Source organism: Bradyrhizobium sp. 14AA, assembly GCF_054185205.1.
Window position 1 is genome coordinate 57,672 of record NZ_JAVAYM010000021.1, and the last position, 112,677, is coordinate 170,348.

The 112,677-nt window shown below is 64.7% G+C and carries 107 protein-coding genes and 3 pseudogenes (2 of these 110 running past the window's edge); 63 read left to right on the top strand and 47 right to left on the bottom strand.

The genetic code is table 11. From position 1 onward, the window contains the following. The 8 genes from scpA to RAD15_RS30920 all read right to left on the bottom strand — a co-directional run. A protein-coding gene (gene scpA / locus RAD15_RS30885; RefSeq protein ID WP_458182096.1) for a methylmalonyl-CoA mutase crosses the window boundary here: on the bottom strand, positions 1–114 show its 5' end (the start). It extends 2,043 nt beyond the left edge of the window; the window shows 114 of its 2,157 coding nt (coding positions 1–114); its start codon is at positions 112–114; its stop codon lies beyond the left edge, outside the window. A gap of 15 nt (positions 115–129) precedes the next feature. Beyond that, positions 130–594, bottom strand: coding sequence for a GFA family protein (locus tag RAD15_RS30890; RefSeq protein WP_458182097.1), 465 nt, complete (start codon positions 592–594; stop codon positions 130–132). Then, positions 591–2,462: a methylmalonyl-CoA mutase family protein gene (locus RAD15_RS30895; protein WP_458182098.1), complete on the bottom strand. Its 1,872-nt coding sequence runs from the start codon at positions 2,460–2,462 to the stop codon at positions 591–593. Before RAD15_RS30895 ends, RAD15_RS30890 begins: the two co-directional genes overlap by 4 nt. A gap of 81 nt (positions 2,463–2,543) precedes the next feature. Next, entirely contained in the window at positions 2,544–3,035 is a 492-nt protein-coding gene (folK, locus tag RAD15_RS30900; RefSeq protein WP_458182100.1) for a 2-amino-4-hydroxy-6-hydroxymethyldihydropteridine diphosphokinase, read from the bottom strand. Next, positions 3,035–3,403: a dihydroneopterin aldolase gene (folB, locus tag RAD15_RS30905; protein WP_027544155.1), complete on the bottom strand. Its 369-nt coding sequence runs from the start codon at positions 3,401–3,403 to the stop codon at positions 3,035–3,037. Before folB ends, folK begins: the two co-directional genes overlap by 1 nt. Further along, positions 3,400–4,260 carry a dihydropteroate synthase gene (folP, locus tag RAD15_RS30910; RefSeq protein ID WP_458182103.1) on the bottom strand — a complete coding sequence of 287 codons (861 nt, stop codon included), beginning with the start codon at positions 4,258–4,260 and terminating at the stop codon, positions 3,400–3,402. The genes folB and folP overlap by 4 nt, the downstream gene beginning before the upstream one ends. 218 nt (positions 4,261–4,478) lie before the next feature. Next, the gene (locus RAD15_RS30915; RefSeq protein WP_458182105.1) at positions 4,479–4,886 is read right to left on the bottom strand and encodes a DUF4332 domain-containing protein; all 408 of its coding nucleotides are present in this window, start codon (positions 4,884–4,886) and stop codon (positions 4,479–4,481) included. A 25-nt stretch (positions 4,887–4,911) separates the two neighbouring features. Further along, positions 4,912–5,277 (bottom strand): DUF2267 domain-containing protein, encoded by a 366-nt coding sequence (locus RAD15_RS30920; RefSeq protein WP_458182107.1) that lies wholly within the window; start codon positions 5,275–5,277, stop codon positions 4,912–4,914. 337 nt (positions 5,278–5,614) lie between these two features. Here RAD15_RS30920 and RAD15_RS30925 point away from each other — a divergent pair, with 337 nt between their 5' ends. From RAD15_RS30925 to RAD15_RS30935, 3 genes are all read left to right on the top strand, one after another. Beyond that, on the top strand, positions 5,615–7,237 hold the full coding sequence (locus RAD15_RS30925) for a helicase HerA-like domain-containing protein (RefSeq protein ID WP_458182108.1): 1,623 nt from the start codon (positions 5,615–5,617) through the stop codon (positions 7,235–7,237). Positions 7,238–7,368: 131 nt separating this feature from the next. Then, a complete protein-coding gene (locus RAD15_RS30930) occupies positions 7,369–8,697 on the top strand; it encodes a glycosyltransferase family 87 protein (protein ID WP_458182110.1) in 1,329 nt (442 codons plus the stop codon). A 17-nt stretch (positions 8,698–8,714) separates the two neighbouring features. Continuing rightward, complete coding sequence (locus RAD15_RS30935) at positions 8,715–10,109, top strand: M20/M25/M40 family metallo-hydrolase (RefSeq protein ID WP_458182112.1); 1,395 nt, start codon at positions 8,715–8,717, stop codon at positions 10,107–10,109. Between the two features lie 219 nt (positions 10,110–10,328). On the opposite strand, the gene RAD15_RS30940 is transcribed toward RAD15_RS30935, so the two are convergent. Continuing rightward, positions 10,329–11,108: a class II aldolase/adducin family protein gene (locus RAD15_RS30940; RefSeq protein WP_458182114.1), complete on the bottom strand. Its 780-nt coding sequence runs from the start codon at positions 11,106–11,108 to the stop codon at positions 10,329–10,331. Positions 11,109–11,322: 214 nt separating this feature from the next. Then, positions 11,323–12,972: a glycosyltransferase family 39 protein gene (locus RAD15_RS30945; protein ID WP_458182116.1), complete on the bottom strand. Its 1,650-nt coding sequence runs from the start codon at positions 12,970–12,972 to the stop codon at positions 11,323–11,325. Positions 12,973–13,284: 312 nt separating this feature from the next. On the opposite strand from RAD15_RS30945, the gene RAD15_RS30950 reads away from it, so the two are divergent. Both RAD15_RS30950 and RAD15_RS30955 read left to right on the top strand, forming a co-directional pair. After that, complete coding sequence (locus RAD15_RS30950; RefSeq protein ID WP_458182118.1) at positions 13,285–14,136, top strand: DUF308 domain-containing protein; 852 nt, start codon at positions 13,285–13,287, stop codon at positions 14,134–14,136. A 212-nt stretch (positions 14,137–14,348) separates the two neighbouring features. Continuing rightward, positions 14,349–14,765, top strand: coding sequence for a MucR family transcriptional regulator (locus RAD15_RS30955; protein WP_458182119.1), 417 nt, complete (start codon positions 14,349–14,351; stop codon positions 14,763–14,765). A 114-nt stretch (positions 14,766–14,879) separates the two neighbouring features. Here RAD15_RS30955 and RAD15_RS30960 read toward each other — a convergent pair whose 3' ends face one another. After that, on the bottom strand, positions 14,880–15,308 hold the full coding sequence (locus tag RAD15_RS30960) for a SufE family protein (RefSeq protein ID WP_458182121.1): 429 nt from the start codon (positions 15,306–15,308) through the stop codon (positions 14,880–14,882). A gap of 67 nt (positions 15,309–15,375) precedes the next feature. After that, positions 15,376–15,810 (bottom strand): DUF5330 domain-containing protein, encoded by a 435-nt coding sequence (locus RAD15_RS30965; RefSeq protein ID WP_458182123.1) that lies wholly within the window; start codon positions 15,808–15,810, stop codon positions 15,376–15,378. A 410-nt stretch (positions 15,811–16,220) separates the two neighbouring features. On the opposite strand from RAD15_RS30965, the gene RAD15_RS30970 reads away from it, so the two are divergent. The 4 genes from RAD15_RS30970 to RAD15_RS30985 all read left to right on the top strand — a co-directional run bounded on the left by RAD15_RS30970 (position 16,221) and on the right by RAD15_RS30985 (position 19,536). Beyond that, on the top strand, positions 16,221–18,077 hold the full coding sequence (locus RAD15_RS30970; protein ID WP_458182125.1) for a PAS domain-containing sensor histidine kinase: 1,857 nt from the start codon (positions 16,221–16,223) through the stop codon (positions 18,075–18,077). Continuing rightward, a complete protein-coding gene (locus RAD15_RS30975) occupies positions 18,070–18,774 on the top strand; it encodes a peptidoglycan-binding protein (protein WP_458182126.1) in 705 nt (234 codons plus the stop codon). The genes RAD15_RS30970 and RAD15_RS30975 overlap by 8 nt, the downstream gene beginning before the upstream one ends. Positions 18,775–18,928: 154 nt before the next feature. Beyond that, positions 18,929–19,138: a hypothetical protein gene (locus RAD15_RS30980; protein ID WP_458182128.1), complete on the top strand. Its 210-nt coding sequence runs from the start codon at positions 18,929–18,931 to the stop codon at positions 19,136–19,138. Between the two features lie 53 nt (positions 19,139–19,191). Next, positions 19,192–19,536 carry a DUF1491 family protein gene (locus RAD15_RS30985; RefSeq protein WP_458182129.1) on the top strand — a complete coding sequence of 115 codons (345 nt, stop codon included), beginning with the start codon at positions 19,192–19,194 and terminating at the stop codon, positions 19,534–19,536. Here RAD15_RS30985 and RAD15_RS30990 read toward each other — a convergent pair whose 3' ends face one another. After that, positions 19,537–20,514 carry a DUF2336 domain-containing protein gene (locus RAD15_RS30990; RefSeq protein ID WP_458182130.1) on the bottom strand — a complete coding sequence of 326 codons (978 nt, stop codon included), beginning with the start codon at positions 20,512–20,514 and terminating at the stop codon, positions 19,537–19,539. It abuts the gene before it with no gap. 252 nt (positions 20,515–20,766) lie between these two features. On the opposite strand from RAD15_RS30990, the gene RAD15_RS30995 reads away from it, so the two are divergent. Both RAD15_RS30995 and RAD15_RS31000 read left to right on the top strand, forming a co-directional pair. Further along, the gene (locus RAD15_RS30995; protein WP_063690905.1) at positions 20,767–20,955 is read left to right on the top strand and encodes a hypothetical protein; all 189 of its coding nucleotides are present in this window, start codon (positions 20,767–20,769) and stop codon (positions 20,953–20,955) included. 15 nt (positions 20,956–20,970) lie between these two features. Continuing rightward, entirely contained in the window at positions 20,971–21,732 is a 762-nt protein-coding gene (locus RAD15_RS31000) for a hypothetical protein (protein WP_458182131.1), read from the top strand. On the opposite strand, the gene RAD15_RS31005 is transcribed toward RAD15_RS31000, so the two are convergent. Further along, the gene (locus tag RAD15_RS31005; RefSeq protein ID WP_458182132.1) at positions 21,686–22,588 is read right to left on the bottom strand and encodes a LysR family transcriptional regulator; all 903 of its coding nucleotides are present in this window, start codon (positions 22,586–22,588) and stop codon (positions 21,686–21,688) included. The two genes, RAD15_RS31000 and RAD15_RS31005, sit on opposite strands and share 47 nt — an antisense overlap. Before the next feature lie 94 nt (positions 22,589–22,682). On the opposite strand from RAD15_RS31005, the gene RAD15_RS31010 reads away from it, so the two are divergent. Beyond that, positions 22,683–23,510, top strand: coding sequence for an MBL fold metallo-hydrolase (locus RAD15_RS31010; RefSeq protein WP_458182133.1), 828 nt, complete (start codon positions 22,683–22,685; stop codon positions 23,508–23,510). Between the two features lie 15 nt (positions 23,511–23,525). On the opposite strand, the gene RAD15_RS31015 is transcribed toward RAD15_RS31010, so the two are convergent. From RAD15_RS31015 to RAD15_RS31025, 3 genes are all read right to left on the bottom strand, one after another. After that, positions 23,526–24,104 (bottom strand): amino acid synthesis family protein, encoded by a 579-nt coding sequence (locus tag RAD15_RS31015; RefSeq protein ID WP_458182134.1) that lies wholly within the window; start codon positions 24,102–24,104, stop codon positions 23,526–23,528. A gap of 8 nt (positions 24,105–24,112) precedes the next feature. Next, entirely contained in the window at positions 24,113–24,976 is an 864-nt protein-coding gene (locus RAD15_RS31020; RefSeq protein ID WP_458182136.1) for a fumarylacetoacetate hydrolase family protein, read from the bottom strand. A gap of 93 nt (positions 24,977–25,069) precedes the next feature. Beyond that, the gene (locus RAD15_RS31025; protein ID WP_458182138.1) at positions 25,070–25,771 is read right to left on the bottom strand and encodes an FCD domain-containing protein; all 702 of its coding nucleotides are present in this window, start codon (positions 25,769–25,771) and stop codon (positions 25,070–25,072) included. A gap of 110 nt (positions 25,772–25,881) precedes the next feature. Between RAD15_RS31025 and RAD15_RS31030 the strand changes: the two genes are divergently transcribed. The 7 genes from RAD15_RS31030 to RAD15_RS31060 all read left to right on the top strand — a co-directional run bounded on the left by RAD15_RS31030 (position 25,882) and on the right by RAD15_RS31060 (position 34,518). Continuing rightward, a complete protein-coding gene (locus tag RAD15_RS31030; protein WP_458182139.1) occupies positions 25,882–26,874 on the top strand; it encodes a zinc-dependent alcohol dehydrogenase family protein in 993 nt (330 codons plus the stop codon). Positions 26,875–26,890: 16 nt separating this feature from the next. After that, positions 26,891–27,793 (top strand): VOC family protein, encoded by a 903-nt coding sequence (locus tag RAD15_RS31035; RefSeq protein ID WP_458182140.1) that lies wholly within the window; start codon positions 26,891–26,893, stop codon positions 27,791–27,793. A 73-nt stretch (positions 27,794–27,866) separates the two neighbouring features. Then, complete coding sequence (locus RAD15_RS31040; protein ID WP_458182142.1) at positions 27,867–28,844, top strand: tripartite tricarboxylate transporter substrate binding protein; 978 nt, start codon at positions 27,867–27,869, stop codon at positions 28,842–28,844. A 133-nt stretch (positions 28,845–28,977) separates the two neighbouring features. Continuing rightward, positions 28,978–29,343: a hypothetical protein gene (locus RAD15_RS31045; RefSeq protein WP_458182245.1), complete on the top strand. Its 366-nt coding sequence runs from the start codon at positions 28,978–28,980 to the stop codon at positions 29,341–29,343. A gap of 99 nt (positions 29,344–29,442) precedes the next feature. Further along, a complete protein-coding gene (locus RAD15_RS31050) occupies positions 29,443–29,835 on the top strand; it encodes a FixH family protein (RefSeq protein WP_458182143.1) in 393 nt (130 codons plus the stop codon). An 82-nt stretch (positions 29,836–29,917) separates the two neighbouring features. Then, positions 29,918–31,342: an efflux RND transporter periplasmic adaptor subunit gene (locus tag RAD15_RS31055; RefSeq protein ID WP_458182144.1), complete on the top strand. Its 1,425-nt coding sequence runs from the start codon at positions 29,918–29,920 to the stop codon at positions 31,340–31,342. Continuing rightward, on the top strand, positions 31,339–34,518 hold the full coding sequence (locus RAD15_RS31060; RefSeq protein WP_458182145.1) for an efflux RND transporter permease subunit: 3,180 nt from the start codon (positions 31,339–31,341) through the stop codon (positions 34,516–34,518). The genes RAD15_RS31055 and RAD15_RS31060 overlap by 4 nt, the downstream gene beginning before the upstream one ends. A gap of 29 nt (positions 34,519–34,547) precedes the next feature. Here RAD15_RS31060 and RAD15_RS31065 read toward each other — a convergent pair whose 3' ends face one another. Beyond that, a complete protein-coding gene (locus RAD15_RS31065; RefSeq protein WP_458182246.1) occupies positions 34,548–35,423 on the bottom strand; it encodes a LysR substrate-binding domain-containing protein in 876 nt (291 codons plus the stop codon). 136 nt (positions 35,424–35,559) lie between these two features. On the opposite strand from RAD15_RS31065, the gene RAD15_RS31070 reads away from it, so the two are divergent. The 5 genes from RAD15_RS31070 to RAD15_RS31090 all read left to right on the top strand — a co-directional run bounded on the left by RAD15_RS31070 (position 35,560) and on the right by RAD15_RS31090 (position 41,280). Further along, positions 35,560–36,321 (top strand): SDR family NAD(P)-dependent oxidoreductase, encoded by a 762-nt coding sequence (locus RAD15_RS31070; protein WP_458182147.1) that lies wholly within the window; start codon positions 35,560–35,562, stop codon positions 36,319–36,321. A gap of 21 nt (positions 36,322–36,342) precedes the next feature. Next, positions 36,343–37,188: a transketolase gene (locus tag RAD15_RS31075; protein WP_458182148.1), complete on the top strand. Its 846-nt coding sequence runs from the start codon at positions 36,343–36,345 to the stop codon at positions 37,186–37,188. Next, on the top strand, positions 37,185–38,195 hold the full coding sequence (locus tag RAD15_RS31080; RefSeq protein WP_458182149.1) for a transketolase family protein: 1,011 nt from the start codon (positions 37,185–37,187) through the stop codon (positions 38,193–38,195). The genes RAD15_RS31075 and RAD15_RS31080 overlap by 4 nt, the downstream gene beginning before the upstream one ends. Before the next feature lie 170 nt (positions 38,196–38,365). After that, positions 38,366–39,391 carry a TRAP transporter substrate-binding protein gene (locus RAD15_RS31085; RefSeq protein WP_458182151.1) on the top strand — a complete coding sequence of 342 codons (1,026 nt, stop codon included), beginning with the start codon at positions 38,366–38,368 and terminating at the stop codon, positions 39,389–39,391. Beyond that, positions 39,388–41,280 carry a TRAP transporter large permease gene (locus RAD15_RS31090; protein ID WP_458182152.1) on the top strand — a complete coding sequence of 631 codons (1,893 nt, stop codon included), beginning with the start codon at positions 39,388–39,390 and terminating at the stop codon, positions 41,278–41,280. The genes RAD15_RS31085 and RAD15_RS31090 overlap by 4 nt, the downstream gene beginning before the upstream one ends. A gap of 47 nt (positions 41,281–41,327) precedes the next feature. Here RAD15_RS31090 and RAD15_RS31095 read toward each other — a convergent pair whose 3' ends face one another. After that, entirely contained in the window at positions 41,328–42,404 is a 1,077-nt protein-coding gene (locus RAD15_RS31095; RefSeq protein WP_458182154.1) for a Cj0069 family protein, read from the bottom strand. Positions 42,405–42,683: 279 nt separating this feature from the next. Between RAD15_RS31095 and RAD15_RS31100 the strand changes: the two genes are divergently transcribed. Genes RAD15_RS31100 through RAD15_RS31110 form a run of 3 tightly spaced genes read left to right on the top strand, consistent with a single transcriptional unit; the run spans position 42,684 to position 44,906 of the window. Beyond that, positions 42,684–43,619, top strand: a complete 936-nt coding sequence (locus RAD15_RS31100) for a DUF1259 domain-containing protein (RefSeq protein ID WP_458182155.1) — start codon at positions 42,684–42,686, stop codon at positions 43,617–43,619. A gap of 8 nt (positions 43,620–43,627) precedes the next feature. Next, complete coding sequence (locus RAD15_RS31105) at positions 43,628–44,377, top strand: hypothetical protein (RefSeq protein WP_458182157.1); 750 nt, start codon at positions 43,628–43,630, stop codon at positions 44,375–44,377. Positions 44,378–44,405: 28 nt separating this feature from the next. Then, positions 44,406–44,906 carry a GlcG/HbpS family heme-binding protein gene (locus RAD15_RS31110; protein ID WP_458182159.1) on the top strand — a complete coding sequence of 167 codons (501 nt, stop codon included), beginning with the start codon at positions 44,406–44,408 and terminating at the stop codon, positions 44,904–44,906. Positions 44,907–45,045: 139 nt separating this feature from the next. On the opposite strand, the gene RAD15_RS31115 is transcribed toward RAD15_RS31110, so the two are convergent. The 3 genes from RAD15_RS31115 to RAD15_RS31125 all read right to left on the bottom strand — a co-directional run bounded on the left by RAD15_RS31115 (position 45,046) and on the right by RAD15_RS31125 (position 46,406). Next, on the bottom strand, positions 45,046–45,285 hold the full coding sequence (locus RAD15_RS31115) for a DUF1127 domain-containing protein (protein ID WP_458182160.1): 240 nt from the start codon (positions 45,283–45,285) through the stop codon (positions 45,046–45,048). A 163-nt stretch (positions 45,286–45,448) separates the two neighbouring features. Continuing rightward, positions 45,449–45,625: a hypothetical protein gene (locus RAD15_RS31120; protein WP_458182162.1), complete on the bottom strand. Its 177-nt coding sequence runs from the start codon at positions 45,623–45,625 to the stop codon at positions 45,449–45,451. Then, positions 45,606–46,406 (bottom strand): IclR family transcriptional regulator, encoded by an 801-nt coding sequence (locus RAD15_RS31125; protein ID WP_458182163.1) that lies wholly within the window; start codon positions 46,404–46,406, stop codon positions 45,606–45,608. The genes RAD15_RS31120 and RAD15_RS31125 overlap by 20 nt, the downstream gene beginning before the upstream one ends. Positions 46,407–46,588: 182 nt before the next feature. On the opposite strand from RAD15_RS31125, the gene RAD15_RS31130 reads away from it, so the two are divergent. Genes RAD15_RS31130 through RAD15_RS31150 form a run of 5 tightly spaced genes read left to right on the top strand, consistent with a single transcriptional unit; the run spans position 46,589 to position 50,998 of the window. Then, complete coding sequence (locus RAD15_RS31130; RefSeq protein WP_458182164.1) at positions 46,589–47,746, top strand: aminotransferase class V-fold PLP-dependent enzyme; 1,158 nt, start codon at positions 46,589–46,591, stop codon at positions 47,744–47,746. Between the two features lie 21 nt (positions 47,747–47,767). After that, the gene (locus tag RAD15_RS31135; protein ID WP_458182165.1) at positions 47,768–48,664 is read left to right on the top strand and encodes an amino acid ABC transporter substrate-binding protein; all 897 of its coding nucleotides are present in this window, start codon (positions 47,768–47,770) and stop codon (positions 48,662–48,664) included. Between the two features lie 49 nt (positions 48,665–48,713). Beyond that, complete coding sequence (locus tag RAD15_RS31140) at positions 48,714–49,508, top strand: amino acid ABC transporter permease (protein WP_458182166.1); 795 nt, start codon at positions 48,714–48,716, stop codon at positions 49,506–49,508. Beyond that, positions 49,505–50,200: an amino acid ABC transporter permease gene (locus RAD15_RS31145; protein ID WP_458182167.1), complete on the top strand. Its 696-nt coding sequence runs from the start codon at positions 49,505–49,507 to the stop codon at positions 50,198–50,200. Before RAD15_RS31140 ends, RAD15_RS31145 begins: the two co-directional genes overlap by 4 nt. 27 nt (positions 50,201–50,227) lie before the next feature. Then, a complete protein-coding gene (locus RAD15_RS31150; protein WP_458182168.1) occupies positions 50,228–50,998 on the top strand; it encodes an amino acid ABC transporter ATP-binding protein in 771 nt (256 codons plus the stop codon). Positions 50,999–51,058: 60 nt separating this feature from the next. Here the strand turns inward: RAD15_RS31150 and RAD15_RS31155 are convergent, their stop codons facing one another. From RAD15_RS31155 to RAD15_RS31170, 4 genes are all read right to left on the bottom strand, one after another. Then, positions 51,059–51,814, bottom strand: a complete 756-nt coding sequence (locus RAD15_RS31155; RefSeq protein ID WP_458182169.1) for a tetratricopeptide repeat protein — start codon at positions 51,812–51,814, stop codon at positions 51,059–51,061. A gap of 94 nt (positions 51,815–51,908) precedes the next feature. Then, positions 51,909–52,187 carry a hypothetical protein gene (locus RAD15_RS31160; RefSeq protein ID WP_458182171.1) on the bottom strand — a complete coding sequence of 93 codons (279 nt, stop codon included), beginning with the start codon at positions 52,185–52,187 and terminating at the stop codon, positions 51,909–51,911. Between the two features lie 231 nt (positions 52,188–52,418). Continuing rightward, the gene (locus tag RAD15_RS31165; protein ID WP_458182172.1) at positions 52,419–53,111 is read right to left on the bottom strand and encodes an L-2-amino-thiazoline-4-carboxylic acid hydrolase; all 693 of its coding nucleotides are present in this window, start codon (positions 53,109–53,111) and stop codon (positions 52,419–52,421) included. Positions 53,112–53,158: 47 nt separating this feature from the next. Further along, a complete protein-coding gene (locus tag RAD15_RS31170; protein WP_458182174.1) occupies positions 53,159–53,551 on the bottom strand; it encodes a RidA family protein in 393 nt (130 codons plus the stop codon). 129 nt (positions 53,552–53,680) lie between these two features. Between RAD15_RS31170 and RAD15_RS31175 the strand changes: the two genes are divergently transcribed. From RAD15_RS31175 to RAD15_RS31185, 3 genes and pseudogenes are all read left to right on the top strand, one after another. Then, on the top strand, positions 53,681–54,307 hold the full coding sequence (locus RAD15_RS31175; RefSeq protein ID WP_458182175.1) for a LysR family transcriptional regulator: 627 nt from the start codon (positions 53,681–53,683) through the stop codon (positions 54,305–54,307). A gap of 137 nt (positions 54,308–54,444) precedes the next feature. Beyond that, positions 54,445–54,671 (top strand): annotated as a pseudogene (locus RAD15_RS31180) (hypothetical protein); the annotation flags it as partial. A gap of 623 nt (positions 54,672–55,294) precedes the next feature. Further along, on the top strand, positions 55,295–55,861 hold the full coding sequence (locus tag RAD15_RS31185; protein ID WP_458182176.1) for a hypothetical protein: 567 nt from the start codon (positions 55,295–55,297) through the stop codon (positions 55,859–55,861). A 213-nt stretch (positions 55,862–56,074) separates the two neighbouring features. On the opposite strand, the gene RAD15_RS31190 is transcribed toward RAD15_RS31185, so the two are convergent. Beyond that, the gene (locus RAD15_RS31190) at positions 56,075–56,500 is read right to left on the bottom strand and encodes a GFA family protein (protein WP_458182177.1); all 426 of its coding nucleotides are present in this window, start codon (positions 56,498–56,500) and stop codon (positions 56,075–56,077) included. A 347-nt stretch (positions 56,501–56,847) separates the two neighbouring features. On the opposite strand from RAD15_RS31190, the gene RAD15_RS31195 reads away from it, so the two are divergent. The 5 genes and pseudogenes from RAD15_RS31195 to RAD15_RS31215 all read left to right on the top strand — a co-directional run bounded on the left by RAD15_RS31195 (position 56,848) and on the right by RAD15_RS31215 (position 61,012). Next, the gene (locus tag RAD15_RS31195) at positions 56,848–57,318 is read left to right on the top strand and encodes a DUF2147 domain-containing protein (protein ID WP_458182178.1); all 471 of its coding nucleotides are present in this window, start codon (positions 56,848–56,850) and stop codon (positions 57,316–57,318) included. Between the two features lie 198 nt (positions 57,319–57,516). Further along, the gene (locus RAD15_RS31200) at positions 57,517–58,347 is read left to right on the top strand and encodes an oxidoreductase (RefSeq protein ID WP_458182180.1); all 831 of its coding nucleotides are present in this window, start codon (positions 57,517–57,519) and stop codon (positions 58,345–58,347) included. Between the two features lie 9 nt (positions 58,348–58,356). Then, positions 58,357–59,373 (top strand): AraC family transcriptional regulator ligand-binding domain-containing protein, encoded by a 1,017-nt coding sequence (locus tag RAD15_RS31205; protein ID WP_458182181.1) that lies wholly within the window; start codon positions 58,357–58,359, stop codon positions 59,371–59,373. Positions 59,374–59,495: 122 nt separating this feature from the next. Further along, the gene (locus tag RAD15_RS31210) at positions 59,496–60,344 is read left to right on the top strand and encodes an SDR family NAD(P)-dependent oxidoreductase (RefSeq protein ID WP_458182182.1); all 849 of its coding nucleotides are present in this window, start codon (positions 59,496–59,498) and stop codon (positions 60,342–60,344) included. Positions 60,345–60,407: 63 nt separating this feature from the next. Continuing rightward, positions 60,408–61,012, top strand: a pseudogene (locus RAD15_RS31215) (class I SAM-dependent methyltransferase). A gap of 175 nt (positions 61,013–61,187) precedes the next feature. Here RAD15_RS31215 and RAD15_RS31220 read toward each other — a convergent pair. The 6 genes from RAD15_RS31220 to RAD15_RS31245 form a co-directional block, all read right to left on the bottom strand. Further along, positions 61,188–61,616, bottom strand: a complete 429-nt coding sequence (locus RAD15_RS31220) for a GFA family protein (protein WP_458182184.1) — start codon at positions 61,614–61,616, stop codon at positions 61,188–61,190. Positions 61,617–61,670: 54 nt separating this feature from the next. Beyond that, a complete protein-coding gene (locus RAD15_RS31225; protein WP_458182185.1) occupies positions 61,671–62,291 on the bottom strand; it encodes a hypothetical protein in 621 nt (206 codons plus the stop codon). A gap of 100 nt (positions 62,292–62,391) precedes the next feature. Further along, complete coding sequence (locus RAD15_RS31230) at positions 62,392–63,099, bottom strand: hypothetical protein (protein ID WP_458182187.1); 708 nt, start codon at positions 63,097–63,099, stop codon at positions 62,392–62,394. A gap of 380 nt (positions 63,100–63,479) precedes the next feature. Further along, the gene (locus tag RAD15_RS31235; RefSeq protein ID WP_458182188.1) at positions 63,480–64,064 is read right to left on the bottom strand and encodes a DUF1254 domain-containing protein; all 585 of its coding nucleotides are present in this window, start codon (positions 64,062–64,064) and stop codon (positions 63,480–63,482) included. Beyond that, entirely contained in the window at positions 64,061–64,639 is a 579-nt protein-coding gene (locus RAD15_RS31240; protein ID WP_458182189.1) for a DUF1214 domain-containing protein, read from the bottom strand. The genes RAD15_RS31235 and RAD15_RS31240 overlap by 4 nt, the downstream gene beginning before the upstream one ends. Positions 64,640–64,648: 9 nt before the next feature. Next, positions 64,649–66,934 carry a transglycosylase domain-containing protein gene (locus RAD15_RS31245; RefSeq protein WP_458182190.1) on the bottom strand — a complete coding sequence of 762 codons (2,286 nt, stop codon included), beginning with the start codon at positions 66,932–66,934 and terminating at the stop codon, positions 64,649–64,651. 295 nt (positions 66,935–67,229) lie between these two features. Here RAD15_RS31245 and RAD15_RS31250 point away from each other — a divergent pair, with 295 nt between their 5' ends. Both RAD15_RS31250 and RAD15_RS31255 read left to right on the top strand, forming a co-directional pair. Beyond that, the gene (locus RAD15_RS31250) at positions 67,230–67,745 is read left to right on the top strand and encodes a YcgN family cysteine cluster protein (RefSeq protein ID WP_458182192.1); all 516 of its coding nucleotides are present in this window, start codon (positions 67,230–67,232) and stop codon (positions 67,743–67,745) included. 156 nt (positions 67,746–67,901) lie between these two features. Continuing rightward, complete coding sequence (locus tag RAD15_RS31255; RefSeq protein ID WP_458182194.1) at positions 67,902–69,488, top strand: MDR family MFS transporter; 1,587 nt, start codon at positions 67,902–67,904, stop codon at positions 69,486–69,488. A gap of 3 nt (positions 69,489–69,491) precedes the next feature. On the opposite strand, the gene RAD15_RS31260 is transcribed toward RAD15_RS31255, so the two are convergent. The 4 genes from RAD15_RS31260 to RAD15_RS31275 all read right to left on the bottom strand — a co-directional run bounded on the left by RAD15_RS31260 (position 69,492) and on the right by RAD15_RS31275 (position 76,905). Beyond that, positions 69,492–71,192, bottom strand: a complete 1,701-nt coding sequence (locus tag RAD15_RS31260; protein WP_458182195.1) for an alpha/beta hydrolase — start codon at positions 71,190–71,192, stop codon at positions 69,492–69,494. Positions 71,193–71,211: 19 nt separating this feature from the next. Continuing rightward, positions 71,212–74,766, bottom strand: coding sequence for a GAF domain-containing protein (locus RAD15_RS31265; protein WP_458182196.1), 3,555 nt, complete (start codon positions 74,764–74,766; stop codon positions 71,212–71,214). A gap of 89 nt (positions 74,767–74,855) precedes the next feature. After that, a complete protein-coding gene (locus RAD15_RS31270) occupies positions 74,856–76,490 on the bottom strand; it encodes a thiamine pyrophosphate-requiring protein (RefSeq protein ID WP_458182197.1) in 1,635 nt (544 codons plus the stop codon). 208 nt (positions 76,491–76,698) lie between these two features. Beyond that, positions 76,699–76,905 carry a hypothetical protein gene (locus RAD15_RS31275; RefSeq protein ID WP_458182198.1) on the bottom strand — a complete coding sequence of 69 codons (207 nt, stop codon included), beginning with the start codon at positions 76,903–76,905 and terminating at the stop codon, positions 76,699–76,701. Here RAD15_RS31275 and RAD15_RS31280 point away from each other — a divergent pair. Beyond that, positions 76,904–77,275 (top strand): hypothetical protein, encoded by a 372-nt coding sequence (locus RAD15_RS31280; RefSeq protein ID WP_458182199.1) that lies wholly within the window; start codon positions 76,904–76,906, stop codon positions 77,273–77,275. The two genes, RAD15_RS31275 and RAD15_RS31280, sit on opposite strands and share 2 nt — an antisense overlap. A 23-nt stretch (positions 77,276–77,298) precedes the next feature. Here the strand turns inward: RAD15_RS31280 and RAD15_RS31285 are convergent, their stop codons facing one another. Next, positions 77,299–80,040 (bottom strand): beta strand repeat-containing protein, encoded by a 2,742-nt coding sequence (locus RAD15_RS31285; RefSeq protein ID WP_458182201.1) that lies wholly within the window; start codon positions 80,038–80,040, stop codon positions 77,299–77,301. A 388-nt stretch (positions 80,041–80,428) separates the two neighbouring features. Between RAD15_RS31285 and RAD15_RS31290 the strand changes: the two genes are divergently transcribed. After that, on the top strand, positions 80,429–81,874 hold the full coding sequence (locus RAD15_RS31290) for a hypothetical protein (protein WP_458182202.1): 1,446 nt from the start codon (positions 80,429–80,431) through the stop codon (positions 81,872–81,874). 1 nt (position 81,875) lies between these two features. Here the strand turns inward: RAD15_RS31290 and RAD15_RS31295 are convergent, their stop codons facing one another. The 8 genes and pseudogenes from RAD15_RS31295 to ku form a co-directional block, all read right to left on the bottom strand. Continuing rightward, positions 81,876–82,559 carry a class I SAM-dependent methyltransferase gene (locus RAD15_RS31295; protein WP_458182203.1) on the bottom strand — a complete coding sequence of 228 codons (684 nt, stop codon included), beginning with the start codon at positions 82,557–82,559 and terminating at the stop codon, positions 81,876–81,878. Between the two features lie 8 nt (positions 82,560–82,567). Continuing rightward, positions 82,568–83,563: a glycosyltransferase family 2 protein gene (locus tag RAD15_RS31300; RefSeq protein ID WP_458182204.1), complete on the bottom strand. Its 996-nt coding sequence runs from the start codon at positions 83,561–83,563 to the stop codon at positions 82,568–82,570. 133 nt (positions 83,564–83,696) lie between these two features. Beyond that, entirely contained in the window at positions 83,697–85,289 is a 1,593-nt protein-coding gene (locus RAD15_RS31305) for a hypothetical protein (RefSeq protein ID WP_458182205.1), read from the bottom strand. Between the two features lie 211 nt (positions 85,290–85,500). Then, a pseudogene (locus RAD15_RS31310) lies at positions 85,501–87,097 on the bottom strand (MBL fold metallo-hydrolase). 3 nt (positions 87,098–87,100) lie between these two features. Further along, positions 87,101–88,627, bottom strand: a complete 1,527-nt coding sequence (locus RAD15_RS31315) for a thymidine phosphorylase family protein (RefSeq protein WP_458182247.1) — start codon at positions 88,625–88,627, stop codon at positions 87,101–87,103. Positions 88,628–88,843: 216 nt separating this feature from the next. After that, complete coding sequence (locus tag RAD15_RS31320; RefSeq protein WP_458182206.1) at positions 88,844–89,008, bottom strand: Flp family type IVb pilin; 165 nt, start codon at positions 89,006–89,008, stop codon at positions 88,844–88,846. A gap of 352 nt (positions 89,009–89,360) precedes the next feature. Beyond that, positions 89,361–89,597: a hypothetical protein gene (locus RAD15_RS31325; protein ID WP_458182207.1), complete on the bottom strand. Its 237-nt coding sequence runs from the start codon at positions 89,595–89,597 to the stop codon at positions 89,361–89,363. A 58-nt stretch (positions 89,598–89,655) separates the two neighbouring features. Further along, a complete protein-coding gene (ku, locus tag RAD15_RS31330) occupies positions 89,656–90,639 on the bottom strand; it encodes a non-homologous end joining protein Ku (protein WP_458182208.1) in 984 nt (327 codons plus the stop codon). Positions 90,640–90,868: 229 nt separating this feature from the next. On the opposite strand from ku, the gene RAD15_RS31335 reads away from it, so the two are divergent. From RAD15_RS31335 to RAD15_RS31390, 12 genes are all read left to right on the top strand, one after another. Then, positions 90,869–91,024, top strand: coding sequence for a hypothetical protein (locus RAD15_RS31335; protein ID WP_177242965.1), 156 nt, complete (start codon positions 90,869–90,871; stop codon positions 91,022–91,024). A 234-nt stretch (positions 91,025–91,258) separates the two neighbouring features. Further along, complete coding sequence (locus RAD15_RS31340; RefSeq protein ID WP_011085905.1) at positions 91,259–91,933, top strand: response regulator transcription factor; 675 nt, start codon at positions 91,259–91,261, stop codon at positions 91,931–91,933. 108 nt (positions 91,934–92,041) lie between these two features. Next, positions 92,042–93,418 (top strand): ATP-binding protein, encoded by a 1,377-nt coding sequence (locus tag RAD15_RS31345; protein ID WP_458182210.1) that lies wholly within the window; start codon positions 92,042–92,044, stop codon positions 93,416–93,418. Between the two features lie 161 nt (positions 93,419–93,579). Then, the gene (locus tag RAD15_RS31350) at positions 93,580–94,980 is read left to right on the top strand and encodes a hypothetical protein (protein WP_458182211.1); all 1,401 of its coding nucleotides are present in this window, start codon (positions 93,580–93,582) and stop codon (positions 94,978–94,980) included. Positions 94,981–95,081: 101 nt separating this feature from the next. Beyond that, on the top strand, positions 95,082–95,351 hold the full coding sequence (locus tag RAD15_RS31355) for a hypothetical protein (protein ID WP_458182248.1): 270 nt from the start codon (positions 95,082–95,084) through the stop codon (positions 95,349–95,351). Between the two features lie 131 nt (positions 95,352–95,482). Beyond that, on the top strand, positions 95,483–96,613 hold the full coding sequence (gene ccmI / locus RAD15_RS31360) for a c-type cytochrome biogenesis protein CcmI (protein WP_458182212.1): 1,131 nt from the start codon (positions 95,483–95,485) through the stop codon (positions 96,611–96,613). 37 nt (positions 96,614–96,650) lie between these two features. After that, a complete protein-coding gene (ccmE, locus tag RAD15_RS31365; protein ID WP_458182213.1) occupies positions 96,651–97,196 on the top strand; it encodes a cytochrome c maturation protein CcmE in 546 nt (181 codons plus the stop codon). Further along, a complete protein-coding gene (locus RAD15_RS31370) occupies positions 97,193–99,175 on the top strand; it encodes a heme lyase CcmF/NrfE family subunit (RefSeq protein ID WP_458182214.1) in 1,983 nt (660 codons plus the stop codon). The genes ccmE and RAD15_RS31370 overlap by 4 nt, the downstream gene beginning before the upstream one ends. 4 nt (positions 99,176–99,179) lie before the next feature. Further along, on the top strand, positions 99,180–99,662 hold the full coding sequence (locus tag RAD15_RS31375) for a cytochrome c-type biogenesis protein (protein WP_458182216.1): 483 nt from the start codon (positions 99,180–99,182) through the stop codon (positions 99,660–99,662). Between the two features lie 104 nt (positions 99,663–99,766). Beyond that, entirely contained in the window at positions 99,767–101,110 is a 1,344-nt protein-coding gene (locus tag RAD15_RS31380; RefSeq protein ID WP_458182218.1) for a methyl-accepting chemotaxis protein, read from the top strand. A gap of 222 nt (positions 101,111–101,332) precedes the next feature. Next, the gene (locus tag RAD15_RS31385) at positions 101,333–102,913 is read left to right on the top strand and encodes a Do family serine endopeptidase (RefSeq protein WP_458182219.1); all 1,581 of its coding nucleotides are present in this window, start codon (positions 101,333–101,335) and stop codon (positions 102,911–102,913) included. Positions 102,914–103,202: 289 nt separating this feature from the next. Then, positions 103,203–103,883: a response regulator transcription factor gene (locus RAD15_RS31390; protein ID WP_039185038.1), complete on the top strand. Its 681-nt coding sequence runs from the start codon at positions 103,203–103,205 to the stop codon at positions 103,881–103,883. A 112-nt stretch (positions 103,884–103,995) separates the two neighbouring features. Here the strand turns inward: RAD15_RS31390 and RAD15_RS31395 are convergent, their stop codons facing one another. Next, positions 103,996–104,754 carry an SDR family NAD(P)-dependent oxidoreductase gene (locus RAD15_RS31395; RefSeq protein ID WP_458182220.1) on the bottom strand — a complete coding sequence of 253 codons (759 nt, stop codon included), beginning with the start codon at positions 104,752–104,754 and terminating at the stop codon, positions 103,996–103,998. Between the two features lie 163 nt (positions 104,755–104,917). Between RAD15_RS31395 and RAD15_RS31400 the strand changes: the two genes are divergently transcribed. The 7 genes from RAD15_RS31400 to RAD15_RS31430 all read left to right on the top strand — a co-directional run. Further along, a complete protein-coding gene (locus RAD15_RS31400; RefSeq protein ID WP_458182222.1) occupies positions 104,918–106,177 on the top strand; it encodes an ABC transporter substrate-binding protein in 1,260 nt (419 codons plus the stop codon). Positions 106,178–106,179: 2 nt separating this feature from the next. Next, positions 106,180–107,121 carry a carbohydrate ABC transporter permease gene (locus RAD15_RS31405; protein ID WP_458182249.1) on the top strand — a complete coding sequence of 314 codons (942 nt, stop codon included), beginning with the start codon at positions 106,180–106,182 and terminating at the stop codon, positions 107,119–107,121. Further along, complete coding sequence (locus RAD15_RS31410) at positions 107,114–107,959, top strand: carbohydrate ABC transporter permease (RefSeq protein WP_458182223.1); 846 nt, start codon at positions 107,114–107,116, stop codon at positions 107,957–107,959. The genes RAD15_RS31405 and RAD15_RS31410 overlap by 8 nt, the downstream gene beginning before the upstream one ends. A gap of 22 nt (positions 107,960–107,981) precedes the next feature. Continuing rightward, the gene (locus tag RAD15_RS31415; protein WP_458182224.1) at positions 107,982–109,079 is read left to right on the top strand and encodes a Gfo/Idh/MocA family protein; all 1,098 of its coding nucleotides are present in this window, start codon (positions 107,982–107,984) and stop codon (positions 109,077–109,079) included. A gap of 10 nt (positions 109,080–109,089) precedes the next feature. After that, complete coding sequence (locus tag RAD15_RS31420; protein WP_458182225.1) at positions 109,090–109,734, top strand: ThuA domain-containing protein; 645 nt, start codon at positions 109,090–109,092, stop codon at positions 109,732–109,734. Further along, positions 109,731–110,780: a LacI family DNA-binding transcriptional regulator gene (locus tag RAD15_RS31425; RefSeq protein WP_458182226.1), complete on the top strand. Its 1,050-nt coding sequence runs from the start codon at positions 109,731–109,733 to the stop codon at positions 110,778–110,780. Before RAD15_RS31420 ends, RAD15_RS31425 begins: the two co-directional genes overlap by 4 nt. 527 nt (positions 110,781–111,307) lie before the next feature. Next, positions 111,308–112,677 carry the 5' portion of an ATP-binding protein gene (locus tag RAD15_RS31430; protein ID WP_458182227.1) on the top strand. The gene runs 91 nt beyond the window's last position, so only the first 1,370 of its 1,461 coding nucleotides appear in the window; it begins with the start codon at positions 111,308–111,310; its stop codon lies beyond the right edge, outside the window.

The window sequence follows — 112,677 nt, forward strand, 5'->3', positions numbered from 1 at the left end:
GGCGGGCTTCACCAGAATGCCCTCGGGCGTCAGCCACGGTTCTGCGCTGCCTGACGGCGCGGTGGTGGTTGCCCTCTCGAAGGCGACGTCGGCGAAATTGGGAATGCGGCTCATGGTTTCAACCAATCATCAATCATGATCCGGATGCTGATGGCTGACGATGGTCGCCATCTTCTCCGGTCCGTAATTCTGCTGCGTGGTCTGGCTCGGCAGATTGGCGATGCCGACCACCCAGCCGAGACGGGATTCGGTGCCGAACTGTCGCGTCGGAATGATCTGGTCAGGACGGTCGAACGCGCCGGTCATGATCTCGATCCGGTCGCCGTCGATACGGCCGAAGCTCAGCGGCGTGCCGCAGGCGGCGCAAAAGCCGCGCTCGGCGATCGACGAGGAGCGGAAGAACGACGGCTGCCCCTTGGTCCAGGCAAAGTCCGTCCTGGTGATGTCGGCAAAGGAGGCGAAGGGCGCGCCGGCCGCCTTCTGGCACATGCGGCAGTGGCAGATCGAAATCCTGGTCGGCGCGGTCGTGACGCCAAAGCGCACGGCCCCGCATTGGCAGCCGCCGGTGAGAACTGGTTTGCCTGGCTCGGTCATTTCTGTTCCATCCGTCGATAGGCGTCTTGCAGCGTGGCAAGCGCATCGCCTCCGGCGAAGACAAAACCCGTGACGCCGGCGGCCCGCAGCGCCGCCTCGGTCTCGCTCGGGCGGCCTGCCAGATAGATATGTCGCCCGCCAGCCGTTTGCAGGGCCTTCGCTGCAGCTTCGGCGTGTTCCGCATAGACCTTGTCGCTGGAACAAAGACAGGCAAGCTCGGCGCCGGAGGCCTTGAACGCTGCCGCCAGCTTGGCCGGATCGGCAAAGCCCTCGCTGTCGAGGGCCTCGATGCCGCCGGCCTCGAAGAAGCTCTTGGCAAAGGTCGCGCGCGCCGTGAAATCGGCTGGCGTGCCGAGATTGGCCAAAAACAATTTTGGCCGCGCGCCGTGCGCCTTCAGAGCCGCATCGGATTTGTCGCGTAGCGCCTCGAAAGGTTCCGCGAGCCGGATCGGCGGAAGTGCCTCGAACTTGTACTTCTGCTCGCCGTAAGGCGCGAGCGCGACAGGCGTTGCCTTGAGTACCGCCGTCTCGCTTTCATGCAGGTTCGGAAACTCGCTGGCGCCGGTCAGAACGTCGCGGCGCTTTGCGATGTTGGCGTCACGCGCTTTCCGGGCCGCTGCGACCTTACTCTGGAACACGCCTTGCTGGAGCGCGGCAAAGGCGCCGCCCGCCTTCTCGCTCTCCTGGAATAGGGCCCAGGCTGCGTCACAGAGCTGCGCGGTCAGCGTCTCGATGCCGCCGGCGCCGGCTGCGGGATCGCTGACCTTGGCGAGGTTGCTTTCTTCCAGCAGCAGGGCTTGCGTGTTGCGCGCCACGCGCCGCGCGAACGGATCGGGCAGGCCGAGCGCCAGCGTATGCGGCAGCACGGTGATCGCGTTGGCGCCGGCGAGCCCGGCGGCGAACGTCGCGATGGTCGCGCGCAGCATGTTCACGTAGGGGTCGCGCTGCGTCAGCATGCGCCAGGCCGTGTCGGCGGCGATGAACAGCGGTTTTGGCGTCAGCCCGCAGGCCGTCTCGATGCGTGCCCACAGCAGACGCAGCGCGCGGAATTTCGCCATGGTCAGGAACTGGTCGGCGTCGGCGGACAGCCGCGCATAGACCATGCCCTGTGCGGCTTCCAGCGGAACGCCGGCGCCTTCGATCGCGCGCAGATAAGCGACGCCGCAGGCGAGCACGAAGGCAAGCTCCTGCACCTCGGAGCCACCGGCATCGTGGATCACGCGTCCGTCGGCGGAGGCGAACGGTCCCTTGAAACCGAGCGCGGCGAGTCCCTTGATCGCGCCGGTGATCGCGGGAACGATCTCGTCCCAGGTATAGGGGCTATGGCCCCACACCGCGCCAGCCGCGAGCGGATCGAGGCCGAAGCGGATGTTGCAGGACGCGGGATCGAGGCCGTTGCTCTTCACATATTCCGCGACATGGATCGCCGCCATCCGCGACTGCGGCCCAATCTCGAGCTCGATGCCGATGCCGGCGTCGAGATGGATGTCCTTCAAGACCTTTGCGACCGCATCCGCCGTCGGTTCCAGACCGAAGCCGTGAGCGCCATTGGCGCCGGCGAACACCAGCGCAAGCCCCGTCGCGCCGTTCTCGAGATCGGTCAGCGCCTGTGCGTTCGCGGCCACCGCATCGGGATGGTCGATCCGCTGCATGATCTGCCACGGCGCGGCCGCCGGCCGTCCCACGACGGGCGCAACGCCTTTGGCGCGCGGATAGAGCGGGTCGATCTTGATACCGTCATAGGTCTTGCCGACCAGCTTTTCGAATGGCGCGCCCTTCAGCACGCCATCGACCAGCTTGCGCCAGTCGTCGACGGTCGCCCTGGGAAAATCCGCCGCCAGCGGCAGGTCGTCAGTCACGGAGGTCATGCGGCGAGGGGCTCCCGAAAATCTTGTTGTTCGCAGGCGAAATTGCCACGGCGGACCGTCCCTGCAAACGGTTGTTTTTGGTTAACCGGTATCCGGAAGCCGCTCAATGCCTTGCGTCGAGACGCTGGCAAGCCCGTCACGCACGCGAATGCCTGAGATCACGCGGTCGGGCGCGATTTCCGCCAGCGGCACCAGCACGAAGGCACGCTCGAACAGGCGCGGATGCGGCAGGGTCAGATCGGGCCTTTGCAAGGACACATCGTCATAGGCGATCATGTCGAGATCGAGCGTGCGCGGGCCCCAGGGCCGGTCTTTCTCTCGCGTGCGGCCGAATTTCTGCTCGACCTTCTGCATCACGAACAGCAGCGCGTGCGGATCGAGGTCGGTCTCGATCTCGACGCAGGCATTGATGAAGGGATCCTGCTCCTCGTCACCCCAGGGCGGCGTCGCATAGTCCGAGGAGCGCGCGATCATTGCGGCCTGCGCCATGCCGCAGATATGGGCGATCGCCTTGCGGAATGTCGTGCGGACATCGCCGACATTGCCGCCGAGTGCGATCAGCACGCTTGCCATCAGGGATGCCGCGAGCGCGTCAGCATGATGCCGACGTCGTCGAAGATCGCCGCGATCGGCGCATGCGGCTTGTGCACCGTGATCTTCACGGCGCGGATGCGCGGGAAGTGCGACAAGATGGCGTCGGCGACCGCGCCGGCCGCGCGCTCCAGCAGCTTGTAATTGGTGTTCTTGAACGCCGCCGTCGTGGTCGCCACGACCTCGGCGTAGGACACGGTGTCGGCGAGACGGTCGGTGCGCGAAGGCTCCGACAGGTCGGTATAGAGTTCGAGGTCGATGACGAAGCGCTGGCCGACTTCGGTTTCATGATCCATCACGCCGTGGCGGGCATGGATCGACAGGCCGGTCACGAAGATCGTATCGGTCATTGCTTGCTCTCGATTGCGTGCGCGACCCGCAGGGCCTGCAAGGTCTCGGCGACGTCATGGGTCCGGATGATTTTGGCACCGCGTTGCGCGGCGATCAGATGCGCGGCGATCGAGCCGGCGAGGCGGTCTTTCGGCTCCGACGGCGACACCGAGGCGATGAAGCGCTTGCGCGAGGCGCCGACCAGGACCGGCAGGCTGAACATGTCGAGCTCGCGCAGCCGCGACAGCGCGATCATGCTCTGCTCGGCTGTCTTGCCGAAGCCGATCCCGGGATCGAGCACGATGTTTTCGCGCGCGATGCCGGCCTTCGCGGCAATATCGAGCGAGCGCAGGAAGAACGTCTTCATGTCCGCGACGATGTCGATGGCGGAATCGACGCTGTCACGGTTGTGCATGACGATGACGGGGACGCCTCTTTCGGCCACCAGCGGCGCCATGGCGGCATCGCGTTGCAGGCCCCAGACGTCGTTGGCGATCGCGGCGCCCTGGTCGAGCGCGAACGCCACGACCTCCGCCTTCATGCTGTCGATCGACACGGGCACGCCGAGCGCGATCACGCCTGCCAGCACCGGCTTCAGCCGGGCCAGCTCGTCCGCCGCCGTGACAGCCTTGGCGCCCGTGTAGGGCCTGGTGGATTCGGCGCCGATATCGATGATGTCGACGCCATCGGCGATCATCGCCCGCGCGCGCGCCAGCGCCTGCTCCGGCGCGATGAACTCGCCGCCGTCGGAAAAGGAGTCCGGGGTGACGTTGAGCACGCCCATCACCGCCGGGACAGGCCGTCCCAGCAGCGTCCGCAGCGCATCAAGCCCGGCCGAGCCGGCCGGCGGGACGGATGGGGAGGGCGAGGCATTCATGCGCGTGGCTTTGCGCGGTCGGGGAGGGGGAGTCAAGACGGGATTGGTTGCAACGTGCACCAGCCCGCAGCTCTCCGTGTCATTGCCCGCGAAGGCGGGCAATCCAGCATTCCAGAGGCGGTGCTGATGCGGAGGCGCCGCGGCGTACTTGATACCCCGCCTTCGCGGGGTATGACACCAAGGGCTAATGCTGCAGGTCGTATGCCGCGAGAGATGCCCTAATACGTGATCTTCGGCGCGAGCTTCTTCGCCTTGGCGATGATGTCGCCGACCGACTTCTCGGAAGGCAGGATGCGGAGGAGCTTCCGCTTCTCGTTGGCGTCCCGCATGCTCTGGGTGAGCCTCGCCGGATTCCGGTAGGCCAGCTCGCGCACGGTGGTGACGCCGGCGGCGCGGACCAGGCCGACCTTGGCCCTGCCCATGCCGGGGATGCGCATGTAGTCGGAGACGTTGGCCCATTCCAGCAGCAGCTGCTCGCTGATGCCGGTCTTGGCGGAGAGCGCCTTGCGGCCCTTCACGGTCGAGGCCGCCTCGAGCAGCGCGTCGGTCGTGCGGATACCCTGCGCCTTCAACTTGTTGGCGGCAAAGGCCGACAGGCCCTCAATCTCGGAGATCGGATATGTCATGATACTCAATATGAAATGCGTGGCTTCAGGCGAATTGGCTGAGGCCCGGCGTCCCCGCAATGATCTTGCCCATCTGATCCGCTCCGATTTTGTCTCGGCCGAAGCGGAAAAGTTCACGGGCGATGTTTTGAATCTCGGACATGCCAAGTCCCAGGCCCATCAGGCGCGTACCGACCGCCATCAGGCCGCCGCCCATCAGCCGCGACAGTCCGCCGCCGCTCCTGGACGCTTCGATCGCGGCGTCCGCACCGGGAATCTGATCGATCAGAGCCTGCACGCTGTCGGAAGGACCCTCGTTGCGGAGGAAGCCCAGGATAATGCCGACGGTCTTTTCAGCGACAGCACTATCTATGCTGGCGTTTGTCGCCAGCCGTCCGATCAGCTCGTCCATATGGCCTGCCCCTCAGCCGGTTCACATGCCGGAGTATTGTTCTCGAAAATGATCTTGAGCCGGTGTGATGTGAAATACAAGCGATGAACGCCACCAACGTTCCGATTCACTCCCGAACGCGCGAAAAGTGTTGCAGCGATGCACGAGCGGAGACGGAATTGGCAAAAAATTACCGCGGTGCGAACGCCTCGCTCCTACTTTCGGCTGACGTTTCCGACAATGTCGCATGTCCGGATGGCGTCGAATGGTTTTAATCGGCGCGCGACATGCGTTAAACTACGGAACTGGCGCATTGAGTTTCAATACGCGTAACACGGCAGACAGATCAGAGAGAATAATGACCGCAGAGGACAGCAAGCTCGGCGACACCGACGACAAGATCTTGGTCGGCAAGGGAGACGAGCAGGCATGGCTGACGCTGGCGCTCGCCAATCGCCACGGCCTCGTCACGGGTGCAACCGGAACCGGCAAGACGGTGTCACTGCAAGTGATGGCGGAAGGATTTGCGCGCGCCGGTGTTCCGGTCTTCGCAGCCGACATCAAGGGCGACCTCTCCGGCATCTCGGAGGTCGGCGTGCCCCAGGATTTCATCGTCAAGCGCGCCTCCGCGATGGGGCTGACGTTCCAGCCCGACCAGTTCTCGACGGTGTTCTGGGATGTGTTCGGCGAGCAGGGCCATCCGGTGCGAGCGACCGTCACTGAAATGGGGCCGCTTCTGCTTGCGCGCATGCTCGACCTGAACGATGTGCAGGAGGGCGTGCTCAACGTCGCCTTCCGCGTCGCCGACGACAACGGGCTGACCCTCATCGATATGAAGGATCTGCGCGCGCTGCTCGACGCCATCGTGCCCGATACCGGGAAGAAGGGGGCGGACGCGGAGGAGGATCCGTATTCCGCCATCCGCAAGGCCGCACAGGGATTCGGCAACGTGACCAAGGCCACCGTCGGCACCATCCAGCGCCAGCTCCTGGTGCTGGAGAACCAGGGCGGCACCAAATTCTTCGGCGAGCCGGCGCTGACGCTGAAGGACTTCATGAAGACCGACCGCGACGGCCGCGGCATGGTCAACATCCTCGTTGCCGACAAGCTGCTCCAGAGCCCGCGGCTTTACGCGACATTCCTGCTGTGGATGTTGTCGGAGCTGTTCGAGGAGCTGCCCGAGGTCGGCGACCTGCCCAAGCCGAAGCTCGTGTTCTTCTTCGACGAGGCGCATCTGTTGTTCAACGACGCGCCCAAGGCGCTGATGGACAAGATCGAGCAGGTGGTCCGCTTGATCCGCTCCAAGGGCGTCGGTGTCTACTTCGTGACGCAGAATCCGGTCGACGTGCCGGACCGCGTGCTCGGGCAGCTCGGCAACCGGGTGCAGCATGCGCTGCGCGCCTTCACCCCGCGCGACCAGAAGGCGGTCGCCGCCGCAGCCCAGACCTTCCGGCCCAACCCCAAGCTCGACACCGTCAAGGTGATCATGGAGCTCGGCAAGGGCGAGGCGCTGGTGTCGTTCCTCGAAGGCAACGGCACGCCGGCGATGGTCGAGCGGGTGATGATCCGGCCGCCGTCGGCCCGCATCGGACCGATCACGCCGGAGGAGCGCAAGGCGATCATGGATGCAAGCCCGGTGAAGGGCAAATATGACACCGCGATCGATTCCGAATCCGCCTATGAGATCCTGCAAAAGCGCCTCGCCGGCACCGCGGCGACGACGGACGGCTCAGCCGGCGGAAACGGCGGCGGTATCCTTGGCCAGATCGGCTCGATCGTCGGCACCATCTTCGGCACCAACGTCAAGCGCGGCCGCTTGTCGGCCGGCCAGGTGATCGCGCGCGACGTGACGCGGTCGGTGACCAACCAGGTGATCGGGGGCATGGCCGCCAACCTCGGCAAGTCGGTCGGCGGTCAACTCGGTGGCTCGATTGGCCGTACCCTGGTCCGCGGTGCGCTGGGCGGGTTGCTGCGGAGATAGGCAAAAAGCCCCGTTTGAGGCAATTCGCCCCTGGACCCGCTGCTTGCGCGCGGCGGGTACAAATTCGGGTGAAGGGGACGCCAACCGTCCACCGGTCTGCTAGGTGCTATGGCCCCTGACTGGACCCTACTGTGACCTCAACCGAACCTTTCGCCAAACCCGGCGCACTCCGAGCCTTGTCGCTGCGTGCGCCGCTCGACCTGCTCTTCCTGATCTGCTGCTTGATCCTGACCGCCGATGTCCTCGGGCCCGAGCTCTTTGGCCACGGCAAGACCAAGGACTATGCGCTGTGGTACTGGGCCGGGCAGCAGGTACTGAACGGCCGGCCGCTCTATCCCGGCAACATCGGTGCGTATTTCGAGTTCATCTATCCGCCCCTGCCGGCCATCCTGCTGGCGATCCCGAGCTGGTTCGGCAAGATTCCGCTCTACGTCGTCCTGTCTGTCCTGAACGCGGCGGCGTGGTGGTACACCGGGATCCTCTCCAATACCATGACCGGTTCGGGCCGCAGGCCTGGCCCGTGGCTGGAAGCGCTGCCCGCCTTCGTCACCGTGACCTTCGTGTTCGACATGTTCGACCTCGGCCAGCCGAACCTCGTCCTGCTGGCGATGATGCTCTACGGCTTCTGGAGTCTGCAGCATCAGCGGCCCTGGCTCGCGGGCTTCATGTTCGCGCTTGCCACCGCCATCAAGGTGTTTCCGATCGCGGTGCTGCCCTATCTGGTCTGGCGGCGGAAGTGGGGGACCGTCGTCGCGACGGTCGCCTTCACGGGCATCCTTCTCTATGTCGTGCCGGCGCCGATCCGCGGCTTCGAGCGCAACGCGGCCGAACTCGCGACTTGGTATCAGGGCATGGTCGGCTCGAGCTCGGAACAGGGCTTTGGCCAGCGCGGCGAGCAGAACTGGTCGTGGGTCAACCAGTCTCTCATTGCCGTCACGCACCGGCTGGTCCGCCCGATCAACTATAATCAGGAGGATCCCAAGAAGCCGCCGCGCACGATGAATGTCATCGATGTCGACTACAAGACGGCGAACTGGATCGTGCTGGCGCTGTCGGCGTTGCTCGGGCTCGGCTTCATCGCGGTCATGCCACGGCAAGCGCGCCGAACGGCGCGCTCGGATGCGGAGGAGCTCGGCATCCTGTTCTGCCTGATGACGGTGGCCTCGCCCCTGGCGCGGCAATACTACTTCATGTGGCTGTTCTTCCCGATGACGGTGCTGATGCATCGCGCCGCCTTCGACGAGCGGGCCAACGTACGGTTGGGAACCTGGATCGCCCTCGGTGTTGCCGGCGTCCTCATGCTGCTGTCGCTGCCGTGGTTTCCCAATGTCATCCAGGCCTGGGGCAATAACCTGATCGCTACGGGCATCCTCGCAGGTAGCCTCGCATGGCACATCCGGCATCCGCCGGTTGCGGCTGGCTCCGAGGCTGCGACAGCGCTAAAAGCCAAGACATCTTGAACGTAGGGAATCCGACCATGGCCAATGCGCAGCTTCAATCCGTGCTCGACCACATCGACAAGGACTTCGACAACAGCCTGGAGCGTCTGTTCTCGCTGTTGCGGATCAAGTCGATCTCCGCCGATCCGGCCTTCGCTGGCGATTGCAAGGCGGCGGCCGAGCATCTCGCCAAGGACATCGCAAGCCTCGGCGTCGCGACTGAAGTGAGGCCGACCGCCGGCCATCCCGCGATCGTCGGCAAGACCAGCGCGGGCGGGCGGCCGCATGTGATCTTCTACGGCCATTACGACGTGCAGCCGGTCGATCCGCTCGATCTCTGGCACCGTCCGCCGTTCGAGCCCGTGGTCACCGACCACGCCGATGGCCGCAAGATCATCGTCGCGCGCGGCGCCGAGGACGACAAGGGCCAGGTCATGACCTTCGTCGAGGCCTGCCGCGCCTGGAAGAAGGTGACGGGCTCGCTGCCGATCGACATCACCTTCCTGATCGAAGGTGAGGAGGAGGTCGGCTCGAAGAACTTCGTGCCGTTCATCGAGGCCAACAAGGACGAGTTCAAGGCCGACTACGTGCTGGTCTGCGACACCGGCATGTGGGATCGCAACACGCCGGCGATCACGACGTCGCTGCGCGGCCTGCTCTATGAAGAGCTGAAGATCACCGCCGCCAATCGCGACCTGCATTCCGGTGTGTTCGGCGGCAGCGCGATGAACCCGATCCGGGTGCTGACAAAAATTCTCGGCGGGCTGTTCGACGACGACAACCGCATCACCATCCCCGGCTTCTATGACGGCGTGAAGGATCTGCCGCCCGACATTCTCGAGCAGTGGAAGAAGCTCAACCTCACGCCGGAGATGTTTTTGAAGCCGATCGGCTTGTCGATCCCGGCCGGCGAGAAGGGCCGGCTGCTGATCGAGCAGGCGTCCTCGCGTCCGACCTGCGACGTCAACGGCATCTGGGGCGGCTATATCGGCGAGGGCTCCAAGACGGTGATCCCGTCGCATGCCTCAGCCAAGGTCTCGTTCCGCCTCGTCGAAGGGCAGGACCCCCACACGATCCGCAAGGCCTTCCGCGACTACGTGACGGCGCGGCTTCCCGGTGATTGCAGGGTCGAGTTCGGCGATCATTCCGCCGCGCCCGCAGTCGCGCTCGACTGGAACATGAAGCCGCTTGCGGCCGCCAGCAAGGCGCTGACGGAGGAGTGGGGCAAGGAGACCGTGCTGATGGGCTCCGGCGCCTCGATCCCGATCGTCGCCGACTTCAAGCGCACGCTCGGGCTCGACTCGCTGCTGGTCGGCTTCGGCCTCGACGACGACAACATCCACTCGCCGAACGAGAAGTATGATCTGCGCAGCTTCCAGAAGGGCATCCGTTCGTGGGCCCGCATCCTCGCCGCGCTGGCGGACGTGAAGTAGGCACAGGTGCCGTAGGGTGGGCAAAGCGAAGCGTGCCCACGTCTTCTTCGTAATCACTGAGAGATCGTGGGCACGGCGCTTCGCGCCTTTGCCCACCCTACGGCTCTGTCGTTGTGGCGACCGCCATCCAAATAAAAACGCCGCCCGGAATTGGGCGGCGTTTCATTCCAGGACGTGCAGAGGGTGTTGGCGTCTACCCTACACCAAATCCGGAAAATCTCAAGACCGGTAGCCCGGAAGCTCGCGGTCGAGCTTGCGCAGCAGCGGCGGCCACACGAGGTTGTTGGCGCGCAGTTCGGCGCGGTCGCGGTTGGCGAGCAGCTCGGTGTTCTTCTCGATCGCGATCTCCTCGACCGGATAGACCGGCGTGCCGAGCGCGCGGGTGCGCACCTGCATCGAGCAGGCGCGCTCGAGGTGGTACATGCGCTCGAAGGCGGAGGCGACCGAGCGGCCGACCGTGAGCGTGCCGTGGTTGCGCAGGAGCATGTGGTTGTGGTCGCCGAGATCCTTCTGCAGCCGCGGCCGCTCGTCGTGGTCGAGCGCGATGCCTTCATAGTCGTGATAGGCGAGGTCGTGGGTGACGAGCTGGGCGGTCTGGTTCAGCGGCAGCAGCCCTTCGGCGCTGCTCGACACCGCGGTGCCGTCGAGGGTGTGGAGATGCAGCACGCAGATGGCGTCCTCGCGGACCTCGTGGATCGCCGAGTGGATGGTGAAGCCGGCCGGGTTGATGCTGTACTCGCTCTCGGACAGCTGGTTGCCGTGCAGGTCGACCTTGACGAGGCTGGACGCGGTGATCTCGTCGAACATCAGCCCGTAGGGGTTGATGAGGAAGTGATGGTCGGGGCCGGGAACGCGCGCGGAGATGTGGGTGTCGACCAGATCGTCCCAGCCGTACAGCGAGACGAGGCGATAGCAGGCGGCGAGATTGACCCGTTGCTGCCACTCGGCCTCCGTCATGTTCGACGGCACTTCCTTCAGGCGCGCTTCCGCTGGTGACATGGCTGATCTCTCCGAACTTCGTTGTTGCGGAGCGGGAGCCTAGTCTTGGTCGGGGCTGCCAGCAAGGCGGACAAAGCGCGGCAGTTCAGCGTCGCCCGCATGCTTGCCGCCGAATCTCGAAGAGCGAAGGCGGAAGCGAAAGTAATCCCGGATGTCGCTGCGCTCATCCGGGCTACGAGACTGTCCCGGAATTCGGAACTGTAGGAGAAGAATATTACGGTGCCGGGATCGAGAGCAGGCTGGAAATGCTGCTGCCGCGGATGTCGTAGACGCGAGCGAACACCACGTCGTCGCGCTTGATCTCGACCATCACGGGCGCGGTGAGGCCCTTGCAGTAGAACTCGCCGAGCGTCATGGCGAAATCGGCCGCATTGGAATCCCAGCCGATGGTGAAGTCGGGCCCGAGCGCGACCTGTGCCGGACGCTGCGGACCGCACACCGCGACCTTCCATTTGCGATTGCGCGGCGGCACTTCCTGGCGCTCGACGAGTTGCTCGCGCAATTCGTCCGAGGCCTGCTTCAGCGCGAGACCCCAATAGTCCAGCATGAAGCGGTCGTCGGCGGCGCGCACGGTGCCGGCGATGTGGTTGAAGTGCGTGTATTGATAGGGATGCAGCCGGATCATCTCGGCGAGCGAGAGCGCGAGGCCAAAGCAGAAGGTGGCGAGCACGACCGGCTGCCAGGTGCGGTGATTGGCGCGCAGGCGCTCCATGGCCCAGGCAAAGGCGACGCCGCCGAGCACCGCCATCGGCGGGATCACGAAGACGAAATGGCGGATGCCGTTGTACAGCGCCGGACGCTTCACCATCGCGATCGCGAGCGGCAGGGTCGCAGCCAGCGTCAGCATCAGGAGAATGGTCTTGCGGCGGGCCGGAACGTCGCCGCGCGGCAGCAGCGCGAAGGTGCCGACCACGGCGCCGCCCATCATCACCAGCATCACCTCCGGCAGCTGGAGCGCGAACAGCGTCGGCAGATAGGACCACGGCATGTCGGGCACGGACACGATCGCGCCGTCGAACATTTCCTTCCAGGGCTTTTCGAAGAAGTGCGAGAAGTAGGTCAGAGCCTCGAAGGGATTGCCGGGCTCCATGATCGACCACGGCCAGATCAGGCCCATCACGAGGTAGCCGAGCACGAGGCCGGGCAGCAGCACGTAGACGACATGGGCGAAGCGGCGGACCGATTCGCGCAAGCCCTCGGTGCGCAGCTCCTCCAGGAACAGCGGCATGAAGCCGACAACGGCGTAGACCAGCGAAAGGCCGCCGAGAACGCGGGTGCCGAGCGAGAGGCCCGCACCTAAGCCGACGATGAGGATCGTGCGCGGCGAGGGCTGCGGATATTCCTCGGCGAGCCGGACGAGGCCGAGCATCAGGATGATCATGGCCACCGCGAAGGGCGCATCCTTCGGGTTCATGAACATGTGGCCGTAGAAGATCGGGCAGAGCGCAAGCAGCAAGAGTGCGGCAAGACCGGCAAGGGGGCCGCCGATGCGGCGGGCGAGGCGCCACGTCACCGCAAGTCCGATCACGCCGACGATCGCGCCGACCAGGCGTCGCGTCTCGAACAGCTCGAGCGGAATGACCTTGTGCAGAAGCGCGGCGACCATGTCGAAGCCGCCGCCGTACATATAGAGATTGGCGAAGGAGAGCGCCGCGGTGTCCTTGAAACCGGAACCGAACATGCGCAGCAAGAGATCGGCATATTCAGCGTGGGTGTAGTCGTCCCAGCCGAGGCCGTAATCGCGGAAGGTCAAGCCTGCAATGACGGCAACCGCAGCCAGCACCAGCATGGCGAGATCGTCGCAAGTCCGTTCGATCGAGCGCCGCGCAGGCGTGTCGATCGCCGAAGTCGTGATGGATGTCATGGCTATTGGTGACCCGGAATCCCCTCTTGGCCCTGCTGGTGCACGCGGGCCTGTTCCCCGGACTCCCTATAGCGCAGTTCCATTACCAAGTAATTGGGCATTATGGCTAAATTCCTGATGCGACGCAGCAAATCCAGAAACTTGAGAGCATCTCAACTGTAGCGAGCCGTAGCTGAAGGGAATGTGAATAAGTCCCTGATTTCCTTCTCTTTAGGAACGCTGCCCACAATTGGCCGTTGGCGTGGAACACCGTATGACGGTATCGTGGCGTGACGGGTGCCGCGGATGGATGCGCGGCCGGGGGTGAGTTCGATGAGCTTGGCATTGTTGATCGCGGGGATTTTCGCCGGCGTGGCGGGCCTCCTTGCGATCCTGTTTGGCTTCACCGTAAGAGAGTTCAGCCTCGGCGGCACTCTCATAGTCTCCGGCACGATCGGCGTCTGCTCCGGGATGTTACTGGCAGGCCTCCATCTCGTGCTGCTCGAACTGAAGGGCATCGCCCGCCGCCTGGGCGGTGCCGCGGCGTCGTCCGAGGTGCGGGTCAGGCCTGTGCTGCCGGGTCTCGCGCTTCCTGGCGCGCCCGATCCGGCGCTCGCAGCGAGGGCCGAGCCGATGCCGCCCGCCGCGCCGTTGCCTTGGCAGGGCGAAGCCGCCGCGCGCGAGCGTCCGCGCGTCGAGACGCCGCCGGAACCGGAAGCTCCAACGCCACCCGCCGCTCCGGAAGCGCCGCGCCGGCGCAACCTGATGTTCGCATCGACCTCGCGCAAGGAGCGCGAGCGCGCCGAGGCGAAGATCGCCGAAGGTTCGCCGCCGCCTGTTGAGCCCGCAGCGCCCGCCGACGTCCCGGAAGGACCGCCCGCGAGCTTTGACGACGCCTGGCCGAAGCCGGACCGTATGCGGGCACCGGAGTCGCCGGCCGCCTCGCGCCGTCCGCCGCCGCGCTCACCGTCGACCTTTGCGGAAGCCGCCCCGCCGCCGCCACCACCGCCTGTGCCCGAGCCAGCGGCCGAGCAGGCACCCGTGACGGTGCTCAAGTCCGGAATCGTCGACGGCATGGCCTATTCGCTTTATTCCGACGGCTCGATCGAGGCGCAGATGCCGGAAGGCATGATGCGCTTTGCCTCGATCGACGAGCTGCGGGCCCATCTCGACCAGCGGTCGTGAGACCTGCCGCGTCCCAGAGCGTTTTCGAGCGAAGTGGATACCGGTTCGCGTCAAGAAAACGCGTCCCCCAGTAAAGCGCCGCGGGTCTTGTCCCTTCGTCAGTAATCAGCTCATAATCATCAGTCGTCTTATTTCAGTCGAACGTATTGTTGACACGGAATACTTGGGCGTCGTCAATCCCGTGACACGCAAGGCGAGGAAAGGTCGGGCCCATGTCGGATGCCGGGGCTAAGAATTTCATTGAGCTGACGGCGAGCATCGTCTCGGCCTATGTCGGCAACAATCCGACGCCGGCGGCCGAGATTCCGAACCTGATCAGCCAGGTGCACGGCGCTTTGGTGCGGGTTTCGTCAGGTCGCCTCGAGACAGCGCCGCTCGAGCCGGCAAAGCCGGCGATCTCGCTGAAGAAGTCGATCGCACCCGACTATCTGGTCTGTCTGGAAGACGGCAAGCGCTTCAAGTCGCTGAAGCGCCATCTGCGCACCCAGTACAACATGACGCCGGAGCAATATCGCGAGAAATGGGGCCTGCCGGCCGACTATCCCATGGTCGCGCCGAACTATGCGGTGGCCCGCTCGCAACTGGCCAAGCAGATGGGCCTCGGACAGCAGCAGCGGAAGCGGAAGTAACGCCGGTCTCGGATCTCGTAGGGTGGGCAAAGGCGCTCTTGCGCCGTGCCCACCAGCTTTCGTCGATCGTACCAAGAATGGTGGGCACGCTTTCGCTTTGCCCACCCTACGGCATCAGGACGCTTCCGCCAGCGCCTCTTTCGCGTCGGTCTTGATGCGCTCGACCATCGAACGCAGCCCGTTGGAGCGCTGCGGCGTCAGATGGTCGCGAAAGCCGAACTCGTTGAACACCGAGATCGCATCGGTATCGACGATCTCCTGAGGCGTGCGGCCGGAATAAAGCGAGAGCACGATCGCGACCAGCCCACGCACGATATGCGCGTCGCTGTCGCCGCGATATTTCAGGATCGGCACGCCATTGCTGCGATCGACCAGCTTCTGGAGCCAGACCTGGCTGACGCAGCCGTTCACCTTGTTCGCGGCGGAGTGCTCGGCTTCGGGCATCGGTTCCAGGGTGCGGCCGAGCTCGATGACGTACCGGTAGCGGTCGTCCCACTCGTCCAGAAGCTCGAAATTGTCCCTGATTTCGTCGATCGTCGTCATGCTGGCCCGTGTTCCCTTTCAGGCCAATATAAGGACGCGAAGCCGTGAAATCGATAGGGTTTGGGCGCTAATTCGCCGCCGCAGGGCCGCGCCATTCCAGCGCGAGGTCGTCCTGGGTCAGGGTATCGCGCGGCGCCTCGCTCGCAGCGACGTCGCCTTCGCCGGCCATCGCGATCGAGCCGGTATGGTCGGGCGCCTTCTTGTCGGTCTTCTCGTTCTTCTCGTTGGTGATGTGCTCTTTCTTGTCGTTGATGATCTGGTAGATCTTGCGCGCGCCGTCCTGGGCCCGCTGGCCGATGATGGTCGCGGCCTGTCCTCCGACCTCGCAGGCCGCCGGCTGGCGCTTGCAGAACTGGGTCATGTCGGAGACGGCCGCGGTCGCAGCCTGCACCGCGTCGGCGGCGCCGATCTGCGGCAGCTTCTCCGATTCGGGCGTCTTGTCCCGCGGCAGGAGCACCAGCACCAGCCCGAGCCAGAATGTGATGCGGAGCAGAAAGCGCATCTTGTCGACCTGTAGGTTAGATCCCGCCGCGGCGTGTCCGCGAGACGTTCGGACCTAGCAACTCTCGATAAATCGCAAGTGCTTGCCTTGAGCTTAATTCGGGGAAAATTTACGCAAAAATCTTCGCGATCGATATTCTCGTAAATTTTCAATTGACGCCGACGCCCGTAATTCCGCCGGCGCGCGCATCCACCAATTCGAAACCATGCGGACCGCAGTGAAACCCTGTGTTCACCATCCTCACTGAAGACGTCGTCAAATCGTCTAAAAAGCCCCGCGATGCCACGGTGTCCGGCCGCCCGCCGCGTCGCCTTAGCGTTCGTTTAAGGTGGCTCTGACACGGTGGCTCAACGACAAGGAGGCGTTCCGGCGCGTCTTCATCAAGACGATTGAGCCGAAGCGCGAGACCCGTGACAGTTTTGAGTATCATCCGCGATTGTCTCGATGCGCTGCTGCATCCCTCCGCGCGTTACGATGCGCTGATGCGAGCGCGCCATCGTGCCTTCATGGCGCCGCGGCTGCTCGGCAGCCTGGCGGCCTTTGCCGCATTCCCGGTCTATCTCGCCATGCGCGGCGCGCCGGGTGCGATCGAGGTCGCCGCTTTCGCATGGTTGATCGCGCCGATCCTGTTGTCCTGGTTCCTTTCGCGTACCGGCCGCTATGAGGGCGCGCATGTGCTGTCGTCGCTGGCGCTCGCGGGCCTGATCATGGCGGTCGCGTTCACCACCGGCGGCATCGAATCATTCGCCGCGATCTGGCTGGTCGTGGTTCCCCTTGAAGCCGCGCTGTCGGCCTCGCGCCGCGTCGCGGCCTTTGCCTCGCTGCTCGCGCTGTCCTGCGCCGGGATCCTGATCCTCGTCAGCCAGCTCGGCTGGCTGCCGGCTGGCGATGCCAGCGCCGCAGAACGCGGCGTGCTGATGGCATTCGGCGTTGCGTCTGCGACGCTCTATGCCGCGGGCCTCGCCTTCGGCGCGGAATCGCTGGCGCGCACCAGCGTTGCGCTGCTGTCGCGCGAGGAAGAGCGTTATCGCCTGCTCGCGCGCAACATGAGCGACGTCATCTCGCGGCATCAGCGCAACGGCGCGGTGCAGTTCATCTCGCCGGCGGTGGAAGCCATGCTCGGCGTGCCTGTGGCGCAGCTGCTCGGCCACGGCCTGTTCGACCGCGTTCATGTCGCCGATCGTCCGGCCTATTTGACGGCCCTGTCCGATGCCGCACGCGGCGACGTGCGCAGCGTCGAGTTCCGGCTGCGGCGTGAACCAACCGGTTCCGAGCGCGGTCAGGTCGACTTCATCTGGGTCGAGATGCGCTGCCGTCCGCTCGATCAGGACATGGCCCCCCAGAATCCCGACCGTGATCCCACGCGCGAGGCGGACGTCGTCGCCGTGATGCGCGACGTCACCGACCGCAAGCTGTCCGAGCAGGCGCTCGACCAGGCCCGCAGCGACGCGGAAGCGGCCGATGCCGCCAAGACGCGCTTCCTCGCCACCATGAGCCACGAGCTGCGCACGCCGCTCAACGCCATCATCGGCTTCTCCGAGATGATCGCGCAGGAGCAGACCCTGATGCTGGGGGCGGCCCAGCGCAAGGAATACGCCCAGCTCATCAACGATTCCGGCCAGCATCTGTTGTCGGTCGTCAACGGCATCCTCGACATGTCCAAGATGGAGTCGGGCAATTTCGAGATTGCGTCCGAGCCGTTCGCACCGCGCGCCTCGCTGATGCATTGCTGCAATCTGCTCGCGCTCAAGGCGCGCGAGAACGGCATCGACCTCATCACCGATGCGCCGCAGGATCTGCCCGTCATGACCGGCGATCCGCGCGCCTTCAAGCAGATCGTGCTCAACCTCGTCGCCAACGCCATCAAGTTCACCGAGCGCGGCGGTCAGGTCTCCGTATCAGCCGCCGTGTCGGGCTCGCAGCTCACGCTGCGCATCAGCGACACTGGCGTCGGCATCGCGCCCGACGATCTCAAGCGCATCGGCGCACCGTTCTTCCAGGCCGGCAAGACCTATCAGCGCCGCCACGAAGGCACCGGTCTCGGACTTTCGATCGTGAAAAGTCTCGTGGCGTTGCATCTCGGCGAATTGACGGTACAAAGCAGGCTTGGCGAGGGCACCGCCGTCACCGTCAAGCTGCCGCTCGTCTACACGCCGCCGCAGCCCAAACCGGCCGAGAGCAAGATCGCGACGCTGACGCCCGCGCCGCGCCAGGACGTTCAAGGCCAACCTCAGGACCAACCCGCTCTGGTGAAGAAAAGTGCCTAAGAAGCCTGCCAAGGACGAAGCTGCTCCGCGCCGCCGTGGCGCCAAGGCCGCGGTCATCGACGTCGAGACCGAGCGCAACCTCGTGATGCGCGTGCTGCTGCATAGCCCCAAGGATACGCTGGCCGGCCTCGTCGCCGTGGCCGCGATCAGCGCGATCGTTGCCAATGCGCTGTTCCTCCAGACCGGCCGGCATCCGGCGCCGATGTTCGGCACCGTGATCAATCTTCCCGCGCCGTCGTCCATGCCGCTGTCGAATCCCTTGCCGCGTCCGCGCCCCGTCGGCGCCGATACCTCGCCGCTCGAGCCGAGGGCGACCGAGTTTCGCGCCGAGCCCAAGCCGGTCGAGAGAGCGGCCGAGAAGCCGCCCGAAAAACCGGTCGAGGCGACCGCATCGACGCCGCGCGCGAGCGATCCCATGACCAATCTGGTCAAGGCGACGACCTCGACGCCGTCCGCGATGCGTCCGCCGGCTCCGATTCCGGTGCCGCAGAACCCGGCCGCGCGGCGCATTGCCGGCGTGCAGCGCGCGCTGTCCGAATACGGCTATGGCCAGTTGAAGGTCACGGGCACGATGAGCGGCGAGACCCAGTCCGCGATCCAGAAGTTCGAGCGCGAGCACAAGATGCAGGTGACGGGCCAGGTGTCCGATCGTCTGTTGCGCGAGCTTGGCGGCGCGATCGGCCATCCCGTCGAATAAACGAACCTCCGCTGTCATTGACGCGAATCAAGTCGGGGCATCGCGCGCCGGCAGGTCAGGCCGCGTCCCGCAGGCGCGAATTGTCGCCGATCAATGACGGTCGGCAGCTTCGGAGACCATGATTGTCCATCTTCAACGAAGAAGAGAGGTCGTCATGTTCAAGGTCTCGGTTCTGGTCTGGATGACGCTGGGTACAGTGCTGGCGGGCGTCAGCCTGATCGTGGTGCTGATGGTGCCGAGTTTTGCGGCCGACGCCATCAGGAACATCCCCTATGCCGTAGCCGTGGGATTTACGCTTGCGATGCCGCTGTCATATCTCGTCGCGCGCCAGATCCGCGGCGGACAAGGCCTGAGCAACGTGTAACGAGCGTGAGCAGAGACTGGCGGCGCGCTTCGCGCTGGCCTATCGTCGAGCTCATGCGTTTGAAATCCAATATATGGGTGGCGGCCTATTTGCGCCGTTGCCAGACCGAGGGCGTGTTCGGCGCCGTGCGTCGTCGCGGCGCCGAGGAGGCCGGCGCGGTGTTCGTGAAGGTGTCGCTGCTCGACGGCAATGCGATGCTCTACGCGCCGGCGCCGCAGACCGTCTATGACGACGGCCGGCCGGTCGACCGCTTCTTCGTGCCGGTCGCGCCGCAGCCCTTGCCGGAGCACACCGTCGAGGAACGGCTGACCAAGGAACTCCGCTTCGATCCGGACGCCTGGATCGTCGAGACCGAGGACCGCGCCGGGCGGCACTTTCTGGAATTGGCGAAGACCTGACTACCGATCCGTTGAACCGCCGGTGCCGGTGCGTATCGTCGGACTGGAGCCGGGTTGCACGCCCGGCCGCGTCTGGCTGGCGCCCGCACGGGCGCGCTGGCGTTCACCGTCATGGAGCGAGGGCTGGTACTTTGCGCGGGTGACGGCGAGCGTCGAACCGCGCCAGGCCGCCAGCATCACCAGCGCCGAGCGGTCGCTGAGGCGATCGTACAGCCGCGACAGCCGGTACACCTCGTTCACCGATGTGCCGATCGCCGGCTTGAAGAACAGCAGGATGCGCTGGAAGTTCGGGCTCGGCATGTCGAGCGCGCGCGCGGCGACCGCCAGCGCTTCGCCGCCGGCATCGTCGACGATCTGGGCTGCGACGCGCGATGGCAGGATCAGGCTGTCGCCGAGCTCCAGCGTGAAGTTCTCGACATCGCCCGCGATCGCCGCCATCTCCAGGATCTGGAACGCGCGCTTGGCGCGCACGGTCGGAATCCGCGGTGCGGCCTTCAGCGGGGTCTGCGCCAGATTGTGCAGAATCAGCGCGCGCTCGGAGGCGCCGCCGCGGAAGAACATGTCGTGGATCTCGGCGGCATCCTTCGGCTGCATCGCCAGGTTCGCGGCCATGCGCTGCTCGGCCTCGGTCGGCGTGCGGACCGGGGAGGGGACCGGCGCGGGCGCGGGGATTTCGCGGGCGAGCGGTATTCTGCGGCCTTCCTGCGCCGCGACCAGACCGAGCTTCTGAAGCACCGGGACGGGCGTCTGCGGATAGATCGCAAGCTTCGCCTTGACGGAGGCGCGCGTCGCATCGTCGACCTGGTCGATCAATCGTGTGGCGAGTTCGACGAATTGCCGCTGCTCGTCCTCGCTGTGGGTACGCGTCTGGACATAGAGGTCGGTCAGCACGCGCAGCAGCGTCGGACGGACATCGACGCCTTCGCGACGGGAGAGGGTCATCAACCCGTCGAATCCGGGAAACAGCGACTTGGTCATGGAGAGATACGCGACCTGGAAGAGATACTCGCCGCCAGCCTAGCGCAGGTTCCTTTAAAGGCTCGTTAAGGAAAACGAGGCGTGAAGCCGGTCCTTAAATTTGAAACCTTCTCGTGCCGCAACGGGACGGCGCGCCGGCCCGTGCGGTTACGGTCCAAAGGCCGCGTTTACACCCCGTTAACCATGAGCTGATCTTAATGATTGCCATGTTGCAGGGGCGTATTTGATCGCGCGGCAATTGAGAGAGCTGACATGGGGACCATCATCGAATTTCCGGCCGGTCGCCGGGTAGGCTCGTCGGGGGACGTCACACCGCGCGCGGACATGGGGACGATCCTGATCCTTCCCGTGATCCGGATCGAGCGCGAGGCGGACGAAACCAGCGGCGATCGTGGACCGGAGCAGGGCACAGCGCCGGGTCGCCGTCGCCGCCGCCGCTAGATCCGGCTTTGCGCAATGCCGGACACCATCCGCCAGATCCGGCCTGTCATATCGGCCGTCCTGCTCGCACTGTTAGGTGCTGCTCTCGGCGCCTGTAGCGGCGGCGATTTCGGCCGCACCCGCGCTGACATGCGCAGCGACGATATGCATCGCTGGCTCGGCGCGGAGGCCACCGGCAGCCTCGGCCTGAAGGCCTCGCAGTTCCAGCTCACCGACGAAGAGCGCCAGCTTCGCGACCTCGCCTATCCCATGATCGAGCCGCCGCTGTCGCGGCCGGCCTGGAAGAGCGTGTTCGGCGACTACAAGGCGCTGCCGTCACCCTGGCAGCAGAAGGTGGTGTTCGACCGCACCATGTACGGACGCACGCTGATCGACGAGCCGCACCGCTCGCATTCCTCGCGCTATGCGCAGCTGATCGAGGACGTGCGCAACGACACCACCCGTTTCGAGCCGTTCTTCGCCAGCGCGATCCGCGTCATCGATCTCGACAAGAAGCGCAATGCCAGCATGGCCCGCGTCTCCGAGCTGTCGCCGCGGGAGAAGGCGGATGCAGTCGCGCGCATGCAGGAGAACTCGCTGATCGTCCAGTGGGTGCAGCAGTGCCTCGAGCAGCGCGTCTCGTCCTATCGCTGGGCGCTGGAGCGCCTGGTAATCCAGGCGCCGGATTCGATGGCTGCCGATGCCGATCGCCTGATCGGCGAGCTCGCCGCCCAGACCGCCAACCCGCCGGTCATGTCGCAGCCGCCCTACGGCCGCGCGGTCGTCTCGAAGGGCTAGGCGCTTTGCGCGAGCCAGCCCGGCGCTCGTCTCGATCCGACCTGCGCTGCTTTTGAAGCTTCCCGACAAACTCCTTCAGCGCGTCCGCCAGCGGGGCTGACGCGCGGTAGGCGAGGCCGACGTCGCGCTTCACCTTGACCTCGATCTCGCGCACGGCGACATCCGGATTGCTGCGCGCCACGCCTTCCGGGACGATGGCGATGCCGACGCCGGCCGCGACCAGCGCCATGGCCCAGTCCTCTGATTGCGCGATTGCCGCGGACTGCCTTCGTTTTGACGTGCGGCCGAAGAATGCGCTTTGCTCGCAATGGCAGCGGTCGATCAACGGTACATCGGCGAGATCGGCGGTTCGAAGCGTCTCCTTCAGTGTCAGCGGATGCGCCGGCGGCAGCGCCGCGACATAGCGCTCACTCCACAGCGCGACGAAATGCTCGTCATCGCGCAGCATGGTCTTCGAGATGATCCGCGCATCGGCCCGCTCGTCGCTGCCGACGAGACGGAGCGCGATGTCGTCACGCGCCGTCAGCGGCTTGAGCAGCGCGATCGTCCGGGGCACGTCGAGCGTACGCATCAGGCCCAGCGTCACCGTGGACTTCGTCGCCGGCTTCCTGAACAGGCTGCGCGCGGCATCGGCCTCGTCGATGATGCGGCGGGCCAGCACATGAAACTGCTCGGCCGAGGTGGTCGGCGCGACGCCCTTCTTGTGCCGGATGAACAGCGTGGTGCCGAGCTCGGCCTCCAGATGGGTGATCGCGGTCGAGATCGACGGCTGCGACACGAAGCAGGCGCGCGCAGCGGCGGTCAGATTGCGTTCGCGGTAGACGGCGGCGAAGTAGCGAAGCTCGCGGATGTCCATAGGATATTCCTAGAGATACCATTGATATTCGATATTTTACCTATGGATTATCAGGTGGCAAGAACGCGTCCGTCACAACAGGCGGGGACGCGCGATGAAGATACACCATCTCAACACCGGCACGATGTGCCCGATGGGGCGGCGGCTGGTGAACGGCACAGGCAGCCTGTTCCGGCGCGCCCGCCTGGTCTGCCATTGCCTGCTGGTCGAGACGCATGACGGACTTGCTCTGGTCGACACCGGCATCGGCCTTGGCGATATCGCAGCGCCCGATCGGCTGGGACGCCGGTGGGTGCGCCAGACCGCGCCAAGGCTCGATTCCGCGGAGACGGCGGTCGAGCAGGTCAAGGCGCTCGGTTATTCGCCCGGCGACGTGCGCCACGTGCTGCTGACGCATCTGGACCGCGACCACGCCGGCGGCGTGCCCGACTTCCCGCATGCGGCGATCCACGTCCATCGCGCCGAATACGACATGGCGGTGCTGCGCAAGCCCGCACCTCCCGAGGGACGCTACGTCACCGGGCAGTGGAGCCATGGACCGCGCTGGAATTTTTACGGCGAAGCCGGCGAGGACTGGTTCGGCTTCAAGGGCGTGCGCGCGCTCGGCGACAGGGAGGCCGACATTCTGATGATCCCGCTCGCCGGCCACACGCTCGGCCATTGCGGCATCGCGGTGCGATCAGGCGACAAATGGCTCTTGCATGCCGGCGACAGCTATTTCCACCACGGCCAGCTCGAGGCATCGCCGCGCGTACCGCTGATGCTGGGTTATTTCCAGCGCCGCGGCGACATGGACCGCAAGATGCGGATCGCCAACCAGACCCGGCTGCGCGCGCTGAAGCTGAACCATGGCGACCGCGTGAGGATCGTCAACAGCCATGATCCCGCCGATTACGAGAGCTGTCGCTGCGGCGCGCATTGATCGCGCGCCGGCCCGTCACCTCTGCCCGTCGTGCACGGAGATGTCGGATGCCTTGAGGCCTCCGATGCGCGCGTGCGGGCGGCCACCGGTCGCCATCACGAGGCCGAAGGCGATCTCGTCACGGCGCGGCGCATCCCACAGCGTCATCTCGGCCGTGCCGAAATGGCTGCGGACATAGGCCGCGTGGATGTGTCCGAGCGGCACCATCAGGCGCGTCCCGGCGCCGCCGATGGTCTTTGCCGCCGGCACGATCGCCTTTGGTTGACCGAGCACCTCGCGCATGCCGTGGCCGCCGGCTTCGTGCCAGACGGCGCCGTGCTCGAGCTCACCGTCCTCGCCGACGATGATGCCCTTGCCGTAGGCTTCGATCTGCGCCGGGCCGCCGAGCTGCGCGATCAGCCGCGTGGCGAGCTCGCGCCCGAGCTCACGCAGGGACGCCTGAAACGGCATCAGATCGGGCTCGAAGCGGCCGGCGAAGGGATTGCGGATCACCGCAACGGCCGTCCCGACCAGCAACGGCTTTTCCAGCCGGGGACCGCGCTCGTGCCAGACGGTCTCGACGCTGAGCGCGGTCTTGCGAATGTCATGCGACATGTGCGGCCCTACGCCTCGTCCACCACGGGATTGCTGAGCACGCCGATGTTCTCGATCTCGACCTCGACCAAATCGCCTGGCTTGAGGAAGACCGGCGGCTTGCGGGTGAAGCCGACGCCGGCCGGCGTGCCGGTGGCGATGACGTCGCCGGGGACGAGGTCGAAGATGGTCGAGCAATATTCGATCAGCCGCGGGATCGAGAAGATCAGCATCGAGGTGTCGGAGGACTGCTCCACCGTGCCGTTGACGCGTGTCTCCAGCTTCAATTTGGTGGGATCGCCGATCTCGTCAGGCGTGACCAGCCACGGTCCGAATGGGCCGGTGCCGACGAAGTTCTTGCCGGAAGCGATCTGCTGGGCGTGGCGCTGCCAGTCGCGCACGCTGACGTCGTTGTAGATCGAATAGCCCGCGACGTGGTTCCAGGCATCGGCCTGGCTGATGTGACGGCCGCCCTTGCCGATGACGACGGCGAGTTCACCCTCCCAGTCGAAATTGTCCGAGACCTTCGGCCGGATCACCGGCGCGTTGTGCGCGACCTGCGAGCGCCAGACCCGCAGGAAGATCGGCGGAAACTCTGTGATCTCGCGCTTCATGCCGAACGCCACCGCCTCGTTGTGGTGGTCGAGGTAGTTGCGCACGGCGCAGACGATCTTCTCCGGGCGCGGGATCACCGGCAGATATTTGATATCGCCGAGCGCCAGGGTGGGTTTTTGCGCAGCAACGATGGCCTCGCGGCGCGCAAAGTCGCCGCTGCCGAGGAAGTCGGCGAGCGTCGGGTACTGGGGCAGGGCGCGGCCGAGATCGACGACGGCATTTTCGACAACGGCGCCCCAGCTTTCCCGGTTTCCGTCCAAGAACGACAGCAGCTTCATGGTTTCGCCCCAAGGGTTTCGATTTTCGATGGAGTGTATTATTTTCGAAAATCATCCGCGGCGCAAGTCCGCCTCGCGAAAAAGCCGGTCGGGCTATTCGATATCGAGCAGATGGCCGGCGTATTTCGCCACGTTGTCGGAGGTCGAGCGGATATGCGTCTCGATCAGCTGCACGGCGAGATCCGTATTGCGCGAGATCGCGGCCTGCATGATCGCCTGGTGCTCGCCGGCCTTGTCGCGTGGGCGCGGCCGGAAGTTGGCCGACAGATGCCGGTAGCGCTCGGCGCGATCGAACAGCTCGGCGCGAATTGCCAGCAGCGTCGCCGAGCCGCAGGCGGACACCAGCGCCTGGTGGAATTGGCGATGGGCGATCTTCCATTCGGGGTCGCGCAGCGGATGTTCGGGATCGCGCTGCTCGATCCGCTTCAATCTATGCAGCGTCGAGATCACGGCGATTTCCCAGTCGTCGTCGCCCCGCGCGATCGCGCGGCGGATCAACTCCACCTCGATCAGCACCCGCGCGTCGGTGACCTCCACCAGATCCTGGCGGCTGACCGGCGCCACGCGAAATCCGCGCTGCTCCTGCGCGTCGACCAGCCCCTCCGCGGCGAGCGCGGTCAGCGCCTCGCGCAGCGTCGTAAAACTCGCGCCGAACCGCTCGCGCAGCACGTCGAAGCGCAGCGGCTCGCCGGGGGCGAGACCGCAGGCGATGATCTCCTCGCGCAGCCGATGCGTGATGTCGGCGGCGATGGTCTTGCCGAATTCCTTGCGGGGACGAATGGCGCTTTCGGACATGGCTCAGCCAATGAATCGATGCCTCAACATGCCGCGCCAACGACCATCTTGCAATAATTTTCGTAAACGGTATGATTTTCGAAAATATGGATTGGGAGGCGAGTGAAAACATGAGGGCGGTGCTGGTGCGTCAGCCGGGTGGGCCGGATGCACTCGAATTGGTCGAGCTTCCGGTGCCTGCGCCCGGACCCGTCCAGGTGCAGATCCGGGCCGAGGCGTTCGGGGTCGGTCAGCCCGACGTGCTGATCCGGCGCGGCGTCTACAAATGGATGCCGCCGCTGCCGGCCAATCCCGGCAACGACGTTGCGGGGCGCATTTCCGCGCTCGGGTCCGGCGTCGAGGGCTTTGCCGTCGGCCAGAAGGTGCTGCTGAGCGCGCGCGATCTGTCCCAGCGCGGCGGCTGTTACGCCGATTATGTGGTCGCGCCGGCGGATGCCATTCATACGCTGCCCGACAATGTCGATCTGCAAGCGGCCGTGTGCCTGTCGAACTACCAGGTGGCCTACGCGCTGCTGCACGAATGCCGCCATCCGCGCGCACCCGCGAGCGTGCTGGTCATTGGCGCGGCCGGTGGCGTCGGCACCGCGCTGGTGCAGCTGGCAAAACTCGCCGGGATGACCGTGATCGGCACGGTCTCGACCGAAGAGAAGGCCGCGTTCGCACGAAGCAACGGCGCCGACCACGTCATCTTCTACCGCAGCGAGGATGTGGTGGCACGGACGCGCGAACTGACGAAGGGCGAGGGCGTCGGCCTCGTGCTCGACCACGTCTGCGGGCCCGAGTTCACCGCCTATCTCGGCGCGCTCGGCAAATGGGGGACGCTGCTGTCCTACAACGCCTTTGCCGGATTGCCGGAAGAGAATCTGATGGCGGCGATGCGTAATCATCTCGACATCTGTCCGGCGATCCGCTGCTTCTCCTTCCACATCTACGACCACGATCGCGACGGACGCCGTGCCCTGATGCGCAGCGTGATCGATGCGTTGGGTCGCAATGCGATCAAGCCGGCGATCTCGGCGGTCCTGAAGCTCGACGAGGTCGGGAAAGCCCATACGCTGCTCGAGCAGGGCTCCGCGCTCGGCAAGATCATCATGACGCCATGAGGGGGTGGACCGCACCATGACACAAGCACCCATTGCACGCTTCACCCGGCTGCGGCACGCGACCTTCACCTCGCCCGACCCGGAGCGATTGCTCGACTACTATCGCGGCGTGATCGGTCTCGGCCTCGTCGGCCGCGACGGAGATCGCCTGTTTCTCGCCAACGATTCCGAGCAGCTCTCGCTGGTGATCGAACCCGGCGACGCAGCGATCAAGAGCATCGCCTTCGAGATATCGCCTGACGTTCAGATCGAGGCGCTGGGCGCCGCGCTGAAGCAGGCGGATCTGCGGCCCGAGTTGCAGAGCGATCCCCTGCCGGGCGTTTCCAGGCTGCTGTCCTTCAGCGATCCCGAGGGGACTCGCTTCGAGCTGATCCAGGACTGGACGCCGACGCCCGCGCAGGAGCGGATCGGCGCGCTCGCCGTCACCAAGCTCGGCCATGTCGCCCTGCGCACGCCCGATCCGCACGCTGCGTCGGAGTTTTATGCCAAGTTCATGGGCCTGCGCGTCTCCGACTGGATCGAGGACCGCTTCGTCTTCATGCGCAGCGGCTATGAACATCACACGCTGAATTTTGCGCGCGCGCCCGTGCGCGGCATTCACCATGTCGCGTTCGAGCTGCGCGGCCCCACGCACATGCATCAAGCGTGCGATCATCTCGCGCGGCACAAGCTGCCCGTGCTCTGGGGCCCGGTGCGTCACGGCCCCGGGCACAACACCGCGATCTATCATCGCAATCCCGACGGCCATCTGGTCGAGCTGTTTTGCGATCTCGACCGCATGACCGATGAGGCGCTCGGCTATTTCGAGCCGCGTCCCTGGCACCGCGATCGTCCGCAGCGCCCGAAGGTCTGGGTCGGGCTGCCGCGCGACGTCTGGGGCATGCCGCCGTCGCCGGAATGCACGGAGTTTTCGCGTTAGCGCATCTGAGTTCGAACGGAAGATCGCCGCACGCGCGGCCAACGATAGAACAATCAAAAGGGAGAAAGCATCCATGCGTCGGATGAAGCGGCTTGCTGCGGCCATTTTTCTGCTGGGCATGTGTCTCGCAACCACCCCTGTGTCGGCCGACACTTATCCGTCGCGCCCGATCCGCCTGCTGCACGGATTTGCCGCCGGCGGCGCCGCCGACACGCTGTCGCGCATCATCGCCGACGGGCTCTCGAAGAAGCTCGGGCAGCCGATCATCGTCGAGGCCAAGCCGGGCGCCGGCGGCAACATCGCGGCGGATGCGATCGCGAAAGCGGCGCCCGACGGCTACACGCTCGGTCTCGTCACCGGCGCGCATGCGATTTCGGCGGCGACCTACAAGAGCCTCGCCTACCAGCCGGCCGAGAGTTTCGAGATGATCTCGACGCTGGTCTACTACGCGCTCGTCATCGCCGTGCGGAGCGACTCTCCCGCAAAGTCGCTGGGCGAGCTCATCACGATCGCGAAGCAGAAGCCCGGCGCGCTCAGCTTCGGATCGGTCGGTTTCGGCAGCACGCATCACCTCGCAGGAGAGTTGCTGAACGCGACCGCCGGCGTCGAGATCGTGCATGTGCCGTATCGCGGCGATGCGCAGTCCGTCACCGCGCTGCTCGGCGGCGAGGTGCCGGTCATCGTCGGCACGCCCGTGCTGCTCGCCTCGCAGATCCAGAGCGGTGCGATCCGCGGCCTGGCGGTGACCTCGCCGACGCGAACCGCGTTGCTGCCCGATGTCCCGACCGTCCAGGAGGCCGGCATCAAGGGATACGACGTGCGCACCTGGGCGGGTCTGCTCGCCCCCAAGGGAACGCCGCCCGCCATCATGGCCGCGCTCAATGCAGCGACCCTCGAGGCGCTCCGGGACCCCGAAATCAAGCAGCGGCTGGAGACCGCCGTCGGCGGCGAAGTCCGCGGCAGCTCGCCGGCGGAGATGAAGTCGCTGATCGAGACCGAGATCACCAAATGGACCGGCGTGGTGGACCGGGCGAAGATCCCGAAGATCTGATCGATCAGTGCGGGTGTGCCAGAGCCCGGCGCAGAGCCTCGCTCACGAATGCTTGACCGGGATCAAGGAATGCCTCTGGCGCGGGAGTATGCTATTCAGGCAACGTTCCGGCCCGAAAGGTAAGTCGATAGAGATGCGGTTCGTCCGTACCATCCTGGCATTTGCGATCGCCATATCCCTGGCGATGCTGCCGGTTGGCGCGTCCGCAACTGGCCTCACCATGTCGTCGGACGACATGCAGGCGACCATGCAGATGGGCGGCGAGACCGATATGTCGATGGACGATTGTTGTCCCGACATGAAGGGAACGGGCGCCCAACCTGCTGGCTACAAATGCGGGATGGGCTTCTGCTGCGTCGGCGGCACCATCGCGCTTGGCGACGTCAGGCCCATGGCCGTCGCGTTTCTCGTCGTCGCCGCAAGCAAGATCGCCATTCCCGCCGATCAAGTCGTCTCCTTTTCCCGCGGCAGGCCGCCTTTCCGACCTCCTCGAACCTGATCTCGCAACGGCCGAACGCGCGCAGCACGCTGCGCGCGACAACGACTGACGTGCGCGCGCATGGCGCCACGGCCGAGATCAGATCATGAGGACAGGACAATGCTTTCCAGATTCAGCACCGCGGCACTGGCCGCCACCCTTTCGCTTGCCGCTTCCGCCGCGATGGCGGCCGGCGGCGACTACGCCTTCGAGCCCGTCAATCCCGAAATGAAGAAGGGCGACGACGTCACGCTCGCCGTTCGCCTGACCAACAAGCAGACCGGCAAGCCGGTGGTGGACGCCGTCATCTTCAAGACCCGCGTCGATATGGCGCCGGACGGCATGGCCGAGATGGAGTCGGCAGTGGCGCCGCTGCCGTCCAGTGAGCCGGGCGTCTACGCCTTCAGGACGGACCTGCCGATGGCCGGCCGCTACCAGGTGACCCTGTCCGCGAAGGTGCAGGGCGAGCCCGAGACAGTCACCGGCAAGGTCATCGTCAAGGCGATGAAATGAGCCTCCGGGCGCCACCGGACGGCGCCCGGACTTCTCTTTCCCATTCATACGGACGCGCGCCCTGAGCGCGCGGGATCACGCCATGAACACGCTGCGTCTGATGACGATCTTCGCTCTGGGCGGAGGCCTTGCTCTGGGCACCTATTGGACCTTCAACGAGCGCTGGTCTGCTCATGCCGAGATGATTTCGGTTGCGACCGCCGCGGACCGAGCTGCGCTCTACTACCGCGACCCGAGCGGCGCGCCGCTCTGGTCCGCGAGCCCGAAGAAGGACGATCGCGGCCGCGACTATCTGCCGGTCTATGAAGACGACCAAGTGGCCTCCAAGCCTGCGAAGCCGCCGCAGCCGCAGGCGGTCGCGTCGCGAAAAATCCTCTACTACCGCAATCCCATGGGCCTGCCCGACACCTCGCCGGTGCCGAAGAAGGATCCGATGGGGATGAACTATGTCCCCGTCTACGAAGGCGACGACACCGACGACGGCACGGTGAAGCTGTCGCCGGGGAAGATTCAGCGCAGCGGCGTGAAATCCGAGCCCGTCGCGCGCCGCGCGCTCCGCGTCGCGGTCAAGGCACCCGGCACGATCCAGCTCGACGAGCGCCGCGTGTCGGTGATCGCGATGCGCGCCGAAAGCTTTGTCCAGAAGGTCGCCGACGTCACCACCGGCACGCGCGTGAAGGCAGGCCAGCCGTTGATGGAGATCTACAGTTCGGCGGTCGCCTCCGCCGCGGCGGAATATCTCGCAACGATCACCTCCAGGACGGTCGGCGGCGTCGAGATCTACGGCCGCGGCTCGCGCCAACGGCTGGTCAATCTCGATGTTCCCGAGCAGGTCATCGCGGAGATGGAGAGGACGCGCACCGCGCCCGTCACCGTGCACTGGTCGGCACCGCGCGACGGCATCGTGCTCGAGCGCAACGCGATCGAAGGCATGCGCGCCAATCCCGGCGACGTGCTGTTCCGGATTGCCGATACCTCGGTGGTGTGGGCGCTGGTCGACGTCGCCGAACGCGATCTCGGCACCATCGCGGTGGGGCAACCCGTGGCAGTCCGCGCGCGCAGTTTTCCCGGCCGAACCTTCGCCGGAAAGATCGCCATCGTCTATCCCCAGGTGAATCGCGACACGCGCACCGTGCGCGTCCGGGTCGAGCTTGCCAATCCCGATGCGGTGCTGCTGCCGGACATGTATGTCGACGCCGACGTCGACACCGCCGATGCCGCACCCATTCTGGCGGTGCCCGACAGTTCGGTGCTCGACACCGGGAGCCGGCAGGCCGTCCTCGTCGACAAGGGAGAAGGGCGCTTCGAGCCGCGGGAGGTGAAGCTCGGCCGTCGTGGCGGCGGCTACATCGAGGTGCGGGACGGACTTGCTGACGGCGAGGCGGTGGTCACCTCGGCCAATTTCCTGATCGACGCGGAAAGCAATTTGAAAGCGGCGCTCAAGGGCTTTGCCGAGGCCGCACCGCCAGCGTCAGATGCGGGCCATGCGACGGGAGAGCACAAATGATTGCCCGCATCATCGCCTGGTCGGCCCGCAACCTGCTGCTGGTGCTGTTCGGCACCGGCTTTGCGGCCGCGGCCGGACTCTACGCGCTGGTTCACCTGCCGCTCGACGCGATCCCCGACCTCTCGGACACCCAGGTCATCGTCTACACCGAGTATTCCGGCCAGGCGCCGCAGGTGATCGAGGACCAGGTCACCTATCCCCTGACCACGGCGATGCTGACGGTGCCGAGGTCCAAGGTGGTGCGCGGCTTCTCCTTCTTCGGCGTGTCGTTCGTCTACGTCATCTTCGAGGACGGCACCGACATCTACTGGGCGCGCTCGCGCGTCCTGGAATTCCTCAATGGCGCGACGTCGCGGCTTCCCGCCGGCGTCACGCCGACCATCGGGCCCGACGCGACCGGCGTCGGCTGGGTCTACCAGTATGCCGTCATGTCCAGGGAATTGAACCTGGCCGACACCCGCACGATCCAGGACTGGAATCTGAAATTCGCACTGGCCAAGGCCGAAGGCGTTGCTGAGGTCGCCGGCATCGGCGGCTTCGTCAAGCAGTACAACGTGGTCCTCGACCCGCAGCGGATGCGCGATCGCGGCGTCAGCATGCAGAAGATCCGCGACGCCATCCGCGCCAGCAACGCCGACGTCGGCGGGCGCACCGTCGAGCTCGCCGAGTTCGAGTACGTCATCCGCGGCAAGGGCTACATCAAGAGCATCAACGATCTCGGCAACATCGTCCTGAAGACCAGCAACGGCACGCCGGTGTTGTTGCGCGACGTCGCCAACGTCGAGCTCGGGCCCGATGAACGGCGGGGCATCGCGGAGCTGAACGGCGAGGGCGAGGTCGCGAGCGGCATCGTGCTGCAGCGCTTCGGCGTCAACGCGCTCGACGTCATCGAGAACGTCAAGAAGCGCTTCAGGGAGATCGCGAGCAGCCTGCCGAAATCGGTCGAGATCGTGCCGGTCTATGACCGCTCGAGCCTGATCTATGCCGCCATCGACACGCTCAAGCATACCTTGTTCGAAGAGAGCATCGTCGTCGCGCTCGTCTGCATCGTGTTCCTGCTGCACGTCCGCAGCGCGCTGGTCGCGATCCTGATGCTGCCGGTCGGCGTGCTGATGGCGTTCGGCGCCATGAAGCTGCTGGGGCTGGGCTCCAACATCATGAGCCTCGGCGGCATCGCCATTGCGATCGGCGCCATGGTGGATGCTGCCATCGTCATGATCGAGAACGCGCACAAGCATCTCGAACGGGCAAGGCCCGATCAGTCGCGCGTGCAGATGCTGATTGACGCGGCCGCGGAGGTTGGCCCCGCGCTGTTCTTCAGCCTGCTGATCATCACGGTGTCGTTCATGCCGATTTTCACGTTGGAATCGCAGGAAGGGCGGCTGTTCAGCCCGCTGGCGTTCACCAAGACCTTCTCGATGGCCGCCGCGGCCCTGCTGTCCGTGACGCTGGTGCCCGCGCTGATGGTGATCTTCGTCCGCGGCAGGATCGTCCCGGAAAACAAGAATATCATCAACCGCTTCCTGATCTGGATCTACCGGCCGGTCATCAGGGGCGTGCTCCGCGCCAAGACGCTCGTTATTCTCGCATCCGTTGCCGTGCTCGCCGTGACGATCTGGCCGGCCCGCCAGCTCGGCACCGAGTTCATGCCGACGCTGAACGAGGGCGCGCTGCTCTACATGCCGACGACATTGCCGGGCATCTCGGTTACCAAGGCGGCCGAGCTGATGCAGATGCAGGACCGGATCATCAAGTCTTTCCCGGAGGTCGCCTCGGTCTACGGCAAGGCAGGACGGGCGGCGACGGCGACGGATCCGGCACCGACCGAGATGTTCGAGACGGTGGTCAATTTGAAGCCGAAGGAGCAGTGGCGCCCCGGTATGACTGTCGACGGCCTGATCGCGGAAATGGACAAGGCGCTGCAATTCCCGGGCGTCTCCAACGCCTGGACCATGCCGATCAAGGCGCGGATCGACATGCTGTCGACCGGCATCCGCACGCCTGTCGGCGTCAAGGTCATGGGCACTGATCTCGTCGAGATCGACCGGCTTGCAAAGCAAGTCGAGCGCGTGATCAAGGCCGTTCCGGGCACCTCGTCGGCCTATGCCGAGCGCGGCATCGGCGGGTACTATATGGAGATCGTCCCCGATCGCGAGGCGCTCGCCCGCTACGGCATCCTGATCCAGGACGTGCAGGATACCATTGCGGCGGCACTCGGCGGCCAGACCGTCACCACGACCGTGGAGGGCCGGCAGCGCTTCACGGTGAACATGCGCTATCCGCGCGATCTCAGAGACAATCCCAAGGCGATCGCCAGCGACATCCTGGTGCCGATGCCTTCGGGCGGCGCCGTGCCGCTCGGCGAGGTCGCCAGCGTCGAGCCGGCGCGCGGGCCGACGTCGATCCGAACGGAGAACGGCCAGCTTGCGACCTACGTCTATGTCGACATCCGCGATCGCGACATCGGCAGCTACGTCACCGACGCGCAACGCGCGGTGACGGACAGCATTCAATTCCCGCCCGGCTACTACGTGGTCTGGAGCGGCCAGTACGAATATCTGCAGCGCGCCGCGGCCCGGCTGAAGATCGTGGTTCCCGTGACGCTGACGATCATCTTCCTGCTGCTGTACCTGAACTTCAGGGCCATCACCGAGACCCTCATCGTCATGTTGTCGCTGCCGTTCGCGCTGGTCGGCGGCATCTGGATGATGTGGTGGCTCGGCTTCAACCTGTCCGTCGCCGTCGCGGTCGGATTCATCGCGCTTGCCGGCGTCGCCGCCGAGACCGGCGTCGTGATGCTGATCTATCTCGATCACGCGCTGGCCGGGATGAAGGCGAAGCGCGACGCGGAGGGCAGGGCCCTCACGCGCGGAGACGTCCACGACGCCATCATGGAAGGTGCAGTCGAGCGCGTCCGTCCCAAGATGATGACGGTGGTCGCCATCATGGCCGGCCTGCTGCCCATCATGTGGAGCACCGGCACGGGTTCGGAGATCATGCAGCGCATCGCCGTGCCGATGATCGGCGGGATGATGTCATCGACGCTGCTGACGCTGGTCGTGATCCCCGCGATCTTCGCCCTGGTGAAAGGGCGGGGGCTGCCTCCCGGTGCAGCTCTTGTCGATCAAGATGCCGCGACAGCGAATGCAGCGTACGGCCGGCAGGCCGCAGAGTAGGATCCGGTCCGGTCTATCGCAGGTCTATCTCAGGCCGCGAGCTCACGCCTGAGCCACTCGGCAAAGGCGCGGATGGCCCGGCGCTGCTGGCCTGCGCGGGGAAACACCAGATGATGGCCGACATACCGGACGTCGACGGAACGTCCGGCGAGCGGCGCAACCAGCCGCTTTGTTGCGATCTCGCGCTCGGCGAGCCGCGTCGATTCCAGCGTCACGCCGAGGCCGCTCGAGGCCATCGCGATCGCCAGGAAGCTGCGATCGAAGCGCATGCCATGAATGGCCGGCGCTTCGAGGCCGTTTGCCGTGAACCATTGATGCCACTGCACCTGTTTCACGTCGGAGCGGATCAGCACCTGGTCGAGCAGATCCTTCGGCTTGCGGATTTTCCTGGCGAGTTCGGGCGTGCAAAGCGGTGTCACGGTCTCTTCGCCGAGCGGAATGACCTCGACGCCCTCGGCCCTGGGCTGGCCGTACACGATGTCGATGTCGAAGTCGTCGTTGCTGAACCGGGCATATTCGGTGTTGGCGGCAAGCCGGACCTCGAGCTGGGGCTCGGCGGCCATGAACCGGGCGAGGCGCGGGGCGAGCCACTGTGCGGCAAAGCTTGGCGCGCAATGCACCCTCAGCAATCGCGGACCCCGGCCCGCGACCTCTTCGATACCACGGCGCAAATTGTCGAAAGCGGCGCCGGCATGACGCATCAGGTTCTCGCCCGCCGGCGTCAGGCGGACCGCACGGGCGCTACGTTCGAACAGCACCGTGCTCATCGCGCTTTCGAGCTTGCGAATGGCGTGGCTGACGGCGCTCGGGGTGAGATGAAGCTCGTTCGCCGCATCCCGGAAGGAACCGGTGCGTGCGGCCGCCTCGAAGGCGCGGATGGAAGAGATCGGAATGCTGGACAGCAACATCGGACAAGTGAACCAAATTCACCCGTCCAAGACAACAGCGCGTTTGTGGGAAAACCAGGCGCGGAATAATCAATCGGGTCAAGAAAAGCGGCGCCTTCGGGCGCTTCGGCAACAGCCAACCAGGGAGGAGCGAATGCTGCTACGCGGCAAGACTGCAATCATTACCGGTGCGGCCTCTCCGCGGGGCATTGGACTTGCAACCGCCCGCCGCTTTGCGGCCGAAGGCGCCCGGGTCGCCATTCTGGACATCGACGGCCCGGCCGCGGAAGCCGCAGCACGCAGCCTCGAGTCGAGTTCCGGCGAGTCGCATCTCGGGGTCGCCTGCAACGTCGCGGACAGGGATGCCTGCTTCAAGGCGGTCGAGGAGGTCATCGCGAAGTTCGGGCAGATCGACATCCTCATCAACAACGCGGGCGTGACCCAGCCCGTGAAGCTTCTCGACATCAAGCCCGAGGATTGGGATCGCATCCAGGACGTCAACCTCAAGGGCATCCTGTTCCTGTCCCAGGCGGTGATCCCGCACATGCAGAAGCGCAAGAGCGGATCGATCGCGTGCATGTCGTCGGTCTCGGCACAGCGTGGCGGCGGCATCTTCGGCGGACCGCATTATTCGGCGGCAAAGGCCGGCGTGCTCGGGCTCGCCAAGGCGATGGCCCGCGAGTTCGGGCCGGACGGCATCCGCGTCAACTGCGTGACGCCGGGCCTGATCGGCACCGACATCACCGCCGGCAAGCTCACCGACGAGATGAGGGTCAAGATCCTCGAGGGCATTCCGCTCGGCCGGCTTGGCGAGGCCGCTGATGTCGCCGGCATCTACACCTTCCTCGCCTCCGACCTCTCGGCCTACGTGACCGGTGCGGTCATCGACGTGAACGGCGGCATGCTGATCCACTGAACCGAGGAGGGGAGAACGATCATGGCAACACCGACACTCGCAAACGCGCCGACGCTCGCGCAGCGCGCTCGCAACATCCGCCGCAACGCCCTGCTGATGGGCGAAGTCCAGGGCCAGGGCTACATCGCGCAGGCGCTCGACATCGCCGATGTGCTGGCGGTGGCCTATTTCCACGCGATGCGTTTTCGCGCCGAAGATCCCGCCTGGGAAGGCCGCGACCGCTTCCTGCTCTCGAACGGACACTATGCGATCGCGCTCTATGCGGCCCTGATCGAGGCCGGGATCATTCCCGAGACCGAGCTCGAAACATACGGCTTCGACGAGAGCCGCCTGCCGATGTCCGGTATGGCGTCCTATACGCCGGGCATGGAGATGTCCGGCGGCTCGCTGGGCCTCGGCCTTGGCATTGCCGTCGGCATGGCGCTCGGGTTGAAGCGCAAGAAGTCGACGTCGCGCATCTTCACGCTGTTCTCGGATGGCGAACTGGACGAGGGCTCCAAATGGGAGGCCATCATGTCGGCGGCCCACCACAAGCTCGACAATCTGATCGCGATCGTCGACGTCAACAATCAGCAAGCCGACGGCCCCTCGAAGCAGATGCTCGGGTTCGAGCCGCTGGTCGACAAGCTCGAGGCGTTCGGCTGGTTCGTGCAGCGGGTCGACGGCAACGATCTCGACGCTGTCGTGGGGGCCTTCGATGCCGCCATGGCGCATGCCGAGCCAAAGCCCCGCATCATTGTCGCCGACACGCTGATGGGCAAGGGCGTTCCCTTCCTCGAGCAGCGTGAGAAGAACCACTTCATTCGCGTCGAGCCGCACGAATGGCAGCTCGCCCTGTCCGCACTGAACACGGGAGACCAGCCATGAAGTCCGCGGGATCGACAGCTTCCGGAAAGCCGCGGCTGACCACCTCGGCCATGATCGCCTCGATCGCGGCGGAGGGGCAGCGCACCAAGCCGGCGCCCTTCGGCCACGCGCTCGTCGAGCTGGCCCGCAGCCGCGAGGACGTCGTCGGCATGACCGCCGATCTCGGCAAATACACTGATCTGCACATCTTCGCGCAGGCCTTTCCCGACCGATACTATCAGATGGGCATGGCCGAGCAGCTGCTGTTCGGCGCGGCTTCGGGCCTCGCCGCCGAAGGCTTCATGCCGTTCGCGACCACCTATGCGGTGTTCGCCTCGCGCCGCGCCTATGACTTCATCCACCAGACCATCGCCGAAGAAGACCGCAACGTGAAGATCGTCTGCGCGCTGCCCGGCCTGACCTCGGGCTATGGGCCGAGCCACCAGGCCGCCGAGGATCTCGCGCTGTTCCGCGCGATGCCCAACATGACGGTGATCGACCCCTGCGATGCGCACGAGATCGAGCAGATCGTGCCAGCCATCGCCGCGCATCGCGGACCGGTTTACATGCGCCTGTTGCGCGGCCAGGTGCCGCTGGTGCTCGACGAATACAACTACCGTTTCGAGCTCGGCAAGGCCGCGCTATTGCGCGACGGCAGCGACGTCTTGATCATCTCCTCGGGCATCATGACCATGCGCGCGCTGGAGGCGGCCCAGGCGCTCACGGACGACCGCGTCAGCGTAGGCGTCCTGCACGTGCCGACGATCAAGCCGCTCGATGCCGAGGCGATCCTGCGCGAAGCGGGCAAGTCCGGTCGTCTCGTCGTTGTTGCCGAAAACCATACCGTGATCGGCGGCCTCGGCGAAGCGGTGGCGGCGCTGTTGATGCGTTCGGGCGTCCATCCGGCGTTCCGGCAGATTGCGCTTCCGGACGAGTTTCTTGCCGCCGGGGCGCTTCCGACGCTGCACGACCGCTACGGCATCTCGACTGCGGAAGTGACGCGGCAGATCAAGGATTGGCTGCGCTAACGGCGGACGCAGCCACCGTTCACGACCGACCGGACCAACCTTGCTTCGCAGCTTTGCTGCGGAGAACGAGAGCTGCTGTCCAATGCCGGCGCATCGAGAGCCGGCCAGCGGCGACACGCGGCGGCGAAGGCCGTCGCTGCAGATCCATCCATACTCAACAGGAGGAAACGATGACCCAGCGGAAGCCAATCACCTTCAGCCGTCGCAGATTGCTCATGGCCGGCGCCGCCGTGCCGCTGTGCGGCATTCTCTCGCGTCCCGCATCGGCTGCGGAATTCACCTTCAAGCTCGCGACGGGACAGGACCCGACACATCCGGTCAATGTCCGCGCCAGGGAAGCTGCCGACCGCATTCGCGAGGCCACGAATGGCCGGCTGGAGATCAATTTGTTTCCGGCCAATCAGCTCGGCTCCGATACCGACCTCCTGACCCAGGTGCGCAACGGCGGCGTCGAGTTCTTCAACCTGTCGTCACTGATCCTCGCGACGCTGGTTCCGGCGGCGGGTATCGTCAACCTCGGCTTTCTCTTCACGAGCTATGACGCCGTCTGGAAGGCCATGGACGGCGAGCTTGGCGCCTATATTCGCGCGCAGATCGCAAAGACGCCGATCATGACGGTGTCGCGCGCCTGGGATAACGGGTTCCGCCACGTCACGTCGTCCGGCCGCGAGATCAGGACGCCCGAGGACCTCAAGAATTTCAAGCTCCGCGTGCCGGCCGCGCCCAATCTGACCTCGCTGTTCCAAGCGCTCGGCGCAGGACCTGCCCCGATCAATTTCAACGAAGTCTATTCTGCCTTGCAGACCAAGGTGGTTGACGGGCAGGAGAATCCGCTGCCGATCATCGCGACGGCCCGGCTCTACGAGGTGCAGAAGACCTGCTCCCTGACAGGGCACGTGTGGGACAATTACTGGATCCTCGGCAACAAGCGCGCGTTCGAGAAGTTGCCCAAGGACGTACAGGAGATCGTGACGCGCGAGTTCGACCGCTCGGCGGCAGATGAGCGGGCTGACATCGCCAAGCTCAGCGACACGCTGCGCTCGGATCTGACGGCCAAGGGCATGCAGTTCATCGAGGTCGATCGTGGTGCGTTCCGGCAGGCGCTGGCGAAGACGAGCTTCTATGCCGACTGGAAGGGCAAGTTCGGGGAGGAGGCCTGGTCGCAACTCGAGAAAGCTGCGGGCAAGCTGTCATGACCGCGATCAACCATACGCCCAACATCGACGCAGGTGCCGCAGTCCCGGCACCTCAATCAGGTGTGCGCCTGTGGGCCGCCAAGGCCAACAAGGTGCTCGGTCATGTGGTTGCGATCCCGGCGGCACTCCTGGTGCTGGCCGAGATCGTCGTGTTGTCGGCCGGCATCGTCGGCAGGTACGTATTTCACGCTCCGATCATCTGGGCTGACGAGCTCGCCGGCATCCTGTTCCTGTGGCTCGCCATGCTGGGATCCGTGATCGCGTTCCAGCGCGGCGAGCACATGCGGATGACGGCGATCATCGGCATGCTTCGCGCCGATGCGCGTGCGCTTCTGGATGTTGTTGCCGCCGCGGCGTCACTGGCATTTCTCCTGCTGGTCATCCACCCGGCTTACGAGTTCGCGGCCGACGAGGTGTTCGTCACGACGCCGGCGCTTGGGATCGTCAATAGCTGGCGTGCAGCTGCGTTGCCTGTCGGGATCGGATTGATGCTGGTTGCTGCGGTTCTGCGGCTCGTCCGCATCGCGGATTTGCGGAGTCTGCTGACCGCGGTGGTCCTCGTCGCGGGCATCATCGCCGCGCTGGTGCTCCTTGCGCCGGTGCTCAAGCCGCTTGGCAATCTGAACCTGCTCATCTTCTTCGTGGTCATCGTTGGCGCCATGGTGCTGGCGGCGGTGCCTATCGCGTTCGCCTTTGGTCTTGCCACCGTCGGCTATCTGACACTGACGACGGGCACGCCCGATGTGGTCATCATCGGCCGCATGGACGAAGGCATGAGCCATCTGATCCTGCTGGCGGTGCCTCTCTTCGTGTTCCTCGGCCTGCTGATCGAAATGACCGGCATGGCGCGCGCCATGGTGGGCTTTCTCGCCAGCCTGCTCGGACATGTGCGCGGCGGTCTGCATTATGTGCTGGTCGGCGCCATGTATCTCGTATCGGGCATCTCGGGCTCGAAGGCGGCGGACATGGCGGCGGTGGCGCCTGTCTTGTTTCCCGAGATGACCAAGCGAGGCGCCAAGCCCGGCGATCTCGTTGCTCTTCTCGCGGCAACCGGAGCCCAGACCGAGACCATCCCGCCATCGTTGGTGCTGATCACAATCGGCTCGGTGACGGGGGTGTCGATCGCGGCGCTGTTCACCGGCGGCCTGCTGCCCGGCATCGTGCTGGCGATCGGGCTCTGCTCCGTGGTCTGGTGGCGCTACCGCGGCGAGGACCTGTCACATGTGAAGCGTGCGACCGGGCGCCAGATCGGCCGCGCCTTCGTCATTGCAATCCCGGCGATGGCTCTGCCCTTCGTCATTCGCGCCGCGGTGGTCGAGGGCGTCGCGACGGCGACCGAGGTGTCGACCATCGGCATCGTCTACGCGGCGCTTACGGGGCTCCTGATCTATCGTCAGTTCTCCTGGCGTCGCCTTTATCCGATGCTGGTGGAGACCGCGTCGCTCTCCGGTGCGATCCTGCTGATCATCGGTGCCGCGACGGGGATGGCGTGGGCCCTGACCCAATCGGGTTTCTCGGCTTCGCTCGCAAAGTTCATGACCGCGCTGCCGGGCGGAACGCCGGTCTTCCTCGGCGTGACGATCCTCGCATTCGTCATCCTGGGCAGCGTCCTCGAAGGCATTCCGGCCATCGTGCTGTTCGGGCCATTGCTGTTTCCGATCGCCCGCCAGGTCGGCGTCCATGAGGTGCACTATGCGATGATCGTCGTTCTCGCCATGGGCATCGGCCTGTTCGCCCCGCCATTCGGCGTCGGATACTATGCAGCCTGCGCCATCAGCCGCATCAGTCCCGACGAGGGCATCAAGCCCATCGTCGGGTACATCGTGGCCTTGCTGATCGGCACGCTCGTGGTTGCCGCGATCCCGTGGATTTCGACCGGCTTCCTGTGAGACGGGGACGGGCAGGGCCGTCATTCGCGTGGTCCGGACGGTTTCTGTCAGCCGGGGCGTACGCCTTGGGTCTGCAGCAGGCGGTGCTTGACCGTTCGCGCGATCGCTGCCGGCGCCTCCTCGGGGATCGCAAAGCAGGAGCTCGCGTTGATCTCGCACAGCACATACGTGTCCGCGCCGGCCGCATTGCGCGGCCCGTACAGGAAATCCGCATCCCAGATCACGGGCAGCGACGCTTCATCGATGCCCAGCGTCTTCATCATCTGCGGGGTCCATTCGTCCTCCATCGACCTTCGCAGCGCCTGGAATGACGGGGCATCAGGCCCGTGCATGATCCGCGGTCCCGGCTGCGCCTCGGGCGCATCGGGGCCTTCCGGCGGCGGCGCGATCAAGGCCTTGATCTTCTGGTGCCCAAAGCCCGCGACCTTTGATCCGCTCATGTAGCAGCGGATCATTCCGTCGGGCAGGCGAGGTTGAAACGCCTGATCGATGATGCAGCCGCCCCAGCCGAAATACGGCTTGCAGCGCGACAGCAGATCGTCGAATCTGATGTCCTCGGGCTGGCTCCCGCGTTGGGCATGGAGCACACGCACCATCTCGTTCGCGTTCGGAAGCGCTTCGACCTTCCAGACGCCTTGGCCGCCATTGCCGCGATTTTGCTTGAGCACGCGCGGGCCGCTCGCCCGAAGGCGCGAGGGAAATTCGGCGCGGAACGCGGCCGCGGTGTCATAGCGATGCGTGTCCGCGCCCCAGCCCAGATGACGCGTTCGGTAGAGCACCTCCTTGACGCCCATCTTCAGGATGACGTCCGGGTGCGCGCTCACCCACGGTCCGTGCGCCGCGACGTCTCGAAGCAGGACGTCGAGATCGGCGCGGGTCTTGCCCTGGTGGATCGGATCGACCCAGACGAGCACGCCGTCGGCCGCGAGCAGTTGATCGCGGGCTGCGTCGGCAAAGCTTTCGTCGTAGATCACGGGGCGCGCGTCGATGCCGAGCGCGGCGAGCGCGTCGAAAACGCGGACGAAGCGGCTGTTTTGCGGCGTTGCATCCCGGCGCGCGACAGCGTCTCCGCGCGAGAGGATGGCCAGGATATTGCGGGAAGAGGAGTGTCGTTCGGTGTCCATGCGCAAGCTCCACGAATTGCGTGCTGCGCAGAGCTTGGACCGGGGTCTCAAGGGGAGTCTGCTTCGTCCCCGTGCGGACCACCTTACGTGAGATGATCTTCGGGTTTCAAGCGTGATGTCGCGGTTCCATCCAAAGGGCGAAACTCTTCGTGAGGAGCTTCGCCTATGCGCAAGTTGACAGCTGGGCTGTGCGGGCTTCTACTTCGCGCATCGGGGACGTGCGATCTCCCCGTGAGGCGACATGCCCAAGAATCGCGTCCTGTTCACAGAGGACGCCGCATGTCATTTGAAACCTTGCCATCCAAACTGTCCCGGCCCCTCGGCGCCTTGTTGCGCGTCGGTGCTTGCTCGGCGCTGATTGGCGTCTTTCTCTTTGCGGCCGTTCGCGCGCAGGATGTCGACTGGCAGAAGGTCGACGAGGCGCTGGGCCGAAAACCGGTCGTCACCGGCGACGTGCATCGTTACGGCTTTCCGCGCACCGATCTCACGGTGACGCTCGACGGCGTCACGATCAAGCCCGCGCTGGCACTCGGCGGCTGGGTTGCATTCAAGCCCGCGCATGGCGGCATCATGGCGATGGGCGACCTGGTGCTGCTCGAATCCGAGATCAACCCGGTCATGCTGAAGATGATCGCGAGCGGCCTGGAGATCACCGCCGTGCACAACCATCTGCTCGGCGCGAGCCCGGCGACGTTCTACATGCACGTGGCCGGCCACGGCGATCCCGTTGGGATCGCGACCGCCATCAAGGAGGCGCTGGCCGAAAGCAGGACGCCGCCGTCGGCGCCGGCGTCGACGGCCGCTCCGCCTGCCGTCGATCTCGACACCGCGCAGCTCGACCAGATCATCGGCGTCAAGGGGCAGGCCAACGGCAGCGTCTACCAGTTCAACGTGCCCCGCCGCGATCCGGTGACCGAGCAGGGAATGCAGCTGAGCCCGGTCGGGCCGCTGGGCGTTGCGACCGCCATCAACTTCCAGCCGACCGGCGGCGGCAAGGCGGCCATCACCGGCGACTTCGTGCTCACCGGCGACGAGGTGAATCCCGTGATCAAGGCGTTGCGGTCGCACGGCATCGCCGTGACGGCCCTGCACAGCCACATGCTGGACGAACAGCCGCGCCTGTTCTTCATGCACTTCTGGGCAAACGATGACGCGGTCAAGCTCGCGAACGGCGTGCGTGCCGCGCTCGACAAGACGGCCAGCACGAAGAGCTGAAGCCAGGATTGAGCAAGGAGCCGCGTGATGTCTTACGAAGCCAGGCCGATGCCGTTCGACCCGAAGAGCGGAGCCGGCAGCGTGCCGCGTGCATGAAGAACCATGCCGGACCACCATGCATCGCGGCACTCGCCGCGCTGACTTTGCTAGTGGGAGGAAACGCCGTGGCCGAGACCCTGAATTTTGACGACGCTCCTGCCGGAAAGCCGCCCAAAGGGTGGACTCTAACGATGACCGGCAAGGGACAGCCGAAATGGACCGTCGAGGCGGAGCCCACGGCGCCAAGCAAGCCGAACGTTCTCAAGCAATCCGGACGAGCGACCTTTCCGGTGGCGATCAAAAGCGATACCGCCATCCGCGACGGCTTCGTCGAGGTCAAATTCAAGGCGGTCACCGGGTCGGAAGATCGCGCCGCGGGACTCATCTGGCGCGCAAAGGATGCCGACAATTATTACGTCGTCAGGGCGAACGCGCTGGAGGACAATGTCGTGCTCTACAAGACGATCAAGGGCATTCGAACGTCGCTGGGGATCGTTGGTCGCAAGGGCGGCTATGGCGTCAGCACGCCGGTGCCGTCCGGGCAATGGCATGCGTTGCGTTGCGATTTCGCAGGAAGTCGGTTCAAGGTGACCTACGACGGACAGCCGCTATTCGAGGTGGAGGACGGCACGCTTGCGAACGCGGGCATGATCGGCCTGTGGACCAAGGCGGATAGCGTGACCCTGTTCGACGATCTGGCATATGGTGAGATCAAATAGGCGTTTGTCCACCTTGCCGGAGATAACCATGAATGTTCGACGTCTGTCGGTCGCGACGGCCCTGCTGATTGCGTCCATCTGTCCACTCCGGGCGGAAGACGCCCTGGTCGCCACCAAATCGCTTAGTCCGGAGCTGGCGCTCGATCTTGCGCGCGCCGCGCTGGGCAGCTGCCGCACCCGTGGCTACCAGGTTGCCGTCGCTGTCGTCGATCGCTTCGGCGTCACGCAAGTGATGCTGCGCGATCGCTTTGCGGGCTCCCATACGCCATCGACGGCATCCGGCAAGGCGTGGACGGCCGCCTCGTTCAAGACCAGCACGACCGAGCTGAATGCGATCAGCCAGCCGGGCATGATGCAGTCGGGCATTCGCAATCTTCCCGGGGCGGTCATCATCGGAGGAGGGCTGATCGTCGAAGCAGCCGGCTCGCTGGTCGGAGCGGTCGGCGTGTCCGGAGCTCCGGGCGGTGACGCGGACGAAGCGTGCGCGAGAGCCGGGATCGAGGCCATACGTGACAAGCTGGAGTTCTGAGGAGCGGCCCCGTCAAGCTATCGGATGGACTCGTCCGCAGCCGTTGCCGCGAGCTTGGCGGGCCGTCTGATGCCGGAGACAAGCAGGCGCCGCCCCCGCACGGCCGGGTGCGGCGCCTGATCGACAGAACAATGACCAATCACCGACTGTAGCGCGAACCAAAGAAGGAAGAATCTCGGGCTTCGGCAACGATCGGTCTCGATACACCAATGTCTGCGAGCATCCGGTCGTCGAGTTCGAGAAGCTCGTTGTATTGGCGACGCCGTTCTATTCCGTCCAAAATCGCGAGCGGAAATTTCCAGAACCACCCAAGATTTGGAGAGGGGCCGAAGGCTGCGCCGGATGTATCGGCAAGACCGGTGGCGCTGCTGCAAGACATGTTTCACCTCCGCAATGGAGCGAAACAACGCTTGGCTCGAAAGCTAGTCGGGCGGTTGTGTGTGACCCGAAGCCCATCGCTATCATGCTCCCGTTTGGCGCACAAGCGATCCGGGCAGTTTGCGGATCGCGACCCCGGCCAATTCCGCTCCCATCTCTCGCCGCTACGGCTGCGGAGGATAGCGGTCGAACGTCGGCAGCTCATGCGCGCGCTCCATCCAGTGAAGGCGCTCGGCGACCTGGATGTGCATCGTTGCAGGAACGGCATCGGGATCATCGTAAGTCGCGCTCTGGATGTCGATGACCCGCCTTAGGACGAGTTCAGAACGCCTCGGATGCATCGCTTCCTGCATCATCGTCGGCGTGGAGGATGGTGTCCGACAGCAGTGCCGCGGCCTTCTGGAGCGGAGCAATGAACCGGTCCAGTTCGGTGAAGCTCACCCGTGCGACGGGAACGGAGACACCCAGGCACGCGATCAATTCGCGATCGGGCGACAGGATGGGAACGGCGCAGCCGACCACACCTCTCACATATTCCTCGTTGGTCTTGGCCCAGCCGCGCTTGCGGGTCTCCTCGAGCACCGTCATCAGGCTCTCGACGTCCACGATCGTCGTTTCGGTATATCCGGTCAGGGCGAGGGCGCGGCACAGCTTCTCGCGCGCACGTTCCGTCAGGCGGCTCATGTAGATCTTGCCGGTCGAGGTGCAGTGGAGCGGGGCTGCTTCTCCCGGATTGAATTGCAGTCCCTGAGGTTGCGACACGCGGACGCTGTCGACGTAGGACACGGCATTGTCACGCACGATGCCGATCTCGCATTGCTCGCCGATCTCGGCAGCGACAGCGCGGAGCACGGCGTGGCGGCGCGCGGTCCGGAAAGCCGCGCCGATCACCCGAGCCGACAGCGTGACCAGCTGATTGCCGACCACATAGCGCTTCGTTCCCAGCGCCTTCTGAAGCAGCCCGCGCTGCTCCAGATTCCCGATCAGCCGGTGTGCGGTCGGCAAGGGCAGGGACAGCGCACTGGCGACTTCCGCCACCGAGGCCGCTCTGGTCTGGCCGGCGACGTAACCGACGATCGCGAAAGCACGGTCGAGCGGTCCGTCAGGGCTGGCTTCCGGCATTGGGCGTTCTCCGCAATCTGATTACGAAATTATCATTTTTCGGAATAAAAACTACTAAAATATGAAAATTATCGTAGCTGGCTTGGTGATCTGCCCATATCGTTGGCTCTGCCGGGCGGTGAACAGGATTTGTGCAGTGCGAACCGCTGCGGACACGCTCAGGAGATCGGCAGGAGATCGGGATGTCCCACTACGACGTTGATGCCGTGCGGAAGGAGTTTCCGGCTGCCGAGCGGATCACCTATCTCGACTCCGGCTTCCAGACGCCGCTCGCGCGTCCCGTCAAGGCGGCGATCGATCGTTTCCTGAGCGAAGGCCTGGAAACCGCCGGCCCCAAGAGTGTCTGGCTCGACCGCATCGAGCAGACCCGTGCAAGAGTGGCGCGGCTCCTCGGCGCATCCGCCGACGAGATCGCCTTCACCAAGAACACCTCCGAGAGCATGAACATCGCCGCGAATGCGCTGCCGCTGCGCGCCGGCGACAAGGTTTTGATGATCCACGGCGATCATCCGAACAATGCCTACGCGTTCCTCAATCTGCGTCGCAAGGGCGTGGCGGTCGAGTTCGTGCCGATGACCGAGATCGTCAACGCCGAGAGCATTCGCCCCTACATCGACGCGAGCACAAAAGCGATCTCGATGTCGCAGGTGACCTTCCATGCCGGTCACCGGTTCGACGTCGAGAGCATCGGCGCGCTGTGCCAGCAGAACAATCTCTATTTCGTCGTCGACGTGATGCAGGCGATCGGCGTCGTGCCGATCGACGCCAAGGCGATGCGCGCGACCTTCATCGGGTCGGGCAGTCACAAGGGGCTGCTGGTGCCGCAGGGGCTGGGCCTGCTCTATTGGGACAAGTCGAGGGCCGAGCTCGAGCCGGCCTATCTTGCGGCCGCGAGCCTTGCGGAGATTCCGGCCGATCTCATCGCCGATCCCGACAAGCTCGATCCGGCCCCGAGCGCGCGCCGCTTCGAGCTTGGCAATTTCAATCTTCCGGCGATCCATGCGCTCTCTGCCTCGCTCGACATGATCGAGGCGCTCGGCGTTCCGAACATCCAGAACCATTGCTTCGATCTCGGCGATCATCTCATCGCCGGGCTGGATACGCTGGGTGTTGACCTCGTCGGTCCGCGCGACCGGCAGCATCGCGCGCCGCACATCTACGTCATCGCACTGCCGGCTGCCGAATGGCTCGGCCATTTCGAGGAGAACGGGATCCGCGTGTCGCCGGAGCGGGACGGCATTCGCGTGTCGTTCGGAATGTTCAATACCTTCGCGGACGTCGACCGCCTGATCGAGATCATCCGGCGGCGCGGCGTGAAGCCATCATCGAGGGCCGCCTAGGCTGCCACCAAGGAGACGTACATGACGAACTTTGCGCGTGTCTTGAGCCTTCTGTCCGGCCTCGCCATCATCGGCAGCGGGCCTGTCGCCGCGGCCGACAGTCCGACGCTCGCCCGGATCAAGTCCAGCGGCGCCATCACCATCGGCCACCGCGAGGCCTCGATCCCGTTCTCCTATCTCGGTCCGGATCAGAAGCCCATCGGCTTTTCCATCGACCTCTGCGCCGCCATCGTCGAGCGCGTCAAGGCGGAGACCGGCCTGCCCAGTCTCAAGGTCAATTACGTCCCGGTGAATTCGTCCAACCGCATCCCGCTGATCCAGAGCGGCACCGTCGACATCGAGTGCGGCGGCACGGCGAACGACAGGAAGCGGCAGGAGCAGGTCTCGTTCTCCGTCGCGACCTTCGTCAGCCAGCCGCGCTGGCTGACCAAGGCCGATAGCGGCCTGAAGACCGCCCGCGATTTGAAGGGCAAGACCATCGTCGTCACCCAGGGCTCCAATGCGGTCGGCTTCGCGCAAGGCGTGAACGCGAAGGAGCAGCTCGGCCTCAACATCGTTCAGGCCAAGGACCATGCGGAATCCTTCCTGATGCTGAACACCGGCCGTGCGGCTGCCTTCATGGAGGACGACATCCTTCTCGCCGGCCTCAAGGCCGCGGCTGCGAATCCGGACGCGCTGATATTTCTCCCCGAGGGCTACGCGAAGATCTATTATGGCCTGATGTTCACGAAGGGCGATGCCGGCTTCAAGGCGCTCGTCGACGACGTGCTGTCCAAGCAGATGGCGTCGGGTCAGTTCGAGAAGGCCTACGCGAAATGGTTCACGCGGCCCATTCCGCCGAAGAATGAGAATCTCGCGTTTCCGCTGACCGATGAACTCATGGAGCGGATCGCGCATCCCAGCGACGCGGTTGATTGATCGCGACCTTGCCGGAGAGTTTCTCGCAAACTGAGCTCTGAGGTACGCCATGTTCGCAGTGCTTCTTGAACAGACGGCGGATGGCCAGCGCTACATCGACTGGCTGCTGTCGGGACTCGGGTGGACGCTGGCGCTGGCCTTCTTCGGCTGGTGGATCGCCTTTGCCATCGGCGTCGTCGTCGGCATCGGCCGGACTGCGCGAAGCCGGACCGTTGCGGCGCTCGCGCGGCTCTATGTGGAGATCTTCCGCAACATTCCCGTGCTCGTGCAGATGTTCCTCTGGTACTTCGTGCTGCCGGAGATCCTCCCCGTCACGTTCGGCAACGCCATCAAGCAGATTCCGCCGCCCTGGGGATCGTTCTTCCCGGCGCTGCTGTGCCTCGGTCTCTACACCGCGGCCCGGATCGCCGAACAGGTTCGTGCCGGCATCGAGGCCTTGCCGAAAGGGCAGGTCGAGGCGGCGAGCGCGCTCGGGCTCACCGGATATCTGACCTATCGCTACGTCATCGTGCCGCAGGCGCTGCGCCTGATCATCCCGAGCCTCACCAGCGAGGTGATGGGCATCTACAAGAACACCTCGGTCGCACTCACGATCGGGCTGATGGAGCTGACGGCCCAGGCCCGGCAGATCAGCGAAGCGACGTTCCAGACCTTCACCGCTTTCGGCGCCGCGACGCTTGTTTATCTCGCGCTGGCGCTGATTGCCTATCAGGGCATGGCGCTGATCGACAGGGCGGTGCGCATTCCGGGCACCGGGCACGCAGGGACTACGGCCGAACCGGCTTCCGCGAACGCCGCGCAACAGATCGGCGCCTTGCCCGACGCGATGGAGGTCGTGAAATGAACAGCCTCGATTTCTCCATTCTCGCTCAGGCGTGGCCCTATCTCTGGTCGGGCCTGCTGTTTTCCCTGGCGCTGACCGCCGTCGCTTTCGTGGTCGGCCTGATCCTCGGCACCTGCTTGGCGCTGGTGCAGCACTTCGAAGTGCCCGTCATGGCGAAGGTCGTGCGTGGCTATGTCGCGCTGATGCGCTCGATCCCGCTGATCCTCGTGCTGTTCTGGTTCTTCTTCCTGGTGCCGATCGTGCTCGGCCATCTCGGCGGGGGCGGCCGCCCCGTTCCGATCGGCGCGACCTGGACGGCGTTCATCACCTTCGCCCTGTTCGAGGCCGCCTATTATTCGGAGATCATCCGCGTCGGATTGCGCGCTGTGAACCGGGGACAGTTCGAGGCGTGCCAGGCGCTCGCGCTGTCGACCTTCGACACCTATCGCAGCGTGATCCTGCCGCAGGTGCTTCGCGTGGCAAGCCCGATCATCCTGAGCCAGACCATCATCCTGTTCCAGGACACCTCGCTGGTCTACGTCCTGTCGCTCACCGATCTGCTCGGCGCCGCCTCCAAGCTCGCGCAGCTCAACGGCCGTCTCGTCGAGATGTATCTGGTCATCACCGTGGTCTACCTCGCGATCAGCTCGGTGGCCTCGCAATGCGTGGCGTCCCTGCGCAAGCGCTATGCGATTGCGGGAACGGGCCGGTAGCGTATCGACCAATCCTGGGAGAGGAAAATGCTTCAGAACGCAGCCGCGAACGAGCCTGGCCAGTCGGCGCCGATCGTCACCGTGGAGAATCTGGTGAAGCGCTTCGGCCATTTCACGGCGCTGAGTGACGTCAACCTCAATGTCGCGGCGGGCGAGAAGATCGTGCTGTGCGGTCCCTCGGGCTCGGGCAAGTCGACGCTGATCCGCTGCATCAACCGCATCGAGAAGCACGATGAGGGGCGGATCGTCGTCGATGGCGTCGAGCTGACGGGCCGGATGGGCGACATCAACGACGTCCGACGCGAGATCGGCATGGTGTTCCAGAGCTTCAACCTGTTTCCGCATCTCTCGGTCGTCGAGAACTGCATGCTCGCGCCGATCAAGGTGCGGGGACTGTCCCGCACCGAAGCGCAGGAGCGCGCGATGGGCGTATTGCGCAAGGTACGCATCCACGATCAGGCGGGCAAATATCCCGGCCAGCTCTCCGGCGGCCAGCAGCAGCGTGTCGCCATCGCCCGCGCCCTGTGCATGCAGCCGAAGATCATGCTGTTCGACGAGCCGACCTCCGCGCTCGACCCGGAGATGGTCAAGGAGGTGCTCGACACCATGGTGGAGCTCGCGCGCGACGGCATGACGATGGTCTGCGTCACGCACGAGATGGGCTTTGCCCGCGAGATCGCCGATCGCGTCGTGTTCATGGACCGCGGCGCCATCGTCGAGGAAGCCGACCCCGAAACCTTCTTCCGCGCGCCGAGGACGGAGCGGGCGAGGGGGTTCCTCAGCCAGATCATTCACTAGGGCGATTTTTGTCTCGGCGCGCTTTTGTAAAACCCTCAGCGTCAAATCCGGGTCGCGAAGTCAACGCGAATCCAATTGCGACCGCTCGCCATAAGCTTTCGCCCGCAATTTTTCAGCAAAAATATTGTTCGGATCGATCTCGATGATCCTGGTGCAATCGGCGATAGCACGGTCAAAATCGCGTTTGTGCAGGTAGACCTCCGCACGAGCGAGGTATCCCCACACACCGTTCGGGCTGATCTCTATTGCTTTACTCGCGTCGGCCATGGCGCCCTCATCATCGCCCTTTTTTGAATAGGCGCGTGCGCGGACGAAGTAAGCGAAATGGAATTTTGGATCCATCTCAATGGCTTTTGTTGCGTCCTCGATCGCGCCAACAACGTCATTCTTTCGTTCGCGGATTGAACCGCGATTGCTGTAGGCCCTCACGTTCTCGGGGTCGATCTCGATGGCCTTCTCGGTGTCAGCGAGGGCCCGGTCGATATCGCCTTTGCTTCCGTACGCAGCGCCACGTCTCGCGTAGGCGTTTGCCAATTTTGGATTGATTTCAATTGCCTCGGTTTCGTCGGCAATCGCTGCGTCGAAATCGCGCTTTCGCCAATGGGCTGCCCCACGATTATAGTAGACGACGGCGCGGTCTTCTTGACGAAGATCGGTCGATTGAAGAAGGCGAGTGCACGCCAGAATAGCTGGGTCCTCAGCGTCATCAGCTGTGCATGATTTCCAATCTTGATTGCTTTCGGCCAACGCCAGACACGGGATCAGCGCCAAGGCGACTGATGAGACCTTCAGGAAGCGATTTTTCCAAATACGCATTGTGCCTCGGCCGCGCCTTAAGAACTGTAATATCCGCGATGCCTCCCGCGTGGGCGGTATCGTTACCCCCAGCGCCTTCGCGGTCTTGCGGAAATCAGCGCGCGAATTTGTAGTAAGCGAGCGCCGCCGAAGTGACCGTCAGCAATGCCGAAGCAATCCAGATCGGCCCCAGCACAAAGATGGCTATCGCGCCCTGCCCACAGGCACCACATGCAACCCAAAAGAACATCGGAAAAAAACATAATAGGATGATGACGGCAAATCCTGTACTGAGCCAAACGCCTCTCGGCCCCCATCGCGCACCAAAAAACCACGGCAAGGCAGGAAATCCGAATGACAGGATCACCAGGATGTTCATCAGAACGTCGAACATGATCTCTGCCCGATTGGCTTTTTAGCTAGCGCTCCAAACCCACCTAAAATGCCGCCGGCAAAGCCGTCGATGTGAATGCCAAAGCAGCCAGCGCGCATGCTCTTGGTCGTTAACACCAGGCAGATGGTTCAAAAGTCATGGGAAAACCGCGCGAGCCGTTGTCATCGCTGCGATCCCGGCTCCGGGCGCATAAGCCGAATACTAGCAAGGCGGGCGCGCAGGAGCGCGACGTCAACCTCCACGGTGCAGTCGCGAGAACCGGAAATTGCAATGGCTCGCGCCGCCCGCGAGCGTTTGCGTCCGTTCCAGGTGGATGCCGCGCGTTGCATAGGCGTCGAAATCGAGCCCGCAAATGTTCGGCAGGATGTCCTTGTCGCCATGGCGCGCCGCGAATTTGCAAAAGCCGCAAGCTTTGTAGTTGATGCCGAATTCAAAGCCGTCGCCCGGACCCGGCTCGACGAAATCGTAGACGAAATCTTCCGGAAACTGCGCCTGGTGGCTTTCAGTCGTGCTCTTCGCGGCCTGCTCGCGCATCAGGGCCCGGTTTTCCTGCGACATGAATTGATGCCCCGAGGCGAGACGTTCCGCCTCTGGCACGGTCAGCAATTGCGCCTTGTAGGTTTCCCGCTCGATCTCGCCGATCACGGGCAGCGGCACGCCATGCCGCCGAAGCACGCGGCTGATCGCCATGAAACCCATCAGGCGCATGAAGAAATCGCTCATGCGGCTTGCCGCGCCGCCGACATAGGGCATCTGGGTCAGCACGATCTCGAATTCGTCCATCACCTCCTGCCTGACCCCGTCGAAATCGGAGAGATGCGCGCGCTCGCAGAGCATCGCTTCGGCAAGGTCGAGGCGATGGCGCATGGCGGCCTCCATGCCACCGCGATGCGCTTCGTAAAAGGGATGGACGGTCTTGGCCATTGGACACCTGACATCGTTGGCTTGTTGGAAAGTCGGCGAAGCCGGTTTCAGTCCGCGGCGATCGCCTCGATCTCCAGCAGCCATTTGCTGTCAACGGTCTCGGCGACCACGACCGTCAGCGCGGGCTGGTGATCCCCGAGCATCGCGCAACGAATGGTGCGGTTGGTCACGAGCTGATTCCGGTCGGTCAGGAACGTGGTGACCTTGACCAGATGCTCGACGCGAAGGCCGGCGGCGGCGAGCACCTCGATGACGTTGCGCCAGGCCTGCTCGCATTGCGCCTCGAAACCTTCGGGCACGCTACCGTCGGATCTCTCGGGCACCTGGCCGCTGATGAACAACAGGCGTCGATGCTGCTTCAATTCAAGTCCCATGCAGTATCCGCCGGCGGGAGGGTGGAGCGTTGCGGGATTGTGGCTGACGATGTGAGCTAAGGGCATGGGGTTTCTCCGGATTGCGGGCCGACCGTATCCGGCGACGTCGCCACGGCGCAAAGCATGGTTTCTTCAGCCCAGCATTAGAAAATCTATTGCAAGGTCGCGGCCCATCGGTGTCAAACTTGCGGTGCGATGACCTACACCCTTCCACCCCTCAACGCGCTCCGCGCCTTCGAGGCCGCGGCGCGGCATCTCAGCTTCAAGCTGGCCGCGCACGAGCTGCACGTCACGCCCGCCGCCGTCGGGCAGCAGGTGAAAGCGCTGGAGGCGCGCCTCGGCGTGCAGCTGTTCGAACGGCTGCACAAGCAGCTCATCCTGACCGCGGCCGGGCAGGCCTATCTGCCCGGGATATCGGATGGTTTTCGCCGGATTGCGGATGCGACCTCGCAATTGAAACCGGCAGGTGCGGTGCTGCTGCAATTGGGCGTCCATGGCAGCTTCGACCTGCGCCGTCTCGACCTTGCGGCGTTTCGCAGCACGCATGCGGACATCGGTTTGCGGGTGCTGCAGCCTGCCGGCTTGCAGGAATTGGTCGAGGGCAAGGTCGACCTGCTGATCGCCCGCGGTCTCGGCCGCCATCCGGGCTATCGCTGCGACCGGATCGATGAGGGATCCGGCCTGGGGGATTGGCTGATCGCGCCCGAAGGCACCGCGGATTGTCCCGAGGTGGTCAGCTTCCGCGCATGGCTGCGTAGCCTGGTGGCTGAGAACCCGCGCACCAGCCGCCGCCCGCGACTTGTCGGCGGCGTCGGAACGTGAAGCGGCAGCAGGAATGCGGCTGGTCTTCCTGGCCGGCTAGCGAGCAGGTATGCGAATGAGGCTATCGACGATGCCGGAGCCCTCGGCGACGAGCTGCTGACCGCTCATCCAGATATCGCGGCCTGCGATTTCGTGATGGACTCGCGAAAGACGGCATGACGATGGTCTGCGTCACGCATGAGATGGGCTTTGCCGCGAGATCGCTGATCGGGTGGCGTTCATGGACCGCGGCGCCATCGTCGAGGAAGCCGATCCCGAAACCTTCTTCCGTGCGCCCAGGACGGAGCGGGCGAGGGGGTCTCAGCCAGGGCGTGAACTGAATATCCTTGGCGTCGAGCCATTGCTGGCAGCCATGCGAGCGTGAGGCGCGGCAGCAGACTCAAGGGCGACGCCGATGGTCGCCCTACGCTGCATGGAGGTGATGCAGAGCCGTGTTTTTACACAACCTGGACAGACCGATTGGAGACGTACTTGCTTCCAATTCGAGCGATGACAGGGCCAATTTTGACCCTGAGCGGACATTTCGGATATTGATGGCTGCGGAAATCGACATCACTCAATGCTCACCTCCTGAGTTGCAAGCGGAACGACGCAAAGCATGAAGAGTGGCGACAGAGTCGCTGAACCCACGTGCACCGTGCTTCATCTGAACAATTACATTCTGCATAGCGCATTCGGTCAGGACAGTTGACAGTGCGCGCTGCGTTTTTTTGGGCGTGACGCTGACGTCCGCCGCGTTCCATGCTATTATGTTAGCATCCCAGGTCGTTCGGTCGAGCCTTGTATTGAGGTCAAAACCGATGATTGGAGCCACCATCCCCACATACTTCGTCAGTCTAAGGCGAAGCATCATGAAAGCATGATCACGTTGACGCTCGGCGCCGGCGTGCAACTCAATTTGGCAGGAGAAAGCATACGCAGGTCGATTTCAACTCGCGGCAGTTCACGGCGGAGACCTGAACCGCCGCTTGATCTAAGGAGGCACTCATGAACTTCTTCAATGTGCGCATAGCCCCCACATTTACCGCGGCGGTGAGACTCACCAAAGCAACGGCTTTTGCTGTAGCGCTCATGTCCTTTCCCCCCGCCGCTGTCGCGGGAGAGCCGATTGAAAAGAAGGGGACTACTCCTTATGTGACGCACTTTATTTTTCGGCCCTTGATGAGCATTGACACCGCCGAACTCGGCAAGGCCACTACGCTAGAGGCGGTCGGGACCACTCAAAACATGAAGGGAGAGAAGATGCTGGACAAGATGTCAGCACGCTGCGTGGCGCTGAACGTCGCGTCCGGGGACAAAAAATACATTGACGGAGCTTGCGTGCTCGCCGACAGCGACGGCGACAAGATTTTCTCAACCTTCGATACTCGAGACCTCGACAAGACCCAGCCGAAGATGGATTGCGGAACGCATATCATCACCGGCGGTACCGGCAAGTATAAGGGCATCACCGGAAGCGAACCATTTGCGTGCATAGCTATGCCTGCGCTGGCTGGCTCTGGCGATTATTTTGCGATGGACATCCCGCACAACACGTCCTGGGAAATCAAATGATCCTGAACTCGACGTCGCCGTAAGGTTGACTGTTGAGGCGGCCATCAATCGTTGAACGAGAGCCTAGCCCACCACAGCTGGGCTCTTCTTCTGTTCATAATTTAGGTCGGATGGTCCGCTCGTGGCCCCTAGCAGTCCTCGGTCTTCGACGCCGTGATGTCTGCTTTTAGAGGTGAAACAGACTCGTGCTGGAATTATGAGTACACGCCTAGATCATTCACTAGGGGCGAACCGGAGCGTGCCGGCGCGGCGCGTCGGCTTGCCGGTGTCGTTGGTGTGATTGACGCCGTCCATGACGGGCACTTCAGCGAAGTCGAACGGGCTGACGCCGTCCAGGCAGGCCACGTTGACGGCATAGAGAGACGTGTCCGATCGCCGCTGATGATGCGTGTAGATTCCGCAAGCTGAGCAGAAGAAGTGCTGCGCCGATCCGGTGTGAAAGCGGTAGCTCGCCAGGGCATCCTCGCCTTGCAGGAACCTGATCCCGCCCATTTCCGCCATGGCCACCACGGCGCCGCGCATGCGGCAGTAGGAGCAGGTGCAGCGGCGGATCGACTTGAAGCCGTCGCTCAGCGTCACCTCGAAACGCACCGCGCCGCAATGGCACTGGCCGGTCCGAACGTTCGAGTCGTCCACCATGTCGCCTGTGTCTCCTGTTTCAGGTCGCTTCTATCACGTCTTCGGCGAGCCATGTCACTTGGGTTGCGCGGGTATCAACCATCGTTGCGCGTCCCAAATCGTGCCACTCCTTCAAAGATGGGCTGGGTATGGTCGGAACGACATCCATTCCGTTGGGAGGTCCGGAGGGACCTGCAGACGAGGCGACGGATGCCAGCCAGCGGGCACCACGCGCCGGCACCGATTGGCGCATCTCACAATTCGGCTGGCGCCTTCTGCCGCTGCCAAGTCCCACCGAAACCTAGAGACATTGCAAGACCAGCGATCGGCCCGATCGCTCCTTCAATCGGCAAACCTAGGAACACGGCATGCAAACGTCCCCACTTTCCCGTCGATCTGCGATCTTCCTGCTGATGACGGTCATGAACGTTGGATTGATTCCGATGGCGCACGGCGAGGCGCCGGTCCCCGATGCGATCGTCGGAACATGGGAGGCGGACGACGGCACCGTGAAGCTCGACATGGTCAAGGCCGGCACCGAATTCCAGGCGCGTATGCTCTACGGCAACGAGATCGTGGAGGCGGACAATGTCACGTTCAAGAAGGACGCCAAGAACCCTGATCCGGCCCTGCGTCCGCGCTCGCTGAAGAACATCGTCTTCATCATGGGCTTGCGCTGGGCCGATGGCGAATGGAGCGGCGGCTCGATCTATGACGCCTCGTCAGGGCGCACCTACAATTGCAAGGCGACCGTCAAGGACGGCAAGATGCATTTGAGAGGATATCTCGGGCTTCCCGCGATGGGGCAAACCCGCTCTTTCCACCGCGTGCGTGGGTGAACGGTTTCCGCCAATCCCGAACCCTTTTGCAGAAGCGCGGCCCTGGTGTCGCGCTCTTTGTTTGAAAAGCACCGTAAATACAGTGACTTAAGCTTTGTCGCCTGCAATGGCGTGTTGTGCCAGTCTGTTGGCGTGCTTGGTTAGTCACTTCGTTTCATGAAGGCATCAGGATGAAGGCCTGAACGAAGAGAGGTCAGTATGTCCGCGACATCGAAAAGAACGGCGCTCGTTACCGGTGCCTCTTCCGGCATGGGCAAGGAAATCGCCAAGCGCCTGATCAAGGACGGCTTTCAGGTCTACGCGGCAGCGCGCAACGTCGAAAAAATGAGCGATCTCGCAAAGCTCGGCGCGAGGACTTTGCGCATGGACATTTCCAGGGACGCCGAGATCGTGGCGGCGGTAGACACCATCATCGACGAAGTCGATGGCGTGGACGTGCTCGTGAACAATGCGGGGTTCGGACTGTACGGTCCCGTCGAAGACGTCAGCATCGACGAAGCGCGATACCAGTTCGAAGTGAACCTGTTCGGTGCCGCCCGGTTGACACAGCTCCTGCTGCCGAAGATGCGAGAGAGGCGCTTCGGCACCATCGTCAATGTCACCTCGATGGGGGGCAAGATCTACACTCTGCTGGGTGCGTGGTACCACGCGACCAAGCATGCGCTGGAAGGCTGGTCCGACTGTCTGCGGCTCGAACTCGCCCCGTTCGGCATCAAGGTCGTTGTCGTCGAGCCGGGCCTGATCGAGACGGCGTTCGGCGACGTGGTTGCCAAAGGCCTGCTCGATCGCTCCGGTACGGGACCATATGCCAAGCTCACGCAAGCGGTCGCGAGATCGACGCGGGATGCCTATGGTCACGGACGCGGCACCAAGCCAGGTGTCATCGCCGGCGTCGTGTCGAAGGCCGTGAAGGCGGCCAGGCCGCGGACGCGCTACGTCGCGGGCAAGTATGCTTTGCCCATGATCAAGATTCGCGAGTGGTTTGGTGACCGCATGTTCGACCGCGTCATCATGAGCCAGATGCGCTAGGTACCGACGATGAGTGCAGCAGCCGCAGACAGGTGCAAGGTCCCCCGAGCCTTCTGGCAGGCCGTCGAGCATCTCGGCGTCCCGCCAGCTGCGCTGTTGCGGCAAGCCAAGCTGCCTGCGACCCTGCATCTCAACGATCAGGGGCAGGTCACCACGGATCAGTTCTTTGCGCTCTGGAAGGCTCTGGAGGAGTTGAAGCCTGAGCCCGGGCTCGGCCTCAAGCTGGTCCAGAGCGCCGACACGGCCGTTCATCCGCCGTCGAGCCTGGCCGCGTTCTACGCGAGGGACTATCGTGATGGCCTGCTCCGCATCGCTCGTTTCAAACGCCTTTGCTCGCCCGAGCAACCGCTGCTGAAAGAGAGCAAGGATGACTGCACGATCACGGTTGATTGGCCGTACGCGACCGATCCGGAGCCGGCGATTTCGACGGATGTGACCTTTGCATTTCTCGTCGAACTCGGGCGCCGCGGCACCGGGCAGCATGTGACGCCGAAACGTGTCGAGTTGGTGCGCTCTCGACCCGATAGTGACGTCTATCAGAACTATTTTGAGTGTCCGATCCGCTATGGTGCGACACGAAACGTCCTCGTCCTGAAATCCGCCGACCTGGATCGCCCGTTTCCCGGGCACAATCAGGAACTGCTCGATATCCTGACGCCGGCACTGGCATCGGCCTTGGGTGAGCTGCAAGCCCGCAGCTCCATCAAGGAGCAGGTGAAGGTCGTCCTGAAACGGAGCCTTGCGAGCGGGCGGCCCGAATTGTCAGACGTGGCGCGCGATCTCGGTTTGAGCGAGCGGACCCTTCAGCGCCGTATCACCGAGGAAGGTGCGAGCTTCCGCGAGCTCCTCGTCGAAGCGCGTCAGGAGCTCGGGCGGCAGCTTCTGTCGGATCCGACGGCCGACATCGACGAGGTCGCATGCCTCCTCGGCTATCAGGATGCCAGCTCGTTCTATCGCGCTTTCCGGTACTGGGAAGGCGTGACGCCGAGCCGCTGGCGCGAGCTGCACGGCAACAAGATTCACTGACGGCTGCTGCGTCCCTTTTGGCGCCTGCGGCAACTTCATTGGCGGGCCTCGTCACTGCCGATCCAGGCAGGCGCCGATAGGACTTGCTGAGTAAGTCCAACCCAATCCATCGAGGATATCGCATGTCTGGCAAAGTCTGGTTCATCACCGGGGCATCCCGCGGCTTTGGTCGCGTCTGGGCGGAGGCTGCCCTCAAGCGCGGCGACAAGGTGGCTGCCACCGCCCGCATCCTGGTTGACGTGGCTGATCTTTCGCAACGTTACGGCGATGCCGTGCTGCCGATGGCTCTCGACGTGACCAACGCCCAGGCGGTGCAGAACGCCGTGAGCAGGGCCTACACGCATTTCGGAAAGCTGGACGTGGTCCTCAACAACGCAGGGTACGCGCTGGTCGGAGCGATCGAGGAAGCGCTTGAGGCCGATGTCCGTGCGGAGTTCGACACGAATTTCTTCGGCACGCTCCGCGTCATCCAGGCCGCGCTTCCCCTGCTGCGGCGACAGGGCTGCGGCCATATCATCGGTGTGTCGAGTGTCGCCGGCGTCGTCGCCGGTCCCATCACCGGATTCTACAACGCGTCCAAGTTCGCGGTCGAAGCTCTCCATGAAAGTCTGGCGCAGGAGGTCAAGGGTTTTGGCCTGAAGGTCACGCTGCTCGAGCCTGGCGCTTATGCGACGGGGTTTGCCAGCATGGCCTCGCTCAGGATCTCGCCCGTCATCAACGCCTACAGCAACACGCGGGCGGAGGTGTTTGCCGCCGGCGCCAAGCTTGCTTTTGGCGAACCGGAGGCGACGGCCGATGCGATCCTGAAGATCGTCGATGCCGAGAATCCGCCGTTGCGGTTCTTTGTCGGTACGGAAGGTTTGCCGCGTGCCCGCGCCGCCTACGCCGATCGTCTCGCCACATGGGAAGCGTGGGAGGCCGACTCCAACGCCGCTCGGGGTGAGGCCCGGCAACACAACATCGCTTCGTAGCCGCACCAGCCTTCTTCGGGACAGGCCCGTCTGCTCCACGCGAGCGGGAAACAGAGGATCGCAATGAACGCTACCGCAGTTGCAGACTTTTTCCAGTTCTTCCGCTCGTACCTGTCCAATCCCTGGCAAGTCTCCGCCATCGCGCCATCGGGCCAGTCACTGGCGCGCCTGATGACGCAGGAGATCGTGCCGGGGACCGGGCCGGTGATCGAACTGGGACCGGGCACCGGTATCTTCACCAGGGCGCTACTCCGGCGCGGCGTCGCGGAGCGGGACCTGCTGCTGATCGAATATGGTTCGGACTTCGTCCGCCTCTTGCAAGAGCGCTTCCCGAGAGCGCGCGTGCTTTGGATGGACGCGCGCCAACTCGCTCAGTACGAGCCGTTCGTGGCGCCGGCCTCGGCCGTCGTCAGCGGCCTTCCGCTCTTGTCGATGTCGTCGCGCAAGGTGATCGCGATCCTGACGGGAGTCTTCCGTCACATGCAGCAGGGCGGCACGCTCTACCAGTTCACCTACGGACCGCGCTGCCCGGTGCCCCGGGCAATCCTTGATCGCCTAGGTCTGAAGGCGAGCCTGGTAGGCGAACAGCACTCAATATTCCGCCGGCATCCGTTTATCGCATCCGGCGGCGTCCGCAGCTCAGGGGCGGTGGTGACGTCGATCAGTAGGCTCGGGAAGTTGCCTCAATCACGGCGCTCCGTGCTCCCAAATGAAAACACCCGCGACGGACCTCTCCGCGCGGGTGTGACGAATTCTCGATGATGCCAGCTCGCGAGAGACGGCATGGCTCGCGCGAGATGGGCTTTGCCCGCGAGATCGAGTGGGCAAGGGGGCTCAGCCAGATCATTCACTAGCGGCGAAGCGGAGCGTGCCGGCCTGGCGCGTCGGCTTGCCGGTGTCGTTGGTGTGGTTGACGCCATCCATGACCGGCACCTCGGTGAAATCGAACGGGCTGATCCCGTCGAGGCAGGCCACGTTGACGGCATAGAGAGACGTGTCGGATCGCCGCTGATGATGCGTGTAGATTCCGCAGACCGAGCAGAAGAAGTGCTGCGCTGTTCCGGTGTGGAAGCGGTAGCTTGTCAGGACATCCTCGCCTTGCAGGAACCTGATCCCGCCCATTTCCGCCATGGCCACGACGGCGCCGCGCATGCGGCAGTAGGAGCAGGTACAGCGGCGGATCGACTTGAAGCCCTCGCTCAGCGTCACTTCGAAACGCACCGTGCCGCAATGGCACTGGCCGGTTCGGATGTCCGTGTTGTCTGCCGCCATGACGCCTGTGTCTCCTGTTTCGGACGGCTTCTAGCAGGTTTTCGCCGGGCTAAGTCACTTGGGTGGTACGGGTATCAACCATCGCTGCGCATCCCAAATCGTGCTCCATTCGTTGGCGCCGGGGGCATGTTCGACTTCAATGCGAATAATCACGAATGGAGAGCCGCTTTGATTTTCGTCGTACCGGTAGACATGACGTAAAACGACGGTCGGCAGAAAATCCGAGCCAGGCGAATGGGCACGAAGTAACCTGGTGTCTTTGTCCCAAGTGATCCCGCCTGGCCGCAGAGTCGTGGCAAAGCCTTCAGGTTGCGCAAGAATTGGAAACTCGATCGGCCTTGGATCTTCTGGCATGGAAAGATCGAACATCTGATCCGAGCCGGCAATCCCCGAACAAAACAGAATGGCAAGGCGGCGGTCGCCGAGTTTCATGAACCGAGCCGGGGCCTGCTTGATTCCTTCCTCGTAACGACAACCTGTCTGCCGCGCCGCAAGCGCCAATCGGCTTGGCAACAAAGCCGGGTCCGATACTTCGAATTCTGTTCGGCCACCGGAGAGGCTGTACCACTCTCGACGCGCTTGGGGGCGTTCCTGCCCGACTGCTAACGCGGCCGAGTTCAAAATCAGGATTGCGGCGAGGGCAAGCGAAGAGAGAAAAGAAGCTAGGGAGCGCATCAAAGACACCCGGGCATGAACCGATTTTCGGTTGGCCGCTTTTGCAGCTAATCATTCTGCCAACGTCTTTTAAGAGGCAGAGCGGAAATCGCCCCTGCTCTCAGCGTTGCTCGTTCAGACGCCATTCGCCATTCCGGCGCTCGATAGAACTCGGGACCCTTCGTTGAGGCTCGCCCAACGACGACGCAAGAAGTTTGATGCGGGTGTTTCCCTGCCAGCCGGCAAATTCATAGAGCCATTGCCCATCGTCCGGAGTGCGATAGTGCCACTCCTTCACCGAAGGGCTGGGCGTGCTCGGAACGACGTCCATCCCGTTGGGAGGTCCGGACGGACCTACAGAGGAGGCGACGGATGCAAGCCAGCGCCTGTCCGGCGAATAGTGTGGCGGCGCAACGATCTCTATTTCTTCACCTGTGTTGAGCCTCACGAGGAGCCAACTCACACCCTCCCAATGATCGACCTCGATTAAAACGAGGTCGTGCTCGGGGAAATACCCCGTCAGTTGATACTTGAGGCAGCCGTCGGCCTCGGTGGCCTGACACTTCGCTTCCTCGTTGAGGTAAATTCGCGTCTTCCCGTTCCCGAACTTCAACTGCAGACCAGGACCGACACGCTGGGCCAGTTCATTGATCTGTTCCAGGCACGGCTTCTCTGAACGATCTACGTCGCCCACGCCGTGGTCGCCAATACAGCGGCCGTCCTGCGACGGATGATCGGAAACGGAATAAGGCGTGACCGCGAGAGCGTTGGCATCGAACAGGAGAAATGCTGCGGTGCCAATAGCAAGCTGTTTCAGGAATGACTTCATCGCATAGCCTGCGTCTGTTGAAGACTAGAGCTGATGGCAGAAAACTCCTTCTGGTTGAGTTAAGAGCTTAGGTCAAAAGTTGCGTATCTCGTGAGAACGAGCGTTGACGTCGTCTTGCAGGTCAAACGCGACCCTCGTTCCAAGGAGAGGCTCCCAAATCAAAACACCCGCGACGGACCTCTCCGCGCGGGTGTGACGATTTCTCGATGATGCCAGTATGCCGGTGTTTTGCCCGACGTGTCAATTTTCCGAATTCTTGACGCGCGGTCGGTCACGTCGATTTTCGGTGATCGGATAGCCCAACGATTTCAACACCCCCGCTACTGTGCATGGGGTTGTTTTTCAGGTTTTTGTTTTGGAGCTGCCGGGAACGGCCGCGCTCAGCGCCGGCCGCGGGGCGCTTCGACCTTGGCGGGCGGCTCGGTCTGCGGGCCGCAGGTCGCGGCACCAAGCGTTGCCTGCGCCTGCTGCATCAGGCCGGGCTCGGGGGCGAGCGCCTTCATCACGATGAGGCCGGTGCTGCTTGGGGAGTCGATGATCAGGCGGTCGGCCGCGGTGACCTCTTCGTCCTCGGGCAGCTCGTTGTGCTGGGCTTCCGTCATCAGGTCGAGCTCGATCACCTTCTTGCCGGCCGAGCGGTCGTTGATGGCGTAATAGGCGATCTCATTGCGGGTGTAGAACGACACCGAGGTGTAGGCCTGGCTCACCGGCACCGTCAGCTTGATCGGGCCGCTCGTGAGGTCGTAGCGGCAGATCGCGAGCGCAAAGGCCGGGTCCATGAATGGCATCGGAGACGTGTTGGGATCGGCGAGGGGGAGCTGCGTCACGCCGTTCAGCTTGGTCATCGGCGTCAGCCGCGAATAGGCGTCCTGGGTCGCGATCCGCGGCAGCGCCAGCACGCTGACGAGGTGGACCACGAGGCCCAGCACCACGCCGGCAACGATGGTGAACACGAGGCGGATCATGAGCAGCCCACCGTGCTGATGGTGGGCATCGGCGCGTCGCGCTGGGTGCGCGTGGCAACCCCGACCGGCGTGTCGTAGAGGCGCAGCATCAAGGCGTAGCGCTCGATGCCACCGGTCGGCAGCCAGTTGCCGGCGCGCGAGCGCGAGGCGATGCGGATCTCGAACGTGCCGTCGGACTGCCGCACGATCTCCTGGCTGGTGAAGCCGTAGCGCTGCAGCGAATTGGCGACGAGGTGGCCCTTGCGGTCGTACAGCGTCAGCGTCCAGAACCGCGCCGGCGGCGTCACGCCGGAGACGATCACGTCGCAGCGGCCGTCGAGCACCTTCTTCTTGTCGTCGGCGGTCGCGGTGAAGGCGACGCCGTCGCCGGTGCCGATCGGCAGCTCGCCGTTGCGCACGATGGTGGCGCGCGAATAGGGATCGACGTCGGCGGTGCCGGTGCGCGGGCGCGCGGTCCAGGGGCCGATGGTCAGCGCGCCGATCTCGGTGCCGCGCGTCGTCGTCATCCAGGTCGCGCCGACGCCGACGACGGTGGCGAGCAGAAGGGCCGTCAATGTGATCAGGATCAGCCGCACGGGTTTCGATCAGTTCTTGCGCGGGGCGGATACGTTCGCATTCTCTTCCGCATAATTCTGCGGGAAGGCGAGCGCGCTCGTCGATGAGGCCGGCTTGGCCGGGTTGTTGTCGTTGGCAGTCGATTTGGTCGCGGTCTTGGCCGCGTCATCCAGCAGCTTTTCGACGCGCACCAGGATGTCGGCGCCGCGCTTGGTCAGCACGGGCGGCGGACCGGGCTTGGTCTCCAGCACCTTCGGCGCCGCATTGGCCTGCGCGGCCATCGGCTGCGGCGGCAGCTTCTGGCCCATGCCGATGCCGGGGATTTCGCGGACCTCGACGCCCTGATGCGCCGCGACCATGATGTCGTGCCAGGTCTGCGCCGGCAGCGAGCCGCCGGTCATGCGGTTGGTCGGCGAATAGTCGTCATTGCCGTACCAGACCGCGCAGGTGAAATTGCCGGTGTAGCCGACGAACCAGGCGTCGCGATAAGCGTTCGTCGTGCCGGTCTTGCCCGCGGTTGGAATGCCGTCGAGCGCTGCGCGGCGTGCGGTGCCTTCGCTGACGACGTGACTCATCATGCCGGCCATGTCGGCGGCGATGTTCGGCGGAATGGCCTGCTTCGGCTTCGGCCCGTCGCGGTCCCAGCGCCAGACGAGGTCACCGGCGCCGGTGCGCACTTCCAGCACCGAATGCGGCGTCACCGACTTGCCGCGGTTGGGGAAGGTCGCGTAGGCCACCGCGTGCTCGAGCACGGTGACTTCGTCCGAGCCGATCGGCAGCGACGGCGTATCGGGCAGGGGGGCCTTGAGGCCGAAGCGGCGGGCGACCTCGACGATCTTGGCGCGGCCGATCTTGGCCGGGTTCGGCGCCTTCGGCTGCTCCTTCTGGCCGATCGCGATCGACAGCTTCACCGGCACGACGTTGATCGAGCGCGTGATCGCCTGCGTCAGCGTCACCGAACCGGAATAGGAATGGCCATAGTTCTGCGGACACCAATTGCCGATGCAGACAGGGCCGTCGACCACGATCGAGTTCGGCGTGAAGCCGTTCAGCAGCGCGGTGGTGTAGACGTAAGGCTTGAATGACGAGCCCGGCTGACGGTAGGCGTCGGTGGCGCGGTTGAACTGGCTTGCGCCGTAGTCGCGGCCGCCGACCATGGCGCGGATGCCGCCGTCGAGGTCGGACACCACGGTCGCAGCCTGCGTCGCGTGATAGTCGCGGCCGAACTGGCGCAGCTGGTTCTCGATCGCGTCTTCCGCTGCCTTCTGCACGTTGGCGTCGATCGCGAGGCGGACCACGAAGACGCGCTCGGTGTAGGACTTCGGGAAGGTGTCGACCAGCTTGCGCATCTCGTCGAAGGCGTAGTCGAGATAGTAATTGGGCGAGGCCTCGTCGCGGCGGTCGACGGCGAACGCCGGATTGCGGCGGGCGCCGAACACCTGGCCATCGGTCATGAAGCCGGCATCGACGAGGTTGTCGAGCACGACGTTGGCGCGGGCGCGTGCCGCGGGCAGGTTGATGTGGGGAGCGTATTTGGTCGGCGCCTTGAACAGGCCGGCGAGCATCGCAGCTTCCGAAAGCGTCACGTCGCGCGCGGATTTGTTGAAGTAGAAATGCGCCGCGCCGTCGACGCCGAAGGTGCCGCCACCCATGTAGGCGCGGTCGAGATAGAGCTTGAGGATCTCGTTCTTGGTCAGGCGCCATTCCAGCCAGACCGCGAGGAACGCCTCGTTGACCTTGCGCTCGATGGTGCGCTCGTTGCTCAGGAACAGGTTCTTGGCGAGCTGCTGGGTGATCGAGGAGCCGCCCTGGCGGACGCCGCCGGCTTGCGCGTTGGTGACGAGGGCGCGCGCGGTGCCGGCGATGTCGATGCCGAAATGCTCGTAGAAGCGGCGGTCTTCGGTCGCCAGCGTCGCCTTGATCAGCACGTCCGGAAAGTCTTCCAGCGGGATCGAGTCGTTGTGCTTGATGCCGCGGCTGCCGATCGGGTTGCCGTAGCGGTCGAGGAAGCTCACCGCGAGGTCGGACTTCTTCAGCCAGTCCTCGTCCGCAGTCTCGCGGAAGGCGGGGATGGCGAGGGTCAGCATCACGACCAGGCCGCCGAGCCCGAGGGTCGCGGCCTCCGACAGCGGCTCGATGAACACCCAGCGCTTCCACCGCCCGACATAGAAGCGGTCCATGAAGGTGGAGTAGCGCTCATAGAGCTCGCGGATGCCCTTGGCCGAGGAGAACAGCGAGGAGTCGATGCGCGCATCGAGGTCCAGGAAGAAATTCCGGACCTTCTGCTTCCAATGCGGTGGTATGATCTGGCGCACCTAGAACCCTTGAGGCTTGGTTCGAAAGCGTTCAAGCACCCGGCCGGGGCGGCATAGGGACGTCTTGAGGGAATGTTGCGGCAAACCCAAGGCGCCCGGTTCGCGTCCTTTGGGGACTTGCTGTTCCTTCTAGCCGAGCGGGGCCTATAAACCAATGGTCAGGCTCGCGATTTTGAACAACAGGCCTAATTGACCCCGGTTCATTACGGGCCTCAAAGGGCGTCCGCTTGCAGCCTCACGGCCGCACGGCCTAGATGACGCCGCCGTAGCTCTTTTCGAACTCTTGTTGAGGCGCATGACCACAGCTCCCAAACGACCTTCAGGCCAGGAAGGATTCTTCTGGAAAACCAAGACGTTGGAAGAGATGTCGGGGCCCGAATGGGAAAGCCTGTGCGACGGCTGCGGCCGCTGCTGCCTGAACAAGCTCGAGGACGAGGATACCGGCCAGATCTATTTCACCCATGTCGGCTGCAAGCTGCTCGATGCCGGCACCTGTGCCTGCAAGGACTATCCGAATCGCTCCGACAAGGTTCCGGACTGCGTCCGCCTGACGCCGGCCAATGTCCGCCCCCTGAACTGGCTGCCGCCGAGCTGCGGCTACAAGCTGGTCGCCGAGGGGCGCGACCTCTATTGGTGGCATCCGCTGGTCTCGGGCGATCCCAACACCGTGCATGAGGCCGGCGTCTCCGTGCGCGGCCGGGTCGAGGGCAGCGAGGAGGATATCCCGGACGAGGAGCTCGAGGACCACATCGTGCAATGGCCGGCCGTGCTGCCGAAACGGGCCCGCCTGAAGCGACGTCCGAAGGACTGACCCGCCGCACGACAGCGATCACGTGCTTGGGATGACCCGGGGGTGGGATGCACCCATGCGCCGTGGTGCCTGCCTGGGAAGAACTTTGCTGTCTACATTGGGCTGCATAGAACGAATCCTTCGCGGCGTTGCGCCGCCCCACGGCTTCCGATCGAGATGAACAAGTTCGAGCGGCAGAGCAGTTCTGCCGACATCCAGACGTTGCCCGACGACATCGCCGAAGAGCTGTCGCGACTTCCGAGCGAGGTCATCAGCGTCGACGACGCACCGTCCATCGCGCCGCCGGCTCCGTTGACCTCGGACGAGGTCCGCACCATCGTCATCAGCCTGATGCTGACGATGTTCCTGGCCGCCCTCGACCAGACCATCGTGGCGACCGCGCTGCCGACCATCGGGCGCCAGTTCCAGGATGTCTCCAACCTCTCCTGGGTGATCACGGCCTATCTGCTCGCCTCGACCGCGGTCGCGCCGGTGTTCGGGACCTTGAGCGACATCTACGGCCGCCGCGTCATGATCATCATCTCGCTCAGCCTGTTCGTCGCGGGCTCGGTGCTCTGCGCCGTCGCCCCGAACATGCCGATGCTGATTCTCGCGCGCGGCCTTCAGGGGCTCGGCGGCGGCGGCATCATGCCTGTCGTGCAGACCGTGATCTCCGACGTCGTCTCACCGCGCGAGCGTGGCCAGTACCAGGCCTATTTCTCCAGCGTCTGGATGGTCGGCGGCATTCTCGGCCCGGTCATCGGCGGCGTGTTCGCCGAGCATCTGCACTGGTCGATGATCTTCTGGATCAATCTGCCGCTCACGGCCGCGGCGCTCGCGCTGCTGCTGCCGAAGATGAAGAAGATCCCGGTGTTCCACCGCAAGCGCAAGGTCGATTGGCTCGGCGGCGTCCTGCTGATGGCCTCTGCCGTCGTCTTCATGCTGGTGCTGACCTGGGGCGGCACGCGCTATCCCTGGCTTTCGCCGACCGTGCTCGCGATGGTGGGCGGTGCGGTCGCGCTCGCCGTCACCTTCGTGTGGCACGCGCGCCGCGCGGACGAGCCGTTCCTGCCGCTGCCGCTGCTCGGCGGAAGTGTCGCGCCGTTCGGACTGACGGCCGGCGGCTGCGCCCTCGGCGCGCTCACGGGCCTCACCGTGCAGCTCCCGCTCTATTATGAATCGGTCTATCACCTCAGCGCCAGCGAGGCGGGCCTTGCGCTGATTCCGCTCGCGGCGATCTCGACCTGCGGCGCGGCCATTGCCGGGCGTACCATGGCGCGGGCCAAGCACTACAAGCGCGTCGCCATCATCGGTACGTCCTGGGCCGCGCTGTGCGGCCTCGGCATGACGTTGACGACGCTGCCGCTGTGGGGCCTGCTGACGCTGATGGGGGCATTCGCGCTCGGCCTCGGCACGACCTTTCCGGTCTGCGTGGTCTCGCTGCAGAATTCGGTCGCGCGGCCGCAGGTCGGCACCATCACCGGCGCGTTGAACTTCTTCCGCTCGCTGATGTCCTCGTTCACGGTCGCGGCCTTCGCCGCCATCCTGCTCATCGCGCTTGGTGCCGATGTTCCGCTCGCCGGCGAGCATCACGTCGCAGGCGGCATCCCTGCGATCCCCACCGAGGACATGCGGCATGCGTTCCGCTACGTCTTCGGCGCCGCCACGGCGCTGATGACCGGAGCCGCGCTCTGCCTGATTGCGATGGAGGAGCGGCCGCTCGCCGGTCCCTCCGTCACCCCGCAGGTGGAGATGGCGGAGTAGGGGTTAGCCGCCGCGATCGGGATCGTCGTCGGCATTGCCCGCGCCCGTCTTCCGCGCTTTCGCCGCAAGCTGCGCCTTGAGCTGTGCCAGCGCCTCGGCCGACCAGTCATGGACATCGGTCACCGCGATCCAGGCATCGACATAATGCTCGGGCGCGTAGACGTGGCCAAAGCCCATCGGCGTATTGGTCGCAACCGCCATGTCGAGGGCGAGCTGGAGCATCGTCACGATCGGATACCATCGCAGCTCCGGTGACACGTCCGGCCCGCGCGGCGCGCTCATCCAGGCCGGGGCCTGATAGGCATCGCTATAGGCGAAGAACGTGATCGCGTCGCTGGCATATTGCAGGTAGACGACGCGGATCGGACCCCAGGGCGCAACTGCCGGCACCGTCGGCCCGTTCTGGTTCATGAAGCGCACGAAACGGTTGTCGCGGAATTCCGGCAGCCACGCCGGCGATCCCGGATTGCGGTTCGCGGTGATCGAGCGCCAGATTCGGCTCTCGAACGGCGCACCGCTCCACAGCGCGCCGGCAATGGGATCGCCGATCATCTCGAACAGCTCCGCGGATTTCTCCGAGTTCATGGCGCCGAGGCTGAGCCCGTGCAGATACAGTTTCGGCCGCCTGTCCTTCGGCAGCGTCGTCCAATAGCCGTAGATCTCCGCGAACAGCGCGCGCGCCGCCTCCGCACCGTATTCGGGCTGAAACAGCAGCGACATCGGGCTGTTGAGATAGGAATATTGCGTCGCGACGCTCGCGACATCGCCATGGTGGAGATATTCGACCGTATCCATCGCGGACGGATCGATCCAGCCGGTGCCGGTCGGCGTGATGACGATCAGGATCTTGCGTTCGAAACCGTGCTGGCGCTTGAGCTCCTCGAGCGCAAGCCTGGCACGCGCCCGCGCCGTGTCGCCGCCGGCGAGGCCCACATAGACCCGCACCGGGTCCTGCGCCGGTCGACCCGTGACGGCGCTGATCTCGGTTGCGGTCGGACCCGAGGCAATGAACCGGCGTCCGGTGCGTCCGAGCTCCTTCCACTTCACCAGTGACGCCGGGCTTCCCGTCCGGTCGGGGGCGGTCGGTTGCGGTCGCTCGGGCTCGTGCAAGGCGTCGAGTTCGCGGAAGGACGAATCGAGCGCGCGAAACGCCGTGTTGATCAGGACATTGCTGGCGATCGACCAGAACAGCAGGCCTGCGGCGAGTACGCCGATGACGTTGGCGACCTTCCGCGGAATGACGCGCCTCGTATGCTCGGCGAGGAAGCGGGCGACAAGCGCGAACAGCCGTCCCAGCACCAGCAGCACGACGAACGTGATCAGGGCGATGACGCAGACCTTGAGCGGATGCGCGGTCTCGACCGGCGCCATCTTCATTACGGCGCGGATCGAGTTCTGCCATTCGGCCGTTCGCCACAGAAAGACGATGACGACGAGCAGGCAACCGACTGCCGCCAGCGCATTCGCGATCGATCTGGCGCGCGCCGAAGGCTCGGGCAGCTCGAGATAGTGCCACAGCCGGCGCCACAGCACGCCGGCGAAATAGCCGATCGCGAAGCAGCCGCCGGCGAGGGCACCTTGCGTGAGATAGCTCCGCGGGATCAGCGTGGGCGTCAGCGCGGCCGCGAAGAACAGCGCGCCCAGCATGAGGCCGATGCCGGATAGCGAGAGGAGTTGTCGCCGAATGAGCCGCGCCAGATTCATGAGCCCCTTCCGATCGCCGCTACCCTCTGTTGGTGTCGGTGAAGCTGCTCTTGCGCGGCAGCAGAATCGTGAATTCGGTGAACTTGCCCGGCTCCGTGGCGACCTCGATCGTGCCGCCGTGCTGCTTGACGACGATGTCGTGGCTCATCGACAGCCCGAGACCGGTGCCTTCGCCCGCCGGCTTGGTGGTGAAGAACGGATTGAACATCTTCTCCTTCACCTCGTCCGGAACGCCGGTGCCGTTGTCGCGGATGCGGATTTCTATGCTCTCGCCGCGGTCGCGGGTCGTGGCGATCACCGCCGGCTCGTAACCGGCCGAGCGGACGTCTGCCTTGCGCTTGGCCACGGCGTAGAAACCGTTCGTAATCAGGTTCAGGAGCACCCGCGTGATCTCTTGCGGGAACAATTCGGCTGAGCCTGCCGCCGGATCGAGGTCGCGCGTCAGCCTGACGTCGAACTGCGGCTTCTCGGCACGCGCGCCGTGATAGGCGAGGTTGAGGCTCTCCTCGACCAGCGCATTGACGTCGCTCAGCCGGTGCTCGCCGCCGCCCTCGCGGGAATGCAGCAGCATGTTCTTGACGATGGAATCGGCGCGCCGTCCGTGCTGCACGATCTTCGCGAGATTGTCTTTCAAGAGCCCGGTCAGCTCGTCGACATCGCTGCGGACATCGTCCGCGAGCGGAACCGGCGCCAGCGCCTCGTTCAGCTCATCCGTCAGCTCGGCGGAGAGGGAAGCAAAATTGTTGACGAAGTTGAGCGGGTTCTTGATCTCATGCGCGATGCCGGCGGTGAGCTGGCCGAGGGAGGCGAGCTTCTCGGTCTGGATCAGCCGGTCTTGCGCGCCGCGCAAATCTTCGAGCGACTTTGCAAGTTCGCTGGTACGGGCCTGCACTTCGTCGAAGAGGCGCACATTCTCGATCGCGATGACGGCTTGGTCGGCAAAACTGGTAACGAGTTCGATCTGCTTTTCGCTAAACGGCCGGATCGCGCGACGTGCGAGAACAATAGCGCCAACGGTGCTACCTTCGCGCAGCAGGGGCACACCCAGGAAGCTCCGCGGATTGCCGCTCAATTCCTGGCCTTCAAAGAAGTAGTCGGGGTCTTCGAGCACATCGGTGACATGGACCACCTTGTCGCCGAGCAACGTCCTGCCGGTGATGGTGCGCCTGTCTGGCCGGACCGGAAGATCTCTTACATATTCGACGAATTTGGCTGGAAAGCCGTAGGAGCCCGCCCGGAAATAGGTGCTGCCGGATTGGCGAGTAATCGCCGCCATATCGGCTTCGCACAGTCGCGCCGCCGATTCGACTAGCGTATCGAGCACGGCCTGCAAGTCGAACGCCGAGCGGCTGATAACCTTGAGCACGTCGGCAGTCGCCGTCTGTTGTTGCAGCGACTCGGTCAAATTCTCGGTGCGCTGACGCAATTCGCTGAGCAGTCGCGCGTTCTCGATGGCGATCACGGCTTGCGCCGCGAACTGGTTCAGCAAGGTGATCTGCTTCTTCGAGAAGGGCCGGTTCTCCTGCCTGAAGATCATGACGTTGCCGACCACGCGCTCGTCCTGGAGCAACGGCACCGCGAGCAGGCAGCGGGCGCCGCCGAGATCGACCAGCGCCCGACGGTTCGGCTCGCCGCTGCGATAGACGTCTGACTCCAGCAGGTCGACGATTTCGACGAACGGTTCGCCCTTCAAAAGACGCGCGGGCGCGGTGGCCGGACCATAGTTGAGGGGCGCATTGCGCCGAAATTCATCGTAGGCAGGGGGCAGGCCGTAAGTGGCGGCTGTACGGAACTGCGTGCCGTCGTAGGTATTGAGCACGCCGAAACTGGCGCCGCAGAGCTGCATTGCCTTGCTGAGCATCGCCTCGAATACCGGCGCGAGATCTCCGGCCGATCGGCTGATGACGCTGAGCACCTCCGATGTCGCAGTCTGCTGCTCCAGTGACTCTGCAAGCTCGTGCGTCCGCGCCTGCACCTCGTTGAACAGCCGCGTGTTCTCGATGGCGATCACGGCCTGGTCGGCAAAGGTCTGGAGCAGGGCGATCGCCTTGTCCGGGAAAGGACCGGCCTCCGGCCGCGTCACGCCAATGGTGCCGATCGCAACGCCGTCGCGCAGCATCGGGATCACGAGGATGCTGCGATAGCCTCTGGTGCGCGCCAGCTCCTTCATGGCGTCCGTGAGGTCGCCTTCGTTCTGCATGTCGCTGCGGAATGCGAACTTTCCGCTCGTCGCCACCCGGCTGTGAATGCCGGATGCCGACAGCGGCGCCGGGAATGAGCTGAGCAGATCCGCGTTGCCGGCCTCGTTGTCGGTGGTGAAGGCCGCCAGGTGCAGCAGGCCGTCGATGACGCGGGTGACGGCGGAGGAATGTCCGCCGACCAGCGCCTTGGCGCTGTCGGAGATCGCCTGGAATACCGGCGTGACGTCGGCGGGCGAGGCCGCGATCACCTTGAGAATGTCGGCGGTCGCGGTTTGACGTTCCAGCGCTTCCCGTGTGGCGTTGAACAGGCTGACATTCTTGATCGCGATCACTGCCTGGTCGGCGAAGGTCTGCAGCAGCCGGACATGATGATCGGCGAACGCGCCGGTCGTTCGCCGTGTGGCGATGATGATTCCGATGGCTTCGCCTTCGCTCATCAAGGGCGCGAACAGCATGCTGCGATAGCCGCGGGCACGCGCGATGTCGCGCGCGGCCGGTTCGAGCTCGGTGTCGGGCAATTGCGCCGCGGCACCATTGGCGACGAGCTGATAGGGCGGGAACCGCGCGAACGACACCGGAAAGGAATTCTGGAGTACGCGGTCGCCGGCGGGATCCGTCGGCGTGAATGCCGCAAGGTGGGCGGCGCCGTCGACATAGCGCAGCACCGCAGTGGAGAAGCCGCCGATCAGGCGGTTGGCGTTGGTGGCGATGGCGTCGAACACCGGCTGCACGTCCGACGGCGAGGCGGCCATCACCTTCAGGATATCCGCCGTGGCGGTCTGGTGCTCCAGCGCTTCGCGCGTCTCGTTGAACAGGCGCGCATTCTCGATCGCGATCACGGCCTGGTCTGCAAAGGTCCGGAGCAACTGCACGAGGTCGGGGGCGAACACACCCGGCTCGGCGCGCGTGACGCTGATCATGCCGACCGGCGTGCCCCGGTTCATCAGCGGCATGAACAGCACGCTGCGGAAGCCGCGCAGCCGAGCGAGCTCCCGGTTCGGCACCGGAACGTCGTCGGCCTCGCTGTCGGGAAACTGGATCGTTTCGCCGCCGCGCACCAGGGCGAAAGTCGGAAAGTCGGCGATCTTGCGCGGGAACGACGCCTTGAGCCCGTCGTCCGCGTCCGGGCTGGTCGGCGTGAACGCCACGAGGTGCAGCTCGTCGCCGATGAATTGAAGCACGGTGGCGGAGAAGCCGCCAAGCAAACGCCTGGAGCTGGACGCAATCGCCTCGAAGACCGGCCGGGCATCGGAGGGGGTGGCGGCGATGGTGCGCAGGATCTCGGCGCTGGCGTTTTGTCGATCGCGCAGCCGCTCGTTCTCGGCGGCGGCAGAGCGCAATTGCTGTTCGAGATCATTGGAAGGGGTGGTCATACGCGATCCGGCTTGATGCCGCGACATGCACGGCACCGGGCCGGATTATCACATTCCTTGTGGTCGGAGCCAGCTGCCTTGCAGTCGCCTCATGTGCCCGGCCGCGACACCTCGGTTTCCTTGCTGGTGATGAACTCCAGCAGCACCGGGACGCCCTCCTGCGTCTTCTGGATGCCGCGCCTGATCGCCGGGACGACGTCCTCCGGCTTGGCCACCCGCTCGCCATAGCCGCCGAAGGCGCGCGCCATCGCGGCATAGTCGCCGGAGATGTCGGTCGAGCGATATTTCTCGGTCGAGACCGGCATCACCTTCAATTCGATCGCCATCGAGAAATTGTTGAGCAGGATCGACATGATCGGGATGCGCTCGCGCACCGCGGTCTCGAAATCCATGCCGGTGAAGCCGATGGCCGCATCGCCCCAGACGTTGATGCAGAGCTTGTCGGGTTTTGCGAGCTTTGCACCCATCGCCAGCCCGAGGCCGTAGCCGAGCTGCGTCGTCTTGCCCCAGCCGAGATAGGTGAGGGGGTCGACCGATTTCCAGAACGGCGAGAGCTGGTCGCGCGGGCTGCCGGCATCATGGGTGATGATGGTGTTCTTGATGTCGACGGTGTGCTGGAGATCCCACAGCACGCGATACGGGCTGAGTGGCGCGTCGTTGCTGGTCAGTTTCGGCATCCATTTCGCCAGCCACTCCTTGTGGGAGGCCGCGATCTCGGCGGCGACCGCGGACGCATCGCGATCCGCGGTGATGGTCTTGCCGATCTCTTCCAGCAGCGCGTCGAGCACGAGGCCGGCATCGCCGACGAGGCCGATCGTGGCCTCCACATCCTTGTTGAGGTGGTTCGGGTCGAGCGTGGAGTGAATGATGGTCTTGTCCTTCGGCATCGCGATGCCGAAATTGGTTTCCGTAAAGGAGCAGCCGATGCCGAAGATGACGTCGGCCTCGGCGAGGAACTTCGGGACCGCGCGCGGCACCGCGAGCCCGCCCGAGCCGAGCGAGAGCGGATGCGTTTCCGGAAACGACGATTTGCCGCCGAGGCTGGTGGTGACGGGAATCGCAAGCCGCTCTGCAAGACGTTTCAGCTGCGGCCACGCCTGTGCGTAATGAACGCCCTGGCCGGCATAGAGCACCGGGCGTTTTGCGTTGACGAGCAGGCCGGCTGCTTCCTTCACATGAACAGGGTCGGCGCCGTAACGGGTGCGCAGCACCGGCGTGTAGTTCAGTGGCTCGGGCACCTCCTCGTTCCACATGTCGGAGGGAATCTCGACGATCACGGGTCCGCCGCGGCCGTTCTTCAGTTTGGTGAAGGCGCGGCGGAAGATGTTGGCGACCTCCGCGGCCAGGATGATCGGCTCGGACGATTTTGCGAACGGCTTCATCGCCTCGCTGGAATTGAAGTTCGGCTCGATATGCGAAAGCCTGCGCTGATAGCCCATCGGCAGCACCAGCACGGGCACGGATTCGCCGTAGCACTGCGCGACACCGCCCATCGCATTTTCCGCGCCCGGCCCATGCTGCATGCAGAACGCGCCGATGCTGCGTCCCGACGTCACCCGCGAGATCGCATCCGCCATGTGGATGCCGACCCGCTCCTGCCGCACCATCACCGGCCGGATCTCGGCCTTCGCCGCATGCTCGATCAGATGATTGACCGGATAGCCGCAGAGGATCTCGATCCCCTCGCGCCGCATGATTTCCGCAATGGCGGTGCCGAGCTTCATGGCGTCTCTCCTCAGGCAGAGGCCGGTTGATCCGGCTGGTTGAAGGAGAGAGGATCAGGAAATCGGAGAAGCGTAAAGCACAGTTGATCGCGCCGGCAGGTAGGTCAGCCATGCAGGAGGCGCGCTAGGGAATGCCCTCGTCATCGCTACTCTGTGGTTCGCAAATGCCGTGTCGATACTGATCAAAGTGTCGCGCGACGAGAATCCACTATTTGCAGTTCTGGCAGATCATCAGCTTTCGCTTCAACGCCCCATCTTCCTGATCGAGGTCGTTTGCATCCGGATTGGACCTGATGTCCTTTGCAGCGCGTGACCTCACAGGCGGAGCCATCTGGCGCGAGGCATCATCGCCGTCGACGGTGCCCACGCTGAAGCCGTCGTAGTCGGCAGCCGGATTCGGCACTGGCTGAGGCATGCCGATCACGGAAGTCGAAGTCTCTCTGCCGGACGACGCTGGCGGCGTTCTGTTTGTCGTCGCCCGAGCGGGCTTGGTGGCGCTCGGGCGTGGCAGCGATGCATCGGGCGGAGCGAGCGAAACCGGCGGCGCGACCGAAGTCTGGCCCGTCGCGCTGTCGTGCGACCATGCGCAGACAAACATGAGGCTGAGAGCCAGGAGGGCCACGCTTCTCATCCGCATCCTCTCGGCAGCTTCGGTTCCACGATTGATGGCGTGGTCCGCCGAACCACGACGGGACGCAGAGTATCAGGACTCACATGGCCGTCAAAGCATCGTCGCCCGGATGGCGCGCGGCGTCATCCGGGCGACGATTCCTTGCGTTGCCTGATTGGCTGGGGCGCCACCGTCGGCTCAGATCAGCGTGCCCGCGTGGGCGAGCAACGACTGGATCACGATGTTGTCGCCGGGGCCTCCGTCCAGCACGTCGGTGCCGCCGCCGCCGATCAGGACGTCGTCGCCGAGCCCGCCGAGCAGCGTATCGTTGCCGGCGCTGCCGATGAGCACGTCGTCGCCGGCGCCGCCGTCGAAAACGAGGTGCGGCCCACTGGGACCGACGCCCGACGCTTCGATCACGTCGTCACCGCCGAGGCCATTGATGGTGATCGTGTCGTTGAAGTCGAAGTTCTCGATCACGACCTGGCTTGCCAGACCGTCGATCACCAGTGCGCCGTTGCTGTTGAGCGAAAGCGTGATGACATCGTCGCCGCCGGTGCCGTTGATCACGATCTTGTCGGCCGCGCCGTCGCCGCCCGCGTTGCCGGGAACGCCGCCGAGATCGATCTTGACCTCCGTCACGTCCGTGCCGCTCATGTCGTCGACGTTGATCGTATCGGCGCCGCCGCGGGCATTGAACGCGATCGTCTCGACGCCGTGCGTATCCATCGTGATCGAGGCAACATCCCGTGTCAGCTCGGCACGACCGCCGTTGGCGAAGATGTTGATGGTTTCGGCGATGTTGGCGCCGTTGAACAGCAGCGTGTCGGTGCCGCCCTGGCCCTCGATCGTGTCGTTGTCGTCGCCGGGATTCCAAACGAACGTGTCGTTGCCCGCGCCCATCAGCGCGACGTCGTTGCCGTCGCCGCCGCTGATCAGGTCGTCGCCCTGACTGCCGCGGATGGTGTCGTTGCCAAGTCCGCCATTGATGGTCAGCTGCAACACGCCGGCGGCGAGCCCGCTGGCGTCGATGACGTCGTCGCCGCCGAGGCCGTTGAGCGTCAGCTGGTCGGTTGCGTCCATGGCGGTCAGGTTGATGGTCGCGTGCAGGCCGAACACCGTCACGCCGCCGGCGGTGCCGCTGACGCCGAACGTGTCGGCACCCTGAGTGGCATCGACCGTGACGGTATCGACGGCGCCGTCGGGCGTCCCGGCCGGACCGCCGAGGTCGATGTTGACCCGCGTGACGTCCGTTCCGGTCAGATCCCCCACCGCGACATGATCGGCGCCGCCCATCGCGTGGACATCGATGTGCTCGACGCCGTGCAGGTCCATCTTGACGTTTCCGACGTCGCGCGTGAGCAGGGCGTGATCGCCATTCGCCGTTACGGCGACGTTCTCGGCAATGTTGGCGTCGAAGAACCGCAGCGTGTCGACGCCGGCGCCGCCATCGATGGTGTCGCTGCCGTCGCCGGGATTCCACTGGAACACGTCGCGGCCGGCGCCGAGCTGCACGAGGTCGTCGCCGCGGCCGCCGGTGACGAAATCATTGCCGTCGCCGCCGATCAGCGTGTCGCTGCCGGCGCTGCCAAGGATCGTATCGTTGCCGGCACCGCCATCGATCGTCAGGTGCACGACCCCCGCGGCCAGCATGGCCGCCGAGATCGTGTCGTTGCCGCCGAGGCCTTCGATGACGAGCGCATCGTTGGCGCCTTCCGCGTTGGTGATGGCGAGAGCGGCGGGCAATCCTGTGACCGACACCGACGTGCCCGAGCCGGACACCTCGATCGCATCGGCGCTGTAGGTGCCGCGGAGCGTCACCGTATCCGCCGCACCGTCGCCGGTCCCGGCCGATCCGAGATCGACATTGACCTGCCTGACATCGGTTCCGGCGAGGTTGTTGACGACGATGTTGTCGCTGCCGCCGCGCGCGTTGATCGTGATGGTCTCGATGCCGTTCAGGTCCATCGTGATGTTGCCGACATCGCGGGTCAGCAGCACGCGCCCGCCATTGGCGGCGGACAGGGTGATGTTCTCGGCGATGTTCGAGCCGTTGAACAGCAGGGTATCGGCTCCGGCCTGACCGTCCACCTTGTCGCTGCCGTCACCGGGGTCCCACTGGAAGGTATCGTTGCCGGCGCCCAGCAAGGCGGTGTCGTTGCCCTGGTTGCCGTCGATGAAATCGTTGCCGTCGCCGCCCAGCAGGAGGTCCGCGCCATTGCCGCCGAGGATCGTGTCGTTGCCGGCGCCGCCGTCGAGCGTCAACGTGATGAGCGCGGCGAGATTGCCGGTGGCGGTGATGACGTCGTCGCCGCCATTGGCATGGAGCACGAGGTTTTCGGTGGTGCCGATGTCCAGCGAGAACGGCGCCGGGTCGACGCGGTCGAAGCGCACGCGCGTGCCATTGGCCGTGATGGTGAAGGTCTCGCTGCCGTTGCCGCCGTTCACCTCCGCGGTGTCGATGCCTTCGCCGCCTTCCATCAGGTCGCTGTCGTCGCCGGGGTTCCAGATCATGCGGTCGTTGCCGGCCTCGCCGAACATCTGGTCGTTGCCGTCTCCGCCGACCAGCACGTCATTGCCGGCGCCACCGAACAGCAGGTCGTTGCCGCCCTTGCCGAACAGCGTGTCGTTGCCGGACTGGCCGAACAGCATGTCGCCGCCGGATCCTCCGGTCAGCGTATCGTTGCCGGCGCCGCCGAACAGGTTCGCCGCGGGCATCGCGCCGTTGCTCTCGTCGATCGTGATGATGTCGTTGCCGTCCTGGCCGAAGGCCTGGATCAGCTTGGTGTTGGCGACCGTCGCGGGGCCGCCCTTGACCGCGACCGCGCCGCCATTGACGACGATCGTTCCGGCCGCATTGCGGCCCAACGCGATCGTGTTGTTCAGGCCATTGCCAAAGATGGAGAGAATTCCGGCGGAAAAATTTGCTGTGACAGCCATGTGCGCTTCTCGCTTGAATGATCGTCGAAACGGACCGCGGCGGTGTCGCGACGCATTTTCGCGATGCCCCGGGGGTGAGCGGCAACTGACCTTGTCTGTAGGCCGGGATGGCAGTTCCGGCTTGGCGGAAGTCTTCGGACCGGCTCCTGTTTTTCTTGAGAACAGCTTGATTTTCGGGAGCGCGGCCGCGCCGGCGAAACGGGGAGCCGGAAAGACTCGTCTGGGGTAGCAAGCCGCGAGAACGCGACGGTGTGTCGAATGTTTGGAAAGATGGATCGATGCTGCCGTCGAGAACATGGTTCACAAAAAGTAACCAGCCCGCCCCGCCTGGGTCAGGCGCGGCGAACGTCAAGGAAGTTTAACGCTTGCGCCCTAACTTGCGCTCGCCATGAGTGACCAGGTCGTGCACAGCGAAGTTCAACCGTTTTCGGCGCGTGCGGGGCTCCCCTGGCTGGTGAGCCTTGCCGTCTTTGCCGCGCTGCTGATCGCCGGGCAGCGCCTGCTCAACGACCCCGACAGCTATTCTCACATCGAAGTCGGTCGCTGGATCGTGGCGCATGGTGCCCTGCCGTCGAGCGACGTATTTTCCTTTTCGATGCACGGCGCGCCCTGGATCACCTTCGAATGGCTCTCGGAGATCATCTATGCCGGAGCCTACGCGCTTGCCGGCTGGCCAGGCGTGGTCGTCCTTGCCGCGGCGGCGATAGCGATTGCCCTTGGCCTACTCACGTTCTTCCTGTTGCGCGAGCTTTCGCCAACCCTGACGCTGCTCATGGTGATCGCGGCCGTCATCTTGCTGGCGCCGCATATGCTGGCGCGGCCACATGTCCTCGTGCTGCCGGTGATGGTGACCTGGGCGGCCGCTCTGGTGCGCTGCATGGACCGTGGGGGGCCTCCGCCATACTGGGCGCTACCGCTGCTGATCCTGTGGGCCAATCTGCACGGCAGCGTGGTGCTGGCGCTCGGGCTGATCGGCCCTGCGGTGCTCGAGGCGCTGCTGCAAGCGACGCGAAGCGAATGGCCGCGCGCGCTTCTGCGATGGTTCCCGTTCACGGCGCTCGCAGTCGCAGCGTCCTGCCTGACGCCGCATGGGCCGGAACCGCTGCTGATGCCGCTGACGACGCTCGGCCTCGGCCCCGCGCTCGCCTGGATCTCGGAATGGCGGCCGCACGATTTCAGCCGCGTCGGTGGCTTCGAGCTGCTGCTGCTGGCCGGCGTCTTTGTGCTCTCGCGCGGCGTGACGTTGCCGCTCGTGCGGGCACTGGTGGTGATCGGCTTGCTCCATTTCGCGCTGGCGCAGGCACGCAATGCGGACCTGCTGGGCGTGCTGGCGCCACTCTATCTGGCGGCTCCGCTGGGCCGGAAGTTCGGCGGACCGGCTGCGGACGATGCGGCCGGCTCGTCACGCGGCCTGAATCTTGCCGCGTTGGGTGTGTTGATCGCGATGAGCGCGGCGGCGCTGGCGCGTGACATACGGCCGGCTCCGGTCATCACCCCCGAGGCCGCCATCGCCCAAGCCAAGCTCGCCGGGACGGGGCGGGTGCTCAACGATTATTCCTTCGGCGGGTATTTGATCTTCGCCGGCATTCCCACTTTCATCGATGGCCGCGGCGAATTGTACGGCGGACCGTTCATCGACCGCTACAATCGTGCCCTGGCGCTGGTCGATCTCGGAGATTTTCTCAAGCTGCTCGACGAATACGACATCGACGCGACGCTGCTCGCGCCGCGGACACCGGCGATAGCGATGCTCGACCGGCTGCCCCAGTGGCAGCGCGTCTACAGCGACGATGTGGCGGTCGTGCACAAGCGGCGGGATGCGCCGCAGAGATAGGTCAAGCGGTCCCGAAGGCGGCGTATTGACCGCCGAGCGACACGCCGCCGAGGGCACCTTCGAGGCGCCGCGCCGGTCTGCTGTCCCAGGGCAGCAGCAGGAAATGGCGTGCACCGATCTCGCGTAAGCCGCCGGCGGCCATCAACTTCCGTGTCGTGCCGGCACCGAGCAGGACGGCGTCCCGGTCGAATTCGCAGCGCGAAACGGCAAGGCGTGTCAGTGGATTGTACGGATTGTGCTCGATCACGCAGACGAGCCCTCCGGGGCGCGCCACCCGCCGCATCTCGGCGATGAAATGCGCCCATTCGGCCGGCACGACGTGGTGCATCACGCAGACGGCCGTGACCAGATCGAAGCTGGCGTCCTCGAAGGGGAAAGTGCGGCCGTCATACTCGCGGTAGTCGACCCCACGGTTGGCAGCGCGCGCCTGCGCGAGGCTTGCGGAAGAAACGTCGATACCGCTCAAGCGGCCGACCATGCCGTGCAGCAGGGGATGCAGGCTGCCCACGCCGCAGCCGACGTCCAGCATGTCGGGCCTCTCCGCGCCCAGCCGCTTCGCGATCAGATCGCCCAGGAGATCGGCCTTCGCGCGCATGAAGAAATCATGCGGCAGTCCGGAGAAGTCGATCGAGGATTGCACCACGTCGCGGTAGTTGTCGTGATAACCGTCGAACAGCTCGGTCATGGGCTCGGTCACTCGTTGACGGCGTGGATCGCGGGCGCGGCTGCGGCCTCGTTGCGATCGAAGCCGGCGCGCGTCTGCACCACATAGAGCGGGCGGCGCTTCACCTCGGCATGGATGCGGCCGACATAAAGCCCCACGATGCCCGTCATCAGCATGTTGATTCCGCACAGCAGGGACACCACGACCATCGTCGAGGACCAGCCGGTGACCAGATGGCTGTCGTTGCTGAGCCACAGCAGGATCACCCAGCCGCCGTACAGCAGTGCGAGTCCCGAGACCGTCAAGCCGCACCAGATGGCAAGCCGCAAGGGCAGATCGGAAAAGCCGAGCGCGGCGTTCACCGCGAGCCGCACCATCTTGAACAGCGGGTATTTGGTTTCGCCCGCGGCGCGCTCCAGTCGGTGGAAGGCGACTTCGGCCTGCCGGAAGCCGAGCCAGGCGATCATGCCGCGCACGAAGCGGTCCTGCTCCGGCATCTGCCGGAGCGCGTCGAGCACCTTGCGATCGATCAGGCGGAAATCACCGACGTCGGCGGGGATGCCGACAGAGGACATCCTGCCGAGAAGACGATAGAACACATGCGCGGTTGCGCGCTTGAACGGGCTTTCGCCCTCGCGCGACAGGCGGCGGGCGTGCACGACGTCGTTGCCTTCCTGCCATTTTGCGATCAATTGCTCGATCACTTCGGGCGGATCCTGCAAATCGGCATCCATGACGATGATCGCGTCACCTTGCGCGGCGTCCATGCCGGCAGTGATGGCGACCTGATGTCCGAAATTTCGCGACAGGCCGATGTAGCGAAAGCGCGGGTCGCGCGTGGCGAGCGCCTGAAGCACGATCGAGCTGGAATCGCTGCTGCCGTCGTCGACGAAGATCGCTTCCGCCGGACCGTCGAGCCGGGACAAGACCAGGTCGAGCCGGCGCAGCAGGACCGGCAGCACGGCTTCCTCGTTGAACACGGGGATGACGAGGCTGTAGCGGATCGATCTGGAATTGGCCGCCATGCGAAAGGGTCCGACTGGGTTGCAGGGGCGGGAGTCTAGTTCGGCGGTGGTTAAGGTCGCCTTGCCGCAACTGTTAAGGATCTAGGGCCCTGGGCGATCGAGGCGGGAGGCGGAGCGGGGTGGTGATGCCCGATTAACCATGCTGTGCAGCCGCGGCTTCGGTCTCGGACCTGCGGCGGATCTTGTAGAGAACAAATCGCTCCGAAGTATCCAGCACCTCCAGCAGATCCGGCAGCGGGTTCGCGGCCGGCGGCCCGAGCACATAGAGATAGTCGAAATCCTGGTACCAGGTCCGGATAAACGGCGGAACGCCCGCCGGCGGCCGGTTCGTTGCGATCGCGGCAAGCAGGCCTGCCGGCACAGGCCCTCCGTAGGGAATGGCAAGACGGCGCACGCCCTCGCGTGGCCGCACCGGCTGCTTGCCCGCCTCCGTGAATAGATTGGGCACGAACGCGTTGGCGTAATGCACGGCCAGCGTCGGCGCATAGAACATTGGATAGGAGGTGAGGTCGGCGAAGGGCGGGTCTCCATTGTCGCCCGTGCTGCCAACCAGGACGCGTGAGCCGCGATCGATCTTGCGGAACGACTCGATGATCGCCGCATAGTCGGCGCGGTAAGGCAGCCAGACCGCGAGGACGACGGCGAGATTGAGCAATGTGATGCCGCCGATCGTAGCGAGCGCGGCCATTCTCCAGGCACGGCTCGGCAGCGACAGCGAGCAGAAGGCCGGCAGGATCAGGGCCGCTGCGGGAATCACGCGGAGGTCGACGAACGAGGTTCCGAACAGTTTTGAGGGAATGACGAGGTAGAGCAGCGCAAAGCCGCTTGCGAGCCAGATTCCGGCGGGCTCGAGCTTGAGGAGACCGCGTCGTGCGGCGAACAGCAACGAGATCATCAGCGCCAACCCGGTCGCTGCCGCTACCGTCATATTGTAGCCGTTCATGATGCGCAGCGGCCAGACCGGCTTGAACGCGAGGAACCAGCTCGTGCCTTCGCTTCCGATCGAACCCGCCGTCATCTGCATGACCGCAAACAGGGCAAGCGCCGGCAGCGCCAGCGCGCCAAGCCGCGCGGCTGCGACGGGGTACGCTGCTCGCTGATGGCGGATGCGCGAGAGTTCGTAAAGGCCGAGCGTCGCGCCGTAGATGCCGAGGGAGAAGAAATGCGCCGCATACAGCGCGGCGACGAACACCATGTTGGCGACGAAGCGCAGTGGCCAGGGGCCCTCTGCCAGCATCAGGTAGACGGCGATGCCGGAGAGCGCGAGGCCGAGGCCGAACTCGAAATTCACAAAACCCCAGCTGAACGGCAGGCAGTAAAGGATAGCGAGCGCCGCAAAGCCGGCGAGATGGACACGTCCTTTCCGGGCCCGTTCGAGCAGAAGCGCGCCCCCGACGATCAAGAGTTGGCTGATGAGAAGAAACAGCCGTGTGGCGTTCTCGACGCTCATCAGCCGCGCCAGCTGTGGGACCAGCAGATCCATTCCAAGGTTGGGATAGAACGCCCAGGCCACCTCGTAATGTGGATTGGCGTCGGGGGTGCCGTTCTGGCTCAGAATGTACATGCGGGCGAGGTGATTGGGATAATCGACCATCGCGGGAATGGGAGCCAGCAGCACCGGTAGAAACGAGACGGCCGCCAGCATGGCAAAAACGGCGACGGCCACGGATCGGTCCGAGCCAAGACCAGGGCGGATTGTCGAGATCGACCTGTCGGAAGAAACCATGTCGTCGGTCGCTGGAGTTCGAGCTCAGGCTCTGCAATGGCACAATTGCACGGCACGACGCCATACGCGAACATCGTAAAGATCAAACGTCACGCGGCAGTCGGGCGCCGCTGCCGTATGCGCAACGCTAATGCCGCATTAACGAGGGTTCGATTTTGCCCCGCCAGAGATCGCGTGGGCGATCGCTTGCACCGTCTCCAACCAGGTCCCTCTACCCGTTCTCCTGCAGCGCGCGCCGCAGCTTGCGGATGATGACGCCGCGGGCGCGGTCGTCGGCGGCGGCTCCGACCTTGTCGCTGATGTCGAGCATCAGCTCAGACATCTCGTTATGCCAGTCGAGGCGGATCACGGCCTCGGGCGCCAGCCGGCGGCGATGGTCGACGTCGAGCACGCGCGGCTCGGCGCTTGCGAGCTCGTAGACGTCGTCGAGCACCGGCTGGTAGATCTTCGCGGCCGGGATGATGCGTTCGGCCAGCCGTTCGGCAAGGCCCGCGATCGCGTCCTGCTCGCCATGCGTGAGGAACAGGCCGCGAGCAATGGGACGGCGTGCCGCGATCCAGCCGGCGATGCCGGCGGCGTCGGCGTGTCCGGAATACTCGTCGATCATGCGGATGCGTGCCGCGACCCTGACCTCTTCGCCCTGGATCCGCACGGCCTTGGCGCCGTCCTGGAGGAAACGGCCGAGCGTGCCGTGCGCCTGGAAGCCAGACAGCAGCACGGTCGCGCGCTCGTTCCACAGCCAGCGCTTGAGGTGATGGCGGATGCGGCCCGCGTCGCACATTCCGCTGGCGGCGATGATGATGTGAAAGCCGGTCAGGCGCATGATCGCCTTGCTCTCGGCGACCGTCTCGGTGAATTTGAGGTGCGGCGAGTTGAGCAGGCGGTCGACGTCCACGGCGGGGTCGAGGCTCGCGGCATGCTGGCGGAACACTTCCGTCGCGTGGATCGCGAGCGGGGAATCCAGAAAGATCGGCGCTGCCGGAACTGCGCCGCGCTCCATGAGGTCGACGATGTCGACGATCAGCTCCTGGGTCCGCTCGACTGCGAAGGCCGGAATCAGCAGGGCGCCCCTGGCGGCTGCGGCATCGCGGATCTCGCCTGCAAGATGCTGCCGGCGCTGCTCGGGCGTGGTGGCGGCGCGCACGCGGTTGCCATAGGTGGACTCGCAGATGACGTAGTCGAGGTCCGCCGGAGCCTCGGGATCGGGCTGGAGCAGCTTTGCTTCCGGGCCGACGTCGCCGGAGAGCAGGACGCGCAACGGACGCTGACCGTCGGCCTGGTCGAACTCCAATTCGATAGAGGCGGAGCCGAGCAGGTGACCGGCGTTCCAGTAGCGCGCGCGAACGCCTGACATCACGTCGGGTCCAGCGTTCATAGTCGACCGGGCGGAACGATTGCAGCGATGCGGTGGCGTCGGCTTGCGTGTAGATCGGTTCGACTTGCCTGCCTCGGCGCGCGGCGTTGCGCCGGTTGAGCTGTGCGACTTCCGATTCCTGGATGCTGCCGGCGTCCGGCAGCATCCAGGAGCACAGGTCGATCGTGCCCCGCGTCGCCAGGATCGGTCCGTCAAATCCCTCGCGCACGAGCTTCGGCAAGAGCCCGCTGTGATCAATATGCGCGTGCGTGAGCAGCACCGCCTGAATGTCGGCGGGACGGAAGGGAAAGGCGCCGTAGTTGAGCTCCTTCAGCGTCTTCTGTCCCTGGAACAGGCCGCAATCGACCAGGAAGCGTCCGGTCGCGGTCTGGAACAAATAGCTCGAGCCGGTCACGGTGCGGGCGGCGCCGCAGAAACGAACGGTGATGCTCATCGGTCATTCTCCGGCGGACTTGCCGCCAATGGCATAGCCGCTGTCTGCGGCGGCCGCGCTCGCCGCGAGATCGTGCTCGGGGCGGTCGAAGGTGTAGACGCGGTAGAGCGGCTCGCCTTGCTCGACGCGGGCGCCGATCTTCTTGAACAGGCGGATGCCGGCGCCCTTGTCGAGCGGTGCACCGGCGGTGCGGGCGAGGCGATTGAGGCGCAGGCAGTCGATCGCGGACACGACGCCGTCACTTGCGGCCTTGACGTCGAAGCTGAGCGAGCCCAGTTCGGTACTGCATGTCGAGGGGCCCTGCGCGTCGATGATTTTCTGCATCTGCTTCAACGCCGCGCCGCTCTCGAGCAGTTCGCGCGCCCGCGCATAGCCGGCGCCGCCGCGCAGCTTCGGATCGTATTCCAGGAGGTGGGCGGCGAGCCGCAGCGATTTCTCGCGCAGGTCGCGCGGCGCATCCTTGTCGTTGCCGAGCACCGCCATGACGTCGTTGGCTTCGAGCACCGGCCCGATGCCGTTGCCGATCGGCTGGCTTCCGTCGGTTGTGATCACTTCGACGGTGCGGCCGAACCGGTCGCCGACGAATTCGAACAGTTTTCGCAGCCGCATCGCCTCGACGGCACTGGTGACCTTCGCGGTCGGCCCGACCGGAATGTCGATCAACAGATGCGTCGAGCCGGCCGCGATCTTCTTGGACATGATGGAAGCGACCATCTGTTCGCGGGTATCGAGGCTGAGGGGACGCTCGACCGAGATTAGGACGTCGTCGGCCGGCGACAGGTTCACGTGTCCGCCCCAGATCAGGCAGCCATTGCAGGCCGAGACGATCGCCTTCATCTCCTCGACGCCGACATTCACGCGCGCCAGGACCTCCATCGTGTCGGCCGTGCCTGCAGGCGAGGTGATGGCGCGCGAGGAGGTCTTCGGGATCGGCAGGCCGTGCGCGGCGACGATCGGCACCACGACCATCGAGGTGCGATTGCCAGGGATGCCGCCGATGCAATGCTTGTCGACGACAACAGGGGCCGGCCAGACCAGCTGCGTGCCGGCCTGGGCCATCGCCCCGGTCAAGGCCAGAAGCTCGTCGCTGGTGATGAAGCTCGCCGAACCGATCAGGAAGGCGGCGATCTCCATGTCCGAGTAGCGATAATGTGCAAGGTCGTTGATGATGGCGCCGATCTCGTCCTGGCTCAAGGTTCGCCCGTGGATCTTCGCGCGCACCGCTTCCAGGCTGTCCGGAGGCGAGGCGGGCGTGACCGTGACCAGCGTGCCGCTGGCTTGCCCGAAGCGCCGGAACGCAGGCTCGGAGAGGCCGATCTCGTCCGCGGCTGCCAGCGTGTCGTCGTCGGTGATCAGCAGTGTCGCCAGCAGCACCTTGCCATCGAGGCGAAGCTCGACGCGGCTGAAGCCGCGAAAGAGTTCCGCGCGCAATGCCTTCGATTGTCGGGAAATGACGACGACGTTCTCGCGGCCGGTATCGAGGCGGACGCGGCGGATCTTGAGCTGGGAGCGCGGGAGGTCTGGATGCATGGACAGGCCGGCAGAGGAGGACTCGTCCTCCATGTTTAGCCGTCGCTATCTCGATACCCTTGACTCAGATCATGTTGCTGGGCGAGGGCAGGGCGCGATGCGCCGTCGCGCACACGCATCAGCATGAGCGCAGCGATCCGGAATGCCGCGGCAAGGGGCCGAAGGCTGTGTCGATGTCAGCGAAGTCGGGAGGTCGTGTCTGGCCGGGTGGAAGGACTACTTCACGGCCGTCTGGATCGCGTTGAACTTGTTGTTCAGGAGCGCGCTGCCCGTGTTGTTCACGATGGTGACGATCGCGAGCGCGATGCCGGCGGCGATCAGGCAATACTCGATAGCGGTGGCAGCATTTTCATCGGCAAGAAATGACCTGAACAAAGCCATCGTCAACTCCTGTTCGTCCGTCCAATGTAGGCTGGCGCCGTTTTCGGAATGGTAAATTGCTTCACTAACATTTTCGCGCGCGTCAAAGCGCTGGCCGAATGGTCTTCATCTGCGGCTTCATATGTTGCCATCGTTTGACTTAAGGTTTCGTCACCCAATTCGGGTGCATTGGCGGCGTCACCGCCCCCTTTCAGAACGTGATCAAGCCTCCCGGCAGGGCTCTACGAGAGCGTTGGAGCACGACGGCCTGAAAACGGATGGTGCGGCTTAACGGATTGTTGAGGCTGTTCTTCAACGGGGCCGGCGAGGCACCGGAGGGCAGAGTCCGCGAAGCGCGGCCGCGACCAAAGCCTCACTTGGGACTGATGTCCGCGTTCAGGGCCCGCAACATCGCGATGCGGGCGAACATCATCCAGCCGCCGCCGGTCTCGGCGGCGTTGATGAGGGTCTCGATCGCGGTCTGCCAGTGGACGGCATGCTGTGCCTCCTCGGGGAGCCGCATGATGTGATCGGCCGCCTCCTGCAGCGTTCGCAGCTTGCGCCCGCCGCGCAAGGAAATGGGATCGTCGAATGCCGCCGACCAGGGCATGTCAGGCCGGTCGATCGGCGAGAGGAAACATCACGGGGCAATCGTGGATGCGATGCCGCTAGCCGGCCTTCTTCGTCCGTGCCGGCGCGCGCACCGGCTTGTCGGCCTTCTTCGCAGCTTCCTTGGGGGCCGTCTTCGCCGCGGCGTCCTTGCCGCCCTTGCCTGATATCGGCAGCAGCATCTCGCGCTGGCCCTCGACGCGCTTCTTCGGCTTCTTGCCCTTGACAGCTTCCTTGGCGACCTTCGCCGCGGGGCTAACGTCCTTCTCGTTCGCGATGCTCTTCTTCAGCGCGTCCATCAGGTTGATGACGTTGCCGCCGGTCTTCGGCGCGGCCTTGGCCGCGATCGGCGCGCCAGAGCGCTTCTTGTTGATGAGATCGATCAGCGCGGTCTCGTAATGGTCCTCGAACAGCTCGGGCTCGAACGCGCCGGACTTCTTTTCGACGATGTGCTTGGCGAGGTCGAGCATGTCCTTCGTCAGCTTCACGTCCTGGATGTCGTCGAAATATTCCTGCTCGCTGCGGACCTCGTAGGGATAGCGCAGCAGCGTGCCCATCAGGCCGCTCTCGAGCGGCTCCAGCGCGATGATATGCTCGCGATTGGTCAGCACCACGCGGCCGATCGCGACCTTGTCCATGCTGCGGATGGTCTCGCGGATCACCGCAAAGGCATCGTGGCCGACCTTGCCGTCCGGCACGAGGTAATAGGGGCGGATCAGGTAGCGGTTGTCGATGTCGGTCTTCGGCACGAACTCGTCGATCTCGATCGTGTGGGTCGAGTCCAGCGCGATGTCGTCGAGCTCGTCCTTGGTGACCTCGATATAGGTGTCGGTGTCGACCTTGTAGCCCTTGACGATGTCCTCGGAGGTGACCTCGTCACCGGTCTCGGCGTCGACCTTGAGGTATTTGATCCGGTGACCGGTCTTGCGGTTGATCTGGTTGAACGAGACTTTCTCGGTATCCGAAGTGGCCGGATACAGCGCGACCGGGCAGGTCACCAGCGACAAACGCAAAAAACCCTTCCAATTGGCGCGGGGGGCCATGGGCTACTCCAAACGCAACGGGGACAGAGGACGAGGATACCATCCGGGAACACCGAATCATACACGGCTCGGCGCGGAATCTTGCAACGGCGTTAACCGGCCGCCGGCGCGCGGCTGCCGCCCAATCGGACGGCAACGGCCGGAACATCATATCTGATCGGGCGTTGGCTCCAGACAAGACTGCGAGGCGTCGCGGTCACCGGGGCGGCACGCAGAGATTGAGGGCATCATGGCTACCACGCGAGAGCAGAACCGGATCGTCGAAACCGCAACCGAGGCGCGCCAGGGCGAGCCCGGGCCTTCGGTGGCGGCGCTGCTCGCCATTTCGACCGGGCTTGCGATCCTGATCCTCGCCGTCATCTGGTTCGTGTTCTTCCGGACCTGACGGCCGGATCGCTCCGGACCTTCCGACTCGCCGCGTAACGCGGCACATTGCGCCCGCCATGCCGCCGGCTCTTCCGGCTGCCTGGCGGGCGCAGTCGCGTCGGCGCACGACATCGTATATGACCAAAAAGTATATGACTAAAATGTAAGGCGCTGGTTCCCCGCGTTCATATTCAGTTCACGCCGGAATTGCTCATCTGGCGATCGATCGTGCAGCCTATTTCTGGAGAGAAGCGTGCGCCTGCTTGTTGTTGAGGACGACCCGGATCTCAATCGCCAGCTCACCAAGGCGCTGACCGACGCCGGCTACGTCGTCGATCGCGCCTTCGACGGAGAGGAGGGGCACTATCTCGGCGACAACGAGCCCTACGACGCCGTGGTGCTCGACATCGGCTTGCCGAAGAAGGACGGCATCTCGGTGCTGGAGGCCTGGCGCCGCAACGGCCGCACCATGCCTGTCCTGATCCTCACGGCGCGCGACCGCTGGAGCGACAAGGTCCAGGGCTTCGATGCCGGCGCCGATGACTATGTCGCAAAACCGTTCCATCTGGAGGAAGTGCTGGCACGCATCCGCGCGCTGCTGCGACGCTCGACCGGCCACGCCCAGAGCGAGCTCAGCTGCGGCCCCGTCACTCTCGACACCAGGACCGGCCGGGTCAGCGTCTCCGGCAATCCCGTCAAGATGACCTCGCACGAATATCGGCTTCTGGCCTACCTGATGCACCATTCCGGGCGCGTGGTGTCACGCACCGAGCTGGTCGAGCATCTCTACGACCAGGATTTTGATCGCGACTCGAACACGATCGAGGTGTTCGTCGGCCGCATCCGCAAGAAGCTCGACGTCGACATCATCCAGACCGTCCGCGGCCTCGGCTATCTCCTGACCCCGCCGCCCGCACCGGGCGCTTGAGGCCCCTGGTCTTCAGCTCTCTTGGGCTTGACGGGCGGCCGAACAGGGGCCTTGGTCCGGTTATGACGTCCGATGCCGTGTCACCCCGCGCCTGCCGGGATCCTTCCGATGGCTGCTAGCTCACTTGCCAACCGACTGTTTCTGTCGGCGACGGCGTGGCTCGTGGTGATCCTGGCGATCACCGGCGTCGTGCTGTCGTCGGTCTACAAGAACGCCACCGAGCGCGCCTTCGACCGCCGGCTCAATCTCTATCTCCGCACCCTGATCGCCGAGGTCGCCACCCCCGACGAGCCGCCGGACCGCCAGTTCCAGTCGCTCGGCGAGCCCCTGTTCGAGCTGCCGCTGTCCGGCTGGTACTGGCAGATCACGCGGACCGACACTGAAAAGCCGGAGGTGCGATCCTCGCGCTCGCTCTGGGACAAGAAGCTGCCGAAGCTGGAGGAGCAGGGCACCGAGCTCACCGCTGCCGGCATCCGGCTCTCTTATGTCGATGGTCCCGAAGGCCAGAACCTGCGCATGGTCGAGCGTCCCGTCGATCTCGGCGGCGACGGCAAATATCTCGTCAGTGTCGCCGGCGACGACACCGAGATTTTCGACGAGACGCGCAGCTTCGACTACTATCTCGGCGGCACCTTCACCGCGCTCGGCATCGTGCTGTTGCTGACGACCGTGTTCCAGGTCCGCTTTGGTCTCGCACCGCTCAAGCGGATCTCGGAGTCGATTGCCGACATTCGTTCGGGGCGGGCGGAACGGCTCGAGGGCGAATTTCCGGTCGAGATTGCGCCTTTGGCGCGCGAGACCAACGCGCTGATCGAGGCCAATCGCGAGATCGTCGAGCGCGCGCGCACCCATGTCGGCAATCTCGCACACGCGATCAAGACGCCGCTCTCGGTCATCGTCAATGAGGCCGGTGTCCACGCGGCCGATCCGTTCGCCGCCAAGGTGATGGAGCAGGCGGACGTGATGCGCGACCAGGTCGCTCATCATCTGGAGCGCGCGCGCATCGCGGCGCGGGTCTCGGTGGTCGCGACGGTGACGGAGGTCGCGCCGACGATCGAGGCGCTGCGGCGGACCATGGAGAAGATCCATCGCGATCGCGGCATCGTCGTCGAGGCCAAGGCGGATCCGTCGGCCAAGTTCAGGGGGGAGCGGCAGGATTTGGAGGAGATGGTCGGCAATCTCGTCGACAACGCCTGCAAATGGGCGGCCTCGCGCGTCTTCATCGAGGTTCTGGTGGAGACGCCTCACCAGGCGGGGGCGGGTCTGCGTCTGCGGATCATCGTCGATGACGACGGCCGCGGCCTGTCTGAGGCCGAGCGCGCCCAGGTCTCCCGGCGCGGCCAGCGGCTAGATGAGTCCAAGCCGGGTTCAGGGCTGGGGCTGTCCATTGTGACGGACCTTGCCGCGCTCTATGGCGGCAACCTCACGCTCGGCGGTGCGCCGACCGGGGGCTTGCGGGCCGAGCTGGTCCTCCCGGGAATATAATCCTTTGTTCCGACAAGGTTTTTCGCCGTGACCGATCCTCCTCCAGGGCAAACCGGGGGCATTCTGGGCCACTTCCTAAACGGCTTCTTAAGTGGGGACCGCCTAAGATCGCGCCCGGACGCATCCCATGTCCGCCATTTTACCGTGCATTACCCGGACGCATGAGCCAGACATCGATCGAGCGGCTGAGGGAATATCTCGCGCAGCTCCCGCCGCAGGCGCAGGCGCTGCTGATGCGGGAGTTCGAGCGCGCGCTGGAGCGCGGCCAGGACACGGCCGTCGCCACCCTCGTGCTCGAGCAGCTGCGCAAGATCGTCCGCAAGACCGAAGCCGATGAGGCCCCGCCGCCGCGCACCGACGATCTGTCGCGGCTGTTGTTCCAGGCGCTGGAACCGTTCCTGGTCGAGGCGAGCACCCCGATCCGGGTCGGCCAGATCCGCCGGTCCTCGCTGCATCCGATCTGGCAATGGCTCGGCCGCGGCGGCGCCCCTGACAAGGTCAACGAATTCGAGGCCGCGCTGGCGCGCATACCGGCTGACAGTGCAGGGCAGGTCGAGGCGCTGGCCTCGAGGCTCCAGGCGGTGGCCGCGGACGCCATCTTCGAGCTGACGGGGCCGGGCGGCGGCGACAAGTCGCGCGCGCTGGCCCGGGTTGGCCCGCCCAACGTGATCGAGGACCTCTATTCGATCGGAGCGGTGCTCCAGGTCCGGGACGCGATCGCCACGCTGAACGAGAAGCTGCCGCGCACCCTGCGCGCGTTCGGCGATCCCCAGATCGTCTCGGTGACGTCGGCGCTCAACATTCCCGTGCTCCAGACGCCGCAGATGCTGCCCTTCGCGCTGTCGATCGTCGTGCAGCGGATGACCGCGCCGTGGCAGATCATCCGCCTCGCCATCAAGATTGCCGCGTCGGACGACGAGATCCGCGTCGCGGCCACGCCTTACGGCGCCGCCGTCACGATCGCGCTGCATGACCTGTCCTGTGTTGCCGCGATCCTGCGCATGGACATCAAGCGCGGTCATTTCGACAACGTCGCCGGCAATCTCAAGACGCTGCATGACGGCGTGCGCGGCCTGCGCACCGAGCTCGATCTGCGCAACGATTCGGCCTGGGGCAAGCAGCTGACCTCGATCCGGGCCGACATCTCCAATGCGCTGCAATCCGAGATCGACAGCGTTCCCGGCCGCGTTCGCCGCATCCTGCGCCAGCGCGCCGAGAAGGACATTCCGCCGGGGGCGCGGATCGACAGCACCGAGGTCGAGGAGACCGTGGCGCTGATCGATTTCGTCGCGACCTGCCGCAACTACGCGAGCGAACTTGCGATCAACGAAGTGACGCTGCGCACCTATTCCGACCTCCAGCAATATGTCGAACGGTCGACCGAGCAGCTGGTGCAGTCGCTACGCGCCGCCGATCACAAGGTCCGCACCTATCGCCAGCAGCAGGTTCAGGCCGCGATCCGCTTCTGCCAGGTGCTGTTCGGCGACGATTACGCCTCGCTGATGAGCCGCGCCGCGGAGAACGCGGCGACGGGCGAGCGCAAATCGTCACGCGCCAGCTGATCCAAGGCGCATATTTTCGTAATCACAATTTGAGGTTGACGGTTCCGGTGGCCGGCCCTACGGTCTTCGTGCAAGTCCCGGGGATTTCTTTTTGTGGGCGCATGAAACCCGTTATCAGCTCCATCGAACTCGAGAACCGCGTCGTTGTTGCCAAATACCAAAGACTGATGGTCGGCGCGAAGGTGGTGCTGGTCGAGAAGGCAAGCGGTCGGCAACTGCCTGAGACGGTCACCAGGGTCGCATCTCCGGTTCCGGTCGGAGCGCTGCGCATCAGGCTGCCGGAAGCAATCACGCCGGGAACATACTTCCTGAAGGCTTTTAACGGGCATGGCGAGGACGCGGCGCAAAGCGCCGAGTTCGAGATCGGCTAAGCCGTTGGATTGTCACCGTTTCGGGACTGTGTGCGGTCGCGGCGAATTGACAATTGTCAATTGCCGCATTGTCCGGCCGTGGTGTAAAGCCACCTATGGGCGCGGTTCATGCGCTGCCGGAAGCTTGCCAGATGACGCTATGGTTCGTGTTCGCGCTGATGACGGTCGCGGCGATTTTCGCCGTGCTCTTGCCGCTCGGCCGTAGCGGGCGTGCGCAAGATCAGGACAGCCAAAATCAGGGCAGCGAAGTCGCGGTCTACAAGGACCAGCTGGCCGAGGTCGAGCGTGACCTTGCCGCGGGGCTGATTGCAGCGCCCGAAGCCGAGGCCGCGCGCGTCGAGATCAGCCGCAGGCTGCTTGCCGCCGCGGGCAGCGAGCCCGCATTGGCTTCGACATCGAGCCTCAACTGGCGCCGCGCTGCGGCCGTGCTGGCGCTTGCCGGCCTGCCGCTCGTTGCGATCGCCGTTTACATGCCGCTTGGCTCGCCCAGGCTTCAGGACTTTCCGCTGGCGCAGCGCGAGCGCGGCTCCGGGACGGGCATGGCGCAGTCGCTCGAGAATCTCGTCGTGCAGGTCGAGCAGCATCTGGAAAAGAATCCGACCGACGGGCGCGGCTGGAACGTGCTTGGGCCGGTGCTGCAGCGGCTCGGCCGCTTCGACGATGCGGCGCGCGCCTATCGCAACTCGCTCACCTACAATGGAGAGAGCGCAGAGCGCCGGTCCGATCTCGGCGAAGCGATCGCGGCCGCCGCCGGCGGCGTGGTGACCGCCGAAGCCAAGACCGAATTCGAGCGCGCGCATGCGCTGGACGCCGACGATCCCAAGGCGAACTATTTCCTCGGCCTCGCCGCCGAGCAGGACGGCCGCAAGGACGATGCCGCCAACATCTGGCGCGCGCTGCTCACGAAAGCGCCGGCGGATGCGCCGTGGCGTCGCCTGGTGCAGACCTCGCTCGCGCGGGTCGGCGGCGGTGACGCTACGATGCCGGCGCTGTCGGACGAGACCATCGACGCCTCCAAGGATATGGCCGAGGGCGATCGCAACGCCATGGTGCGCGGCATGGTCGAGCGTCTCGCGACGCGGCTGAAGCAGAACGGCGACGACGTCGAGGGCTGGCTGCGCCTGGTGCGCGCCTATCTCGTGATGGGCGATCGCGACAAGGCGATGGGCGCGTCAACCGACGCCCGTCAGGCAGTCGCCAAGGATGGCGAGCGGCTGCGCCAGCTCAACGAAGGCCTCAAGACGCTTGGGCTCGACGGATGACGATGTTGCGACGAGACGAGCAGAGAACGGATAAGCCATGACGCGCAAGCAGCGACGTATGACCATCATCGGCGGTTCGCTCGCCGTGCTTGCGCTCGCGGCCGCGCTGGTGCTCAACGCATTGCGCGACTCCATCGTGTTCTTCTCGACGCCGACGATGGTCGCCGAGAAGCACGTTGAGCCCGGCAAGCGGTTTCGCCTCGGCGGGCTGGTGCAGCCGGGCTCGCTCCAGCGCGGCGACAATCTTGCGGTGACGTTCGAAGTCGCCGACGGCGGCGCCAAGCTGCCGGTTGCCTACAAGGGCATTTTGCCCGACCTGTTCCGCGAAGGGCAGGGCGTCGTCGCCGAAGGTGCGCTCGATGCCAACGGCGTGTTCAAGGCCGACACTGTCCTTGCCAAGCATGACGAGACCTACATGCCCAAGGACGTTGCCGATGCCCTGAAGAAGCAGGGGCACTGGAAGGACGATTACGGCGGCAAGGCTTCTGAAAACGGCAAGGCTTCTGAAAACGGCAAGGCTTCCGATGGCGCAAAGCCTGCGGCAACGACCGCGCAGGGCAATCCGCAGGGAGCCGTGCGGTGATCGCGGAGTCAGGACATTACGCACTGGTGCTGGCGCTTGGCCTTGCACTGATCCAGTCCGTCGTACCGTTGATCGGCGCCCGCCTCGGCGATGTCGCCCTGATGAACGTGGCGCGCTCCACCGCGCTGGCGCAGCTGCTGTTCGTCGGCGCCTCGTTCGTCGCGCTCGTGATGCTGCACGTGAACTCGGATTTCTCCGTCGCCAACGTCTACGAGAATTCCCACTCCATGAAGCCGCTGCTCTACAAGATCACCGGCGTCTGGGGGAACCATGAAGGCTCGATGCTGCTGTGGGTGTCGATCCTCGCGCTGTTCGGTGGGCTCGTCGCCGCCTTCGGCAACAATCTGCCGCTGTCGTTGCGCGCGCATGTGCTGGCCGTGCAGGCCTGGATCGCCAGCGCCTTCTACCTCTTCATCCTGGTGACCTCGAACCCGTTCCTGCGCATCGCCAATCCGCCGATCGAGGGACGCGATCTCAATCCAGTGCTCCAGGACATCGGCCTCGCCGTGCATCCGCCGATGCTCTATCTCGGTTATGTCGGCTTTTCGATCTCGTTCTCTTTCGCCATCGCGGCGCTGATGGAGGGGCGGATCGACGCGGCCTGGGCGCGCTGGGTGCGGCCGTGGACGCTGGTGGCCTGGATATTCCTCACCCTCGGCATCGCGATGGGCTCGTATTGGGCCTATTACGAGCTCGGCTGGGGCGGCTGGTGGTTCTGGGATCCGGTCGAGAACGCCTCGCTGATGCCGTGGCTGGCCGGCACCGCGCTGCTGCATTCGGCGCTGGTGATGGAGAAGCGCAACGCGCTGAAGGTCTGGACCATCCTGCTCTCGATCCTGACCTTCTCGCTGTCGCTGCTCGGTACCTTTCTGGTACGCTCCGGCGTCATCACCTCGGTGCACGCCTTCGCCACCGATCCGACCCGCGGCGTGTTCATCCTGCTGATCCTCTGCCTGTTCATCGGCGGCAGCCTGTCGCTGTTCGCGGGCCGCGCAACGTCGCTGAAGCAAGGCGGCCTGTTCGCGCCGATCTCGCGCGAGGGCGCGCTGGTGCTGAACAATCTGCTGCTCACGGTGGCCTGCGCGGTCGTTCTGTTCGGCACGCTCTATCCGTTGGCGATGGAGATGCTCGCCGACTTCAAGATGTCGGTCGGTGCGCCGTTCTACAACCTCACCTTCGCGCCGCTGTTTGCCATGCTGCTGCTCGCGGTGCCGTTCGGGCCGATGCTGGCGTGGAAGCGCAGCGATCTGCTCGGCGTCACCCAGCGCCTGCTCGCGGCCGGCGTTGCCGGGCTCGTCACCGTTGCCATCGTCTGGGGCTGGGCAAGCGGCGGTAGTACGCTTGCGCCGCTCGCGATCGGGCTTGGCGTCTTCGTCATCGCCGGGGCCGTCACCGATATCGTCGAACGGACCGGTCTCGTGCGGCTGCCGTTCACGACAGTGCTGCACCGGGCGCGCGGCCTGCCGCGTTCGGCCTGGGGCACGGCGTTCGCGCATGCCGGCCTCGGCGTCGCGCTGATCGGGATCGTCTGCGAGACCACCTGGAACAGCGAATATATCGCGACCATGAAGCAGAGCGACGTCGCCCATGTCGCCGGCTACGATGTGAAGCTCGACGGGCTATTCCAGCGTCAGGGCCCGAATTACCGCGAGATGATCGCCGAGTTCAACGTCAGCCGCGACGGCGAGACGCTGAGCGTCATGACGCCGTCCAAGCGCAGCTTCACCACCCGCGGCTCCTCCACCACGGAGGCCGCGCTGCTGACCCGCGGTGCGAGCCAGCTCTACATCTCGCTGGGCGATGCCAATGCCGAGGGCGCCATTGCCGTGCGCATCTATCACAAGCCGCTGGTGCTCCTGATCTGGTGGGGACCGGTGCTGATGGCGTTCGGCGGCGTGCTGTCGCTGTCCGACCGGCGTCTGCGGGTCGGCGCGCCGAAGCCGGCGCGGGCCAAGCAGCGCCTGCAGCCCGCGGAGTGATCCGATGCGCCGGATGATGGCCGCGTTCGTCGCGTTGATGCTGCTGGCTCTGCCTGCGGCCTACGCCGTGCAGCCCGACGAGATCATGTCCGATCCCGCGAAGGAGGGGCGTGCGCGTGAATTGTCGCGCGAGCTGCGCTGCATGGTCTGCCAGAACCAGTCGATCGACGATTCCGATGCGCCGCTGGCACGTGACCTGCGGCTTTTGGTGCGCGAGCGTATCGCTGCCGGCGACAGCAATTCGCAGGTGCTCGACTTCCTGGTCGCGCGCTACGGCGAGTTCGTGCTGCTGAAGCCGCGTTTCGAACGGCAGACCATGCTGCTGTGGCTGCTCGCGCCGGTGCTGCTGATCGGCGGTGGCCTGGCGCTGTGGCTGCAGATCCGGCGTCGCTCGCGCAGTGGTGCAGACGTACCAGCTCCGCCGCTCACGCCGGAAGAAGAAGCGCGGCTCGCCGCCTTGATGTCGGACGAAGCGAAATCGTCCTAGCCTACGTAGTGATACGTAGGCCGCGGGTCGCTGCGTGTTTCATGCTCTGTTGACCTTTGTCTGGAAGCTTGTGCCGAAATTCGATTCCAGACTTTGAGTCCCCCATGTTCGCGAACAGCAATCTGACGATCCGCTTCCTGGTCGGCGCCGTCGTCGCTGCATTATTGTTCCTGCTGGGCATCGGCGGCGGCACCGGCTTCGTCGCGGTGCTCTACCTCGACAACGAGATCACCAGCCTGTCGTCGGATTTCGCCGCGCTGAGCGGCCCGGCGCGCGACCATGCCATGCAGATCTACCAGCAGGCGCAGGCCGCGTTCTCCTGGTTTCTGATCGCCTGCGGCGTGATCGCGGTCGTCGCCATCGCGATCTGCCTCACCACCTGGTTTGCCGTGCGCAACGGCATCCTCAGCCCGCTGGCGGCGATCGTGCATGCGATGCGCGAGGTTGCCGACCAGAAATTCGAGACGTCCGTTCCGGGTCTTGGCGGCACCAACGAGATCGGCCTGCTGGCCGGCGCGTTGGAGGTGTTCAAGACCAATGGCCTCGAGCGGTGCCGTCTCACCGAGCAGCAGTTGAGCGAGGCGCAACACCAGGCCGAGCGGTCGAAATTCCTGGACGACCGGATCAAGCGCTTCAACGACCTCGTCGCCAGCGTCGTCGACAGCGTGGCGTCCTCGGCCGTGCATCTGAAGAGCAACGCGGAAACGCTGTCGCGGACCGCCAACGACACCAGCACCAAGGCCAATGCGGTGGCGAGCGCCGCGAGCCAGGCCAGCGCCAGCGTCCAGACGGTCGCGGGCTCCGCCGAGGAGATGACGAATTCGATCGGCACGATCAGCCGCCGCGTCACCGATGCGACCCAGCGCGCCGAAGGCGCGGCGACCCAGGCCGAGAAGAGCCGCGACACCATCCACACGCTGTCGGATGCCGCCGACAAGATCGGCGAGGTCGTGCAGCTCGTGCAGGCCATCGCCTCGCAGACCAATCTGCTCGCCCTCAACGCCACCATCGAGGCGGCGCGGGCCGGCGATGCCGGCAAGGGCTTTGCCGTGGTCGCTTCCGAGGTGAAGAGCCTCGCGCACCAGACCAGCAAGGCGACGGAGGAGATCACCTCCCATGTCGGCAGCATCCAGGCCATTACCGCGGAAACCCGCGGCGCGATCGACGGCATCTCCAAGACGCTGTCGGAGATCTCGTCCATCATGTCCGGCATCGAGGTCGACACCGCCCAGCAGCGCAACGCCACGCAGGAGATCACCAGCAGCGTCCGGGACGCCGCGCGCGGCACGCTCGACGTTTCCAATCACATCGGCCAGATCACCTCGACCTCGGCCGAGACCGGCCGCATGGCGGCCGAGGCGCGCGATTCCGCCGTCGACCTGTCGCAGCAGGCCGAGACCCTGAAGCGCGAAGTCGACGAGTTCATCGTCAGCGTCAGGGCCAGCTGAGAACGCCCGAAAGGGCTCTGCTGCGCCGTTGCGGGAACTCAATTAAGTTCCTGTAAGATCATAACTTTCGGCCTGCGATAAACTGCCGCATCAGCATCGTCCCTTCATTACGAAAGTTTAACCCCGCCGCCAGCGCACGGTAAGGCGGGAGCCCCCATGTTCAGGGCCGTAACGTGCCGCCATCCGGCACCAAATGGATTTCAAGGCCCTGGAGATCTCTGCATGACCGACCGTCCCGACCTCTCGCACCTTCCGTCCAACCGGCAGCCCCGCCGGTCGGTGTTTTCCGCGCGCAAGTTCGCGCTGATGGCCTCGGTCGTCGCCGGCCTCGGCGCCGCCGTCTACGGCTTCGGCCCGTCGATGTCGCCCGCCGACCTGATCTCGAGCCCGGCGCATGCGCAGGTCAACAACGAGGTTCGGAAGGTCGAACGTCCGGTCGGTTTCGCCGACATCGTCGAGCGGGTGAAGCCGTCGGTGATCTCGGTGAAGGTCAACATCAAGGAAAAGACCGCGAGCAACGATGATGGCGACGACGCGCAGTCGCCGTTCCAGCCGGGCTCGCCGATGGAGCGCTTCTTCCGCCGCTTCGGCGGTCCGGACGGCGTCCCCGGTCTGAAGGGCGGCGGCCGTGGCCGCGTCGTGCAGGGCCAGGGCTCCGGCTTCTTCATCTCGGCCGACGGTTTCGCCGTGACCAACAACCACGTGGTCGACGGCGCCGACAAGGTCGAGGTCACCACCGACGACGGCAAGACCTACACCGCCAAGGTGATCGGCACCGACCAGCGTACCGACCTCGCTCTGATCAAGGTCGAGGGCAGCTCGAACTTCCCGTTCGCCAAGCTTGCCGACGCCAAGCCGCGGATCGGCGACTGGGTGCTTGCGGTCGGCAATCCCTTCGGTCTCGGCGGCACTGTGACCGCCGGCATCGTCTCGGCCAGCGGCCGCGACATCGGCAACGGTCCCTATGACGATTTCATCCAGATCGACGCGCCCGTGAACAAGGGCAATTCCGGCGGTCCGGCTTTCGACACCAACGGCGAAGTGATGGGCGTCAACACCGCGATCTACTCGCCGTCCGGCGGCAGCGTCGGTATCGCGTTCTCGATTCCCGCCAACACCGTGAAGAGCGTGGTGGCCCAGCTCAAGGACAAGGGCTCGGTCAGCCGCGGCTGGATCGGCGTGCAGATCCAGCCTGTCACCTCCGACATCGCCGACAGCCTCGGCATGAAGAAGGCCGAAGGCGCGCTGGTGGCGGAGCCGCAGGCGAACGGTCCGGCTGCGAAGGCCGGCATCGAGTCCGGCGACGTCATCACCGCGGTCAACGGTGAAGCCGTCAAGGATGCCCGCGAACTCGCCCGCACCATCGGCGGCATGGCGCCTGGTGCGACCGTGAAGCTCAACGTGCTGCACAAGGGCCAGGACAAGGTCGTGAACATGACGCTCGGCCAGTTGCCGAACACGGTCGAGGCCAAGGCCGACCTCGACAAGGACAGCGGCAAGGGTGCGAGCAAGGGCACCGACGTGCCGAAGCTCGGCATGACCGTTGCCCCCGCGAATTCCGTGGCCGGCGCCGGCAAGGAAGGCGTCGTGGTCACCGAGGTCGATCCGAAGAGCGCCGCGGCCGAACGCGGCTTCAAGGAAGGCGACGTGATCCTCGAAGTCGGCGGCAAGAGCGTGGCCACCGCCGGCGAAGTCCGTGACGCCATCAACACGGCGCGGACCGACAACAAGAACAGCGTCCTGATGCGGGTGAAGAGCGGCGGCCAGTCGCGCTTCGTCGCAGTGCCCATCGCCAAGGGCTAGGCCCTCAGGAGCCTCACGAGATGAAGGGTGTCGCCGGCATCAGTCGCCCCCGCCGTCGGCGCCCTTCGGGGGAGCAGCGTAACGTTCGCTTCCCCAGTCTACCTTCCGGTGGAATTACGCCCCCCTCCGTCGGAAGGCCTAGGGCGGTGGAGTCCCCCCAGCTTCACCGCCCGCCCTTTTTCTCGATCCCAGATTCTCGGACCAAGAGTCTCTCGCTCGGCTTGCATGCGATTGCCGCTCGCGCCATGTTTAGAGAAGGTTGACCTCCTTGACCGCCGCCGAACGCACGATGCGCCTCCTCATTATCGAAGACGACCGCGAATCCGCCGACTATCTCGTGAAGGCGTTTCGCGAGGTCGGGCACATTGCCGACCACGCCGCTGACGGCGAGGAAGGCCTCGCCATGGCCGAGAACGGCGATTACGACGTGCTGGTGGTCGACCGCATGCTGCCCAAGCGCGACGGCCTGTCGCTGATCGGCGCGCTGCGCGACAAGGGCAACACGGCGCCGGTGCTGATTCTCTCCGCGCTCGGGCAGGTCGACGACCGCATCAAGGGCCTGCGCGCCGGCGGCGACGACTATCTGCCAAAGCCCTATTCCTTCGCCGAGCTGCTTGCCCGGGTCGAGGTACTGTCGCGCCGCCGCGGCGGGCCGGCCGAGGACACGCTCTACCGCGTCGGCGATCTCGAGCTCGACCGGCTCTCCCACCGCGTCGCCCGCGGCAAGGACGAGCTGACGCTGCAGCCGCGCGAATTCCGCCTGCTCGAATACTTGATGAAACATGCCGGCCAGGTGGTGACGCGCACCATGCTGCTGGAGAACGTCTGGGACTATCATTTCGATCCGCAGACCAACGTGATCGACGTGCACATTTCGCGGCTGCGCTCCAAGATCGACAAGGGATTCGAGCGGCCGCTGCTGCACACGATCCGTGGCGCGGGCTACATGATCCGTGACGGGATCAGATAAGGCGCAGTTGTCGGCTTCCGGGCGTCAGGAAGTGGCTGTTAAACCTTCAACCTACGTCGCCAGCGCTCACAGCTGTTAGGTTTGCCTACAGAGCGCTGATCGCCAAAGCATCTCAGACCCAGCCGCCATCGACGATGTAGTGTTGAGCGGTGCAGGCGGAGGCCTCGTCCGACGCAAGGAAGACGGTGAATTTCGCGACTTCGTCGGGCATGAGCCTGCGCTTGAGGCATTGTCGCTGCTGCAACTCGATCTCGCCCGCCGGCGTCATCCATTTCTCGAGTTGGCGCTCGGTCATGATCCAGCCCGGTGCGATCGCGTTGACGCGGATGTTGTACGGGCCGTAGTCGCGCGCCAGCGAGCGCGTCAGTCCAATCACGCCTGACTTGCTGGCGGTGTAGGCGGCCATGCCGCCTTGTCCGGCGATCCACGACACCGATCCGAAATTGATGATGGCGCCGGCATTGGCCGCCTTCATGTCCGGCAACACGGCCTGTGACGCAAAGAACTGGTGCTTCAGATTCACCGCGATGCGGTCGTCCCAGTATTCCGGCGTCATCTCCTCGGTGTTGTGCCGCTCGTCATGCGCGGCGTTGTTGATCAGGATGTTGATCGGGCCATAAGTCTCGCGCGCCTCGACGACGCCGGCGCGGAGCGCGGGGATGTCGGTGAGGTCGACGTGCTGGAAATGCGCGGCGAGTCCCTGATCGGACAGTTCACGCGCCAAACGCTGTCCCTCGTCGATCTTGATGTCGAAGAACACCACTTTGGATTTCTGCTCGGCGAAGCGCCGCACGATCGCAGCGCCAATTCCCGCTGCGCCTCCGGTGACGAGCACGACCTTGCCGACGAGGTCGGAATAGATGGCGGCCATGGGCACCTCAGTTTGTTACGGCCGGCGCAGCGGCTGGCCCCGATTCTTTTGCGGACCTTAGCCATTCCATCTGTGAGGTACATAGGTCAGAATTTGTGTTGCGCACCTCAAAAATTGAGGGCAGGATTGCGGCCAAAGAATAAAAGCCGGTTGGGAGGATGTGATGAGATTGCTCGGGAAACTGGGACTCGCCGCTGTCGCATGCCTGCTTGGGGCCAATTCTGCGTCAGCCGACACCACGGTGAAATGGCTGCACATCGAGGCGAACCCGGCCCAGGTGAAGATCTGGGATGAGGTCGCGCGGGCCTATGAGGCATCGCACCCGGGCGTCAAGATCGAGATGCAGTTCCTGGAGAACGAAGCTTACAAGGCCAAGCTGCCGACGATCCTGCAATCCAAGGACCGTCCGAACATCATCTACAGCTGGGCAGGCGGGGTTCTGAAGACCCAGATCGAAGCTGGCGTGCTCGACGACATCACCGATCAGGTGAAGGGTTACAGCGACAGCCTCACCCCCGCCGCGCTCGCGGCTTTCACCAGCAATGGCCGCGTCTACGGTCTGCCGACCGCGCTCTCGCAGGTCGGCTTCCTCTGCAACAAGGACCTGATGGCCAAAGCGAAGGTCGATCCTGCCGCCATCAAGTCCTGGGACGATCTGCTCGCGGCAGTGAAAACGCTGAAGGGCGCCGGCGTGACGCCGATCGTGGTCGGTGGCGCCGACAAATGGCCGTTGCATTTCTACTGGACGCATCTGGCGGTGCGCATCGGCGGCAAGGCCGCGTTCGATGCGGCGCTGCGCGGCGAGAACGGCGGCTTCGCCGGCGAGACCTTCCAGAAGTCCGGCGAACTGTTCAAGCAACTGGTCGATCTCCAGCCGTTCCAGAACGGCTTCCTCGGCTTCAAGAACCCGCAGGCCGTCGGCTATTTCGGCGACGGCAAGGCCGCGATGACGCTCGCGATCTCGACCGTTTATCATCTGCAGCGCGCTCTCGCGGCGGACAAGGTCGGTCTTGGCGAAGACAAGATCTGTTGGTTCGATTTTCCGGTCGTCGCCGGCGGCAAGGGCGCGCCGACCGACACCCTCGGCGGCATCACCGGCTGGTTGATCACCAAGGGGTCGCCGAAGGAGGCTGTCGATTTCCTGAAATACTTCGTTTCCAAGGATGTGCAGACGCGGCTTGCTGCGGCCAATTTCATCATCCCGGTGGTGCAGGGCGCTGATGCTGGCCTCAACAACTCCTTCATGAAGCTGATCGCGGCCAATCTGGCGAAGTCGAACTACCACCAGAACTTCTACGACCAGAGCCTCGGCCCCTCGGTCGGCCGGGTCGTCAACGATGTCACCGCGGAGATCGCGGGCGGCAGCATGGCCCCGCAGGACGCTGCGAAAGCTATCGAGGCGGCCTGGAAACAGGGCAACTGATGGTGGAACGACGGATCGCAAGCGCGTCGGCGATGAGCGTTGCGAAGCCATCGGTCTCGCCGCTTGCGCTTCGCGGCCCGAGGTGGGATGGCCGTTTCACGGTCCTGATCCTGTTCCTGCCGCCTGCACTGCTGCTGTTTACGGTGTTCGTGGTGCTGCCGATCGGCGAGGCCGCTTGGTACTCGACTTTCAACTGGAACGGGTTCGGCAGGCCGACGAACTGGATCGGCTTCGACAATTACCGTTTCGTGCTGGAGACGCGGGCTTTCTGGCTCGCGCTGCGCAACAACGGACTGATCATCGCCGTTTCGCTCGCCATCCAGCTGCCGCTTGCTCTCGCGCTGGCTCTCATGCTCGCCGAACGCTTCCGCGGGGCCGTGGCGCTGCGCATGCTGTTCTTCATGCCCTATATCCTGGCCGAGATCGCGACCGGGCTGATCTTCAGCTTCGTCTATGACGGCGATTACGGCCTCGTCGCCTCGGTCTGGCGCGCATTCGGCGCCCAGCCTCCGCATCTGTTGGCCTCGACCGACACGGCGATGCTGGCGGTGCTGATCGTGGTGGTCTGGAAGTATTTTGGCTTCCATATGATGCTGTTCATTGCGGCGCTGCAGGGCCTCGACAAGAGCCTGATCGAGGCCGCCCGAATCGACGGCGCGACGCGGACGCAGACGCTGCGCCACGTCGTGATCCCCTTGCTCTTTCCGACCATCCGCCTGTCCGTATTCTTCGCCATCATCGGTTCCCTGCAATTGTTCGACCTCGTCATGCCGCTGACGCGCGGAGGACCGGCCGACTCGTCGAACACGATGGTCAGCTTTCTCTACAACAACGGCATCTCGCGCATGCGGGTCGGCTATGGCAGCGCCATCGGCGTCATCCTGTTCGCGATCTGCGTGACCTTTGCTTTCACCTACAAGCGATGGTTCATGCGCGATGAGTAGTGTCGGAGCCAGAAGCGCATTCGATCCCGCCGCGTTGTTCAAGGCGCTGTTCCTCGGCTTGATCGCGATCTTCGTCCTGGTGCCGCTGCTCGGGACCCTGCTCGGCGGCTTCAAGTCGCTCGGCGAGTTGCGTGTCAATCCGTTCGGCCTGCCCAGGCATTGGGAGTGGCAGAACTACGCCGACATCCTGTTCTCGGCGCGCTACTGGCAGCTCTTGCGCAATTCGCTGATCATCTCGACGCTGGCGGTGACGCTGACCCTGATCACGGCTTCGATGGCCGCGTTCACCTTCGCCCACGTCAGGTTTTACGGGAGCTCGATGCTGCTCAGCTACCTGACGCTGGGCCTGCTGTTTCCCGCTGCAACCGCCGTGCTGCCTCTGTTCATCAAGGTGCGGGATCTCGGCCTGCTCGATACCTATTTCGGCGTTGCGCTGCCGCAGGTGGCGTTCAGCCTCGCCATGAGCGTGCTGCTGTTGCGCCGCTTCTTCAAGGACATCCCATACGAGTTGCTCGAGGCCGCGCTGGTCGACGGTTGCAGCTATATCAAGTTCTTCCGCTATGTGACGTTACCTCTATCGCGTCCGATCCTGGCGACCGTCGGCACCATCACCTTCGTCAACAGCTGGAACGCCTATCTGTTGCCGCTGGTGATGCTGAACACCGACGCGCTGTATCCATGGCCGCTCGGAATCATGGTCTACCAGGGCGAATACTCGTCCGAATGGCACCTGATCCTCGCCTTCATCACCCTCACCATCCTGCCCACGATCATTCTGTTTCTGCTGGCGCAGAAGCAAATCGTCGCCGGCCTCACTGCTGGCGCGGTCAAGGGATGAGCCATAGTCTCGGGAGCCCAAAATGAGAAAAGTCGGCGTCGGAATCATCGGCTGCGGTGTGATCAGTACCGCCTACCTCAAAGCGGCCCAGCGTTTTCCGGTCATGGAAGTCAGGGCGCTTGCAGACATGCGCAGCGAGACCGCGGAGCGCCAGGGAGCGGCGTTTGGTTTGCCGGCAATGCGGGTCGACCAGTTGTTGAAGCGCGACGATGTCGAAATCGTCGTCAATCTCACGGTGCCGCTCGCCCACACCGACGTCAGCCTGGCTGTGCTGAACGCCGGCAAGCACGTTCATTCGGAGAAGCCGCTCGGAATCAATGTTGCCGAAGCGCGCAAGGTCATGGAGGTCGCCGCACAGAAGAACCTGCGCGTCGGCTGCGCTCCGGATACGTTTCTTGGCGGCGGCCATCAGACCGCGCGCAAGCTGATCGACGACGGTGCGATCGGCACGCCTGTCGCGGGCAGCGCGTTCTTCGGCTGCCCCGGTCACGAGCGCTGGCATCCGGCGCCCGGCTTCTATTATTTGCGCGGCGGCGGACCGATGCTGGACATGGGGCCTTATTACATCACCGATCTCGTGCAATTGCTCGGTCCGGTCGCCAGCGTGATGGGCTCGACCGCGCGTCCGAAGACCGAGCGTCTCGTCACCAGCCAGCCGATGAACGGTGCGCTGATCCCGGTCGAAGTCGCGACCCATGTCGCGGGCACGCTGGAGTTTGAAAGTGGCGCGGTCGTCTCGATCACGATGAGCTTCGACGTGCCGAAACACCGGCATGCGCCGATCGAGATCTACGGCGACAAGGGCAGCATGCTGGTGCCGGATCCAAATCGTTTCGGCGGCGAAGTGCAGGTGGCGAAGACCGGCGGTGAATGGGAGGCGATGCCGCTGACGCACGGTCACGTCGAGGGCGAGTTCCGCTCCATCGGCGTCGCCGACATGGCCTCCGCGGTCCTGAACGACCGGCCGCATCGCGCCAGCGGCGCGCTTGCCCTCCACGTGCTGGAGGTGATGGAGGCGTTCCAGACCTCCGCCGACGAGGGCCGCCGCGTCAAGATCGAGAGCAGCGTTGAGCGGCCGGCGATGCTGCCGGCCGGACGTGAAACCGGACAGATCGACTGAGGGAATGACCATGCGCAAGGCAATGATTGTATGGGGTGGCTGGCCGGGACATGATCCCGATCTCTGCGCCTCGATGATCCGTGGCTGGTTGAAGGCGGAAGGCTTCGAGGTTCGGATCGAAACCACGACGGCATCCTTCGCCGATCCCGCGATCCATGATCTGTCGCTGATCATACCGATCTACACGATGTCGAAGATCGAGAAGGCGGAGGCGCTCAATCTCTGCGCAGCGGTGCGCAATGGCGTCGGACTTGCCGGCCATCATGGCGGCATGTGCGATGCCTTCCGTGAGTCGGTCGACTACCAATTCCTGTGCGGCGGGCAGTGGGTCGCCCATCCCGGCAACATCATCGACTACAAGGTCGACTTGACGAAACCGGATGATCCCATCATGACGGGTCTCAAGAGCTTCGAGCATCGGTCAGAGCAATATTACATGCATGTCGACCCCGCCAACGAGGTGTTGGCGACGACCACTTTCACCGGCGAGCACGCGCCCTGGATCGAGGGCGTGGTGATGCCGGTGGTCTGGAAGAAGCGCTATGGCGCGGGGAGGGTGTTCTACTCCTCGCTCGGCCACCGCGCCTACGAGCTGGACGTGCCGGAGATCCGAACGTTGATGACCCGCGGCATGCTTTGGGCCGCGCGCGAATGACGGCTGGCGCGATCCAGCCGGTGGTTCGCGCCACGCTCGAGGACGTCGCGCGCGCGGCGGGCGTTTCGCTCGCCACCGTCGATCGCGTCGTCAACCGGCGCGAGGGCGTCCGGGCCAAGACCGTCGCGCGCGTCGAGGCCGCGGTGGCAAAACTCGGCTATCGCGCCGACATTGCCGCGGCCCGGCTCGCCCGCGGGCAGTCGTTCCGCTTCGCTTTCGTGCTGCCGACAGGTAGCAACAGCTTCATGACCAACCTGACCGAGCAGGTCGCTCGTACCGCGGACTGGCTCGCCGGCCAGCGCGGCTTCATCGATATCCACCATGTCGACGTGTTCGACCCCGATGTGCTTGCCGTTGCGCTGGAGAGCCTCTCGCCCGCCTATCAGGGCGTTGCCGTGGTCGCGCTCGATCATCCCAGGGTTCGCGCCGCGATCGACGACCTCGTCGCGCGCGGGATTGCCGTGGTGACCCTCGTGTCGGACGCGCCAAGCTCGTCCCGCGTACACTATGTCGGGATCGACAACCCGGCCGCAGGCCGTACTGCGGCAACGCTGATGGGGCGCTTCCTCGCGGAACGCGAGGGGACCGTCGCCGTGATTGCGGGAGCGTTGTCGCTGCGCGATCACACCGAACGGCAGTTCGGCTTCCACCAGATCCTGTCGAGCGAATATTCGAACCTGTCCGCGCTACCGGTCATCGAGGGGCGCGACGACAGTGATCGCACGCGAAAACTCACGGCCGCGCTGCTCGCGCGCCATGCCGACCTCCGCGGCATATATTGCTGCGGCGCCGGAAACCGCGGCATCGCCGATGCGCTCGAAGCCTCGGGCCGCGCGCGCGAGGTGATCTGGATTACCCATGAGCTGACCGAGTACACAAGGCGATTCCTGGTCCGCGGCACGCTCGACGCCGTCATCAACCAGGATGCCGGCCACGAGGCGCGGTCTGCGGCGCGAATCCTGCTCGCGCATTGTTCGGGCGAGCCGATCAGTCCCGACCAGGAGCGCATCCGCATCGACATTTTCCTGCGGGACAATTTGCCGTAATTTCGAGTTTCTCCGGCGATGTGTTGGTCATGCCGCCGGCCTGTCATCGTAAGCACCCCCGTTGCGGGCGACACGTCCGATGCCCGGCCAAGCGAAGTGGGCACCGACATTCTGCGTCCCGGTAGGGCAGTGAAACGGAAGGTCCACACCCGATCGCCGCTCCCGCGTACCACCAGGCAGCGCCCCAGTGTCCGCATGAACGCCAGCTTGCGGGGATTTAACTTGGTTCGAATGGAGGGCCACTTTAACGTCCCCGTCCGCTTACCACCTTCCGTCACGGATGCTGTGCTCGTCAGGGTCAGTCGTTCCGCGAGGAACCAGTGCGGATGTGTGACCGTCACGGATACTTTCAAAAGGGTGGATGTGCCGCCTTGCCACTTTTCTTACCAAGACCGCCTGGCGTTGGGCGAGTTTGGGCGAAGACAGACGGTAGGCGATAAAGCCAAGTTGCTGTAAACAAAGCAGAATTCAAAGGGTAACGGTGCCTGATGATAGCAAACGCGGTAATGAAACTGGATACATGATCCGTGACGGCATTCGGTAAACTCGTCCGCACCACGGCATTCCGGCTCACGCTGGTCTATCTGCTGCTGTTCGCGATGTTCGCGGCCTCGCTGCTCGGCTATTTCGCCTGGAATACGCGGCGGCTGATCACCGAGGAGATCACGCAGACGGTCAATGCCGAGACCTCGGAGATGAACGAGATCTACGGCCGCGGCGGCATGTTTCGCCTCGTGCGGACGATCGAATATCGGGCGCTGCGCCCGGGCGCCAACCTCTATCTCGTGACCACGCCGACAGGGCAGGCGATCGCCGGCAATGTCGGTTCGCTGGCGCCGGGGGTGATGGCGACGCGCGGCTGGTCGGAGACCGCCTACCGGCGGATCGAGGATGCCGATGACCGCGACCATCGCGCGCTGGTGCGTGTCACTGAACTGGAGAACGGCTTCCGGCTCCTGATCGGCCGTGACCTCGCCGAGCGGCGCCGCCTGTTCGGCATCGTGGCCAAGGCCGCGCAATGGTCGATCCTGATCGTCGTGGTGCTCGGCCTCGGCGGCGGCATCTTCGTCGCGCGCCGCGTGCTGAGGCGCATCGACGCCATGAGCGGCACGGCGCATCGCATCATGACTGGCGATCTCAGCGAACGCCTGCCGGTGGGACGCAGCGGCGACGAGCTCGACCGCCTCGCGGAAAACCTCAACGCCATGCTGGAGCGGATCGAGGCGCTGATGGCGGGGTTGAAGGAAGTCTCCGACAACATCGCCCATGATCTCAAGACGCCGCTGACGCGCTTGCGCAACCGTGCCGAGGAGGCCCTGGCCAAATCCGGCAGCGAGGCCGACTATCGCGCCGCGCTGGAGCGGACCATAGAGGAATCCGACGGCCTGATCCGCACCTTCAATGCGCTGTTGATGATCGCGCGGGCCGAGTCCGGTCAGGCACGCGGCAACATGGATGATTTCGACGCCGCCGAGGTCGCGGGCGGCATCCACGAGCTCTACGAGCCGCTGGCCGAGGACGACGGCATGACCCTGAAGGTCAAGGCCGATCCGACGCCGGTCCACGCCAACCGCGAATTGATCAGCCAGGCGTTGGCCAATCTGGTCGAGAATGCGATCAAATACGGCAAGCCCGTCACGCAGACGGCTGGAACCGTCGTCAGCATGGACGCTGGGCAGATCACGATCGAGGCGAAGCGCGAGGGCGACCAGGTGCTGCTCAGCGTCACCGATCGCGGCCCCGGCATCCCCGAGGCCGACCGCAAGCATGCCGTCGAACGATTCGTGCGGCTGGAGGCGAGCCGCACGCTGCCGGGCTCCGGCCTCGGCCTCAGTCTCGCCGCGGCCGTTGCGACATTGCATGGTGGCGAATTGCGGCTGAGCGATGCCCATCCGGG

Coding starts and splice junctions, on each gene's coding strand:
- RAD15_RS30890 (WP_458182097.1), bottom strand. CDS start 594: ATGACCGAGCCAGGCAAACCAGTTCTCACCGGCGGCTGCCAATGCGGG.
- RAD15_RS30895 (WP_458182098.1), bottom strand. CDS start 2,462: ATGACCTCCGTGACTGACGACCTGCCGCTGGCGGCGGATTTTCCCAGG.
- folK (WP_458182100.1), bottom strand. CDS start 3,035: ATGGCAAGCGTGCTGATCGCACTCGGCGGCAATGTCGGCGATGTCCGC.
- folB (WP_027544155.1), bottom strand. CDS start 3,403: ATGACCGATACGATCTTCGTGACCGGCCTGTCGATCCATGCCCGCCAC.
- folP (WP_458182103.1), bottom strand. CDS start 4,260: ATGAATGCCTCGCCCTCCCCATCCGTCCCGCCGGCCGGCTCGGCCGGG.
- RAD15_RS30915 (WP_458182105.1), bottom strand. CDS start 4,886: ATGACATATCCGATCTCCGAGATTGAGGGCCTGTCGGCCTTTGCCGCC.
- RAD15_RS30920 (WP_458182107.1), bottom strand. CDS start 5,277: ATGGACGAGCTGATCGGACGGCTGGCGACAAACGCCAGCATAGATAGT.
- RAD15_RS30925 (WP_458182108.1), top strand. CDS start 5,615: ATGACCGCAGAGGACAGCAAGCTCGGCGACACCGACGACAAGATCTTG.
- RAD15_RS30935 (WP_458182112.1), top strand. CDS start 8,715: ATGGCCAATGCGCAGCTTCAATCCGTGCTCGACCACATCGACAAGGAC.
- RAD15_RS30940 (WP_458182114.1), bottom strand. CDS start 11,108: ATGTCACCAGCGGAAGCGCGCCTGAAGGAAGTGCCGTCGAACATGACG.
- RAD15_RS30945 (WP_458182116.1), bottom strand. CDS start 12,972: ATGACATCCATCACGACTTCGGCGATCGACACGCCTGCGCGGCGCTCG.
- RAD15_RS30950 (WP_458182118.1), top strand. CDS start 13,285: ATGAGCTTGGCATTGTTGATCGCGGGGATTTTCGCCGGCGTGGCGGGC.
- RAD15_RS30955 (WP_458182119.1), top strand. CDS start 14,349: ATGTCGGATGCCGGGGCTAAGAATTTCATTGAGCTGACGGCGAGCATC.
- RAD15_RS30960 (WP_458182121.1), bottom strand. CDS start 15,308: ATGACGACGATCGACGAAATCAGGGACAATTTCGAGCTTCTGGACGAG.
- RAD15_RS30965 (WP_458182123.1), bottom strand. CDS start 15,810: ATGCGCTTTCTGCTCCGCATCACATTCTGGCTCGGGCTGGTGCTGGTG.
- RAD15_RS30980 (WP_458182128.1), top strand. CDS start 18,929: ATGTTCAAGGTCTCGGTTCTGGTCTGGATGACGCTGGGTACAGTGCTG.
- RAD15_RS30985 (WP_458182129.1), top strand. CDS start 19,192: ATGCGTTTGAAATCCAATATATGGGTGGCGGCCTATTTGCGCCGTTGC.
- RAD15_RS30990 (WP_458182130.1), bottom strand. CDS start 20,514: ATGACCAAGTCGCTGTTTCCCGGATTCGACGGGTTGATGACCCTCTCC.
- RAD15_RS30995 (WP_063690905.1), top strand. CDS start 20,767: ATGGGGACCATCATCGAATTTCCGGCCGGTCGCCGGGTAGGCTCGTCG.
- RAD15_RS31000 (WP_458182131.1), top strand. CDS start 20,971: ATGCCGGACACCATCCGCCAGATCCGGCCTGTCATATCGGCCGTCCTG.
- RAD15_RS31005 (WP_458182132.1), bottom strand. CDS start 22,588: ATGGACATCCGCGAGCTTCGCTACTTCGCCGCCGTCTACCGCGAACGC.
- RAD15_RS31010 (WP_458182133.1), top strand. CDS start 22,683: ATGAAGATACACCATCTCAACACCGGCACGATGTGCCCGATGGGGCGG.
- RAD15_RS31015 (WP_458182134.1), bottom strand. CDS start 24,104: ATGTCGCATGACATTCGCAAGACCGCGCTCAGCGTCGAGACCGTCTGG.
- RAD15_RS31020 (WP_458182136.1), bottom strand. CDS start 24,976: ATGAAGCTGCTGTCGTTCTTGGACGGAAACCGGGAAAGCTGGGGCGCC.
- RAD15_RS31025 (WP_458182138.1), bottom strand. CDS start 25,771: ATGTCCGAAAGCGCCATTCGTCCCCGCAAGGAATTCGGCAAGACCATC.
- RAD15_RS31030 (WP_458182139.1), top strand. CDS start 25,882: ATGAGGGCGGTGCTGGTGCGTCAGCCGGGTGGGCCGGATGCACTCGAA.
- RAD15_RS31035 (WP_458182140.1), top strand. CDS start 26,891: ATGACACAAGCACCCATTGCACGCTTCACCCGGCTGCGGCACGCGACC.
- RAD15_RS31040 (WP_458182142.1), top strand. CDS start 27,867: ATGCGTCGGATGAAGCGGCTTGCTGCGGCCATTTTTCTGCTGGGCATG.
- RAD15_RS31045 (WP_458182245.1), top strand. CDS start 28,978: ATGCGGTTCGTCCGTACCATCCTGGCATTTGCGATCGCCATATCCCTG.
- RAD15_RS31050 (WP_458182143.1), top strand. CDS start 29,443: ATGCTTTCCAGATTCAGCACCGCGGCACTGGCCGCCACCCTTTCGCTT.
- RAD15_RS31055 (WP_458182144.1), top strand. CDS start 29,918: ATGAACACGCTGCGTCTGATGACGATCTTCGCTCTGGGCGGAGGCCTT.
- RAD15_RS31060 (WP_458182145.1), top strand. CDS start 31,339: ATGATTGCCCGCATCATCGCCTGGTCGGCCCGCAACCTGCTGCTGGTG.
- RAD15_RS31070 (WP_458182147.1), top strand. CDS start 35,560: ATGCTGCTACGCGGCAAGACTGCAATCATTACCGGTGCGGCCTCTCCG.
- RAD15_RS31075 (WP_458182148.1), top strand. CDS start 36,343: ATGGCAACACCGACACTCGCAAACGCGCCGACGCTCGCGCAGCGCGCT.
- RAD15_RS31080 (WP_458182149.1), top strand. CDS start 37,185: ATGAAGTCCGCGGGATCGACAGCTTCCGGAAAGCCGCGGCTGACCACC.
- RAD15_RS31085 (WP_458182151.1), top strand. CDS start 38,366: ATGACCCAGCGGAAGCCAATCACCTTCAGCCGTCGCAGATTGCTCATG.
- RAD15_RS31090 (WP_458182152.1), top strand. CDS start 39,388: ATGACCGCGATCAACCATACGCCCAACATCGACGCAGGTGCCGCAGTC.
- RAD15_RS31095 (WP_458182154.1), bottom strand. CDS start 42,404: ATGGACACCGAACGACACTCCTCTTCCCGCAATATCCTGGCCATCCTC.
- RAD15_RS31100 (WP_458182155.1), top strand. CDS start 42,684: ATGTCATTTGAAACCTTGCCATCCAAACTGTCCCGGCCCCTCGGCGCC.
- RAD15_RS31110 (WP_458182159.1), top strand. CDS start 44,406: ATGAATGTTCGACGTCTGTCGGTCGCGACGGCCCTGCTGATTGCGTCC.
- RAD15_RS31115 (WP_458182160.1), bottom strand. CDS start 45,285: ATGTCTTGCAGCAGCGCCACCGGTCTTGCCGATACATCCGGCGCAGCC.
- RAD15_RS31120 (WP_458182162.1), bottom strand. CDS start 45,625: ATGCATCCGAGGCGTTCTGAACTCGTCCTAAGGCGGGTCATCGACATC.
- RAD15_RS31125 (WP_458182163.1), bottom strand. CDS start 46,406: ATGCCGGAAGCCAGCCCTGACGGACCGCTCGACCGTGCTTTCGCGATC.
- RAD15_RS31130 (WP_458182164.1), top strand. CDS start 46,589: ATGTCCCACTACGACGTTGATGCCGTGCGGAAGGAGTTTCCGGCTGCC.
- RAD15_RS31135 (WP_458182165.1), top strand. CDS start 47,768: ATGACGAACTTTGCGCGTGTCTTGAGCCTTCTGTCCGGCCTCGCCATC.
- RAD15_RS31140 (WP_458182166.1), top strand. CDS start 48,714: ATGTTCGCAGTGCTTCTTGAACAGACGGCGGATGGCCAGCGCTACATC.
- RAD15_RS31145 (WP_458182167.1), top strand. CDS start 49,505: ATGAACAGCCTCGATTTCTCCATTCTCGCTCAGGCGTGGCCCTATCTC.
- RAD15_RS31150 (WP_458182168.1), top strand. CDS start 50,228: ATGCTTCAGAACGCAGCCGCGAACGAGCCTGGCCAGTCGGCGCCGATC.
- RAD15_RS31155 (WP_458182169.1), bottom strand. CDS start 51,814: ATGCGTATTTGGAAAAATCGCTTCCTGAAGGTCTCATCAGTCGCCTTG.
- RAD15_RS31160 (WP_458182171.1), bottom strand. CDS start 52,187: ATGTTCGACGTTCTGATGAACATCCTGGTGATCCTGTCATTCGGATTT.
- RAD15_RS31165 (WP_458182172.1), bottom strand. CDS start 53,111: ATGGCCAAGACCGTCCATCCCTTTTACGAAGCGCATCGCGGTGGCATG.
- RAD15_RS31170 (WP_458182174.1), bottom strand. CDS start 53,551: ATGCCCTTAGCTCACATCGTCAGCCACAATCCCGCAACGCTCCACCCT.
- RAD15_RS31175 (WP_458182175.1), top strand. CDS start 53,681: ATGACCTACACCCTTCCACCCCTCAACGCGCTCCGCGCCTTCGAGGCC.
- RAD15_RS31185 (WP_458182176.1), top strand. CDS start 55,295: ATGAACTTCTTCAATGTGCGCATAGCCCCCACATTTACCGCGGCGGTG.
- RAD15_RS31190 (WP_458182177.1), bottom strand. CDS start 56,500: ATGGTGGACGACTCGAACGTTCGGACCGGCCAGTGCCATTGCGGCGCG.
- RAD15_RS31195 (WP_458182178.1), top strand. CDS start 56,848: ATGCAAACGTCCCCACTTTCCCGTCGATCTGCGATCTTCCTGCTGATG.
- RAD15_RS31200 (WP_458182180.1), top strand. CDS start 57,517: ATGTCCGCGACATCGAAAAGAACGGCGCTCGTTACCGGTGCCTCTTCC.
- RAD15_RS31205 (WP_458182181.1), top strand. CDS start 58,357: ATGAGTGCAGCAGCCGCAGACAGGTGCAAGGTCCCCCGAGCCTTCTGG.
- RAD15_RS31210 (WP_458182182.1), top strand. CDS start 59,496: ATGTCTGGCAAAGTCTGGTTCATCACCGGGGCATCCCGCGGCTTTGGT.
- RAD15_RS31220 (WP_458182184.1), bottom strand. CDS start 61,616: ATGGCGGCAGACAACACGGACATCCGAACCGGCCAGTGCCATTGCGGC.
- RAD15_RS31225 (WP_458182185.1), bottom strand. CDS start 62,291: ATGCGCTCCCTAGCTTCTTTTCTCTCTTCGCTTGCCCTCGCCGCAATC.
- RAD15_RS31230 (WP_458182187.1), bottom strand. CDS start 63,099: ATGAAGTCATTCCTGAAACAGCTTGCTATTGGCACCGCAGCATTTCTC.
- RAD15_RS31235 (WP_458182188.1), bottom strand. CDS start 64,064: ATGATCCGCCTCGTGTTCACCATCGTTGCCGGCGTGGTGCTGGGCCTC.
- RAD15_RS31250 (WP_458182192.1), top strand. CDS start 67,230: ATGACCACAGCTCCCAAACGACCTTCAGGCCAGGAAGGATTCTTCTGG.
- RAD15_RS31255 (WP_458182194.1), top strand. CDS start 67,902: ATGAACAAGTTCGAGCGGCAGAGCAGTTCTGCCGACATCCAGACGTTG.
- RAD15_RS31260 (WP_458182195.1), bottom strand. CDS start 71,192: ATGAATCTGGCGCGGCTCATTCGGCGACAACTCCTCTCGCTATCCGGC.
- RAD15_RS31265 (WP_458182196.1), bottom strand. CDS start 74,766: ATGACCACCCCTTCCAATGATCTCGAACAGCAATTGCGCTCTGCCGCC.
- RAD15_RS31270 (WP_458182197.1), bottom strand. CDS start 76,490: ATGAAGCTCGGCACCGCCATTGCGGAAATCATGCGGCGCGAGGGGATC.
- RAD15_RS31280 (WP_458182199.1), top strand. CDS start 76,904: ATGCCGATCACGGAAGTCGAAGTCTCTCTGCCGGACGACGCTGGCGGC.
- RAD15_RS31275 (WP_458182198.1), bottom strand. CDS start 76,905: ATGCCTCAGCCAGTGCCGAATCCGGCTGCCGACTACGACGGCTTCAGC.
- RAD15_RS31285 (WP_458182201.1), bottom strand. CDS start 80,040: ATGGCTGTCACAGCAAATTTTTCCGCCGGAATTCTCTCCATCTTTGGC.
- RAD15_RS31290 (WP_458182202.1), top strand. CDS start 80,429: ATGAGTGACCAGGTCGTGCACAGCGAAGTTCAACCGTTTTCGGCGCGT.
- RAD15_RS31295 (WP_458182203.1), bottom strand. CDS start 82,559: ATGACCGAGCTGTTCGACGGTTATCACGACAACTACCGCGACGTGGTG.
- RAD15_RS31300 (WP_458182204.1), bottom strand. CDS start 83,563: ATGGCGGCCAATTCCAGATCGATCCGCTACAGCCTCGTCATCCCCGTG.
- RAD15_RS31305 (WP_458182205.1), bottom strand. CDS start 85,289: ATGGTTTCTTCCGACAGGTCGATCTCGACAATCCGCCCTGGTCTTGGC.
- RAD15_RS31315 (WP_458182247.1), bottom strand. CDS start 88,627: ATGCATCCAGACCTCCCGCGCTCCCAGCTCAAGATCCGCCGCGTCCGC.
- RAD15_RS31320 (WP_458182206.1), bottom strand. CDS start 89,008: ATGGCTTTGTTCAGGTCATTTCTTGCCGATGAAAATGCTGCCACCGCT.
- RAD15_RS31325 (WP_458182207.1), bottom strand. CDS start 89,597: ATGCCCTGGTCGGCGGCATTCGACGATCCCATTTCCTTGCGCGGCGGG.
- ku (WP_458182208.1), bottom strand. CDS start 90,639: ATGGCCCCCCGCGCCAATTGGAAGGGTTTTTTGCGTTTGTCGCTGGTG.
- RAD15_RS31335 (WP_177242965.1), top strand. CDS start 90,869: ATGGCTACCACGCGAGAGCAGAACCGGATCGTCGAAACCGCAACCGAG.
- RAD15_RS31345 (WP_458182210.1), top strand. CDS start 92,042: ATGGCTGCTAGCTCACTTGCCAACCGACTGTTTCTGTCGGCGACGGCG.
- RAD15_RS31350 (WP_458182211.1), top strand. CDS start 93,580: ATGAGCCAGACATCGATCGAGCGGCTGAGGGAATATCTCGCGCAGCTC.
- RAD15_RS31355 (WP_458182248.1), top strand. CDS start 95,082: ATGAAACCCGTTATCAGCTCCATCGAACTCGAGAACCGCGTCGTTGTT.
- ccmI (WP_458182212.1), top strand. CDS start 95,483: ATGACGCTATGGTTCGTGTTCGCGCTGATGACGGTCGCGGCGATTTTC.
- ccmE (WP_458182213.1), top strand. CDS start 96,651: ATGACGCGCAAGCAGCGACGTATGACCATCATCGGCGGTTCGCTCGCC.
- RAD15_RS31375 (WP_458182216.1), top strand. CDS start 99,180: ATGCGCCGGATGATGGCCGCGTTCGTCGCGTTGATGCTGCTGGCTCTG.
- RAD15_RS31380 (WP_458182218.1), top strand. CDS start 99,767: ATGTTCGCGAACAGCAATCTGACGATCCGCTTCCTGGTCGGCGCCGTC.
- RAD15_RS31385 (WP_458182219.1), top strand. CDS start 101,333: ATGACCGACCGTCCCGACCTCTCGCACCTTCCGTCCAACCGGCAGCCC.
- RAD15_RS31390 (WP_039185038.1), top strand. CDS start 103,203: ATGCGCCTCCTCATTATCGAAGACGACCGCGAATCCGCCGACTATCTC.
- RAD15_RS31395 (WP_458182220.1), bottom strand. CDS start 104,754: ATGGCCGCCATCTATTCCGACCTCGTCGGCAAGGTCGTGCTCGTCACC.
- RAD15_RS31400 (WP_458182222.1), top strand. CDS start 104,918: ATGAGATTGCTCGGGAAACTGGGACTCGCCGCTGTCGCATGCCTGCTT.
- RAD15_RS31410 (WP_458182223.1), top strand. CDS start 107,114: ATGAGTAGTGTCGGAGCCAGAAGCGCATTCGATCCCGCCGCGTTGTTC.
- RAD15_RS31415 (WP_458182224.1), top strand. CDS start 107,982: ATGAGAAAAGTCGGCGTCGGAATCATCGGCTGCGGTGTGATCAGTACC.
- RAD15_RS31420 (WP_458182225.1), top strand. CDS start 109,090: ATGCGCAAGGCAATGATTGTATGGGGTGGCTGGCCGGGACATGATCCC.
- RAD15_RS31425 (WP_458182226.1), top strand. CDS start 109,731: ATGACGGCTGGCGCGATCCAGCCGGTGGTTCGCGCCACGCTCGAGGAC.